Source organism: Halomonas sabkhae, from assembly GCF_030409265.1.
GTDB classification, from domain to species: domain Bacteria; phylum Pseudomonadota; class Gammaproteobacteria; order Pseudomonadales; family Halomonadaceae; genus Halomonas; species Halomonas halmophila.
Window position 1 is genome coordinate 1 of the sequence record NZ_JAUFPM010000001.1, and the last position, 115,343, is coordinate 115,343.

92 protein-coding genes, 1 tRNA gene and 1 other RNA gene (1 of these 94 running past the window's edge) are annotated in these 115,343 nt (G+C 64.5%); 46 read left to right on the top strand and 48 right to left on the bottom strand.

Translation table 11 applies throughout. From position 1 onward, the window contains the following. Both QWY79_RS00005 and QWY79_RS00010 read right to left on the bottom strand, forming a co-directional pair. Positions 1–855, bottom strand: an 855-nt coding sequence (locus tag QWY79_RS00005) for a Y-family DNA polymerase (RefSeq protein ID WP_290268628.1), incomplete at its 3' end; no start/stop codon positions are given. An 8-nt stretch (positions 856–863) separates the two neighbouring features. Beyond that, positions 864–1,304, bottom strand: a complete 441-nt coding sequence (locus QWY79_RS00010) for a LexA family protein (RefSeq protein WP_290268630.1) — start codon at positions 1,302–1,304, stop codon at positions 864–866. Between the two features lie 253 nt (positions 1,305–1,557). Between QWY79_RS00010 and QWY79_RS00015 the strand changes: the two genes are divergently transcribed. The 3 genes from QWY79_RS00015 to QWY79_RS00025 all read left to right on the top strand — a co-directional run bounded on the left by QWY79_RS00015 (position 1,558) and on the right by QWY79_RS00025 (position 17,516). Further along, positions 1,558–1,800 carry a hypothetical protein gene (locus QWY79_RS00015; RefSeq protein ID WP_290268632.1) on the top strand — a complete coding sequence of 81 codons (243 nt, stop codon included), beginning with the start codon at positions 1,558–1,560 and terminating at the stop codon, positions 1,798–1,800. 20 nt (positions 1,801–1,820) lie between these two features. Next, the gene (locus QWY79_RS00020) at positions 1,821–1,967 is read left to right on the top strand and encodes a DUF2256 domain-containing protein (protein WP_290268634.1); all 147 of its coding nucleotides are present in this window, start codon (positions 1,821–1,823) and stop codon (positions 1,965–1,967) included. A gap of 744 nt (positions 1,968–2,711) precedes the next feature. After that, positions 2,712–17,516 (top strand): carbohydrate-binding protein, encoded by a 14,805-nt coding sequence (locus QWY79_RS00025; protein ID WP_290268636.1) that lies wholly within the window; start codon positions 2,712–2,714, stop codon positions 17,514–17,516. 104 nt (positions 17,517–17,620) lie between these two features. Here the strand turns inward: QWY79_RS00025 and QWY79_RS00030 are convergent, their stop codons facing one another. Beyond that, complete coding sequence (locus tag QWY79_RS00030; protein WP_290268637.1) at positions 17,621–19,210, bottom strand: ABC-F family ATPase; 1,590 nt, start codon at positions 19,208–19,210, stop codon at positions 17,621–17,623. Between the two features lie 607 nt (positions 19,211–19,817). Here QWY79_RS00030 and QWY79_RS00035 point away from each other — a divergent pair. Continuing rightward, the gene (locus QWY79_RS00035) at positions 19,818–20,231 is read left to right on the top strand and encodes a VOC family protein (protein ID WP_290268639.1); all 414 of its coding nucleotides are present in this window, start codon (positions 19,818–19,820) and stop codon (positions 20,229–20,231) included. A gap of 10 nt (positions 20,232–20,241) precedes the next feature. On the opposite strand, the gene QWY79_RS00040 is transcribed toward QWY79_RS00035, so the two are convergent. The 5 genes from QWY79_RS00040 to QWY79_RS00060 form a co-directional block, all read right to left on the bottom strand. After that, complete coding sequence (locus QWY79_RS00040) at positions 20,242–21,546, bottom strand: TRAP transporter large permease (RefSeq protein ID WP_290268642.1); 1,305 nt, start codon at positions 21,544–21,546, stop codon at positions 20,242–20,244. Positions 21,547–21,550: 4 nt separating this feature from the next. Next, on the bottom strand, positions 21,551–22,096 hold the full coding sequence (locus tag QWY79_RS00045) for a TRAP transporter small permease (protein WP_290268644.1): 546 nt from the start codon (positions 22,094–22,096) through the stop codon (positions 21,551–21,553). Beyond that, positions 22,096–23,109 carry a TRAP transporter substrate-binding protein gene (locus QWY79_RS00050; protein WP_290268646.1) on the bottom strand — a complete coding sequence of 338 codons (1,014 nt, stop codon included), beginning with the start codon at positions 23,107–23,109 and terminating at the stop codon, positions 22,096–22,098. The genes QWY79_RS00045 and QWY79_RS00050 overlap by 1 nt, the downstream gene beginning before the upstream one ends. A gap of 268 nt (positions 23,110–23,377) precedes the next feature. Beyond that, entirely contained in the window at positions 23,378–26,497 is a 3,120-nt protein-coding gene (locus QWY79_RS00055) for an efflux RND transporter permease subunit (protein ID WP_290268648.1), read from the bottom strand. Further along, entirely contained in the window at positions 26,497–27,612 is a 1,116-nt protein-coding gene (locus tag QWY79_RS00060) for an efflux RND transporter periplasmic adaptor subunit (RefSeq protein WP_290268650.1), read from the bottom strand. The genes QWY79_RS00055 and QWY79_RS00060 overlap by 1 nt, the downstream gene beginning before the upstream one ends. A gap of 283 nt (positions 27,613–27,895) precedes the next feature. Between QWY79_RS00060 and QWY79_RS00065 the strand changes: the two genes are divergently transcribed. Further along, positions 27,896–29,071 carry a BaiN/RdsA family NAD(P)/FAD-dependent oxidoreductase gene (locus tag QWY79_RS00065; protein WP_290268652.1) on the top strand — a complete coding sequence of 392 codons (1,176 nt, stop codon included), beginning with the start codon at positions 27,896–27,898 and terminating at the stop codon, positions 29,069–29,071. A gap of 129 nt (positions 29,072–29,200) precedes the next feature. Here the strand turns inward: QWY79_RS00065 and QWY79_RS00070 are convergent, their stop codons facing one another. Next, on the bottom strand, positions 29,201–30,304 hold the full coding sequence (locus QWY79_RS00070; protein WP_290268654.1) for a DUF4214 domain-containing protein: 1,104 nt from the start codon (positions 30,302–30,304) through the stop codon (positions 29,201–29,203). Positions 30,305–30,557: 253 nt separating this feature from the next. Here QWY79_RS00070 and QWY79_RS00075 point away from each other — a divergent pair, with 253 nt between their 5' ends. Further along, entirely contained in the window at positions 30,558–31,568 is a 1,011-nt protein-coding gene (locus QWY79_RS00075) for a CHAD domain-containing protein (protein WP_290268655.1), read from the top strand. A gap of 44 nt (positions 31,569–31,612) precedes the next feature. On the opposite strand, the gene QWY79_RS00080 is transcribed toward QWY79_RS00075, so the two are convergent. From QWY79_RS00080 to QWY79_RS00100, 5 genes are all read right to left on the bottom strand, one after another. Continuing rightward, positions 31,613–32,347, bottom strand: a complete 735-nt coding sequence (locus QWY79_RS00080; RefSeq protein WP_290268657.1) for a ParA family protein — start codon at positions 32,345–32,347, stop codon at positions 31,613–31,615. Positions 32,348–32,457: 110 nt separating this feature from the next. Then, positions 32,458–32,766, bottom strand: coding sequence for a YqjK-like family protein (locus tag QWY79_RS00085; protein ID WP_290268659.1), 309 nt, complete (start codon positions 32,764–32,766; stop codon positions 32,458–32,460). After that, complete coding sequence (locus QWY79_RS00090) at positions 32,741–33,148, bottom strand: phage holin family protein (RefSeq protein WP_290268661.1); 408 nt, start codon at positions 33,146–33,148, stop codon at positions 32,741–32,743. The genes QWY79_RS00085 and QWY79_RS00090 overlap by 26 nt, the downstream gene beginning before the upstream one ends. Further along, positions 33,148–33,510, bottom strand: a complete 363-nt coding sequence (locus QWY79_RS00095; protein ID WP_290269102.1) for an ElaB/YgaM/YqjD family protein — start codon at positions 33,508–33,510, stop codon at positions 33,148–33,150. The genes QWY79_RS00090 and QWY79_RS00095 overlap by 1 nt, the downstream gene beginning before the upstream one ends. 99 nt (positions 33,511–33,609) lie before the next feature. Further along, on the bottom strand, positions 33,610–34,731 hold the full coding sequence (locus QWY79_RS00100) for a phospholipase A (RefSeq protein ID WP_290268663.1): 1,122 nt from the start codon (positions 34,729–34,731) through the stop codon (positions 33,610–33,612). 154 nt (positions 34,732–34,885) lie between these two features. Between QWY79_RS00100 and mscK the strand changes: the two genes are divergently transcribed. Continuing rightward, positions 34,886–38,302 carry a mechanosensitive channel MscK gene (gene mscK / locus QWY79_RS00105; RefSeq protein ID WP_290268665.1) on the top strand — a complete coding sequence of 1,139 codons (3,417 nt, stop codon included), beginning with the start codon at positions 34,886–34,888 and terminating at the stop codon, positions 38,300–38,302. A gap of 271 nt (positions 38,303–38,573) precedes the next feature. Here the strand turns inward: mscK and QWY79_RS00110 are convergent, their stop codons facing one another. The 5 genes from QWY79_RS00110 to QWY79_RS00130 form a co-directional block, all read right to left on the bottom strand. Next, on the bottom strand, positions 38,574–38,867 hold the full coding sequence (locus QWY79_RS00110) for a DUF4282 domain-containing protein (RefSeq protein WP_290268667.1): 294 nt from the start codon (positions 38,865–38,867) through the stop codon (positions 38,574–38,576). A gap of 40 nt (positions 38,868–38,907) precedes the next feature. After that, complete coding sequence (locus QWY79_RS00115) at positions 38,908–40,290, bottom strand: coiled-coil domain-containing protein (protein WP_290268669.1); 1,383 nt, start codon at positions 40,288–40,290, stop codon at positions 38,908–38,910. 399 nt (positions 40,291–40,689) lie between these two features. Continuing rightward, a complete protein-coding gene (locus tag QWY79_RS00120) occupies positions 40,690–41,445 on the bottom strand; it encodes a TlyA family RNA methyltransferase (RefSeq protein WP_290268671.1) in 756 nt (251 codons plus the stop codon). A gap of 109 nt (positions 41,446–41,554) precedes the next feature. Continuing rightward, positions 41,555–43,603 carry a hypothetical protein gene (locus tag QWY79_RS00125; protein ID WP_290268673.1) on the bottom strand — a complete coding sequence of 683 codons (2,049 nt, stop codon included), beginning with the start codon at positions 43,601–43,603 and terminating at the stop codon, positions 41,555–41,557. Positions 43,604–43,642: 39 nt separating this feature from the next. Beyond that, entirely contained in the window at positions 43,643–44,866 is a 1,224-nt protein-coding gene (locus tag QWY79_RS00130; RefSeq protein WP_290268675.1) for an ATP-grasp domain-containing protein, read from the bottom strand. A 226-nt stretch (positions 44,867–45,092) separates the two neighbouring features. Here QWY79_RS00130 and ffs point away from each other — a divergent pair. The 3 genes from ffs to QWY79_RS00145 all read left to right on the top strand — a co-directional run bounded on the left by ffs (position 45,093) and on the right by QWY79_RS00145 (position 47,287). Next, positions 45,093–45,189: signal recognition particle sRNA small type (gene ffs / locus QWY79_RS00135), an RNA gene on the top strand. Between the two features lie 255 nt (positions 45,190–45,444). Then, the gene (locus QWY79_RS00140) at positions 45,445–46,170 is read left to right on the top strand and encodes a tellurite resistance TerB family protein (protein WP_290268677.1); all 726 of its coding nucleotides are present in this window, start codon (positions 45,445–45,447) and stop codon (positions 46,168–46,170) included. Positions 46,171–46,240: 70 nt separating this feature from the next. Beyond that, on the top strand, positions 46,241–47,287 hold the full coding sequence (locus tag QWY79_RS00145) for a histone deacetylase family protein (protein WP_290268679.1): 1,047 nt from the start codon (positions 46,241–46,243) through the stop codon (positions 47,285–47,287). 10 nt (positions 47,288–47,297) lie between these two features. On the opposite strand, the gene QWY79_RS00150 is transcribed toward QWY79_RS00145, so the two are convergent. Together QWY79_RS00150 and QWY79_RS00155 are read right to left on the bottom strand one after the other, a co-directional pair. Next, on the bottom strand, positions 47,298–48,014 hold the full coding sequence (locus QWY79_RS00150) for an SDR family NAD(P)-dependent oxidoreductase (RefSeq protein WP_290268681.1): 717 nt from the start codon (positions 48,012–48,014) through the stop codon (positions 47,298–47,300). 98 nt (positions 48,015–48,112) lie between these two features. After that, positions 48,113–49,144: a sodium:calcium antiporter gene (locus QWY79_RS00155; RefSeq protein WP_290268683.1), complete on the bottom strand. Its 1,032-nt coding sequence runs from the start codon at positions 49,142–49,144 to the stop codon at positions 48,113–48,115. A 234-nt stretch (positions 49,145–49,378) separates the two neighbouring features. Between QWY79_RS00155 and dnaX the strand changes: the two genes are divergently transcribed. From dnaX to modC, 9 genes are all read left to right on the top strand, one after another. Beyond that, positions 49,379–51,496 carry a DNA polymerase III subunit gamma/tau gene (dnaX, locus tag QWY79_RS00160; protein WP_290268685.1) on the top strand — a complete coding sequence of 706 codons (2,118 nt, stop codon included), beginning with the start codon at positions 49,379–49,381 and terminating at the stop codon, positions 51,494–51,496. A 116-nt stretch (positions 51,497–51,612) separates the two neighbouring features. Next, positions 51,613–51,939, top strand: a complete 327-nt coding sequence (locus QWY79_RS00165; protein WP_141317893.1) for a YbaB/EbfC family nucleoid-associated protein — start codon at positions 51,613–51,615, stop codon at positions 51,937–51,939. A 354-nt stretch (positions 51,940–52,293) separates the two neighbouring features. Next, positions 52,294–52,899: a recombination mediator RecR gene (recR, locus tag QWY79_RS00170; RefSeq protein WP_290268691.1), complete on the top strand. Its 606-nt coding sequence runs from the start codon at positions 52,294–52,296 to the stop codon at positions 52,897–52,899. 25 nt (positions 52,900–52,924) lie between these two features. After that, the gene (gene rnd / locus QWY79_RS00175; protein ID WP_290268693.1) at positions 52,925–54,058 is read left to right on the top strand and encodes a ribonuclease D; all 1,134 of its coding nucleotides are present in this window, start codon (positions 52,925–52,927) and stop codon (positions 54,056–54,058) included. Next, complete coding sequence (locus tag QWY79_RS00180) at positions 54,055–54,357, top strand: YcgL domain-containing protein (RefSeq protein WP_290268695.1); 303 nt, start codon at positions 54,055–54,057, stop codon at positions 54,355–54,357. Before rnd ends, QWY79_RS00180 begins: the two co-directional genes overlap by 4 nt. Positions 54,358–54,583: 226 nt before the next feature. Further along, a complete protein-coding gene (locus QWY79_RS00185) occupies positions 54,584–55,030 on the top strand; it encodes a YcgN family cysteine cluster protein (protein WP_290268697.1) in 447 nt (148 codons plus the stop codon). Between the two features lie 7 nt (positions 55,031–55,037). Further along, positions 55,038–55,805: a molybdate ABC transporter substrate-binding protein gene (modA, locus tag QWY79_RS00190; RefSeq protein WP_290268699.1), complete on the top strand. Its 768-nt coding sequence runs from the start codon at positions 55,038–55,040 to the stop codon at positions 55,803–55,805. A 156-nt stretch (positions 55,806–55,961) separates the two neighbouring features. Beyond that, entirely contained in the window at positions 55,962–56,657 is a 696-nt protein-coding gene (gene modB, locus QWY79_RS00195) for a molybdate ABC transporter permease subunit (protein WP_141317905.1), read from the top strand. Beyond that, positions 56,654–57,739: a molybdenum ABC transporter ATP-binding protein gene (gene modC, locus QWY79_RS00200; RefSeq protein ID WP_353960349.1), complete on the top strand. Its 1,086-nt coding sequence runs from the start codon at positions 56,654–56,656 to the stop codon at positions 57,737–57,739. The genes modB and modC overlap by 4 nt, the downstream gene beginning before the upstream one ends. Positions 57,740–57,955: 216 nt before the next feature. Here the strand turns inward: modC and QWY79_RS00205 are convergent, their stop codons facing one another. Next, the gene (locus QWY79_RS00205) at positions 57,956–60,040 is read right to left on the bottom strand and encodes a S9 family peptidase (RefSeq protein WP_290268702.1); all 2,085 of its coding nucleotides are present in this window, start codon (positions 60,038–60,040) and stop codon (positions 57,956–57,958) included. A 229-nt stretch (positions 60,041–60,269) separates the two neighbouring features. Between QWY79_RS00205 and QWY79_RS00210 the strand changes: the two genes are divergently transcribed. The 9 genes from QWY79_RS00210 to QWY79_RS00250 all read left to right on the top strand — a co-directional run bounded on the left by QWY79_RS00210 (position 60,270) and on the right by QWY79_RS00250 (position 73,024). Further along, on the top strand, positions 60,270–60,728 hold the full coding sequence (locus tag QWY79_RS00210; RefSeq protein ID WP_290268704.1) for a hypothetical protein: 459 nt from the start codon (positions 60,270–60,272) through the stop codon (positions 60,726–60,728). A 10-nt stretch (positions 60,729–60,738) separates the two neighbouring features. Then, positions 60,739–62,571, top strand: a complete 1,833-nt coding sequence (locus QWY79_RS00215) for a VWA domain-containing protein (protein ID WP_290268706.1) — start codon at positions 60,739–60,741, stop codon at positions 62,569–62,571. Then, positions 62,564–63,346, top strand: a complete 783-nt coding sequence (locus QWY79_RS00220; RefSeq protein WP_290268708.1) for a class II glutamine amidotransferase — start codon at positions 62,564–62,566, stop codon at positions 63,344–63,346. Before QWY79_RS00215 ends, QWY79_RS00220 begins: the two co-directional genes overlap by 8 nt. Before the next feature lie 153 nt (positions 63,347–63,499). After that, positions 63,500–65,170 (top strand): AMP-binding protein, encoded by a 1,671-nt coding sequence (locus tag QWY79_RS00225; RefSeq protein ID WP_290268710.1) that lies wholly within the window; start codon positions 63,500–63,502, stop codon positions 65,168–65,170. Positions 65,171–65,315: 145 nt separating this feature from the next. After that, on the top strand, positions 65,316–69,347 hold the full coding sequence (hrpA, locus tag QWY79_RS00230) for an ATP-dependent RNA helicase HrpA (protein WP_290268712.1): 4,032 nt from the start codon (positions 65,316–65,318) through the stop codon (positions 69,345–69,347). A 38-nt stretch (positions 69,348–69,385) separates the two neighbouring features. Next, a complete protein-coding gene (locus QWY79_RS00235; protein WP_290268714.1) occupies positions 69,386–70,507 on the top strand; it encodes a beta-ketoacyl-ACP synthase III in 1,122 nt (373 codons plus the stop codon). A gap of 38 nt (positions 70,508–70,545) precedes the next feature. Further along, positions 70,546–71,325, top strand: a complete 780-nt coding sequence (locus QWY79_RS00240; protein WP_290268717.1) for an MlaA family lipoprotein — start codon at positions 70,546–70,548, stop codon at positions 71,323–71,325. Positions 71,326–71,337: 12 nt separating this feature from the next. Continuing rightward, positions 71,338–72,528: a PP2C family protein-serine/threonine phosphatase gene (locus tag QWY79_RS00245; RefSeq protein ID WP_290268719.1), complete on the top strand. Its 1,191-nt coding sequence runs from the start codon at positions 71,338–71,340 to the stop codon at positions 72,526–72,528. Then, positions 72,515–73,024 (top strand): STAS domain-containing protein, encoded by a 510-nt coding sequence (locus QWY79_RS00250; protein WP_290268722.1) that lies wholly within the window; start codon positions 72,515–72,517, stop codon positions 73,022–73,024. Before QWY79_RS00245 ends, QWY79_RS00250 begins: the two co-directional genes overlap by 14 nt. Positions 73,025–73,051: 27 nt before the next feature. Here QWY79_RS00250 and tal read toward each other — a convergent pair whose 3' ends face one another. Beyond that, positions 73,052–73,990, bottom strand: coding sequence for a transaldolase (gene tal / locus QWY79_RS00255; protein ID WP_290268723.1), 939 nt, complete (start codon positions 73,988–73,990; stop codon positions 73,052–73,054). A gap of 148 nt (positions 73,991–74,138) precedes the next feature. On the opposite strand from tal, the gene QWY79_RS00260 reads away from it, so the two are divergent. The 9 genes from QWY79_RS00260 (at position 74,139) to QWY79_RS00300 (ending at position 83,188) form a co-directional block, all read left to right on the top strand. Continuing rightward, on the top strand, positions 74,139–75,386 hold the full coding sequence (locus tag QWY79_RS00260) for a Bcr/CflA family multidrug efflux MFS transporter (RefSeq protein ID WP_290268725.1): 1,248 nt from the start codon (positions 74,139–74,141) through the stop codon (positions 75,384–75,386). Positions 75,387–75,487: 101 nt separating this feature from the next. Further along, positions 75,488–76,522 carry a PstS family phosphate ABC transporter substrate-binding protein gene (locus QWY79_RS00265; RefSeq protein ID WP_290268727.1) on the top strand — a complete coding sequence of 345 codons (1,035 nt, stop codon included), beginning with the start codon at positions 75,488–75,490 and terminating at the stop codon, positions 76,520–76,522. A 96-nt stretch (positions 76,523–76,618) separates the two neighbouring features. Beyond that, the gene (gene pstC / locus QWY79_RS00270) at positions 76,619–77,875 is read left to right on the top strand and encodes a phosphate ABC transporter permease subunit PstC (protein WP_290268730.1); all 1,257 of its coding nucleotides are present in this window, start codon (positions 76,619–76,621) and stop codon (positions 77,873–77,875) included. Between the two features lie 17 nt (positions 77,876–77,892). Then, entirely contained in the window at positions 77,893–79,059 is a 1,167-nt protein-coding gene (pstA, locus tag QWY79_RS00275; protein WP_290268732.1) for a phosphate ABC transporter permease PstA, read from the top strand. Positions 79,060–79,152: 93 nt separating this feature from the next. Then, entirely contained in the window at positions 79,153–79,935 is a 783-nt protein-coding gene (gene pstB, locus QWY79_RS00280) for a phosphate ABC transporter ATP-binding protein PstB (protein ID WP_290269107.1), read from the top strand. A 159-nt stretch (positions 79,936–80,094) separates the two neighbouring features. Beyond that, positions 80,095–80,520, top strand: a complete 426-nt coding sequence (locus QWY79_RS00285; protein WP_290268734.1) for an arsenate reductase ArsC — start codon at positions 80,095–80,097, stop codon at positions 80,518–80,520. Between the two features lie 40 nt (positions 80,521–80,560). Next, the gene (locus tag QWY79_RS00290; RefSeq protein ID WP_290268736.1) at positions 80,561–81,592 is read left to right on the top strand and encodes an ArsJ-associated glyceraldehyde-3-phosphate dehydrogenase; all 1,032 of its coding nucleotides are present in this window, start codon (positions 80,561–80,563) and stop codon (positions 81,590–81,592) included. After that, a complete protein-coding gene (gene arsJ, locus QWY79_RS00295; RefSeq protein ID WP_435389736.1) occupies positions 81,585–82,817 on the top strand; it encodes an organoarsenical effux MFS transporter ArsJ in 1,233 nt (410 codons plus the stop codon). The genes QWY79_RS00290 and arsJ overlap by 8 nt, the downstream gene beginning before the upstream one ends. 74 nt (positions 82,818–82,891) lie before the next feature. Next, complete coding sequence (locus QWY79_RS00300; protein ID WP_435389743.1) at positions 82,892–83,188, top strand: metalloregulator ArsR/SmtB family transcription factor; 297 nt, start codon at positions 82,892–82,894, stop codon at positions 83,186–83,188. A 64-nt stretch (positions 83,189–83,252) separates the two neighbouring features. Here QWY79_RS00300 and phnE (QWY79_RS00305) read toward each other — a convergent pair whose 3' ends face one another. The 5 genes from phnE (QWY79_RS00305) to QWY79_RS00325 form a co-directional block, all read right to left on the bottom strand. Then, a complete protein-coding gene (gene phnE, locus QWY79_RS00305) occupies positions 83,253–84,086 on the bottom strand; it encodes a phosphonate ABC transporter, permease protein PhnE (RefSeq protein WP_290268739.1) in 834 nt (277 codons plus the stop codon). Next, complete coding sequence (phnE, locus tag QWY79_RS00310) at positions 84,083–84,892, bottom strand: phosphonate ABC transporter, permease protein PhnE (RefSeq protein ID WP_290268741.1); 810 nt, start codon at positions 84,890–84,892, stop codon at positions 84,083–84,085. Before phnE (QWY79_RS00310) ends, phnE (QWY79_RS00305) begins: the two co-directional genes overlap by 4 nt. Then, complete coding sequence (gene phnC, locus QWY79_RS00315) at positions 84,889–85,710, bottom strand: phosphonate ABC transporter ATP-binding protein (protein WP_290268743.1); 822 nt, start codon at positions 85,708–85,710, stop codon at positions 84,889–84,891. The genes phnE (QWY79_RS00310) and phnC overlap by 4 nt, the downstream gene beginning before the upstream one ends. A 79-nt stretch (positions 85,711–85,789) precedes the next feature. Further along, positions 85,790–86,758 (bottom strand): phosphate/phosphite/phosphonate ABC transporter substrate-binding protein, encoded by a 969-nt coding sequence (phnD, locus tag QWY79_RS00320; RefSeq protein WP_290268745.1) that lies wholly within the window; start codon positions 86,756–86,758, stop codon positions 85,790–85,792. Between the two features lie 136 nt (positions 86,759–86,894). Next, complete coding sequence (locus tag QWY79_RS00325) at positions 86,895–88,082, bottom strand: acetyl-CoA C-acyltransferase (RefSeq protein ID WP_290268747.1); 1,188 nt, start codon at positions 88,080–88,082, stop codon at positions 86,895–86,897. Between the two features lie 118 nt (positions 88,083–88,200). Here QWY79_RS00325 and QWY79_RS00330 point away from each other — a divergent pair, with 118 nt between their 5' ends. The 3 genes from QWY79_RS00330 (at position 88,201) to QWY79_RS00340 (ending at position 91,649) form a co-directional block, all read left to right on the top strand. After that, complete coding sequence (locus QWY79_RS00330; RefSeq protein ID WP_290268748.1) at positions 88,201–88,779, top strand: TetR/AcrR family transcriptional regulator; 579 nt, start codon at positions 88,201–88,203, stop codon at positions 88,777–88,779. 13 nt (positions 88,780–88,792) lie between these two features. Beyond that, the gene (locus QWY79_RS00335; protein WP_290268750.1) at positions 88,793–89,572 is read left to right on the top strand and encodes an SDR family NAD(P)-dependent oxidoreductase; all 780 of its coding nucleotides are present in this window, start codon (positions 88,793–88,795) and stop codon (positions 89,570–89,572) included. Positions 89,573–89,837: 265 nt separating this feature from the next. Next, positions 89,838–91,649, top strand: a complete 1,812-nt coding sequence (locus tag QWY79_RS00340) for an acyl-CoA dehydrogenase C-terminal domain-containing protein (RefSeq protein WP_290268752.1) — start codon at positions 89,838–89,840, stop codon at positions 91,647–91,649. Positions 91,650–91,772: 123 nt separating this feature from the next. Here QWY79_RS00340 and QWY79_RS00345 read toward each other — a convergent pair whose 3' ends face one another. From QWY79_RS00345 to bioB, 13 genes are all read right to left on the bottom strand, one after another. After that, positions 91,773–92,765 (bottom strand): hypothetical protein, encoded by a 993-nt coding sequence (locus tag QWY79_RS00345; RefSeq protein WP_290268753.1) that lies wholly within the window; start codon positions 92,763–92,765, stop codon positions 91,773–91,775. Positions 92,766–92,956: 191 nt separating this feature from the next. Continuing rightward, positions 92,957–93,748, bottom strand: a complete 792-nt coding sequence (locus QWY79_RS00350; protein ID WP_290268755.1) for an SDR family NAD(P)-dependent oxidoreductase — start codon at positions 93,746–93,748, stop codon at positions 92,957–92,959. An 88-nt stretch (positions 93,749–93,836) separates the two neighbouring features. Further along, entirely contained in the window at positions 93,837–94,214 is a 378-nt protein-coding gene (locus QWY79_RS00355; protein WP_141317956.1) for a VOC family protein, read from the bottom strand. A gap of 36 nt (positions 94,215–94,250) precedes the next feature. After that, positions 94,251–94,799 carry a thioredoxin family protein gene (locus QWY79_RS00360; protein ID WP_290268760.1) on the bottom strand — a complete coding sequence of 183 codons (549 nt, stop codon included), beginning with the start codon at positions 94,797–94,799 and terminating at the stop codon, positions 94,251–94,253. A gap of 89 nt (positions 94,800–94,888) precedes the next feature. After that, positions 94,889–95,191 carry a winged helix-turn-helix domain-containing protein gene (locus QWY79_RS00365; RefSeq protein WP_290268762.1) on the bottom strand — a complete coding sequence of 101 codons (303 nt, stop codon included), beginning with the start codon at positions 95,189–95,191 and terminating at the stop codon, positions 94,889–94,891. Between the two features lie 33 nt (positions 95,192–95,224). Continuing rightward, on the bottom strand, positions 95,225–96,550 hold the full coding sequence (bioA, locus tag QWY79_RS00370) for an adenosylmethionine--8-amino-7-oxononanoate transaminase (protein WP_290268764.1): 1,326 nt from the start codon (positions 96,548–96,550) through the stop codon (positions 95,225–95,227). A 177-nt stretch (positions 96,551–96,727) separates the two neighbouring features. Beyond that, positions 96,728–97,174 carry a universal stress protein gene (locus QWY79_RS00375; protein WP_290268766.1) on the bottom strand — a complete coding sequence of 149 codons (447 nt, stop codon included), beginning with the start codon at positions 97,172–97,174 and terminating at the stop codon, positions 96,728–96,730. Between the two features lie 229 nt (positions 97,175–97,403). Then, a tRNA-Leu gene (locus QWY79_RS00380) sits at positions 97,404–97,488 on the bottom strand. 45 nt (positions 97,489–97,533) lie between these two features. Then, positions 97,534–98,235, bottom strand: coding sequence for a dethiobiotin synthase (gene bioD / locus QWY79_RS00385; protein ID WP_290268768.1), 702 nt, complete (start codon positions 98,233–98,235; stop codon positions 97,534–97,536). A gap of 1 nt (position 98,236) precedes the next feature. Continuing rightward, positions 98,237–99,046, bottom strand: coding sequence for a malonyl-ACP O-methyltransferase (locus tag QWY79_RS00390; protein ID WP_290268770.1), 810 nt, complete (start codon positions 99,044–99,046; stop codon positions 98,237–98,239). Then, positions 99,043–99,777 (bottom strand): alpha/beta fold hydrolase, encoded by a 735-nt coding sequence (locus QWY79_RS00395; RefSeq protein ID WP_290268772.1) that lies wholly within the window; start codon positions 99,775–99,777, stop codon positions 99,043–99,045. Before QWY79_RS00395 ends, QWY79_RS00390 begins: the two co-directional genes overlap by 4 nt. Beyond that, positions 99,774–100,931 carry an 8-amino-7-oxononanoate synthase gene (gene bioF, locus QWY79_RS00400; protein ID WP_290268774.1) on the bottom strand — a complete coding sequence of 386 codons (1,158 nt, stop codon included), beginning with the start codon at positions 100,929–100,931 and terminating at the stop codon, positions 99,774–99,776. Before bioF ends, QWY79_RS00395 begins: the two co-directional genes overlap by 4 nt. Before the next feature lie 6 nt (positions 100,932–100,937). After that, positions 100,938–102,035, bottom strand: coding sequence for a biotin synthase BioB (gene bioB / locus QWY79_RS00405; protein ID WP_290268776.1), 1,098 nt, complete (start codon positions 102,033–102,035; stop codon positions 100,938–100,940). A 70-nt stretch (positions 102,036–102,105) separates the two neighbouring features. Between bioB and QWY79_RS00410 the strand changes: the two genes are divergently transcribed. The 5 genes from QWY79_RS00410 to QWY79_RS00430 all read left to right on the top strand — a co-directional run bounded on the left by QWY79_RS00410 (position 102,106) and on the right by QWY79_RS00430 (position 106,620). Next, positions 102,106–102,810, top strand: a complete 705-nt coding sequence (locus QWY79_RS00410; protein WP_290268778.1) for a ComFC family protein — start codon at positions 102,106–102,108, stop codon at positions 102,808–102,810. A 76-nt stretch (positions 102,811–102,886) separates the two neighbouring features. Further along, entirely contained in the window at positions 102,887–103,864 is a 978-nt protein-coding gene (locus QWY79_RS00415; RefSeq protein ID WP_290268781.1) for a serine/threonine protein kinase, read from the top strand. Between the two features lie 197 nt (positions 103,865–104,061). Beyond that, on the top strand, positions 104,062–104,619 hold the full coding sequence (gene folE, locus QWY79_RS00420) for a GTP cyclohydrolase I FolE (protein WP_218023781.1): 558 nt from the start codon (positions 104,062–104,064) through the stop codon (positions 104,617–104,619). A 13-nt stretch (positions 104,620–104,632) separates the two neighbouring features. Next, positions 104,633–105,043 (top strand): dihydroneopterin triphosphate 2'-epimerase, encoded by a 411-nt coding sequence (gene folX, locus QWY79_RS00425; protein WP_290268786.1) that lies wholly within the window; start codon positions 104,633–104,635, stop codon positions 105,041–105,043. 104 nt (positions 105,044–105,147) lie between these two features. Next, entirely contained in the window at positions 105,148–106,620 is a 1,473-nt protein-coding gene (locus QWY79_RS00430; protein ID WP_290268787.1) for an NAD-dependent succinate-semialdehyde dehydrogenase, read from the top strand. 123 nt (positions 106,621–106,743) lie between these two features. Here the strand turns inward: QWY79_RS00430 and purH are convergent, their stop codons facing one another. The 7 genes from purH to dsbD all read right to left on the bottom strand — a co-directional run bounded on the left by purH (position 106,744) and on the right by dsbD (position 114,761). After that, complete coding sequence (gene purH, locus QWY79_RS00435; protein ID WP_290268789.1) at positions 106,744–108,324, bottom strand: bifunctional phosphoribosylaminoimidazolecarboxamide formyltransferase/IMP cyclohydrolase; 1,581 nt, start codon at positions 108,322–108,324, stop codon at positions 106,744–106,746. Between the two features lie 67 nt (positions 108,325–108,391). After that, entirely contained in the window at positions 108,392–108,721 is a 330-nt protein-coding gene (gene fis, locus QWY79_RS00440) for a DNA-binding transcriptional regulator Fis (RefSeq protein WP_141317982.1), read from the bottom strand. After that, positions 108,718–109,776, bottom strand: coding sequence for a tRNA dihydrouridine synthase DusB (gene dusB, locus QWY79_RS00445; protein WP_290268794.1), 1,059 nt, complete (start codon positions 109,774–109,776; stop codon positions 108,718–108,720). Before dusB ends, fis begins: the two co-directional genes overlap by 4 nt. Before the next feature lie 53 nt (positions 109,777–109,829). Beyond that, positions 109,830–110,759 (bottom strand): 50S ribosomal protein L11 methyltransferase, encoded by a 930-nt coding sequence (prmA, locus tag QWY79_RS00450; RefSeq protein WP_290268796.1) that lies wholly within the window; start codon positions 110,757–110,759, stop codon positions 109,830–109,832. Positions 110,760–110,842: 83 nt separating this feature from the next. Then, positions 110,843–112,183: an acetyl-CoA carboxylase biotin carboxylase subunit gene (gene accC, locus QWY79_RS00455; protein ID WP_290268797.1), complete on the bottom strand. Its 1,341-nt coding sequence runs from the start codon at positions 112,181–112,183 to the stop codon at positions 110,843–110,845. A gap of 28 nt (positions 112,184–112,211) precedes the next feature. Then, the gene (gene accB / locus QWY79_RS00460) at positions 112,212–112,685 is read right to left on the bottom strand and encodes an acetyl-CoA carboxylase biotin carboxyl carrier protein (protein ID WP_141317990.1); all 474 of its coding nucleotides are present in this window, start codon (positions 112,683–112,685) and stop codon (positions 112,212–112,214) included. 198 nt (positions 112,686–112,883) lie between these two features. After that, positions 112,884–114,761 (bottom strand): protein-disulfide reductase DsbD, encoded by a 1,878-nt coding sequence (gene dsbD, locus QWY79_RS00465; RefSeq protein WP_290268801.1) that lies wholly within the window; start codon positions 114,759–114,761, stop codon positions 112,884–112,886. 355 nt (positions 114,762–115,116) lie between these two features. On the opposite strand from dsbD, the gene QWY79_RS00470 reads away from it, so the two are divergent. After that, on the top strand, positions 115,117–115,343 hold the 5' end (the start) of the coding sequence (locus QWY79_RS00470) for a DUF2333 family protein (RefSeq protein WP_290268803.1). The gene runs 808 nt beyond the window's last position; only the first 227 of its 1,035 coding nucleotides appear in the window; it begins with the start codon at positions 115,117–115,119; its stop codon lies beyond the right edge, outside the window.

Genomic DNA, 115,343 nt, shown 5'->3' on the forward strand with positions numbered 1-115,343 from the left:
GCGGGCCTGGCTTGCCTGCTGGCGGAGCTTCTCGGCACCGCGCTGAGCATGCTGGCGGATGGCTTCCCGAAGCTCGCCCAGCTCGCCGGTCAGGCGGCCGAAGGAGCGTGAGGTCATGATGCGATCCCGCGGGCGGTGCTCGTCGTGGAGCTCGAGGCAGGGCGTGCCCTGCAGCTCGCGCACGGTCCGCTCGAGGGTGACGGAGAAACGCCGGCGCATGGCGTGGGGGTCGCTCTGGCGCAGGTCCCAGGCGGTACGGATGTTCTGCAGGGCGAGCTTCTCCGCCAGCCGGTGACCAACCCCCCAGACATCACTGACCGCGGTGCCGGCGAGGATGTGCCGTGTTGCGGTGCTGTCGGCCTGCATGACACAGACGCCGGCGTACTCGGAGCGCTTCTTGGCGGCACGGTTGGCCAGCTTGCCCAGGGTGTGGGTGGGGGCGACGCCCACGCAGACGGGGATGCCGGTAAACTGTCGTACCCGGCGATGGAGCGTGCGGGCCAGGGCGTCGATACCGGCGCTCTCGAAGCCATCGAAGTGCACGAACATCTCGTCGATGGAGTAGGGCTCGACCCCGGCGGAAAACTCCTCGAGCACGTTGCGGACCCGCGCGGACATGTCGCCATACAACTCGTAGTTGGAAGAGAGCAGCTGGATATGCCCCTGATCGTGCCATTGCTTCAGTTCGAAGGCCGGAGTGCCCATTTCCACCCCCAGTGCCTTGAGCTCGCTGGAGCGCGCGATCACGCAACCATCATTGTTGGACATGACGCCCACGGGTCGTCCTTCCAACTGAGGCTGGAAGACCCGCTCGCAGCTCACATAAAAGTTGTTGCAGTCGATCAGTCCGATCATGGCAAGGCTCACACGGGGAACTCGTGGATGACGGCGCGCACCACCCCCCAGACCTGACAGTCGAGGTCCGCCACCGGAATGGGCGCATAGCGGCTGTTGCCGGAGCACAGGTAGGGACGACGGCCGATCATCTCATAGCGTTTGACGATCACCTCGCCGTCGATCAAGGCGATGACGATGTGCCCGGGATGCGCATCGATGGAACGGTCCACCACCAGGGTATCGCCATCATGGATGCCGAAGCTTTCCATGCTGTCGCCGCTGACGGTCATGAAGAAGGTGGCGGCGGGGCGCTTCACCAGTCGTTCGTTGAGATCCAGGGTGCGTCCGACATAATCCTCCGCGGGCGAGGGGAATCCGGCAAAGCCGGCACGAATGGTCGCCAGCGGATGCGGCAACGGGCGGTAGGGCGGTGTCGGATGCGGGTGATGGATAGATGTTGCGCACATGAGCCTTCCTCTTGCGAGTAGCTGTTTATATATACAGTATTCGACAAGCAGGGGCCATCAGGCAAATGCTGATGCAAGGCAGCCGCCAACGGTGGGACGCATCACGAATGGGGGATCCCGCGACTGCTACAATGCAAAGGTTCCGGCCGGGAGCAGGCCAGCCATGCTGCGTGGCCCCGTGACCCTGGCATGCCCCGCCACAGGGCGAGTTGCGGTACGGCGCGCTGATGGGAAGCAGAATGAGGGAGAGGCGATGAAAGGCATCCTGCTGTTGGGAATACTGCTGGCGGTCGCACCGGTGTCGCAGGCCAGTCTTTACGATGCCATCGACACATCGCGCGCCTATGAGTGCTTTCGTCTGGCCAGTGGCAAGATGCTGGGCAACTGGATACGTGTGGAAGTCGACTCGCTGGCCGCGGCCGAGGCGACCGCACGAGCACGCTTTCAGACATCGGGTGGACCGGTGGATGCGGTTCGCTGTTATCTCGTCTACTGACGCGACGACCGCTCACGATCATGGCGCACTGCAAACCTCATCTCCCCACCAGAATCTGCCCGGTCTGCGAGAAATCCTTTGTCTGGCGCCGGAAGTGGGCGCGTGACTGGGAAAACGTCATCTACTGTTCGCAGCGATGCCGCCGCCAGGCTCGAGCGAGACGTTGAGGGACCGAGCGCTGTCGACAGGTGTTTCTCGCCCGCCTTGAATTCGGGCACCTGCCACGCCCCTGGCCGTGTTTTGAGCATTCGGGTGACTAGGAAAGGGGAACGACATTCGCTCATTTTATCAAGACTTTTCAGTATTTATCACCATGATTCCGTTTATTTAAATAGTTTGATGAAGTGGGTGTAAATGGCTGGGTTGTCACGAGATTTTTGTCTTGATTTTCTCATCTTTTAGTAATTGAAAACTAATCTTTTGACGTAGTGATTTTATGGTTGTTTTGGCATGAATTTTTCTTTGTTTGAAATGTTTTCGCCATTAATTTTTGCATATTTTTGTTTTTTATGGATTTTATTTTGGCTTGCGATTTTTTTAATGTTGGCTGAGTGTGTGTTTGACTAAAAAATCTCCCCCCTCCCTCGTAAATGCTGTTCTAGAATCGATCCTGCTGACCACAAAATGGCAAGCATGCAAGAAGCGACCTTGGGGAGTCTTGTCGAGTATGACGAGTCTTCCTCTGGCGACGATGTAGTGCCATGCAAGCCTTGTCGGGCGCGCTGTTACGTCTGAAAAAATATTTCGGGGGTGGGAAAATGTATTTCATGTCATTCGTTTCGAATCATCTGAAAGGCGTTTCGGGTCGTATCAGTAACGGCGATCAACTGGCAGGGGAGAGATTCCAGAACGACGATTTATGGGTTACGCCGTTTCCATCTGCCTGGGGCAATTCGGTCCAGGCCATGCGAATGACACTGGAAGACGAGCACCACCATCAATCCGTTTTCGAACGCTTTGAAAGGCCCTTCGTATTTGGTGATCTGCCGACTCCCGGACCCGGCAGGCTGAAGATGTGGCTGGAAGCGATGGACGAGGCCGGGCGTACCATGCCCGGTTCCCGTCAGGATTTCGATTTCTCCGTGGCACCGCCCATCGCTGAAGAGACACCGATGGATGACCCGGCACCTGCAGCAGCCTTGCTCGCCGATACCGCGGATGCGCCGCAAATGGCCGCGGCTGCCATTGCGCCGAGCGATTTTACCACCATCCGTATCGAAGCCGAGGACCAGGACGATTCGGACGGCAATTCGGCTAGCATTGGCGGGGGCAGCATCGCGCTGGTGGATGACGGCGACAATGCGGTGAATGCCTCCGGTGGCGCCTATGCCGATTACGGCGGGGCGAGCGGCGAAACCCTGGCGTTCACTTTCTCGGTCGACGAGGCTGGTGAGTACGAGCTCGCCCTTGGCTATGCGCTTAGCCAGGATGATGGTGGAGCCGAGCGCAATCGACCGCTGCGTATCGATGTCAATGGCGAGCTCCAGGACCGCATGTTCGACCTGCCGAGCACGACCCTGACCGCTGATGCCGCCGATTTCAGTGACTTCGGCGAACGCACGATTCGCGTCCAGCTGGAGCAGGGCGAGAATACGGTTTCCTTCACTTCCAACGGCGCCAGCGGCCCCAATGTCGATTATCTGGAAGTGCGCGCACCGGATCCGGATGTCCATGTCGTACAGGGTGAAGACCTGGTGCTGTCGTCAACGGACCCGAATGATGACGGGACCAATCGTGTCGTCTCGATCGACAACATCGCCAGTCTGACCGATGGCGATGAAACCCTGCGCGTCGGTGCCGAGGGTGCCAGTTATCTGGACTGGGCGTTCGGCAATGCCGATGCCCATGGCGAGTTCACGCTGGAGGTGGCCACCCCGGGGACCTACAGCGTCAGCGTGACCTATGCGAGTGGCTCGGCGCGCCCGCTTGACCTCATGCTGGTCGAGGACGGTGCCACCACCAATCTGGCGTCCTTCGCCTTCGCCACTACCACGGAGCCGAACTACTATCCCGATGATCTGGGCCAGGATGGCGTGGCGCCGATCAATCAGGCACCGGCCCCCACGGGCAACAATCCGACGCGTCAGACCGAGTGGGAAGGCTGGTCGACCGAAACCCTGAACATCACCCTCGAAGCGGGTAGCCATACCCTGCGACTGGGGGGCGCGACCAATGGCCCCAATATCGACAAGATCGAGGTGGCGCTGGTCGCCGAGGCGGTCAGCGGCCCTGCCATCGAGCCGATCGTGGTGCAGGCCGAGGATGCCGAGCTGGGCGCCGACAACGATGCCGGCACCCTGGTACGCGACGCGCAGAATCCTGAGAGTGGGTCGAGCTTCGAGGGCCTGCGCCCCGACTACTCGGGGACGGGCTATGTGGATTATGGCAGCCAGCCGGGAGACAGCCTGACGTTCACCGTCAATGTCGCTGAAGCCGGTAGCTATGACCTGAACTTCCGCTATGCCAGCAGTGGCGATCGTCCGATGAGCCTGGCCGTCAACGGCTCGGCGCTGGCCGATCAGGCATTCGCCTCGACCGATCCCAATGCCTCGGGTGTCGACCCCGAGGGCTTCGATGTCTGGGAATACCAGACCCAGACCGTCGAGCTTGCCGCCGGCGACAATACCATTGAGCTGAGCATTCCGGCCGGCACGAGCAGTGGGCCCAATCTCGACCGGCTCGAGGTGACCACCGCCGGCTCCGGCCCGGTGGGCGATGTGCTGGCTGATGCCGACGCCACGCCGCTGGCCTTCAGTGCCGAGTCCGCGATCGTCAACGCGCAAGAGGCGCCTTCAGCAGGCTTCAGCGTCTCAGGGCTCGATGACGACATCGTTTTCGTCGGCGTCAGCCTGGACGGTGGCGTGACGGTCGAGGAGGTTTCTCCCGGTCCGGATGACAGCTTCACCCTGGACCTTTCCGCCTATGCGGACGGTGACCTTTCCGCCACGCTGATCGCCCTGGATGCCTTCGGCAACCGGGAAGAGGCTTCGCTGGACCTGGCACTGGATACTACGGCCGATGAAGGCGCGGACCTGACGCTCGACGGCCCGGATAGCGAGATCGCCGGCGACGCCAGCGACGCCGTGGTGTTCGGCGTGGCGGGCATCGACGCCGATTCGACCCTGGCCGTCAGCTTCGATGGTGGCGCCACGCGTCAACCGGTCACCAGTGACGGTGACACCCTGACGGTCGACCTTTCGGAACAGGGCGTCGGCGACGTCACGGTGACCCTGATCGTCACGGATGCGGCCGGCAACGAGGCGAGTGCCGAAGACACGGTCAGTGTGGCCGCGTCCGGCCCGGCCAGTCTGGATGTGGTCTTCGATGCCGGCACCATCACGGCCTACAACGAGACCCAGGATAATCCGGCCAGTGGCACCGGGGCCGCCGTGGAAAATGATGGCGGCACCCTGACGCTGACCGATAATGTCTGGAAGCGCGCCGAATTGTCCGACAGTTACAGCATCACCGATCAGACCCGGCTGGTGCTGGATGTGGCCATTTCCAGTGCGCCCACACCCGAGATCGTGGCGATCGGCTTCGATGCCGATGACAACCCCTTCAATGGCGGCAGCAGCGTCTATCAGCTCGGCGGTACCCAGTCCCAGGGCGGTTTCGTGGATCTGCGCGGCCAGGGGGTGGACAACGGCGACGGTAGCCTGCGCTTCACCATCGACCTCGCCGCTCATGCGGGTACCACTATCGATTCGCTGGTCTTCGTCAACGACGATGATCTGGGCGACAAGGGCAGCGTGAGTTTCAGTGCCGTCACTCTCAGCGAAGAAGTGATAGAGGACACCAACAGCGCTCCGCGGGTGGTGGGGGGCGGCATTGCCGACCTGAGCCTCGATGAGGGCGCCAACCTCGAGGTGGATCTGCCCTTCGTCGATGATGACGGCGATGCCCTGGATTTCAGCTTCACCATCACTGACAGTGACCAGCAGGCCGTCAATGCGGATGGCCTGAGCATCGACGGTCGTGTGCTGTCCGGTAGCCTCGGCGAGTTGCCCCCGGGAGCCTACACCGTCACGGTGACGGCCGATGATGGCAGCGTCGAGACGTCGACGGATTTTTCCCTGACGATCGAGAACGTCAACGACGCTCCGGTCGCCGAGCCTGTCGCGCTGGAGCCGTACTTTGGCGAGGTGGGCGAGAGCTTTATCCAGCTCCCACTGGCGGACTTCAGCGGACTGTTCTCCGACCCTGACGGCGACAGCCTGACGCTTACCGCGGAATCGCTGCCTGCCGGGCTCGAGGTGGTGGATGGCATCATCCAGGGCGTGCCGGTTCAGGGCGGATCCTTCGATGCCGTGATCCGGGCCACCGATCCGCAGGGGCTCTCCACCACCCAGACACTGAGCTTCATCATCGAGGGCACTCAGGTCGGCGATACCCTGACCATCGAAGCCGAAAGCTTCACCGACCTGAATGCCGACAACCTGATCGTGACCGGCAATGCCTCGGCCTCCAACGACCAGTTGATCCGGCTGACCAGCAATGCGCCCGCCACGGTGGGCACCGAGCTTGAGGCCAACGGTGTCGAGCCGGGCTGGTACACGGCACGCCTGTATGTGTTCGATGAAACCGACGGCCAGGGCGCCCTGACGCTGACCATCGGTGATACCGTGCTGGAAGCCCGCGACACCTCGAGCGATAGCCTGACCGCCGATGTGCTGCTGAACGACGCTTTCGGTACTCTCGTCGGCAGTGGTGAGCGCGGTAATGCCGGGCAGTCCGGCAATCGCAAGGAGATCGTCTTCGAGACGCCCTTCGAGGTCTCGACCGGTGACCTGGCGAGCCTGGAACTGCGCGGGGAAGGAGGCGAGTTGATGCGTATCGACTCCCTGGTGTTCGAGCGCATCGACGAGCCGGTGAACAGCGCGCCGACCCTGGACGGCCTGGACGCGACCGTCAGTGTCGATGAAAACACCGCGGCGGTGGCCAACCTGGTCGTCGCCGACGCAGACGCAGACGCCGACAGCCTCAGCGTGACGCTCTCCGGGGCGGATGCGGCACTGTTCAACTATGACGCGCTGACGGGGGCGCTGACCTTCGTCAATCCACCGGATGCCGAGCTGGCGGCCGACAGCGATGAAGACGGTGTCTATGAACTGAGCGTGACGGTGTCGGATGGGGAGGAAAGCGTCACCCAGGACACCCTGATCACGGTGGCGGATCTCAACGAGAGCATTACCATCGATCAGACCACCTTTACGGTGGATGAAAATCTCACCGCCATCGGCACGCTGCCGGTGGTCGACGAGGATGGCTTGACCACCGGGCTCAATGCCCCGGCCTTCGCCATCACCGGCGGCGTGGATGCGCCACTGTTCAGCATAGATGCCACCACCGGGGCCCTGAGCTTTACCAGCCCGCGTGACTTCGAACTGGCGGTGGATAGTGACGAGGATGGTGTCTACGAGGTCGAGGTCACCGTCAACGATGGTGATCTCAGCGATGTGCAGACACTGGCCGTCAGTGTAGCGGATGTCGACGAGGCACCGTTCTCGCCGCTCAGCCTGCAGGTGCAGGATGGCGCGGTCACCAGCTTCGATGACGACGCCAACGAGACCGACACTACGATCCGCAACGCCGGCAATCCGGAAAACAATGATGACCTGGTCGATGGCCTGCGCCCCGGTTTTACCGGCACCGGCTACCTGGACTTCGGCGACACGGCCGGCGACAACGTCACCTGGCAGGTCGAAGTGACCCAGGCGGGGCAGTACGATATCAACGTGCGCTACGCCACCAACAGCGACCGACCGCTGGACCTGGTGATCAATGACGGAACCCCCGTCGCGCTGGATATGCTGGCCACCGATCCGGATGGTACCGGTCCGCAGGAGGGCTTCGACAACTGGGCGTTCGAGACCGTGAGCGTGAATCTGGAGGCCGGCACCAACAGCATCATGCTGGCCATTCCCGAGGGGGCCAACACCGGCCCGAATATCGATCGCATCGAGGTCACCGAGGGTGGCAGCGGGCCGATTCCGGTGGACAGCAGCGCCGATGAAGACGGCAATCTGACTCTGACCGCCGCCGATGACAGCCTGGAAACCGGCCAGCTGGCCAGTGCGCTGTTCAATGTCGCCGGTGATGATGACGACATCGTCAGCTATGAAGTCAGCCTGGATGGTGGCACGACCCGCAGCAGCGTGACCCCTGATGCCAGTGGTGATATCAGCGTCGACCTCAGCGGCCAGAGCGGTAGTGTCGAGGTGACCCTGATCGTTACCGACGCGGCCGGCAACGAGGCCGAAGCCAGCGATAGCGTCACCATCGACGATGGCAACGTCGTGGTGGAACCCTTCACTCTGCAGGGCGAAGACGCGAGCGTTACCGACGTCGGCGGCACCGCCCAAGGGGCCGTTACACGTACGGTGGACGAGAACAACCCCGATGACTTCGGCAACTACCGAGAAGGGGGAGTCGGCGACGCTTACCTGGATTTCGGCACCGATGCCGGCGACCAGATAACATTCAACGTCGATGCGCCAGCCGCTGGCACTTACACGGCCACCATTCGCTATGCCAACGGTGGCGATGCACCTCGGCCGCTGAATCTCGCCGTCAATGGCGCGGCCCAGCCCCAGGTAGCGTTCCCCAATGCGGCCGATGATGGTGTCAATGATCCCTGGGATCAGTGGCTCGAGCTCGAGGTGCAAGTGACCCTGGAAGAGGGCGACAATACCTTCTCGCTGACCATTCCCACGGCGGCGGACGGTGGTGTGGCCAACGGCCCCAATATCGACCAGGTGACCTTCGCGCTGGACGATGGCGATACCGGCCCGACGCCCTTCGCCTTCGAGATTCAGGGCGAGGCGCTGTTGATCGATGACGACGAGCCTACGCCCGATACGGTAGTGCGCGATGCCAGCAATCCTGAGACCAACGAAGCGGCTGGTCCCGATGGGCTATGGGATGGCTATACCGGCAGTGGTTACCTCGATATGGGGGGTGAAGCTGGTGATGCTGGGTCCTTCGAAGTCGACGTCGAGGACGCCGGCACCTATACCCTGAGCGTGCGCTACACCAACGGTGATGGAGGTGGCGCGAATCGGCCCATGGACATACTGGTGGGCGGCGAGTCCCAGGGGGAGATGGCCTTCCCGATTACCGGCGACGGCAATGACGGCTGGGTGAACTGGCAAGAGGCCACTATCGAGGTCGAACTCGAGGCGGGCAATAACACTATCCGGCTTGAGAACGTGGGTAACGCTGGCCCCAATATCGATCGTCTGAGTGTCACGCGTGAGGGTGTCGAGCCGCCGGATGTGGTCGAGCCGGTCGACCGTTTTGCGGTCAAGGTCAACTTCCAGCCCGAAGGCGTGGCAGTGCCGGACGGCTACATCGCCGACAACGGCAAGGCGTTCGGCACTCAATCGGTGATCATTGATGGTCAGACCTACCAGTATGGCTGGGTGACCGAGGCGTCGATCTACGATGGCGAACCCGGCACGACCCCGCTGGATATTTCGAGCCTGACCAGCGTGGCGGTCAACGACCGTACCGATGATATCGCCGGTCTCGACCCGCGTCAGGGTACCTATGCCCACTTTGACCAGCCGGGAAGTGCCTATGTACGCGCCGGCTGGGAGATGGAGCTGGAGAACGGCTACTACGAGGTGACGGCCTCCATCGGCGACACGTCCGGGCCCTATGACAGCAATAACGTCCTGAATGCCGAGGGTGAGCTGTTCAATGACCCCTTCACCCCCTTCCGTCCAGAGGACTTCCCGGCAGATGGCAATCCCGCCGATGACACCGACGGCTTCCGTTCCGATCTGGTGACGCGCATCGTGCAGGTCACCGATGGGCGCCTGACGCTGGATTCGCTGGGGCTCGACAATGAAAACACCGAGATCCAGTACCTCGAGATCCAGGGGCTGCCGGACCTGACGCCGGATGACGCGCGCGAGGCCCCGCAGGACTATGCCTTCTTCACCGACGCCCGGGCCATTGCCGGCGTCGGCGAGAACGAGTTTGAGGTGGACCTGGATCCCACTGATGGCAGCCTGCCGACGGGCATCGATCCGACTTCGGATATCTTCGTCGGCATCTCGGTGGTGGATGGACGCGGCGGTGCGCTGCTCGAGAGTCTGAACGACGGCTCGATTCGCCTGATCGAGACGCTGACGGGAGAAGAAGTCAGCTTCAATGCCAACACCACCGGTGGTTTCGATTCGCTGACCATCTCACCGAGCCAGATGCTCAAGGAGCACACCAGCTACACGCTGATCATCGATGGCTTCCGGGATCGTGGCCCCAATGATGACGGGGATGCGCCGACCCGCGAATTCCAGAAGTACACCAATACCTTCGTCACCGGTGAAGCGCCGGAGGTGGTGGCGCGGGATGTGGCCTTCAACGATGTGGTGGAGCTCGACGGTGGTGCCGATAATGCGTTCGGCTTTACCTCGCTGGAGATCTCGCCCGATGGCTCCGTGATGTACATCGCCACCATCGCCGGACAGGTGCTGCGGTACGACGTGGACCCCAACGATGGTTCGCTGTCCAACCGTCAGGAACTGAGCCTGCCCGACAACTACTTCGACCAGCCGGGAGACAGCCAGCAGCGCGGCATCATCGGCCTGGTGGTCGATCCGAATGATCCCGACGTACTGTGGGTCACCGATAACTACCCGATCCCGCTCAATGGGCGCGACAATGGTGTGCCGGAGTTCAGTGGCCGGATCACCAAGATCACCCTGGACGGCGGCAGTGACTTCTCGGGGACTGCCGAGCCCTACATCACCGGGCTGCCGCGCTCCAATGGCGACCATGTGACCAACAGCCTCGAGTTCCGCGAGAACCCGGACTACGACGCGGCCACCAATCCCGATGTGCCGACGCATCTGCTGTATCTGATCCAGGGCTCGAACTCGGCCATGGGCGAGCCGGACAGCGCCTGGGGCAACCGCCCGGAACGCCTGCTGAATGCGGCCGTCATGGAGATCGATCCCACCCGGGATGCGCCGGCCGGTGGCTTCGATGTGTCCACCGAACCCGTGCCCGATAACGGCCAGAACACCCGCTACGCTGACCCGGACGGTCACCCCAAGGACGACCCCATTCCCATGGGCAACGGGGAGTTCCTGGTGTTCGACGACCGCGGCGTGGCCACCGTGCAGGACATCAACGGCAACGTGCTCGAGAGCTTCTATGATCCCTTTGCCGAGGATGCGGTACTGCAGCTGTTTGCCACCGGGGCGCGCAATGCCTATGACCTGGTCTGGCACTCCAACGGCTTCCTCTATGTGCCGACCAACGGCTCGGCGGCCGGGGGCAATGTGCCGGATGATCCCTCCACGCCGGAGAACGAACGCTATACCAATGTCGAGAAGCAGGACGACTATCTGTTCAAGATTGTCGAGGGCGGCTATTACGGCCACCCCAACCCGCTGCGCGACGAGTACATCCTCAACGGCGGCAACCCGACCAGTGGCACGGACCCCAACCAGGTCACCACCTATCCGAGTGGCATCGATCCCGAAGGCAACTACGACATTTCAGGTGTCTATTCACTCGGCGAGAACCGTTCGCCCAATGGCGCGGTGGAGTACACCAGCGGCATATTTGGCGGCAACCTCCAGGGCAACGTGCTGTTCACCGAGTACTCCGGTGGTGATGACGTGCGCTCGGTCACCCTGGATGCCAACGGTAATGTGATCGGCGATGACGTCTTGCGTGATCCTGACGGCAATGTCATCAGCTATGTCGATCCGCTGGACATCATCGAAAATCCGGTGACCGGTCAGCTCTATCTGCTGACGCTCAATCGCGGCAACGGGGAGAGCCAGATCATTCGCCTCGATCCCGCACCGGGCGGCGTCGTCGATCCGGGCCCGGGACCCGGCGATGACCTGGTGTCGTTGCTGACCATCCAGGCGGAAGACGAAACGCCCCTGGACGGCACCGCGGTCTCGATCGCGACCGGCGCGGGCGCCGAAATCCAGATCCGCGATGCCGACAATCCGGAAACCACCGAGGGGCTGCCCAATGGACTGCGTCCGGGATCCTTCGGCGTGGATGGCAACACCAATCCCGACGACGGCATTCTGGGCGGTTACGCCGACTATGGCTCGACCAATGTCGACTTCCTGACCTTCAGCTTCGAGCTGACGGCCGACCAGGCCGGCGAGTCGGTGCTGCGGCTGCGCTATGCCAATGGTGGTGATGCCGATCGTCCGCTCGAGGTCTTCGTCAACAATGTCAGTGTCGGCGTCTTCGACTTCAGCCCGCCCATTGGCCTGAGCGATGATGCCGCCTGGGCCGAGTGGCTGACTGAAGACGTGGCGGCCAACCTGGTCAGCGGGGAGAACACGGTGCGGTTGCAGGCCACGAATAACACCGGCCCCAATATCGACCAGCTCGAAGTGCTGCAAGTACCGCCGGATACTACCCCGGGCTTCACCGACTACGAGGCAGAAAGTGCCTCGCTTGACGGGCCAGTGGTGGTACCGGAGAGTGCCGATGACCGCAACGCCTCCGGCGACGGCTTCGTCGACTTTGATGGCACGGGCGATCAGACCATTACCTGGACCATTGATGTCAATGAGACGGGCAATTACGAGATCGGCTTCCGCTATGCGCTGGCAGCGAGCAAGGCCGACCGCCCGATGGAGCTGAGTGTTAACGGCGTCAACCTGGGCCAGGTCAACTTTGTAGGCCAGAGCAACGAGGATGAAAACAATTGGTTCTTCCAGGAACTGCTGGTCAATCTGCAGGCGGGTAGCAATACCGTCAGCGTGACGGCTCCAGAAGCCAACGGACCCAATGTTGACCTGCTCAGAGTGCCGGATGTGCCTTCTGACAACTTCATGCCGGTGTATGCCGATGTCTCCGATGGCGCCCGCATCGAGCTGGAGAGTGGCGATAGCGCGAGGACGATCAACGAGCTGACGGCGGACTTCTACTTCACGGTGGACACGGACGGTCTCTATCGTCTTGACCTGGCCGCCAATGCAGGGGCCGATGACGGGCAGGACCTGACGCTGACGCTCAATGGTCAGCCGGTCGAGGTGCTGAGTTATCCGGGTGAAGGCGATGCCGGCGAGGAAGGCACCTATGTCGAACTCCAGGCAGGGGTCGAGTACAACCTGCGGGCGGTTGCCGGCGCGGATGGGGCCGATGACCTCGACTATCTCGATGTGACGCCGCTGACCGGCAATGACAATGCCGATATCGCGGTCGAGAGCGGCGATGCGGCCTATTACTCGGACCGACTGCACTTCAGCTATCTGGACAACAACAGTGCCTCGGCCGATGACCGCGCGTTCAAGGACAGCGCCACGGTGACCATTGCCAATACCGGCAGTGAGACCCTGGAGGTGCTCGACGCCCAGGTCGAGGGGCCCTTCGTGCTGGCCGATCCGACGATCTTCGAGGGCCTCTCGCTGGCGGCCGGCGAATCCCTGGAGGTCACGGTGCTCTTCGAACGTGATGCCTACACGGCGCCGACCAATGACGCGGGAGATGGTGTCTTCGAGGGTCGCATCCGCCTGACCACCAATGATGCCGACTCGCCGATCGCCGAGGTCCACATGGCGGGCTTCTGGCAGGCGCGCGATGAAGGCGGCTGGGAACCCAACGTCAACGAGGTATGGGAAGTCTTCGGCTTCGGCAACCGTATCGACGGCCTGCCAACCGTCGGTGCCGGCCAGAATTCAGTGCTGAATGACTTCGATCTCTATCGGCCGATCAATGACGACGAGGTGCTGTCGCGCTACTGGTCACTGGCCGATGGCGTCAGCGAGGCCAGGATTACCCAGCTGGCGGCCTATCATGGCAGTGGCGGGGCGACGCTGGGGATCCATAATCCGGGTAACGTGAATCAGGACGTGATCTTCAGCAACCATGCCGGGGATAACAACCAGACGATTCTGCCGGTGAAGTCGAATGGCGAGTTCGCCACCATGACCTTCGGCGGCAACGATATTCCGTCAGGCTGGACCGGCAATGGTGTCTTCGGCATCGAGATGGCCAACCTTTCCACGGACCCTTCCCTGAATCCTGAGGGGGGCGGCACCCCTCCGGCCGATGCCGAGGGAATCGAGCGTGGTTACACGGTGCGCATGTTCCGGGCGCTGGATGCCGAGGGCAATGTGATCCCCGATACCTATCTGGGCATCATGGATTACACCGGCATCAACTATGACTACAACGACAACATGTTCCTCATCGAGGGCGTGTCACCGGTCTCCGGTGGCGAGCTGACGGTGATCAACAATGATGGCGTGCCGTCCAATGAGCGGCTGGTCATGTCACGCATCGAGAATCCGGCCAACTCGGCGCAGGAGGTGCATGACGAAGTCACAATCACGCTGCGTAACGATGGCTTCGAAGACCTCGACATCAACGGCGTCGCGGTCAGTGACGAGACGCTGTTCGAGCTGACCGAGGCGTTCTCCGCCGTCACCCTGGCGCCGGGCGAGTCCGTGGAGGTGGGGGTACGCTTCATTGCCGACGACCCCGACGACGGCAGCCTCTACGAGGCGAGTCTGGTCATCGACTCCAGCGATGCCGACGAGGGCGAGAAGGTCATCCAGCTGGCGGGCCTGGCCCAGAACCAGTCCGAAAGCGGGCAGGAGCCGGCGGTCCAGGAAATCGTCAATGCCTTCGGTTACTCGACCAATGTGGCCGAGGGCCAGATGAACCAGGGCGGCCTCGTGGAAGCCAACGGTGACGAGATCCTGTCTCCCTACTTCCAGCGGGCTGACGGCAGTGCGCCCATCAAGATCACCCAGCTGGCGGCCTATCACACCCAGGGCGATGTGGCGCGACTCTTCGTGCACGACGTCGACAGCCGGGATCTCGACGAGATCCTGGCCCATGACGAGGATGACGGCCAGACGCTGCTGCCACGCACCCTCAACAATGGCGACGCCCTGACCACGACCACGCTGGAGCGTGATGCACCCTTCGGGTTCTTCGCCGAGATCTCGGGCCGTCAGGGCTACATCTCCTGGTCGGATCCGGATGCCAACCTCCATGAAGACACGGTCGATGCCATCGGCAACCCGGGTACCAACCTCAACTGGGATGAAAACGATGGTCACCTGATTCGCGTCTACGTGGCCAAGGACGCCGCCGGCGAGGTTATCCCGGACACCTATATCGTGATCCAGGACTACGCCGGCGTGAACTATGACTACAACGACAATATCTTCCTCGTGGAGAATGTCGCGACCTATGACCCCAGCGGGGCGGAGGATGCCGACAGCAACGGTCGGGTGGATCTGTACGACGATGACGACAATGACGGCGTGCCGAACTTCCTCGACAATCCGGGGCCGGTGAGCCAGACCGCCTTCAATGACGCCGAGACCCCATGGGCGTTGGGCAGCGACGGCCTGACACTCGAAGCCAAGCTGTACGACAACGGCGGGCAGGGCGTGGCCTACAACGACACCACGCCAGGCCACTCCGGCGCCGCCTTCCGCTCCAACGAGTCGGTGGATATCTCGAACGGTACCGAGGCGCTGGGGTACATTGCGGACGGCGAGTGGGTGGAGTACACCCTGAACGTCGAGACGGCGGGGACTTACACGCTGAATTTCTCGACCTCGGCAGTTGCGGGGGGCAAGAGCATCACCGCGGCCTTCGAGCAGGATGGCAGCTTCTACACGCCGGCTCAGGTGCAGGACTTGCCGAATACCGGCAGCTTCACCAGCTTCCAGAGCGTGGGACCGCTGACCTTCGAGCTGGAAGAAGGCCAGCAGGTGATGCGTCTGACCTTCAATGGCGGACAGCTCGATCTTGCCTCCTTCAGCATGGACTTCGTCGAGCCCGAGGATACCCAGACGGCCTTCAACGAGACCCAGACCGCCTGGGAAGTGGGCAGTGACGGGCTGAACCTGGAAGCGCGCTTCTATGACAACGGCGGTCAGGACGTTGCCTACAATGATGCCGACGCGGTGCACCAGGGCGATGGCTTCCGCTCCGACGAGGCCGTCGACATCTCGACGCCATCTCAGTCGCTGGGCTTCATCGAGGACGGCGAGTGGGTGGAATACACCATCAATGTGGCGCAGGACGGTGTCTACGACCTCGACTTCCTGACATCGATGGACTCGTCCAACCCGGCGGCCCGCTCGATTACCGCCAGCTTTGCCAAGGGGGACACGCCCTATGCAACGGCGTCACCGGTCGGGGTATCACCGACAGGTAGCTGGACCAACTTCACCCGGACCGATACCACACAGGTAGCGCTTGAAGCCGGCGAACAGGTGCTGAGGCTTACCTTCAATGGTGGGGCCATGGATCTGGCATCGTTCATGCTGACACCAACCAACCAGGCGCCCGAGGTGGCGTCGGGCATCGAGGATGTCAGCCTGGTCGAAGGCCAACCCATCGAGCTGGCGCTCGCCGATGCCTTCACGGATGCCGATGGGGATGACCTGAGCTACACGGCCAGTGGCCTGCCAGCGGGGCTGAGCCTGTCGAGTGATGGCATCTTCGCCGGTACCACGGACGAGACCGGCGAGTTCGAAGTCAGCGTCACGGCCTCCGATGGCCAGGCCAGTGCCCAGACCAGCTTCATCCTGAACGTGACTGAGGCCCCGTCCGGTGATGGTCAGCAGGCCTTCACCGCGGATGGCTCGGCCTGGCAGGTCGGTGGCAACTTCAGCCTCGATGCCGTGAACTACGACGAAGGGGGCCAGGATGTCGCCTACAACGATGCCGATGCCGAGCAGATCGGCACCGCGGTACGTCCCGGAGATGGGGTGGATATCGTCGGTGACGGTGAGGCGATCGATTGGGTGGATGATGGCGAATGGGTGGAATACACCCTCGACATCCAGCAGGCCGGCGTCTACGACCTGTCCTTCCTGACGGCACTGGGCGATAGCAGTGGTGCGCAGCGCACCATCACCGCGACCTTCGCCAAGGACAATGGAACGCCCTACGCCACGATGGATCCGGTCGCGGTATCACCGACCGGCGGCTGGGGTAACTTCCAGCCGACCGAGGCCTTCCAGGTCGCCCTGGAAGCGGGCGAGCAGGTCATGCGCGTCGTTTTCAACGGCGGCTCCATGGATCTCGCCTCGTTCACCATGAGTCGGGATGGTCAGCAGGCCTTCAATGACGGTGGTGTGCCCTGGCAGGTGGATGCCGACGACGGCCTGAGCCTCGATGCGGTGAACTATGACGAGGGTGGGCAGGATGTGGCCTACAATGATGCCGACGCCTTCCAGATCGGCACGGACGTGCGCCCCGGGGATGGCGTGGATATCGTCGGCGAGGGGGATGCCGTCGGCTGGGTGGACGAGGGCGAATGGCTCGAGTACACCATCGACGTCGAGCAGGCGGGCACCCATACCCTTACGTTCTCGACCTCGAGTCCCAATAATGGGCGCACCATTACGGCGGCCGTCGAACAGGATGGCGGCTTCTACGAGGAGGACAGCGGTGCGGTGCCCAATACCGGAGCCTGGGGGGTCTACGCCGATGGGCCATCCCTGACACTGGATCTGGAAGAGGGCGTGCAGGTGCTGCGCCTCACCTTCAACGGCGGCTCGATGGACCTGGCCTCCTTCCAGCTGACACGTGAACCGGATGGAGTGGCCGATGGCATGGCCAGCATGATGTCGATGCTGAACTTCAGCGAGGAACCCGGCGCTACATCGGAACCGGCCAATGATGACGCCCCGGTGGGCGACGACATCGGCCTCATGGGTATCCAGCCTGATGACCAGGGCGGGCTGCTGTAAGGCCTGACAGGGGCTGTCGGGCGTGCCCGGCAGCCATCCCTCAACCCCGACGCTCACCGCTCATGGTGGGCGTCTTTTGTTATATCTGCCGTTTGTGGGTGCCTTCAGGCATACAGACCCTGACTGCGCAGATAGTCATCGTAACTGCCACTGAAGTCGACGATGCCATCCTCGGTCATCTCGATGATGCGGGTCGCCAGCGAGCCGACGAACTCCCGGTCATGGCTGACGAAGATCAGGGTGCCGGTATAGTGCTCGAGTGCCAGGTTGAGCGACTCGATGGACTCCATGTCCAGGTGGTTGGTGGGCTCGTCCATGACCAGCACATTGGGCTTTTGCAGTATGAGCTTGCCGAACAGCATGCGTCCCTGTTCGCCCCCCGAGATGACCTTCACCGACTTGCCGATCTCATCGTTGGAAAACAGCATGCGTCCCAGGGCACCGCGCACCGTCTGCTCGCCGCCGGTGGTCCATTGCTGCATCCATTCGAACAGCGTCTCGCCACCGTCGAAATCCGCCGCGTGATCCTGGGCGAAATAGCCCACCTCGGCGGCATCGGTCCACCTGGCTTCGCCGGCATCCGGCGTCATGGTGCCGACCAGGCAGTTGAGCAGGGTGGTCTTGCCGATGCCATTGGGCCCGATGATGGCCACTCGCTCGCCGGCCTCGACCCGCAGACCCAGGCGCTCGAACAACAGGTTGTCGCCCCAGGCCTTGGTGAGGTCCTCGACGTTGAGGGCATGGCGATGAATCTTGCGCTGCGGCTCGAAACGGATGAAGGGGCTGACGCGGGATGAAGGCTTGATCTCTTCGAGCTGGATCTTGTCGATCTTGCGCTGGCGCGAGGTCGCCTGCTTGGCCTTGGAGGCATTGGCCGAGAAGCGGCTGACGAACTGCTGGAGCTCGGCGATCTCCGCCTTCTTCTTGGCGTTCTCGGCGTGCAGGCGTTCGCGTGCCTGGGTGGCGGCCGTCATGTACTCGTCATAGTTGCCGGGAAACAGCTGCAGCTCGCCGTAGTCCAGGTCCGCCATGTGCGTGCAGACACTGTTCAGGAAGTGGCGGTCGTGGGAGATGATGATCATGGTCGACGAGCGTGCCTTGAGGATGTCCTCCAGCCAACGGATGGTGTTGATATCCAGATGGTTGGTCGGCTCATCCAGCAGCAGCACGTCCGGGTCGCTGAACAGTGCCTGGGCCAGCAGCACGCGCAGTTTCCAGCCGGGGGCGACCACACTCATCGGCTGGTCGTGCTGTTCCAGCGGAATGCCCAGCCCCAGCAGCAGTTCGCCGGCGCGTGCCTCGGCGGTATAGCCCTCGAGTTCGGCAAAGCGTATCTCGAGGTCGGCGACCGCCATGCCGTCTTCCTCGCTCATCGCGGCCTGGGCATAGATGCGCTCACGCTCCGCCGAGACCTGCCAGAGCTCTTCGTTGCCCATGATCACGGTGTCGATGACGCGCTCATCCTCGAAGGCAAACTGATCCTGGCGCAGCTTGCCGAGCCGCGTGGTGGGGTCCTTCATGACCTGGCCGCTGGTGGGCTCCAGGTCGCCGCCGAGAATCTTCATCAGGGTCGACTTGCCGCAGCCATTGGCGCCGATCAGGCCATAGCGATGACCCTGGCCGAATTTGACGGAAACGTTTTCAAACAGCGGCTTGGGGCCAAACTGCATGGTGATGTTGGCAGTAGAAAGCAAAGGTGAGCATCTCGCGGGAGGGTCATGAATGAGGGCATCGGCCGTTGCTAGTGGCTCCGACCGGTAAGGCCGGCATTGTACGCGCCACAGCGAGGGAGTCGCCAGCGCGTCATGTCGATCGTGCCCTCGGATGCAGCACAGCGCCTGCACAGCCGCTTCGCTCAAGATGTCCTTGATATCTCACATCGAGGCGGGGAGAAATCCCACGGTCAAGATGGCCGGCCTGAACCATGCTCGAAGTGTGACGCGGCAAAACGCCATGCGTGCTGCTCCTCCTTCTCGGCTCGCTTTTTTATCGCGGCGTCACGTCGGCAGCCTCCTGTCCGGATTGGTCGGGAGGCTGCTTTTATCCAGTGTCGGCTGTCGTCAGGTAGAACCCGAGTCGCTATGGCTGGCTCTGCCCGATCCCTTCGCGTCCTGGGAACTGTCCGGCGAGCAGGAGGCCTCATGAACGCGGACCGTCCGGAAGATGTGGCCGCCGGCCGGACCGCCATTCAGGGCCGACTGGTGGTGGCGTGACTAAGTACGCAATGGCGGAGGGCTCGACGCGTCAACCATGTGGGGTTGGGCTATGCTGGAGCGATATACCGCAACGAGGCAAGCCCGCATGCAGCCCAGAATCAGCATGATCACGCTCGGCGTCGAGGATATCGAGCGGGCCGTACGCTTTTACGAGCAGGGGCTCGGCTGGCCACGGCTCGAGTCACCGCCGGAAGTGGCCTTCTTTACCCTCAATGGCACCTGGCTGGGCCTCTATGGCCGCGCGGCTCTGGCCGAGGATGCCGGCATGTCCGTGGGTGACAAGCCGGCGTTTGGCGGTGTGGCACTGGCCCACAATGTTGCGAGCGAGGCCGAGGTAGAGACAGTGCTGGCGCAGGCGGTGGCGGCCGGCGCCAGCCTGATCAAACCGGCACAGAAGGTCTTCTGGGGCGGCTACTCCGGCTACTTCGCCGATCCCGACGGCCACCTATGGGAAGTCGCCCACAACCCCTTCGTGTGGATTGGTCCCGAAGATTCGTGAACCCGGTCGTTCACCCTGACAACATGCGGGGCAGCCACAGGGCCAGCTGCGGCCAGACGCTGATGATCAGGGCCGCCAGGCACATCAGGGCGAAGAAGGGCGCGGCGGCGATGGCTACCCGGCTGATGCTTTCACCGGTCAGCCCCTGCAGCACGAAGAGGTTGAAGCCCACCGGCGGGGTGATCTGGCCGAGCTCCACCATGATCACCAGGAAGACGCCGAACCATAGCGGGTCGTAACCGGCCGTTATGATGATCGGCAGGGTGATCGGCAGGCTCATCACGGTGATCGAGATGCCGTCCAGGAAGAGCCCCAGCAGGATATAGAACAGTGCCATGGCCAGCAGCAGGGCGATCGGCGAGAATCCTTGCTGGGCGATCCAGCTGGCCAGCTCGCTGGGCAGGTGCAGGTAGCCCATGGCCGTCGACAGCATGGCCGCCGCCACCAGCAGGCTGCACACCATCACCGAGGTGATCAGCGCGCCGCGCAGGGCGTCGAGCAGCAGCACCAGGTTCAGCTGGCGCTCCATGGCCAGCAGTACCAGGGTGGCACCACAGCCGATGGCCGCCGCCTCCGAAGGCGTGGCGATGCCGGAATAGATGGCGCCCAGCACCACGAAGACCAGGCCGAGCACCGGGGCCAGCAGGCGCAGGGCCTGCAGCGGCGTGGTGCCGTCGGCACGCTGGGGCGGCGCCAGCGCCGGGTTGATCAGGCAGCGCAGCATGACATAGCCGATGTACAGCACCGCGACCACCAGCCCCGGAATGACGCCGGCCATGAACAGCTTGCTGATCGAGACCTCGGCCTGAACGCCGTAGACGATCATGACGATCGACGGCGGAATCAGCAGCCCCAGGCTGCCGGCGCCGGCCAGCGAGCCGATCGACAGACCCCGGTGATACCCGCGATCAGCGAGCTCCCGGGTGGTGATCTTGCCGATGGTGGCTGTGGTCGCCGCACTGGAGCCGCTGACCGCGGCAAACAGGGTACAGCCCAGCACATTGGTATGCAGGATGCCGCCGGGAAGGCGACGGGTCAGGGGCGTGAGCCCCCTGAACAGGCGCTCGGCGATGTCCGAGCGGAAGATCAGCTCGCCCATGAAGATGAACAACGGAATCGCCGAGAGCTCCCAGCTGTTGGCCGCCCGGAAGAGTATCTTCGACAGAATCAGGCCGATGCGGTCGAAACCGAAATCGCCGAGCCCCCATAGGGAGAGGACGGCGACGATCACCAGGCCGGCGAAGATCCAGCTGCCCAGGGCCAGCACGACGAGCAGGATGGCCAGCACCCCGAGGCCGATAAACAGAATGTCCATGCCGTCAGGCTCCGCTCTTGAAGGTGGTGCGTTGAACCAGGATGCGCAGAATGCGCGCCACCAGTATCAGACACAGCAGGTAGAGGCCGATCAGGACTGCGCCCTGGGGAATCCACAGCGGGGTTTCGGCCAGTGTCTCGCTGACAATGCCGCGGGCGTAGCTGCGTTGCACGGCGATGGTCCAGAAGTGAGCCAGCCAGCCGAAGACCAGCAGCGTCGAGACGCTGGCGAAGAGTTCGAAGGGCCAGCGCAGGCGTTCCGGAAAGCGTTCGAGCACCAGCGACACCCGGATCAGTCCGCCCTGCTCCAGGGCATAGGGCAGGCTGAGGAAGGTCATGGCGGCCACGCTGTAGCCGATGAACTCATCCAGCACGAAGGTGGAGCGGCCGAAGAGCCGCATGCCGATCTCGAGCAGGATGTGGCCCAGCATGTAGATGATCAGCAGCATGCCCAGCCAGGCGCCGACCCGGGCCAGCCCGGAAGCGAGCTGGCCGAGTCGGTGGCTGAACGTCTCGAGCAGGCCGTCGGGCCGTGCGGGAGTCGTGGACATTAGTCGGATGCCTGGGTCTGGTTGAATTCGTCGATGATCTTCTGGCCGCGTTCACCGATATTATCCAGCCAGTTCTCCAGCACAGGCGTGGCGGCTTCCTCCAGGCCGGCGCGGAAATCCTCGGGAATCGGGTCGTGGATGGCGACGTCGTGGGATTCCAGTGTCTCGTAGTTCTGGGCCACGCGCTCCTGGACCACCTCCCAGTTGTGCGCATCGGTCTCTTCGGCGGCCTGCAGGATGGCGTCCTGCTGGGACTCGCTGAGCGACTCGAAGACATTGCGGTTCATGTGCACCATGTTCAGCGGAATGGCGTACTTGATGGCGCTGAAGTCATTCAGATGCTCCCAGAAGCTGCCATTGGCACCGGACTCCGCGGAGGTCAGCACGGCTTCGATGCCGCCGGTGGCCAGTTGCGGTACCACGTCGGCCCAGGAAAGCTTGACCGGGGACGCGCCGGCATTGCGCAGGATTTCGGTGCCGTTGCGGTCGTAGGTACGAATCTTCAGGTCCTGCAGGCCTTCCATGTCGGTGACCGGCTCCTCGGACCAGATGCCGCTGGCCGGCCAGGGAGAGGCGTAGAGCAGGATCTGGTTGTTGTCCTCGAAGACCTCGGCGTATTCTGGTCTGGCGATCTCGTAGAGCCGCTTGGCGGATTCGACGTCGTCGGCGAGAAACGGCAGTGAGGACAGCAGGAAGATCGGATCGATGCCGCCCAGGGTGCCCGAGAGACTGTCGGCGATCTGCACGGCATTGTCGGCCACGGCGTAGAAATGGTCGCCGGAGCGGAAGCCCAGGGAGGCACCCGTGTGCAGGGTGATATCCACTTCGCCGTCGGTCAGCTCCTCGACCCGGTCGATGAACCAGGCATCGCCCTCGGCATGAATCGAGCTGGCATTGTATTCGTTGGAGAAGTCCATGGTGGTCGCGGCCTGGGCATTGACGGCCAGGGCGCCTGCGCCGAGGCCGGCGATGAGAGAGCACAGTACAGCGCGACGCGGCAGAGAATCGATCATGAGAGGTTTCCTTGTTGTTCGGTAAGGTGAGCTGATCATTCCAGCATCATGGATTTCCTCATGACAGGGAAGGTGCTCCTGCGACAGCCAGTGTCGCGATCACGACGCGCGCCCCGCCAGAGTCGTTTCCATACACAGACTAGCGGGTGCGGCCATCACTCGGCCAGGTATTGTCGTGGCCGTGGCGTCGGGTGGTGTCAACGCTGACGGCGGGGCATCACGCCAGGGGCCGCCACGATGACGGCCCCTGGGTCGGCAACGTGCACCCTCAATGGCCGGCTGGGTGCTCGGCCATTTCACGATCCAGGCGCCGTGCCACGGCGCCGGGGGAACCGGTGCGGCGAGCCAGCAGGTCATAGGCCACCGGCACCACGAAGAGGGTGAAGACCGTGGCGGTGGCCAGGCCGCACAGGATGACCGTGCCCAGCACCAGGCGTGTCTCGGCACCGGCGCCGCTGGACAGGATCAAGGGAATCGCCCCGGCCATGGTGGTCACGGCGGTCATGATGACCGGCCGCATGCGCGTCACCGCGGCTTCGACCAGCGCCTCGTGGAAGCGGTGCCCGGCATCGCGCAGCTGGTTGGCGAACTCGACGATCAGGATGCCGTTCTTGGCGGCCAGCCCGACCAGCATCACCAGTCCCACCTGGCTATAGGTGTTGAGTGTCTGACCACTCAACCACAGGCCGAGCAGGGCACCGATCATCGCCAGGGGCACGGTGATCATGATCACCAGCGGATGAATGAAGCTCTCGAACTGGGCGGCCAGCACCAGGAACACCACCAGCACGCCCATGCCCAGCAGGAAGGTGGTGGCACCGCTGGCCTCCTGGTAGTCGCGAGCCTGACCCTTGACGTCGGTCTGCACCTCGGGGGGCAGGACCTCGGCAACGGCCGTCTGCATGTAGTCCAGGGCCTCGCCCATGGGGTAACCATCGGCCAGGTTGGCCTGGATGGTGATGGCACGCACGCGATTGAAGCGGTTCAGCGTGCTGGGGCCGGCGAAGTCGGTCAGGGTCACCATGCTGGAAAGCGGCACCAGCTCGCCGGAGCGTGACGAGCGCACCATCAGGCTGTCCAGCGAACGCGGGCTGGGTCGGGAGCCGCGTTCGGCCTCGAGGATGACATCATATTCCTGGCCATCGTCGACATAGCGCGTCACGGTGCGGCCCCCCAGCAGGGTTTCCAGGGTGCTGCCGATCTCGGTGACGGTCACGCCCAGGTCGGCGGCGCGATCGTAATCGATGTCGACGCGGAGTTGTGGCTGGTTCTCCTCGTAGTCACTGTCCAGGTTGAGCAGCCGCGGATTGTCCTCGCGGATGTGAGAGATCAGGGTGTCGCGCCACTCGCTGAGCTGATCATAGGTGCCGCCGCCCAGCACGAACTGCAGGGCCTGCTCGGAACTGCCGCCCCCGCCAAAGCCCTGGGGCATGACCGGGAAGGCCGAGATGCCCGGCAGGTCGGCGAGGCGCTGGCGGACCTCGTTCATGATCGGCCAGGCCGGGCGGCGTTCGCTCCAGTCGCTGAGGTTGACGATCACCATGCCACTGTTGAAGTTCTCGATGGCGCCCCAGCCCATCGGTGCACGCACCAGGATGCGTTCGATCTCTCCATTGTCGCGCATCGGCAGCAGGCGGGCCTCGATCTCATCCATGTAGTCCTGCATGTAGTCGTAGGTCGCGCCGGGTGGACCATTGACGACGATGAAGAAGGTGCCGCGATCTTCCCGGGGAGTGTATTCGCGCGGCAGCTGACCATTCAGCCAGACCATGGCGCCGAGCAGGGCGACGAACAGCCCCATGACCAGCCAGCGCCAGCGCAGCACGCGTTCCAGCAGGCCGCGGTAGCCGGCCCGACAGGCATCCAGCGCACGATGCACGCCATGCGCGATGCGACCCTCGTGCATGTCGCGCTTGAGCACCTTGGAGGCCATCATCGGCGTCAATGTCAGGGCCAGCAGGGTGGAAAGGGCTACCGCAGCGGCCAGTGTCAGTGCGAACTCCGAGAACAGCCGGCCGATATCGCCCTGCAGGAAGCTCAGCGGCACGAAGACCGCGATCAACACCAGGGTGGTAGCGAGCACCGCAAAGGCGATCTGGCGACTGCCGCGGTAGGCCGCCACCAGGGCACTCTCGCCCAGCTCCTGCATGCGCCGGTGGATGTTTTCGAGCACCACGATGGCATCATCGACGATCAAGCCGATGGCCAGAACCAGCGCCAGCAGCGTCAGCAGGTTGATGGTGAAACCCATGGCCGCCAGAGCGGCGAAGGTGCCGATCAGGGCAATGGGCACGGTAACGGCGGGGATCAGGGTGGTGCGCAGGTTGCCGAGGAAGATGAAGATCGCCACTACCACCAGCCCCATGGCAATGAACAGCGTCTTCACCACATCGCCGATGGCGTTGGATACGAAGGTGGAGGCATCGTGGTGCAGCTTGAGCTGCATGCCCTCGGGCAGATTGGGGGCCACGCGTTCCATCTCGGCCTTCACGGCCTCGGACAGCGCCAGGACGTTGGACGTCGACTGCTTGCGAATGCCCAGGCCGACCATGGGCACGCCATTGCCGCGAAACATCGAGCGCTCTTCCACGGCGCCGATCTCGACCTCTGCCACATCGCTCAAGCGCACCAGGTAGCCGCTGTCGTCCTCGGCGAGCACCAGGTCGCGAAAGTCCTGGGGGGTCGAGAAATCCCGGGGCAGGCGCACCATGAATTGACGGTCCACGGACTCCACCGAACCGCCGGGCAGCTCGACGTTTTCCTCGCGCAGGCTGTCCTGGACATCGCTCACGGTCAGGCCGCGTGCGGCCATGGCATCGGCATCCAGCCAGACACGCATGGCATATTCCTCGCCACCGCCGACGATCACCTGGGAGGCCCCCTCCAGCACCGAGAAGCGGTCGGTCAGGTAGCGCTCGGCGTAGTCGGTCAACTCATCGATGGCATAGTCACTGCCGGACAGCGACAGCCAGATGACGATATCCGAGCCGGAATCCTCCTTGCGCACCTCGGTAGCATCGGCGGCATCGGGCAGGTTGTCCCGGGCGCCGGCAATGCGGTCGCGAATATCATTGGCGGCGGCATCGATGTCCTTGTCCAGACCGAATTCGACCGTGATGCTCGAGCTGCCGTCGGAGCTCGAGGACGAGATCAGCTCGATGCCGCTGACGCCGCTGATGCGGTCCTCCAGCACCTGGGTAATGCGGGTTTCCACTACGTTCGCCGAGGCGCCGGGATAGTCGGTATCGATGCTGACGATCGGCGGGTCGATGGACGGATATTCCTGCAGGGGGAGACGATCGAGGGCGAGCACCCCGAAGGCCACGATCAAGGCCGCCAGTACGGTGGCGAGTACCGGCCGCTGGACGGAAATATCGGACAGACGCATCAGGCATCTCCCGCATCGCGATTGGCGCGCAGCAATTCGCGAACCGAGGTCTCGTCATCGGCAATGCCGAGCAGGCGCACCGCATCGCCATCACGCACCCGTTCGGCACCGTGGTTGACGATCAGGTCGCCGGCCGTCAGGCCGTCGAGCACCTCGGCCTCGCCGGGGCGGCGTTCGCCGATGTGCACGCGGCGGCGCTCGACCGTTTTGCGCTCATCCTCCTCCTTGATCACCAGCACATAATGTCGCTCTCCCTCGGGAACCAGCGCGGCTTCCGGAATCACCAGGGTCTGGCGTTCGCGCCGCGCGACCCGGACCTCCATCAGCATGCCGGGGCGCAGCTGGCGCTCGGGGTTGTCGAGTATCGCGCGCACCGAAGCGCTGCGACTGACCGAGTCGACGCGTGGATCAATGGCGGCGATCTCGCCCTGGAAATCGGTTTGCGGATAGGCGGCACTGCTGGCCGTCAGTGACATGCCGGGCGCCAGGGAACCCAGCTCGGTCTCGGGAACCTGGAAGTCGAGCTTCATGAGGTCGAGTTTGTCCAACGTGGCCAGCTCCGTGCCCGGGGACACCAGGGTGCCGGCGCTGACCTGACGGAAGCCGACCACCCCGGAAAACGGCGCCTGGATCTCGTAGTTCTCGAGCTGGGCCTGCAGCGACTCGACCTCGGCCTGGGCCTGGCGCAGCTGAGCGCGGCTATCCTCGGCTTCGGCGCGGGTGCCCAGGTTTCGCTGCTGCAGCTGGCTCAAGCGGTCCACCTGTGCCTGACGCTGGTCGCGCTGGGCGATGGCGGCTCGCAGGTTGGCACGAGCCTGGTCATCGCTGAGGCGTACCAGGACATCGCCGGCTTCGACATGCTCGCCGCCCTCGAACTCGAGACTCTCGATGGTCTCGGTCACCGTGGCCGAGACGGTGACGCTTTCGTCGGCCTTGAGCGTGCCCAAGGCATCCAGCGGATCGCTCCACTGGTCCTGTGTGGCACGCGAGGCGATGACCGCGGTGGGCTCGCGGTCGGTGGGTGTCTGGGCCAGAACTGGCGATGCCAGGCTCAGGCCGAACAGCAACAGACAAACAGCACGGCGCCAGGGAGAGGTTCGAGGTCTCGAGATCATGTCAGGCTCGCTTGATCCAGCGGATGAGTCACCGGGCATCCCGCCCGGTGGTGCCGGTGCCCACTCGCATGGCACCGGGTCGAGCAACACAGGCATCAGGGTACCCTGTTTGGGGTGCCCAGGGGATGGCAAGAGTGTGGCAACAATGCACAAGTTGCGTTCCGCCTGTCGACAGCCAGCTCTGCTAGAATGCGCGCTCGGCTGGTCGGTGAGCGATACGGTCATCGACCAGGCGGCAGCACACGAGTGAATGACAGCGGTGGCCAGGGGCAAAGGCAAGGCAATGACATACGATGTGGTGGTGATCGGGGCAGGGGCCGCCGGCCTGATGTGTGCCCTGACGGCCGGCTATGCCGGGCGCCGGGTGCTGGTGGTGGAGCACGCCAACAAGCCCGGCAAGAAGATCCTGATGTCGGGTGGCGGACGCTGCAACTTCACCAATATGGCGACCACGCCGGCGAATTTCTTCTCGCGTAACCCGCATTTCTGTATCTCGGCCCTGAAGCGATATCGACCCGAGCATTTCGTCGAGCTGGTCGAGCGGCATGGCCTCGAGCATGTTGAGAAAGCGCCGGGCCAGCTGTTCTGCGCCGGCTCCGCCAAGGAGCTGCTGGACGTGCTGCTCACCGAGTGCGATTGGGCCGGGGTCGATATACGTCTCAAGACGTCGGTGCACTCGCTGGAACGCCAGGGCGAGGGTATGCGGCTGGCGACCAGCCTGGGACCGATCGAGGCGGGGGCGGTGGTGGTGGCCACCGGTGGCCTGTCAATCCCGACCATGGGCGCCACCGGCTTCGGCTATGAGATTGCCCGCCAGTTCGGTCTGTCGGTCACCGAGACACGCGCGGCGCTGGTGCCGTTCACGCTGACCTCGCAGTGGAAGGAGCGTGCCGCCTCGCTGGCCGGTCTCAGCCACGAGGTGGCGGTACGCTGTCGCGATGGCGAATATCACGAGCCCATGTTGTTTACCCATCGAGGGCTGTCCGGGCCGGCCATGCTGCAGATTTCCAGCTATTGGCAGAGCGGCGACCCGCTCTCCATCGACCTGCTGCCGGGTACTCCGGCGTTCGAGGCGCTGACCGCCGCGCGCCGCGACGCGCCCAAGCGGCGCTTGAGCACCTGGCTGGCCGAGCGCCTGCCGCGCCGACTCGCCCAGGCCATGGTGGAATGGCATGGCGGCGATGCGCCCCTGGCGGAGTGTTCCAACGCCACCTTGTCGGATTGGGCCTCTCACCTCAATGACTGGCAACTCAAGCCCGCCGGCACCGAGGGCTGGCGAACCGCCGAGGTCACCCTGGGCGGCATCGATACCCGGAGCCTGTCCTCCAAGACCTTCGAGGTCCAGGGGCTGCCGCAGCTGCGCTTCATCGGCGAGGTGCTTGACGTCACCGGAGAACTGGGCGGCTACAACTTCCAGTGGGCCTGGGCTTCTGGCGTCGCCTGCGGCCAGGCGGTGTGATGAGCCGGGGCAACACGCAAGGCCCCCGCAGCCGGTATGTCGGTGCGGGGGCGCAGGGGCATGGCGGCAACGGTCCTGTCCGCCCGGGAGGCGCCGGATCAGGTCTCGCCGCTGGCAGTGCGTCGCGGATCAGGCCATGACACTACCATCGAGCAGTACGCCTCCTTCCGTCTGGCCGACCAGATTGGCCTGATGCTCCTCGCTTTCCGAAACGCTGGCCAGCACATCCCCACGACCGGCGCCCTGGCCGAGCTGCTCGAGATAGAAGGCTTCCCCGCCGGCATCGGCATCACGCTCGAGCACATTCTGGTAGAGGAACTCGACGTACTCGGCATCACTCATGCCATTGACGCTGCCGAAGTTCTGCGTGAACTCGGCCGAGTTGAGCAGGCTGTTGGCCACCTGGCCAAGGCTGGCACCGTTATCCAGCTGGTTGGTGTAGAAACTCAACCCGCCTTGGTCGCCTTCGCGGTCCAGGGCCGCGTCATACAGGCGATAGGCCTGCCCCGCGCTGCCGCCGGCATCGAAGGCCACCACGGCATTGGAGACGCCAATCCGGCCATCCTCGAGGTCCGCCATGGCCTGGCCGGCATCGACCCGCTCGATTTCGCCCACGGCGACCGGCAATACCGGCTGATAGCCGGCGGTGCCATTCGCTTCACCCTCGGTCCCTTCGCCCTGGGAACCATCGAGGGAACGCCCGTGCAGCACGATCTCGCGCTGGTCCAGGTTGTCCATGGTCAGAACGTTATTCAGGGTACTTTCCAGGCTGTCCTCGCCGGCGGCCATGTCGCTCAGCTTGTAGGAAGCGGTCTGCACGAAAGTATCGTCCGCCGGGGTCGGAAAGTCTTCCAGAGCGCCACCGGCTGGATTGGTCAGGGATAACTGGATGGGGCCATAAACACCGGCGCCTTCGGCCAGCTCGACGATGCCATCGCCGTCCGCATCCTGATCCAGTGTCGGTGAAACGGACGTTTGCAGGCTGCCATCTTCAGCGGCATCGAAGCCATGAATGTGCTGGGGGTGGACCATGCCCGCCTCGACCCCGATCCCCGTGGTCACGACCGTCAGAGTGTCCGTGTCGGAATCGAGCGCCAGGAAGGCGCCGCCGGAAACGCCGCTGCTGTTGAGAGCCGAGTAATCGACCTTGTAGAACGCATCGGCATTCTGCAGAGCCGTGTAGGTGTCACTTGCGGAGCCTAGCTGTTCTTGTGTCAGCGCATTATGAGCCATGATGCATTACTCCTTCTGAGACAAAAGTCACATTCAGCGTCACTGCGGCATCGTCAAGGGATGACCGGACAACGGCGCTAGTTGCACGATCAGATACGAAGGTGCGTCGCCGCGGGTTTCAGAATTATTCAAAGTTCAGCGCCAAGCCCGGCCGGCCAGGCCACAAGCCCCGGCATGCCGGTCGCCGAAAGCGTGAAAGGCTCACCATTGGCAGGTTCTATACTGCACAAACAGTCACTCGTGGGAGCAAGCCATGGGGAAATCGCTGCAGAAACGGCGCCTTGAGCGCGTGGTAGGAGATGTCGGGCTGGATCTGGTCAAGGAGGCGCGGCGTGCGCGGCCGCGGGTCATGGACCCCGAAGATCCCGAGGGTCTGCATGATTTCCGGGTGGCGCTGCGTCGCCTGCGGGCCTGGCTGCAGTCCTATCGGCAGCAACCGGGCATTCGGGTGCCCAAGGCGCTGCGTCATGATCTACGCGACCTGGCCAGGGCCACCAATGCGGCCCGCGATGGCGAGGTGATGCTGGCCTGGCTCGAAACCATTCAGCCGCAGCTGTCGGTGCGCGAGCGGCATGCGGCCGGCTGGTGGCAGCAGCGCCTGGAGGCACAGGTGGCCGAGGCCTACACAGAAGCTCATGAGGCCATCGAGTCGCGGTTCCCCGAACTGGAACAGCGCCTCATCGCGCAGCTCGAGGCGATCCGGGCCGGCGATTCCGAAAGGAAAGCAAGTGGCAAGAAGAAGCGGGCGAAGGGGCGGGGAGGGACCCCGCCGCGTTTCGGCGAGGCCAGTGCCCAGGTGCTGGATGCGCTGCGCGAGCGTCTGGAAGCCGAAGTCGCGGCAGTGGGCTCGGTAGAAGACGCCGAGTCGCTGCATCGCCCGCGTATCACCGGCAAGCGCATTCGCTATCTACTGCGCCCGTGGCGCAAGGTATCGGCGGATTGCCATCAAGCCGAGCGCGCCATGAAGGACTTTCAGGATGCCTTCGGTGTCCTCCACGACGACCTGGTGCGCGAGGCTGCCATGCATTCGGCCGCCCTTGAACAGGGTCGCCAGGAGCTTGATGTCAGATTGACCCAGGCCGCGCAAGGCCAGGCGGGGCGTGCCACGGCCCCCGCTCACCTGCGCGGTTTCATGGATCTGCTGAGTGCGCATCGCAACCGTTTACTGCGACACTATGATGACGCCATGGGTGCCGGTGGCGTGGACGCGATCGATGCCCTCTCGGCGCGCTTGAACAGAGCGGCCGAGGCCATGCGTCAATGAGCCGGCCAGGGCCAGCGTGGTAACACAGACGGCAGGATGCGTCGCTACTGGAGCCGCTGGGAAATCTCGTTCCACAGGGCCTGGTAGTTGCGGGAGGCCGTGGTGCGCGGCGCGAAGGTATGCAGCGGAGCACGCTCCACCCCCATGCGTTCGACGGCGCTGGCCGCGGGAATGACCGTGGACAGCATCAGGGGCCAGCCGTTCTGCATCTCGTCGATCATCTCGACATGCAGCTTGCGTCGCCGGTCCGCCAGGGTGATGAAGGGCCAGAAGGTGCAGGGCAGCTCCTGCTCATCCAGGAAGTCGCGCAATTGTTCCAGGGTGCGCATGGAGAGCGTGGTGGGAACCACCGGCACCAGGAGGGCATCGACGCTGGAGAAGATGTTTTCGGACAGGTGGGACAGGCTCGGGGGGCAATCGAGAATGACCAGGTCATAGTCCTTGCGCACCGGCTTGAGAATCTGGCGCAGGTGGCTGTTGCCGCGCTTGGCCAGCAGGTTGTCCATGTCCCGTGATGCCAGGGCGGCAGGCAGTACATCCAGGTTATCGACCTGGGTATCACGAATGACCTTGTCCAGATCGGCCTTGCCCTTGACCAGTTTTTCCACGCCACCTCGCACCTTGGGCTTGGTACGCAGGTAAAAGCTGGTGGCGGCCTGCGGATCCAGGTCCCAGAGTAATACACGATTGCCGGCACGAGCGGCCTGAGCGGCGAGGTTGACCGATGAGGCGGTCTTGCCGACTCCTCCCTTGATGCTATAAAGCGCCAGCATGCGCATGGTGAGTGGCTCCCTGAGGTGTCATTAATATGTTGGTTAATTGACACCGCATCATAACAAGAATGACATAAACAATTGTTACGACCAGATGATGCATGCCGCCTCCGGCATCAGGAAAGCAGCTTGCCGAGGCGTTTCAGGGTCAGGGCCCCCATGGCGACACGATTGGCGGCCTTGATGGCCGGCCCCGGGCGACGCAGTACCACCGTCAGCAGGATGCCACTGCCGATCAGAAGCGGGGTACGCAGGCGACTCAGCATCTCCCACCTGTCGTCCAGCGGGCTGGTGGCATCGTGCCACTGCTCGCTGGCCATCAGGGTATCGAGGCGCTGGTCTTCGATGGTGGCTTCCAGCGCCGCCTTGCGCTGTCGGCGAGACGGCGGTGCGTCTCGGCTATTGCTGGCGTTGTGGCGCTTCACGTTGCGACTCCACCAGTTCACGGTCCAGGGCCAGGTGCTTGAGGGTGCTGGCCAGCAGTGTGGGGCGACGCGCCAGATGCATGACCCAGGCCGCCAGGCCGGCCCCGCCGAACAACAGCACGCCGGCGCTCACGGCGATGGCCGTGAGGCGATGGCTTTCCCAGAAGGCGACGATGACCAGGGTGGTCAGCGCGCCGAGCCCGAGCAGCAGCAGGATCATGCTCAGCCCGGCGAGCAGCAGTATGCCCACCAGCCGCGCGCGTTCCTCTTCCAGTTCGAGAACGGCGAGTCGCAGGCGCGTCTCGCCGGTGGCCAGCAGGCTGCCGAGTATCCGTTTGCCGGCATCGAACAGCCGCTGAGCCGGTCCCTGGCCCTCCGACATCAGCGCCGTCCGATCAGCAGGCCGATGACCACACCGGCGGCGGCGCCGATGCCGATGCTGGTCCAGGGGTTCTCATGCACATAGCGATCCGCGCTGTCGGCCTGACGCGTCACGTTGTCGCGCGCTTCGTGGTAGGCGTGTTCGCCGCGCGCCTCGAGACGGCTGCGGGTATCCTGCAGGCGCTTTTCGGCCCGCGCACGCATTTCCTTGACGTTCTGTCGAGAGTCATCGGCCGTGGCGTTGACCAGTTCCTCGACTGTCCGCGAGAGGTGATGGAGGTCATCCTTGAGTTGCTGGGAGGCCTCCTGGCGCTGTGTACGAGAGCTGGCGGGTGTTTCGCTGCCGCTTGATGTTTCTTCCATCATGAGGTCTTCCTCCGGGTGTCGGTCGTGTCCAGCATATGAAGTTGTCGTTAGCGGTGCAATCACTTTGCTTGCCCCGCAACCTCGGGCGTTGTGGCGTCAGCGTTCCAGAAGACCCGACGAGAACAGCGGATTCAGGCTAAAGCCGATCCCCAGGCGATGCACGTTGCGATCATAGTCGATCAGGCTGTCGCCGTAGCCGGTGTAATACTGGACGTGACCGCGTACCTTGCCGAACAGTGGCCAGGAATAGTCGAACTGGGCCCCCAGATTGCCATGGCCGGGGTTGCCGCGCACCATCAGGCTCGCTTCATGGTCGTCGAAAAAACGCCGCGCCACGGTAATGTCGCCGTAGCCCATGTATTCCTCGATGTCCGGGTTATCGTCTTCCGCGGCCGATTCCGGTACCCGCCAGTGAGGCTGCAGCGAGACCCCCCAGCCATCCTTGATGAAGGTGCTGGTCAGGATGACACGATTCCAGCTGCGCGACATCTCGCCGGAGCGGCCATTGGATTGATGATTCAGGGCCAGGCGATTGTTGATGTTGGTCCAGCCGGCGAATGTCCAGTCCGCGTCGAAGTCGGCAAAGATCTCGGGCTCATAGTTGGTTTCGCGGAAGGGTGAGGAGGCATCGGTATTGTAGGCCTGCCACCAGCTCTGCTGGGTATAGGCGAAGAACAGGTCGCCGTCCGCCGGCAGCAGCTCTTCCGCCAGCTGGAACTTGGCGCTGAACTGGAACTTCATTTCCAGATGGTTGGCATCGGCCTGGTCATCGATGCTGTCGAACGCCTTATCGTTGGGGCTATTGGTGTAGCTCAGCGGCAGCAGGTAGTTACGTCGATGGGTGGTGATGGCATAAGGGTTCTGCTCGGACTCTTCCTCCAACAGGCGACGCGTGACCACGGACGCTTCCAGCGGCTGTTCCGGCTCGTCCCTCCCGTCTGCTTCCACCTGACGGTCCCCGGGGTCCTGCGCCGGGCGCTGGCTGGATGCTGCATCTGTTTGGCCGGCCTGGGCGGACGTGGAAGATGCCGCCTGGGTCGAGCCGGTGGCATGGTCGCCTTGCAGGCGCCCGCGCAACTTGCCGAGCTCGGCCTGCAGCGACTGAATACGCGACTCGATGGCCTCGCGCTCGGCTTCGGTCAGAGGTTCCGCCGCCTGGGCCTGGCTCGACAGGCCGGCCAGCATCAGGGTAACAACGAGGAGTCGAGATGGCTTCATGCGCCGCCTGCTTGATTGGGATATAGGCCCTCGTTTCTACCATGACGACAGGGCAAGTCAACTGTGGCGTCATGGCGACGAGAAGCGTTGCTTTGCCGACCCGATGCGCCGAGAATCCAATCAACCTGGTGATGTCACCGATGACGAGGTGTCCGTGAACAGAGTCTCCCGCCGTGCCGGCAAGCGAGTCTTGCACATTGTTTGCCTATTGATGCTGTTGATGGCCTCGACGAGCTGGGCGGTCGACTTGCCGACACGCGAGTCGCTGGAACAGCGCCTCGAGGAATTGCGTCCCGCCGACGGCCAGCAGGTGGATGCGGCGACCCAGGAAAAGCTCGATATTCTCCAGGCGACCCTCGAGGAGCTGGCGACGCTGGAGGCTACGCGGACGCGTCTCGCCGAGCTCGAGTCGCGGATCGACCAGGCGCCGGAGGAGATCGAAGCGCTGCAGCAGGCGCTGCAGGATAGCGAGGACGAGACACCCGCGGATTCGCTGTCGTCACTGGAATCCCTGCCTCTGGCCACCCTCGAACAGCGGCTGGAGGCCACCAGCGTGGCGCTGCGCAATGACCAGGAACGCCTGTCGCAGGTCGAGACGCGTCTGTTGGGCACCCAGACACTGCCCGAGCGTGCACAACAGGGCATCGCCGAGGCCACCGAGCTGGCCGAGCAAAGCCGTCGTAGCCTCGAAAACCTGAGCGCGCAGAATGTCGAAGAGCGTGATCCGCGCATGCTGCAGGCCCGCGTGAAGCGCGCCCTGGCCGAGCAGCGGCTGGCGCTGCATCAACGCGAGCTGGCCACCAACACCCGGCTGCGTGAGCTGGAGCGGCAGCGGCGGGCGCTGCTGGAGCGCCAGGTCGCCAGTCAGGAAGCACGTCTGCTGTCACTGCAACGCCTGATCGACGAGCGTCGTCGTGAGCGCTCCGAGCAGGCCATTGCCGATGCCGTGCAGGACGAGCCCGATGAGGTGGCACAGCATCCGCAGATCAGCGAAGCGCAACGCATCAATCGCGAGCTGAGCCTGGAACTGCTGCAGATGACCAGTCGCTCCAATGAATTGGTGCGCCAGGGGCTGGACGTTCGCCGTCAGCTCGAGCAGGTGCGTCAGCTGCAACGTGGCCTGGACGAGCATGTCGATGCCATCCGCGGCAGCACCTTGCTGTCGCGGATTCTGCGCGAGCAGCGCCAGGCCTTGCCCCGGGTCGAAGTGCGCGGTGGCCTCAAGGATGAAATCGCTGATTGGCGGCTGCGCCAGTTCGAGCTGGAACGTCAGAGTGAAGTGCTCAAGGATGCCGAAGCACAGGCTCGCCAGCGTCTTCAGGAGGCGGGTGTCACGGATGTCTCGCCGGCACTGGTGCAGCCTCTGACCCAGCTGTTGCAGGCTCGTCGTGACCTCATGGACCAATTGGAGCCGACCTACAGCGAAATGCTCAGCTCGGCCATCGAACTTCAGCTACACCAGCAGCAGCTGCTGTCTACCAGCCGTTCGCTGCGCGACACCATCGACAAGCAGCTGTTCTGGATCGCCAATGCGCGGCCGCTCGATCTTGCCTGGCTGCTCAAGCTGCCCGAGCATCTGCTTACCGAGTGGCGAGAGGGCGAGTGGCGCCGGATCCTGCCGCATCGCTGGACCCTGCCGGATGCCGGCGCCCTGATCGCCATTGTGCCGTTGCTGATGAGCGGCGTGTTGCTGCTGTTGCGGCGTTCGCTCAAGCGTCGGCTGCAGCGCCTGCATGAAGAGATAGGTCACCTGCGTTCGGACAGTCAGGCACACACGCCCCAGGCGGTGCTGCTCAATGCCCTGCTGGCGGCCCCCATGCCGCTGCTGCTGGCGGGTGTCGCGGCCGTGCTGTCGTGGGGCGGGCAGGGCGCCGCGCCGGTGATCGGCGGCTCTCTGGTTCAGGTCGCCCTGGCCGGGGCCGTGGTCGCCATGGCACGACGCCTGCTGGTGCCGGATGGCGTGGCGGTACGGCATTTCTACTGGCCCGCCGGCTATGTGGCGCGCCTGCGGCGCTGGCTGTGGTGGCTGCTGGTCGCCATGATTCCGGTGCTGCTGATTGCCCCACCGGCACGCGAAGCCGGCATCAACCTCAACCTGCGGCCGGTGGCGATGCTGATATTGCTCGTCGGCTTCGTCGGCATGAGTATGTCGCTCGGCAAGCTGATCCTGGCGCACACGCCCTTTTTCGGCGTCAAGCTGTTCCGCCTGGTGCTGGGGCTTTCCATGGCCGCCGTGCCGCTGGTGCTGACGGGCCTGGTCGTCTCCGGCTATGCCTACACGGCCCTGAGCCTGGTCAGCCGTTTCGTCATGACGCTCTATCTGCTGGGGGGCTGGATTCTGGTCGAGGCGGCGGTGGTGCGCGGCCTGGCCGTGGCCGCCCGTCGCCTGGCCTACCGTCGTGCCTTGGCACGACGCCGCGCCCAGCAGGAACACGAGGGAGAAAGCGGCCTCGATATCGTCGAGGAACCGCCGCTGGACATGCAGCAGGTCAACCAGCAGTCCCTGCGGCTGGCCAAGCTGGGGCTGATGATCGGCTTCCTGGTCGCGCTCTACATGGTCTGGGCGGATCTGTTGACGGTCTTCGGCTATCTGGAACAGGTCATGCTGTTTGCGGATGAAGGGCAGGGCGCCGACATCGTCGGTGGTGCCATGTCGGTCGCGGATATCATCGTGGCCCTGATGATCATCGGCCTGACCCTGGTGCTGGCGCGCAACCTGCCCGGACTGCTGGAAGTCATGGTGCTGTCACGGCTCGAGCTCAAGCAGGGCAGCGCCTATGCCATCACCTCGCTGCTGTCCTACACCATCGTCGGTACCGGCGTGGTCATGTCACTCGGTGCGCTCGGCGTGGCCTGGAGCAACCTGCAGTGGCTGGTCGCCGCCCTGGGCGTCGGCCTCGGCTTCGGCCTGCAGGAAATCTTCGCCAACTTCATCTCCGGGTTGATCATTCTCTTCGAACGCCCGGTACGCATCGGCGACACCATTACCCTGGGTAATCTCACCGGCACCGTCAGCCGCATTCGCATCCGAGCCACCACGGTCACCGATTTCGATCGCAAGGAAATCATCATCCCCAACAAGACCTTCGTCACCGACCAGCTGATCAACTGGTCGCTGTCGGACAGCATCACCCGGGTGATCCTGACCTATGGCGTGCAACTCGGCACGCCACCGCAGCTGATGCAGCGACTCCTTCAGCAGGCCGCCGACGAGAACGAGCGCGTGCTGCGCGACCCGCCGCCGGAAATCTTCTTCATGCGCTATACCGAGAGCGCCATGGAGTATGAGCTGCGTGTCTACGTCAACAGCCTCGGCGATCGGCTGTTCGCCACAGACGAAATCAACTCGCGGGTCGGCCAGCTGCTGGCCGAGCATGACCTGAACATCGCCTTCAATCAGATGGATGTCTGGCTGCACCGCAGCGACGGCACCAGGGCGCGACTGGAGTCCCGGCCATCTGCGAGTTCGTCGAGCACACCGCCACCCAGTCACCCGCCCCCGGGCGCGCCCGGTGATCCCGGTGATGTCAGTGGTGGCGACGGGGGAGGTGGCGATGGTGGTGGGCGGTGAGCGCATGTCGTTTGATTGTGATGATGGACCCAGCACCATTGGGTAGAGTGGTATTGCCCATATTCACTCGATCTTCTGACTCTGCAGGTGTTGTTCTTGTCGCTTGAATGTAGCGTTGTCTATACCCATGGCTCAGCGGCCGTCCCTGATCACTCTGGATATGTCAGGTGTTACTTGAGGCGCCGTTTGGCCCCGATGCGAATCCACTCCTGCTGTTCCCGTTTCTCCTGGCAGCCCGCAAGGGCTACCAGGCGGCATGCGGAAGTCGTTATTAGTTATCGCGCGATGTTAAATGCGAACCCTGAAAACCGTCTCTTACCTCACCCAGTCGATCATAGATACCGAAGAGCAGGATGGCACCTTCGCAGAGCACCCTCCAGAAGATCATCCCTAACAGTATGCCAATCAGGTTGATCACCAGAAAGATGATTTCACCACTGAAAAGGGCGGTAATGACACCTCCAGCTCCTGCGAGGAGGATCACAATGATACCTACCCAATACCCAAAGGTGATAAGTTTTGGTGTGAGAAATTTCTCGAAGGATGTGAAGTCACCCAGTTTCATCTTGTGTCTCCTTGTTGGCTGATCTGATTTTTTCAACGGCTCAGCTATCTGAGGCAGGCATGGCCGAAGCCACCGCTATAATGACCTGCAGGTCAGGGTCGTGCTCAGTTGAATGTGTGCTGTTGTTTTCGTTCGGGGTGATATTGAGGCGATCTGTTTCGACAGGCTGAGTCATATCAACTGTGGTGACTAATTGACCACTCCCATGACGAAATGAAGACGTTGGGATAACCAGGGCTAAAATTTTAGCCTCTTCTTCAAGCTTGAAGTCATTTGACAGCGACACTTCCTGGCGCGTAGTGGAGGAAAAGATCTCCCGGACGCGTCGTGATACATGTTCATCAAGCACAGTTTCAACAACGACTCGTGCATACTCCATGTAATCGTCCAGGAAGCGCTCTTTGCTGGCGGGGCTCTGGATGTTCTCGATGTCTTTCTCAAGGTTTTCCACCTTGCGAGCTGCCCGCTTGTACTGACGTTTCAAATCCCACTCACTGCCATAGCGGTTTTCGGCACGAATTTCGGCATCATCCAGCTTTCCCCTGGCCCGACTCAGCCTGACCTTGAGCGAACCATCCTCGGGATTGTAGCGGTCGCCAATTTCTTCCTGAAGCTTCATGTGCTTCTTGAAGGTTTCAGCATACCCCTCTGTAATCTCGGAGTTTTTCATGGATTTGTCAGGTAACTTTAGATAGTAGCAACGTCCATCCTGGTCAGTTCGGTCGACGGTGATCTTGTCATCATAGCGATTTTTCTGACATTCTTCTTGCTCAATGTATAAATAGGAAAAGACTTTGCTGGAGTCGTCATCCAGCGTCCGAATGGCCATGTCATTGTCGAGTATATATTGATTCCACCTTTCCGCTACCTGCTTGACAAGATGGTCCATTCGTTTTTCTTTTTCATCAATCTTTTTCTGGATCGACTCGATCTCGGTCTGAGCCGGCTGGATGACGTCACGATACCCGTCTCGCTTGTCGGTTACCTTTGTCAATGCTGCCTTGGCTGTCTCCAGTTCGGACTGAATAGGTGCCAGTTTTTCTTCGAGTTTTTCTTTCCAGGCCCCGTCGGACTCTTGCGCATGGGCGTCGTAGGCCGCCAGAGCTTTCTTGAGTTTTTCGATGTCCTGACTGTCTGCGGCTGAAGAGAAGTCGATCTGGTCTTGATACCCCGTGCTCGCGTCGTTGCGTATGTATGCCTTGACGTCTGTGCGCAAGTCAGCCAGACGTTGCGCACCTTGGACACTCTGGTCTGTCAGATAAAAAAGCTCCATCTGTCGGTTATTGTCCACCATGGAGGCTAATTGGCTATTGGCGGGAGTGACTTGAGCTGTATCCGGATAGTTGTTGCCGCAGCCGGATAATAACAGTGCAGTGGATGCCGCAAGCGCAGCCCACGACGTCAGGTAGTGAAGTGATGCCATCTTACAGTCCCTTGCGTAATGAAATGCTATGTCGCGAGCGCAGCGTTACATTCGGGTTATATACCTTTCCAGTTGAGCTGCGTTGCATTTAGCGTTTAGAGCGCCATGAAAAGCTTGCAACCCGCCACTGGTGCCCAAGAGGAATAGGCAAACATGTCTCGCTCATGGCAGCAGATAAGCAAAGTCGGTTGAAAGCCATATAGGGTTCAGTTGATCAACTCATGACCGGAGCTTACAGCCGCTGTCCATGGCAACGTCAGAGCGCATGCCACGCTTGTCTGCTAGAAGGGAGCTTATTGCCCCAAAGGGACCGAGTTGGTTAAGCCATCACGCAATATTATGTAAGCCAGAGCTGACAGTGTGGTGAGGCTTGCGGGCGGCCTCTGCCTGGAATCGCGTTCAACCCCGTTCGGCATACAGCAGAAACTCGCGATTGCCGTCGCCGCCGCGAATCGGGCTTTCCTGCCAGTGATGGACCCTGAAGCCGCTGGCCTCGCAGGCGGCCCGTAGGCGCGCTTCGACATCGGCGTAGCGGTGGGGCTGGGTGACCAGCCCCTGGGCGTTGACGCCGTCGGGGCCGACTTCGAACTGGGGTTTGACCAGCGACAGCAGCTCACTGCCTGCCGGCAGGATGGCCGCCAGCTCGGGCAGGATCAGGGTCTGGGAAATAAAGGCCACGTCCATGACGGCCATATCCACCGAGTGTTGGCCGAGGGCGTGCTGCAGGGCGGTATCGTCGCGCATGGCGCGGGCATTCAGGCCTTCCAGGCAAGTCACTCGCGGGTCGTCGCGCAGGCCGGCCTCCAGCTGATCGCGACCGACCTCGACGCCGATGACGTGCCGGGCGCCGTGGCGCAGGGCGCAATCGGTGAAGCCGCCCGTGGACTGGCCCACGTCCAGCACGTCGCGGCCCTCCAGGGGTAACGCCAGGCTTGCCAGCAGGGCTTCCAGCTTGAGGCCCGCCCGCGAGACATAGCGCTCTTCCGGGTCGTCCTCGACCAGCAGGGTGACCGTCTCGGCCAGTTTCTCGCCGGGGCGGGTCAGCACCTTGCCGTCCTCGGCGCGGCGCACCCGGCCATGGCGAATCAGGCGTTGGGCGCGGGTGCGTGAACGGGCCAGGCCCTGGCCGAGCAGGAGTTGATCGAGGCGAGGCATGGAGTATCGATTCCAGCAGCGGACAAATCGGGATTATGTCACAACGAGAGGTTTTGGCGGCCCGAGGCGCGCCACCTGTAGAGCAACGCGCCCGAGCATCCGTGACTCATCATGGCGGAGGGGTGGTGCCCTTGGAAGCCTGCAATTCGCCAGGGGGCAGGCGGTCGGCGCCCCAGCTGCGCTCGATGTACCCGATGACGCGTGTCAGTTCCTTCTCGGGGACCTGGGCCAGCTCGCCGCGTTCCAGCGGGTCGTGGTGGAAGATGTAGAGCCGTGAGGCGAACTGGTCGAAGGGCAGCGAGGCTTCACCGAAACGTTCGCCGTGTCCGGCGGTGCTGACCATCACGCCGTCTCCCCAGTTCTGGCCGCTGTCGTTGTTGGGGTTGTAGAAGTAGATGCGCGTGACGCCGTCCGGGTCGAGTCCGGCGCGCAGGATGCTGATGGCATGCCAGCCGATGAAGCGGGCCGCGCTGTCGGTCACGGCGATGCCTGCCGGCTGGGGGTGAATCAATGGCTGATTGCCGTTGTAATCCGGGTGATAGCTGGCATAGAAGTGGCGCAGGAAATGCTCCAGCTCGGTGAGCTGGCCGCTGGCCACGTCGACATTGATGCGAAAGCCGCGCCCCGACCACCAGCCATGAAACTCCGGGTTCACCCAGCGGTGGGGGTCCCCCTCGCGGTCGACACAGCGCCTTCCCATCTCGGCATAGATGCGATCCAGGTGCGGTACCACGATCAGCGACACCGGATCGAGGTCCATGGGCAATTCGGTGGCCACACCCGACAGACAGGCCATGGAGGAGATCGACTGACCCTCGAAGTGCATGATGATGTCATCGTCGCGGGCGGCCCAGGCGATCATCTGCAGCAGGTAGTCCGGATCGTTGTAGGCCCACATGGAGAGGGCCCGTGCCGACTGGCAGGTCGGATTGTTGCCCTGGCCCACGCCCAGCGGCAGGCCCAGCATGCACAGCACGCCCTCCAGCAGTCGGGCTTGCGGCGCCACCTCATCGCCGAAGGCGAGGTTGAGGCGCGCCTGTGACCACTCGGAAAGCACCAGGCCGAGCTGGCGCCACATGGCGGGTGCCACCGGCGGCTGATAGAGCACGCCGCGCTCCAGCATCAGCGCCATGCCATAGGCCGCCTGGGCGGTTTGCGGCAGGATGGCATCGTGGATCAGGGCATGCGTCAGCTGCCGATAGCACAGTAGGCAATCGCGCCCCGTGGCCGAGAGCCCCAGGGCCTCGCTGAGCAGGTGGTCGTTGCGCTGGGTGTTCAGGTGTTGCAGCAGCACGGCGTGGTAGGGCGAGACCAGGCCGGTGTCGTGCATGGCCCGGGCAAAGCCGGTGGCCTCGGCCTGCAGGGCCGTGGTGTCCATGCTCGCCAGGCGCTCGCCATAGACGGCTATGCCGGGGTCCTCGCGGCATGCCTGGGTGGGGCCGAACAACGAGCTGACCAGACGGTCCGCGCCCTGGCCGCTGCTGCCCAGGTCGATGGCCGGGTCGGCCTGACAGATGGCGATCTGGGTGATCATGCGCTTGACCGGTTCGACCTGGATGGGCCGCTGGTTGAGGATGCGCCAGATCTCCTCGATCAGCTGGTCGATGATGTGTTCATAGCCGATGCGCCGCGCCAGGTGCTGAAAGAGCTGCCGTGGCAGCATGGCCAGACGCCCCTGGGAGGCCCGCTCGGCCTCGCTGGGGGCGCTGAACAGCAGCGACAGGTTCAGCGCCATCGTCTGCGACAGATAGTGATGGGCCTGTTCGGTGGTGATCTGTGTATGGGTGGTTTCGCCCTTGGCCACCGGCAAAAGGCGCAGTTCGCTCAATGCCTCGATGACCACGGTGTTGGGGTCGGCGCTCTGCAGGGCCTGGACGGTGAGCGAGGGCAGCAGAAACTGAGGGGTTTCCCAGTCCGAGCCCAGGAACACACCGGCGGCCTCCATGGCTGCTGTGCGTTGCTCTACCGCCGCGCAGCCGCCATTCTGCAGCATGGTGCGGCGGGCGGTATCGAGCACCGGCGCCAGCTTGCCGGGTTTGGCGAATGCCGCGGCCTGGTCCAGCTGGTTGATGGCGCTGTCCAGCTTGGCCAACAGGCCGGCGAGCTTGTCCTCATCGACACTGGGCTCGCCGTTTTGGGGATTAGGTGGCGTCGTCACGCAGACTCCCGATCATTGATTTGGCGCATCACGCCTGCTTTATACGTAAAAATCAAGCTCTTCAAGGCTCTTGAGCAGGTCGCGCATGCGGTGCGGGTCATCGCCCTTGAAGTAGGTCAGCCCCCAGTGGGTGCCGAAGGCCGTGCGCTTGGTGACCGTTTCCTGCACGGGCGGGGTCAGCTCGTGGGACTCGAAGTAGGGGTGATCCTCGACCTGCTCGGGGATTTCCAGGCGGCTGACCACGCGCAGGCGCGGATAGACCCCGAAACAACCGGCGTAGCCATCGGCGTCGACGACTTCTTTCGGGAAGAAGGCGGCGACTTCTTCAGGCGTGGACTTGGGATCGAAGACCAGCATGCTGGCCTGGTAGGCATTGAAGCCGTAGACCCGCTCCAGCAGCTCGAAGACCTTGAAGCCCGGCGGACGATAGGCCACCTCGCCGAAGTACATCTCGCCGTCGCTGGTGACGAAATATTCCGGGTGGATCAGGCCGAAGTCGATGTCGAAGGTCTTGATCAGCTTTTCGATCTGCCGGGTGATCTGCTCGCGATAGCGTTCCAGCTCGGGAGAGGCCGGCACATAGACCGAATAGCCCAGAGTGACGTACTCGGAAATGTTCAAGAAGGCGATCTTGCCGTCGTGAATCCAGGCCTCGACGGCGAACTCCCAGCCATCCAGGTGGGACTCCATCAGCACCGGGAATTCCTCGTCGGGAATGGTATCGACCTCGTCCGGCGTGCGAATCACGCGATGGCCCAGGCAGCCGGCCTTGTCGAAGGCCTTGAGGTGAATGGGGTCATTGGGATCGCCGTCGAGCTTGAGCAGGGTCTGGTTGACCCGCTTGAGAAAACGGATGACATCGTCCTTGTCGTGCGCTTCCTCGAAAATGCCCACGCGAATGCCGCCCAGCTGTGCCCGGCGCTTCATCAGGGCCTTGTCGCGCAGCAACAGCGACTGGCCATACAGGCGCGGGTTGTCGAGCAGCACCGAGTTGATGGCGCCCGCCCATTCGACGGTTTCCTCGTAGAGAGGTATCGCCACGTTCACGCCCATGTCGCGCAGGGTTTCGGCGATTTCCATGGAGCGGTCGTTCAAGCGCTCGAAGTTCCAGGACACATAGGGCAGGTCATGTTTCTGGCAGTATTCCTCGGCCCAGTCCGGCGCGACGATGACGTAGCGACGATCGAACTTCTCGGCGGCCTCGATGGCATTCAGGCTCCAGCCCAGCAGGGCGATATACCCCTTGTTGGGATCCTTCTGCATAGACACCTCCACGGTGTTAACAAAGCGATGCCGTCTCTGCGGCGGGTACTTGCCAATATTCAGCATAGTGTGTTCGGAGCGGAAAGACCGCCGAAGCCGTCAACGCAGCGATTTCTGCCGCCGATGGCTTGCCCGCGGGCACCACGCTTGTTATATTGCGCACCGCTCGACGCGCCCTGAAGGAAGCTCGAGTTCGGCATCAACAATCTGTCGTCTGTGGTGGCCCCGTCGGTCCTCCCGCAACGCGAAATCGCAAACCCCGCCAGGCCCGGAAGGGAGCAACGGTAGTGATGGAGGCGTGTGCCGGGATGTGGCTGTCGGGGCTGCCTCCATTTCAGCTCCCTGTTTGCTTCGACCCGCTAGCCGCCATGGCCTGTTGTGGCCCCCTTGGCCCTCTGTGTCCCCCCGCTTTTTTGGCCCACGCTTCTGCTGCCGCTAGTCCAATACTGCCCGTCTGATGCGACTTTCGTGCATGCCGATGGCAGTCGCAGTGTCGATGCGTCATGCTCGCTCCATCAATGAAACGAAACCCGCGGTTCGGCATCCAAGGCGAGAGCCAATCCGTGATGGAGGATGCGATGAACGCCCAGTTTATTCTCAAGCAGTTGATGAAGCAGGCCGGCAGCGGTTCCAGCTCCCGGTCGTCCGGCGGCAATGACCTCAAGGGCATGGTCGACAGCCTGTCGTCTCAATTGAGTGGCAGCGGCAGTGGTAGTGGCAAGAGTGGCGGCCAGTCCGGCGGCTTCGACCCCAAGCAGCTGCTGGGCGGTGGGGCCCTGGGCATGCTGGTGGGTTCCAAGCGCGGCCGCAAGATGGGCGGCAAGGCGCTCAAGTATGGCGCCATCGCCGGGGTCGGCATGCTGGCCTGGAAGGCCTGGCAGAATTCCCGGGGTGGTGCCGGCGGTGACGAAGCCCGCGAGGGCAAGCCGGTGGAGCAGCTCGAGGCCAACCAGCAGGAGGAGCGCAGCCTGGAGCTGCTTCAGGCGATGATCATGGCCGCCCGGGCCGATGGCCACATCGATGAACAGGAACGCGCCATGCTGGCCGAGCAGATCGACGAGCTGGGTGCCGACGACGAGCTGCACCAGTGGGTCGAGCAGCAACTGCAGGCGCCGCTGGATGCCGCTGCCCTGGCGCAGCAGGCCGATTCGCCGCAGGCCGCTCGCGAGATGTATCTGGTCAGCGTCGCCATCATCGACGACCAGAACGCCATGGAGCGGGCCTGGCTCGATCAGCTGGCCACGGCGCTGGAGCTCGACGATGCGCTCAAGCAGGAGCTCGAGCAGCAGGCGGTCGCTTCCTGAATTCCCTCGGTGACGCTATCCTGTGGGGCTTTGTGAGCCGATGAATCAGCCCTGAAGGACGCCTGCCCCGATGTTGACCTTTCACACCGTCGCCACCCAGCTGCGCCGGGCGCGCACCGAGCTGGATGGCGGCGTTCTTGTTGCCCCGTACGAATGCCCCGAGCGGGTCGATCTGGTGCTCAAGCGCATTCAGCAAGCCCGCCTGGGCGAGGTGCGCGAGCCGGAGGCTTTCGGTCTCGAGCCGGTGCTGGCCATTCATGACCCGGACTATGTGCAGTTTCTCGCCGAGTGCTGGGAGCAGTGGTGTGCCTTGGGGCGAAAGGGCGAGGCCATCGCCTGGATCTGGCCGACGCGCACCATGCCGGGGGATGTCATCCCGGATCATCTGGATGGCCGGCTCGGCCACTATGCGCTCTCGGCGGATACTTCGATCTGTGAAGGTACCTTCGAGGCCGCCCAGGCCAGCAAGGACATCGCGCTGTCCGCCGTGCGCCACAGCCTGACCACGGGCGAGCCGGCCTTCGGCCTGTGCCGGCCGCCCGGCCATCATGCCGCCAGCGATCAGTTCGGCGGTTACTGTTTCTTCAATAATGCCGGCGTGGCCGCCCAGTACGCCCTGGACAGCGGCAAGCACCGCGTGGCCATCCTCGATGTCGACTTTCACCACGGCAACGGCACCCAGCAGATCTTCTACGAGCGTGATGATGTCTTCTTCGCCTCGATACACGGCGATCCCCGCCATTGCTTCCCGTACTTTCTGGGGCATGCCAGTGAAGTCGGACACGGCAGGGGAGAGGGTTTCAACGCCAACTATCCGCTGGCACCGGGCAGTGCGTTCGATGTCTGGGTGCAGGCGCTCGATGATGCCCTGGCGCGCCTCCGCGCGGCGGAGTGTGAACTGCTGATCGTCTCGCTGGGCGTGGATGCCTTCGAAGATGACCCGATCAGCGAGTTCAAGCTGACCAGCGACGACTTCAGCGAGATGGGCCGTCGCCTGGCCGGCCTGGGCGTGCCGACCACCTTCCTGATGGAAGGCGGCTATGCCGTGGAGGCGATCGGCACCAATGTCGTCAATGTCCTGCAGGGATTCGAGGAGGCCAGCGCGACGCACCCCTGAGCCGGCGCCACTACCAGTCGATGGCTTGGCCGTCCCAGTCCAGAAAGCTCAGGGTGCGGTCCGCCTCCACGGTATCGAGGATATCCAGCAGCCGCGACGCCACGAAGTCCGGGGTGAACAGCTTGCCCTTCGGCACCTTGGCCTGGAAGGGCTTGCTGAGCGGGGTGTCGGTGGTGCCGGGATGAAAGGCCACCAGCTTCACACCCTTGGCGATGCGGGCGTATTCCACCGCCGCGGTTTTCAGCAGCATGTTCAGTGCCGCCTTGCTGGCGCGATAGCTGTACCAGCCGCCCAGACGGTTGTCGCCGATGCTGCCGATACGCGCACTGAACACCGCGATGCGGGTATCGTGCTTTTTCAGCAGCGGCAGCAGCGAGCGCAGCCAGAGGGCGGGGATCAGGGCGTTGCTGTCCATGAGCTGGTGAAAGCTCTCCACCTGCAGGTCGTCGAGCTTTTTCTCGACGTCGATGCTCTCGCTGTGCAGCCGGCCATTGCAGATCAGTACGCGGTCGATCGGGGCATCGGCAATCCGCTCGGCCAGCTGGTCGACCTGGGCCTCGATGTCGGCCGCCTCATGGCGGCACTGCCACCAGCTGAGTCGTTCATCGGACAGGGAAACGGGCCGCGGGCGCTGGCTGATGGCATGCACCGTCTGGCCGCGTTCCAGCAGTCGCTGGATGGCAGCCCGGGCAATCGCGCTGGAAGCGCCGATGACGATACTGGTCATGAGTGTTCCTCTTACCCACGAGATGGATGGCGGGGCGCGCAGCCGCCGCCGAGCAAGCGAGACGTTACCACCCGGCGTCCCGAAGCCGGTGAGGCCCATCAGGCCGGTGGTAGATGGGGCACCCAGTCCAGGGCGCCGAAGCTCTCGGCCGAGATCCAGATGATGAAGGCGACATAAAGCATCAACAGGACGCCGCACTCCGGTTTCGAGAGCACCATCCTGGTGCGCATCATCAGAAACAGCGCCACGGTGGCGGCGGTCAGCGCCCCCATCATGGGCGCGGCCACCGAGAAGTTGACCATGGCGCCGCCGGCGATCAGTACCCCGGCGGGGATGCAGATCAGCAGGTCAAAGGTATTGCTGCCCAGCACATTCGCAATGCTGGTGATGCCGCGCCCCTGACGCGCCGCGCGAATCGATACGAAAGCATCGGGAATCGAGGTGCCGGCCGCCACCACGGTAATGCCCCACAGGAAGCTCGGTGTGCCGAAGATCTCGCCGAAGTTGATGGCGGCCTGCACCAGGGCCTCGACCCCCACCACGATCACCAACAGCGACAGTCCCAGACGCAGCCACTCGCGCCCGGGCCGAATGTCGTCGGCCACCACATCGGACTCGTGCTCCAGGGTGTCCTGGTACTGCACGAACAGATAGAGGCCATACAGGGCGATGGGAATCAGCGCCAGCAGGGGCGTTATCTCGCCAGTGATGATCCCGCCGTCGGTCTCGCCCGGGTAATAGATCGCCGCGAAGGCGAAGGTCAGGGTCAGCACCGCCACGGCGATCATGTAGAACTGGGCTTCCTTGTAGACCAGGTCACGATTGGCGGTCAGCGCATGTTGGCTGGCCAGGCCGGACAGCGCCGGGATCACCAGGATGTTGAACAGTGCCGAGCCGACGATGGCCGCCACGCCCAGCTCGAACTCGCCGTGAATCAGTGTCGAGATCACCGTGGTGGAGAGCTCTGGAAAGCTCGAGCCGACGGCCACCACGATGGCGCCCTGGACGATGTCGGGCAGTCGGTAATAGGCGGCCAGTCGCTCGCTGGCGCGTTCGAGCAGGCCGCTGCCCCACCAGATGACGGCCGTACCGGCCAGGGCAGCGAGGGTCCAGAGCAGTAGTGGTGGCATGACAGCGATCCTTGCGTGGGCGAGGGGGGGGGCAGATGCTCCAAGCGACAGAGCTGGCCCGACGGTAGCAAACAACCGTTATCTTTTCTTGCCTCGACATAGCATGCTGGCATGATGCTTTGCGCCCCGGTCGCCACCCGGTAGAATGCAGTAACTTTCTCAAGATTCGCCGTGGCCGGCGGGTCAGATCTTATTTGGCTGTGAGCCAGCCTCGCTGCAAGGATTCCGAGCCGCATGAGCTATCAGGTACTGGCCCGCAAGTGGCGGCCGCGCACCTTTCATGAACTGGTCGGGCAGGAGCATGTGCAACGTGCCCTGGTCAACGCGCTGGATCAGGGGCGGCTGCACCATGCCTATCTGTTCACCGGCACGCGCGGCGTGGGCAAGACCACCCTGGCGCGTATCCTGGCCAAGTGCCTGAACTGTACGGCGGGCGGGCCGGGCGACGAGGCGGTGACCTCGCAGCCGTGTGGCGAGTGCTCGAATTGCCAGGCCATCGACGAGGGTCGCTTCGTCGATCTGCTCGAGGTCGATGCGGCCTCGCGCACCAAGGTCGAGGATACCCGCGAGCTGCTCGACAATGTGCAGTACGCGCCGACCCAGGGGCGCTACAAGGTGTACCTCATCGACGAGGTGCACATGCTCTCCACCAGCAGTTTCAATGCGCTGCTCAAGACGCTGGAAGAGCCGCCGCCGCATGTGAAGTTCCTGCTGGCCACCACCGATCCGCAGAAGCTGCCGCCCACGGTGCTGTCGCGCTGCCTGCAGTTCACCCTCAAGCACATGCCCCCCGAGCGCATCGTCGGCCACCTTTCCATGGTGCTCGAGGCCGAAAGCGTTTCCTTCGAGGAGAGCGCTCTGTGGCTGCTGGGCAAGGCGGCGGAAGGCTCGATGCGCGATGCCATGAGCCTGACCGATCAGGCGATTGCCTTCGGCCAGGGCGAGATTCGTCACGCCGATGTGGCGGCCATGCTGGGTACCCTGGACCATCGCCATGTGCTGGCGCTGATCGAGGCGCTGGCCGAGGCGGATGCCGCCCGGCTGTTGGCCGAGGTCGCGGCCCTGGCCGAACAGGGGCCGGATTTTGCCGCCGTGCTGGATGACGTGACCGGTATCCTGCATCGGTTGGCGATTGCCCAGATGGTGCCGGATGCCGTGGATAACGGCCATGGCGATCGCGATGACCTGCTGGCACTGGCGGCGCGCTTTACCGCCGAGGATATTCAGCTGTATTACCAGATCGGCGTGCAGGGACGCGGCGACATGGGCCATGCGCCGGATCTGCGCACTGCTCTGGAGATGACGCTGCTGCGCATGCTGGCCTTCCGCCCGCAGGGCGTGCCCAAGCCGGCGCAGACGCCCTTGCCGATGCGCGGCGAGGGGGGCAGTGGCTCGCATGGTGCGCCGTCCACTGGCGGCGAGACGGCGCCGGCCAGCGGCGCTTCAGGCGGCGAGACGCCTGCCGAGGCGCAGCCGTCGTCGGCACCCGAGCCGCAGATGTCGTCGTCACCTTCATCCACTACGGAGCCTGAGCCCGAGGCCGAGGGCACGCCGGAGCCGGAAGCCTCCAGTGCTCCGGCCGAGGCTGATGCCGAACCCGCTCAGCCTGCGACCACGCCGCCCTGGGAGGATCTGCCGGAGGAGGCGAGCGCGGAGGACGCGGTGGAAAGCGGCATGGCGGCCGCTGATGAAGCGCCGGACGCCGGACCGCCGCTGGAACCGAGCGATGCCCCGGCGGCGCTGGACGATACTCAACCGGCAGTCGAGCCTGACGCCGATCCCGCACCCGTGGCGGATGCGGCGGGGGAAGCGGCGCCCGAGCCGGTGGCCGGCCTCGCTGACGAGCCCCAGTCCCAGCCGGCCAGCGCGGTGGAGCCCGAGGAAGCGGCGCTCGCCGATGCTGCGCCCGCGGACGAAGAGCCCGCCTCCGTGGAGGCTTCCGGCAGCCGGCTGACGCATGAGGACTGGCTGGCACGCTTCGATGCCCTGGGGCTTTCCGGGTTGACGCGCAACCTGGCAGCGCATTGCATGGTCGAAAACGATGACGGCGAGACGCTGCAGTTACGCCTGGACCCGAGCCAGGCAGCGATGCAGGCCGAGGTGCATGTCGAGCGGATTCGCGAGGCACTGGCCGCGGCGGGCTTCGAGCGTCGCCTGGAAATCGCCGATGGCGAACTGGCCGCGGGCAGCGAGACTCCCAAGCAGCAGGCCGATCGCCTGGCGGCCGAGCGTCATGGCGAGGCGGTTGAAGCCTTGCGCGCCGACCCCCATGTCAAGAAATTGGAGCAGGCATTCGGTGCCCAGCTGATCGAGGCATCGGTCAAGCCGGTCACGGAGCCTGCCCGCCGCTGAAACAGGCCCTGTTCAGGCAGAGCAGGTGCTCCGCTGCAGGGAAGGGCGACAGATTACCTGGCGGCGCCGGCCCCACCGGCCGACGACGCCACCATTTGAACGATGAGGATACCGCCATGATGAAGGGTGGAATGGACGGCCTGATGAAGCAGGCCCAGGAAATGCAGGAAAAGATGCAGCAGGCCCAGGAAGAAGTGGCCAAGGCCGAGGTCCAGGGCGAAGCCGGTGCCGGCATGATCAAGGTGACCATGAACGGTCGTCATGATGTCATTTCGGTGGATATCGACCCGAGTGTCATGCAGGAAGACAAGGAGTTGCTCGAGGACCTGCTGGCGGCCGCCGTCAATGACGCGGTGCGCAAGGTCGAGACCAGTTCCAAGGAGATGATGGAAGAGGCGACGTCGGGGATGAATTTGCCGCCAGGTTTCAAGATGCCCTTCTGAGGAAACACTGTCTAAATGCCTGCGCGTGCAAATCGCTGCGTTGTGCGGTGCTCGAAAACTCGCCTAACTATATGTTATGCCTCGTTTTCTGTGCTCCTACGCCTTGCGCTTTACGCTGCTCGGCTATTTATACAGCGCTCCCTTGGGCTTGCAAAGGGTTGAGCCCATCATCCTTGTGATGCGGGTGTGGCATATCCTGTAAAACCTGATGTGGCTGTCAGCACACCATGAACGTGCAGGCCTGACGGTGGCGCGTCATCCGACGAGAGGCGCCGGGTCAGGTGCGTGCCAGCACGAGCCCGCCTCGGATTGTATCGCGGGTCAGGCGCTTTTCTACTGGGAACTGGGCAATACATGAGCTTTTCTCCACTGGTCGAGCGGTTGATGGAGTCATTCCGGGTGTTGCCCGGGGTGGGGCCCAAGACCGCGCAACGCATGACCATGCATCTGCTCGAACGCGACCGCGAGGGTGGCCAGCGTCTGGCCGAGGTGCTGGGCGAGGCCCTGGAGCGGGTCGGTTATTGCCAACGCTGCCGTACCCTGACCGAAGAGACCACCTGCGGGCTGTGTGCCAGCACCCGCCGAGACGACAGCGTGCTGTGCGTGGTGGAGTCGCCGGCCGACCTGCTGGCCATCGAGGAAGCGCGTGGCTATCAGGGACGCTACTTCGTGCTGCATGGCCATCTGTCGCCGCTGGATGGCGTGGGGCCCGAGGATATCGGCCTCGATCTTCTCGACGGACGCGTGGCCGAAGAGGGTGTCGAGGAAGTGATCCTGGCCACCAATCCAACGGTGGAGGGCGAGGCCACCGCGCACTATATTGCCTCGCAGCTGGGACCGCGCGGCGTGAAGCTGTCGCGCCTGGCCTATGGCGTACCCATGGGCGGCGAGCTGGAATACGTCGATGGTGGTACCCTGAGCCGCGCTTTCAATGGTCGCTTGCCGTTCGAGAGCGAGTGATCCCACTTTTCCACCGGACCCTTGCATGCCCCTGACCCCCGAAATTCGCTGGATCGATACGCCCGAGGCCCTGGATGCGGCCTGTGCCGAGGTGGCCCAGGCCGATGTCATCGCGCTGGATACCGAGTTCTTCCGTGAACGGACCTTCTATCCCGTACCGGCCCTGATACAGTTCTGTGCCGGCGATACGGCCTATCTGGTCGATCCGACGGTGCTGTCGTGCACCGAGACGTTTCGCCAGCTGCTGGGCGAAGGGCCGCTCAAGCTGCTGCATGCCTCCAGCGAGGACCTCGAGGTGTTCGCCCTGTGGTCGGGCGTGACCATCGCGCCGCTGGTCGATACGCAGATTGCCCAGGCGCTGATCGGCGAAGTGCCGTCCATGGGCTATCAGAAGCTGGTGGAGTTCTGGATCGGCGAGACCCTGCCCAAGGACGAGACGCGTTCCAACTGGCTGGAACGTCCGCTCAGCGAGACGCAGAAGACCTATGCGGCGCTGGATGTGATCTATCTGGTCGCGGTGTGGCGGGCCCAGCGGGAATCGCTGCTGCGGCATGGGCGCCTGGACTGGCTCGAGGAAGAGTGTCAGCAGCTGGCCGAGCAGGCGAGCCGCGACACCCAGAGTGATGGCCAGTGGTACCTGCGGCAGCGTCAGCTGTGGCGGCTGGCGGCGCGCCAGGTCGAGGCCTATCGGCGCCTGACCATCTGGCGCGAGGGAGAAGTACGGCGTCGCGATCTGCCGCGTGGCTGGCTGGCCAGCGACAAGCTGCTCTACGCCATCGCCGAGCGCATGCCGGACAATCGCTATGAGCTGGCTGAGGTGGAGGGCGTCAAACCGCCGCTGGTCAAGCGCGAGGGGGATACCCTGCTGCGCCTGGTGCGCGAGGCGAAGCACCTCGATGAGGCCGATCTGCCGACGCCGCCCTGGTCGCCGATGGACGCGGCCTTCAAGAAGCGCCTCAAGTCCCTCAAGAAGGTGGTCACCGACGAAGCCGAGAGCCTGGGCGTGGCGCCGGAACTCTTGCTGCGGCGGCGCGACATGGAGGCGCTGGTTGGAGCCGCCTTGCGTGGCGAGCACCTGCCTCTGCCCGGCGGCTGGCGCGGCGAACGCCTCGCCGAACGGCTCGCGAATGTTCTCAACGAATCCCCGGTAACCTCATGAGCTACCTGAACGGCAAGCTGCTGTGTGACGTCTTCAAGAGTCCCTTCAAGGACGGCATGTATCTGTTCGTCGACAAGCGCCAGGGGCTCGACGAGGTTCCCGAGGCCCTGCTGGAGCGCTTCGGTGAACCAGTGTCGGCCATGACCCTGCTGCTGACGCCGGAGAAGTCACTGGCGAGGACCACGGGGGCGGCGATCATGGCGGCCATCGAGGAGAAGGGCTATTACCTGCAGATGCCCCCGGCCAAGGAGGAGTATCTGCTGGACCTGTATCGCACCCCGACGGAGGGGAAGTATTGAGTAAGCTGGAAGCAGAATGAGGGAAGAAGGAAGAGGGAAGAGGGACGTAGCTGTAAGCGGTAAGCGGTAAGTCAAGGGCAACCCCCCCGTTGAACTCAGGGCGACGGGGACCAAACGAAGCGAGGGTCATCTGCCATGGATGGCAGATGTAGCGCCCACGGAAGGGTTTACAGCGCCCTCGCGAAGATTGGTCGCCGGCAGGCCCTCTTTGATTGGCCGGATTTTCATGAGAGAGCGTTTCTGGGAGCGTTTCCCGCTGGATGAGTTGACCGGTGAGGAGTGGGAGGCGCTGTGTGATGGTTGCGGGCAGTGCTGCCTGGTCAAGTTGCAGGATGATGATGGCGATCTGGCGGTGCTCAATGTGGCCTGCGAGTTGCTGGATATCGGTAGCTGCCGTTGCAGTGACTACGAGAACCGCTTCGCGCGGGTGCCGGACTGCCAGCAGCTGACGCCGGAGCGTGTCGAGGAGTTCAAGTGGCTGCCGGGCTCCTGCGCCTATCGTCGTCTGGCGGAGGGGCGCAAGCTGGCCGGTTGGCATCCCTTGATTTCGGGCGATCCGCAGCGCGTGCATCGCAAGGGCATCAGCGTGCGCAGCTTTGCCGTCTCCCAGCAGGGCATTCCGGACGAGGAACTCGAGGACCATATCATTGCCATTATTCCCGTCGAGGATTGAGACCGGCGTGCGGCGGCTGCGCCGGGGGCTCTGCGGGGGCGTGCTGGCACTGCTGACGTGTCTGCCCGCGTTCGCCGTGGCCGGGGAGCGGGTCGAGCTCTTTGCGGCGGCCTCGATGACCGATGCCATCGACGCGGCCGTGGCCCGCTTCGAGGCCTCCCATGAAGTGGACGTGGTGCCGGTGTATGCCGCGTCTTCCACCCTGGCGCGGCAGATCGCTCATGGCGCGCCGGCCGAGGTGTATATCTCGGCGAACGTCAAGTGGATGGACTGGCTGGGCGAGCAGGACGTGAGCCTGACCCGGCGGGCCGATCTGGTACATAACCGCCTGGCGCTGATTGCAGCGCAGGACTCGCCGCTGGATGATGTGGCGCCGGGCGAGGGTGACTCGCTGGCCGAGCGGCTGGCAGACGGCGAGCGCCTGGCCGTCGGCGACCCGGCCCATGTGCCGGCCGGTATCTATGCCCGTCAGGCATTGCAGTCACTGGGCGAATGGCAGGCCCTGGCACCGTGCCTGGCCCGCGCCGACAATGTGCGTGCCGCCCTGGCGCTGGTCGCCCGCGGTGAAGCCCCGCTGGGCGTGGTCTACCGCACCGACGCCCTGGCCAGCGACGCCGTCCGCTCGCTGGGCCTGTTCCCCGAATCGTCCCATCCGCCCATCACCTACCCGATCGCCACCATCGGCGCAGACCCGTCGCCGGCGGCACTGGAACTGCGAAGCTGGTTGGAGAGTGATGAAGCGATGGAGATATTCAAGGCGCAAGGCTTCCGCTGAAGAAGGAAGAAGGAAGAAGGAAGAAGCCAGGCTAGTCTCGGAATTGTGGTTTCAAGGGTTTTCTTCCCTCTTCAAGCGGCGCGAGCCGCGTTCTTGTCTCTTCCAGGCGCGGAAGCACCGTTCTTACCTCCCACCTAGCTCCGTTCGAGGACCCCCATGCTGACCGATGCTGAAATCGAGGCGATTCTGATCAGTCTTCAGGTGGCGGGTGTCGCGCTGGCGTGGATTCTGATTCCCGGGATTGGCGTGGCGTGGTTGATGGCGCGGCGGGAGTTTCCCGGCAAGGCGTTGCTGGATGGCTTGTTGCATCTGCCGCTGGTGTTGCCGCCGGTGGTGGTGGGCTATCTGCTGTTGCTGACGCTGGGCAGTCAGGGCGTGGTGGGGCAGTGGTTGAACGCGGCCTGGGGCGTGAGTCTGCCGTTTACCTGGCAGGGGGCGGCGGTGGCCGGTGGCGTGATGGCCTTTCCGTTGCTGGTGCGGGCCGTGCGGCTTTCCCTGGAGGCGGTGGATCCGCGTCTTGAGGCCGCGGCCAGTACCCTGGGTGCCGGGCGCTGGCGGGTGTTTGTGACCATCACGCTGCCGTTGACCCTGCCGGGCCTGCTGACCGGCGGAGTGCTGGCCTTCGCCCGGGCGCTCTCGGAGTTCGGGGCGACCATCACCTTCGCCTCGAACATCCCCGGGGAAACCCGAACCCTGCCGCTGGCGCTGTACTCGCTGATTCAGACACCCGGCGGCGAGGCGGCAGCGGCACGCCTGTGTGCCATTTCGGTGGTCATTGCCATGATTTCGCTGGTGGCGTCCGAGTGGCTGGCACGCCGGGCGCGGGCTCGACTGCAGGGGCGTGACGCATGAGCATGCTCGAGCTGGAGGTGCGTCAACGGCTGGGGGATTTCTCCCTGGAGGTCGGCCTGGCGGTCGAGGAGCCCGGTGTCACGGCGCTGTTCGGGCCCTCGGGCAGTGGCAAGACCAGCCTGTTGCGTCTGCTGGCCGGCCTGGACCGCCCCGAGCAGGGTCGTATCCGCTTGAACGGTGAGACCCTGGTGGACACGACACGGCGCACCTGGGTGCCGGCGCATCGGCGGCGCCTGGGCGTGGTCTTCCAGGAGGCGCGGCTGTTTCCTCACTATCGCGTGCGCGGCAACCTGACCTACGGCATGCCGCGGCATCTGGCGGGGCGCTTCGAGGCCGTGGTCGAGCTGCTGGGCATCGAGCCTCTGCTGGCGCGCTATCCGGCCACGCTTTCCGGTGGCGAGGCGCGCCGCGTGGCCATCGGTCGGGCGCTTTTGAGTGATCCGCGCATGCTGCTGCTGGACGAGCCGCTGACCGGCCTGGACGGCGCTCGCAAGGCGGAACTGCTGCGCTACATCCAGCGCCTGGCCGGTGAGGTCGAGGTGCCGATCCTCTACGTCAGCCATGAACCGGCGGAGCTGCTGGAGATTGCCGATACCCTGGTGTTGATGGAAGCGGGCAGGGTGCTGGCACAGGGGGAACTGGATGCTCTACTGCAGCGTTGCGACCTGAGCGAGGCGCTGGGCGGCTTCGATGCCGCGATGCGTCTGGAGGTCCGCGTGCAAGCCCACGACACGGCCTACGGGCTCACCCATCTGCGCCTGGACGATGGCCAGTCACTCAGCGTGCCGACCCTGCAGGCCGCGCCGGGGCAGCGGGTTCGGCTGCGTGTGCCGGTGCGCGACGTGGCCCTGGCCCTTTCGCCCAGCGCCGAGCTGAGTTACCGCAACCAGCTGGCCGCGGTCATCGACCAGGCCTGGGCACCCCCCGGCGACCCCACCACCATGGAACTGCGGCTGCGCCTCGGCGACCAGATGCTGCGCGCCCGCCTGACCCGCCACGCCTTCGACCAGCTCGGCCTGGTCGAAGGTCAGCACGTCACCGCACTGATTCGGAGTGTGGCGTTTGCACAGAGGGAGCTTTGAGCGGACGAGCTTCGAGAAACGAGCTGTGGAGTGCAAGCCGCGGGGTCCGAGTTGAAAACTTGACGCTTCAGGGCGCGGTGGCACTATCCAGCTCGCCGCTCGCCGCTCGCCGCTCGCCGCTCGCCGCTCGCCGCTCGCCGCTCGCCGCTCGCCGCTCGCCGCTCGCCGCTCGCCGCTCGCCGCTCGCCGCTCGCCGCTCGCCGCTCGCCGCTCGCCTCACGCCTTCCCCATCGCCCAGAGGATGAAGGCGTCTTCGCGGGCGTGGTCGCGCCAGGCCTTGAAGCGTCCGGAGGCGCCGCCGTGGCCGGCGTCCATGTCGGTGCGCAGCAGCGGGGGCGGGGTGCTCGCCGGGTCGGCGCGTTCGCTGAGGCGGGCGTAGAGCTTTGCCGGTTCCCAGTAGGAGACGCGGGTGTCGTGCCAGCCGCCCTGGATGAAGACCGGCGGCCAGGGGCGTTCGGGCAGGTTGTCGAGCGGTGAGTAGGCGGCGATGCGCTGGTAGACCTCGGGGTCGCGCGGATCGCCCCATTCGCTGTATTCGGCGGTGGTCAGCGGCAGCTCGGGGTTCTGCATGGTGCGCAGCACGTCGACGAAGGGCACGTCGAGCACGGCGGCGCAGAAACTGTCCGGGGCCAGGTTGAGGCTGGCGCCGACCAGCAGACCGCCGGCGCTGCCGCCGTGGGCGACGATGCGCCGGCCATCGCTGATGCCCTGTTCGACCAGGGCGTCGCGGGCGGCGATGAAGTCATGAAAGCTGTTGGTCTTGTGGGCCAGCTTGCCGGCCAGATACCAGGGCTCGCCACGCTCGCCGCCGCCGCGCACATGGGCCACGGCAAAGGCCACGCCACGCGCCAGCAGTTCCAGGCGGGCGGCCGAGAACCAGGCGTCCTGGACTTCGCCGTAGGCGCCATAGCCGTCGAGCAGGGTCGGCAGGGCAGTGCCCGCCAGGTCGGCGCGCATGACCACGGAGACCGGCACCCGCTCGCCATCATGGGAACTGGCCCAGAGGCGCCGGCAGGTGAGCTGCTCGGGCTGCAGGTTGCCATGTACCGGCAGGCGCTTGAGCAGGCGGCGTTCGCCGCTGTCCAGGTCCAGTGCGCTCCAGCTCGGCGGCCGGGTGAAGGATTCCTCGCGCAGGCGCAGTTCCCGGGTGTCGAAGTGCGGCGTGGCGTCCAGGCCCTGGCTGCAGGGCAGCTCGCCGAGGGGCAGCCATTCATCGCGCTGCACACCATGCTGGTCATCCAGCTCGATCACGCGCAGGCGTACCTGGGCCTCGTCATGATCGCGTTCACTGAGCACCAGGCCCCAGGTGAAGGCGTCGACGCCCTCCAGGGTGGTGTCATGACGGTGGTCGATAAGCCGTTCACCGTCGCTATCCGGCTGCGCTTCGTCGAGGCGCGTCAGGCAGAAGTGCGGGGCCTGACGATTGTGCAGCATGTAGAAGTGGCCGGGACGGTGGTCGATGGCGTATTCGACCCCGGCTTCCCGGGCGCGGAAACACCAGGCCGGCGTCTGCGGGGCGCTGGCGGGAACCAGGTGGGTCTCGCTGGTGTCCTTGGAGGCGGATTCGAGTACCAGCCACTGCCGCGAGCGGGTCTTGCCCATGCCCAGCCAGAACTCCGGGTCGTCCTCGCGCAGGATCAGCGAGGCGCTGCCGGCGCTCGGCACGGCGTCGAGTGTCAGCGGCAGTCGCCAGATGCTTTCCGGGCGCTGGGTGGCATCGAAGCGCGTGAACAGCAGTGTCGTGCCATCTTCCGCCCAGCACAGCTCCGGGCCGATATCCTCGAGCAGTCGAGCCGGCTCGCCATCCGGCAGGGCTTTCAGCCACAGGCTGAAGACCTCGTCTCCCGTGGTGTCTTCCGTCCAGGCCAGCCAGGCCTCGTCCGGGGACAGGGCCATGTCGCCGACCTCGAAGAAAACCCGGTCGGCGGCGCGGGCCTGGGTGTCGAAGAAGGCTTCGCTGGCCTCGGGGTCACCATTGGGGTGACGCCACCACACCGGGTGGTCGGCATCGGCGGCTGTTTCGTGCCACAGCGTGAAATGGTCGAGCGGCACCGGCAGGCTGCGTTCGGCCAGTTCGCGGCGTGCCAGGTGACCCTGGTAAAGCGCTTCGGTAAGTGGCTCGAGAGGGGCGAACCAACGGCTGGACTCGTCATTGGCGGCCTCGAGAAAGGCCGTTACCTCAGGTTCGTCACGTGCTTCCAGCCAGTGCCAGGCCGGGTCGTCGGGGCGTCGGAAATGATCGATCGGGCGGCGGGACGGGCGCGAATCGGGGTTTTGGCCATGTGGCGGCTGTGCTTTCATGCTGCGGGATGTACCATAAACGGAGTAAATTCAATAAGGAAAACACTGAATTAATGCCTGTGCATGCGAATCGCTGCGTTATTCGGTGCTCGAAAGCTCGCCTAACCTGTTGTTATGTCTCGCTTTCTGTGCTCCGGGCGCCTTGCGCTTTGCTATGCTCGGCGATTACTTCAGCGCTTCCTAAGATGCGTCACTGGTTAATACCTACCATACGCGAATGAGGTGATCGATGCTGATTTCAGATTCCATGCCGCTACTGTGGCTGATTTATGCGGTGCTGTCGCTGGTGGTACTGGGAACGGGCTATATGGGCCTGGCGTTCCTGCCTCGCCTGCCGCGGCTGGTGATCACCTGGATGGTCGCCGGCATCATGTGGGTGCCGTCGAGCTTCAGCACGCCGATCAATGACCAGGGGGATGTCTATAGCGGCATGGCACCGGCAGTGGTCGTCGCCGGCCTGGCGTTCCTCGAGGGTGACACTGCCGGCATGGGTTCGGCACTCGTGCTGGTCGCGGTGGCGGCGGTGATCGGTGGGCTGCTGGGCGTGCTGCTGTGGCGTCGCAAGGGCGCCGGCGATGCGTCGCAGGACGACGCGAAGGACGGCAAGGCCCAACGAGGGGCCACGGCCAAGGGGCGTCAGGATGATCAACACAATGGCCAGGCACGCCGTGAGCCCGTCGTCGGCTGAGGATTCCTTCATGGCCGGATTCGGGTGTCGGAAGGTGCTGTCCGTGGTGGCGTTGGCCGTGCTGCTGTGCCTCTCGGTACCTGCGGCGGTGGCCCAGGTGCCCGAGCAGGAGCCCGATGTGCGGGTGGTGGTGGATGTGTCCGGCAGCATGAAGCGCAATGATCCCGACCAGCTGGCCGCCAGTGCCATGGAACTGCTGGTGTCGGTGCTGCCGAGCGGGGCCCGGGCCGGGGTCTGGACCTTCGGCGAGACCATCGACAACCCGCTGCCCCTGGGCGAGGTCTCCGCGACATGGCGCGACCGGGCGCTGGCCCTGCCGCCGGCGCTGCGTGACTACCAGCAATATACCGATATCGAGGCGGCCCTGGCGCAGGCCGCGGACGCCGAGGCCAACGGCTGGCGGCATCTGATCCTGATGACCGATGGTGTCGTTGACCTGCCACCGGCCCGGGGCAGCAAGCCGGCCATCGACGAGACCTCGCGGCAGCGGCTGGTCGACGACATGGCCCGGCGTTTCGCCAATCACGGCGTGGTGGTGCATGCCATTGCCTTTTCCGACGAGGCCGACCTGGCCCTGGTCGAGCAGCTGGCCCAGCGTACCGGTGGCCTGGCCGCACTGGCCCAGTCGCCGGAGCAGTTGCTGGGCGCCTTTCTGGATATCGTCGAGCGCATCTTCCCGGCGGATCAGGTGCCGCTGGACGATGACAATCGCTTCGTGGTGGATGACAGCGTGGACAATCTGTCGGCACTGATCTTTCACGGGCCGGACGAGGGGCCGGTGACCCTGGTGGCGCCGGATGGTAGCCGCTATACCGCCGAGACCGCGCCCGAAGGAGTGCGCTGGCAGGTCGAACCGCGCTTCGATCTGATCCGCGTGCCACAGCCGGTGGCCGGTGAGTGGCGCATCGAGGGGCCGGTGGGGGCCAAGAGCCGCATCAGCGTGACCTCGCCCTGGCGGCTGCGCACCTCGGCGTTGCCGACCACCCTGTATCGCGGCTTTCCGGTGCCTCTCGAGGCCTGGTTGAGCCATGCGGAGGGCAGTGCCGAGATGCCCGCCAATCTCCGGTTTTCCGTGACGCTGACGGGTGAGGATGACCGGCCGCTGGCAGAGGTCCAGCTGGACCCGACGCAGCGTGACGGCCATTTCCAGGGAGCCCTGCCGGCCCCCGAGCAGACCGGCAACGCCCGCCTGCTGATCCGCGCCCGGGCGGATGGCTTCGAACGCCAGCGTGGCCAGGCGGTGAACATCCTGCCATCCATCGGGGTGGCGCATGAGGCTGATACAGGGCAGTTGGTCTTCGCCGCCGAGCATCCCCGTCTCAATCGCACCAACACGCGTATCCGGGCGGATTTCCAGGGTCGGCAACTGGATGTCGAGGCGGTGGGCGAGACCCGCTGGCGGCTGACCCTGCCCGAGCTCGAGGAGGACGTGAGTCAGCCCCTGCGCCTCACCGCCAGCGCCGAGCTGGATGGCGAAACGCATGAATGGCGTCTGCCCACCGTGACGCTCAACGCCGATAGCGTGGTCGGCATCGATCGGCTGGACATGGCGGGCCCGACGCTCTCCGCCGAGCGTTTCGCCGACGAGGAGACGGCGCCGACGCCGGAGCCGCCGACGAATCCGGCCGATCGTTTCGTCGACTGGGTCAATGCCCTGCCGGAGCTGCTGCAGCAGGGCTGGCAGGCCGGCTGGCCCGGCGTGGAGCGGGCGGCTGCCCGGCACGCCAAGGAACCGCGGCTATGGATCGCCGTGGCGGCCCTGATGCTGATCGTGCTGGCGGGGGTCGGCTGGCGTCGCCGGCGGCGCGCGTCGGGTACCACAAGGAAGGAACCGCATGTGTGAACTGCTTGGCATGAGTGCCAATGTCCCCACTGATATCTGTTTCAGTTTCTCCGGCTTTCTGCACCGCGGCGGGGGGACCGGGCCGCATCGCGATGGCTGGGGGATCGCCTTCTACGAGGCGGGCGGCTATCGGGATTTTCGCGACCCGCACCCGTCCGTGGATTCGCCCATCGCGCGCTTGATACGCGATTACCCGATCAAGTCGCATGTGGTGATCAGCCACATTCGCCAGGCCAATGTCGGCCAGGTCAAGCTGGCCAATACGCACCCCTTCACCCGCGAGATGTGGGGGCGGCCCTGGTGCTATGCGCACAACGGTCAGCTCAGCCAGGCCTGGCAGGATCTGCCATTGTCGTTCTACCAGCCGGTCGGTACCACCGACAGCGAGCATGCCTTCTGCTGGCTGATGGGCGAGCTGCGTCAGGCTTTCCCCGAGCCGCCGCAGGACTACGCGTCATTGTGGTGCCACCTGCACCGCCTGTGTGAACAGCTGCGCGGGCTGGGCGTCTTCAACCTGCTGCTGGCGGATGGCGAGCATCTGTATACCTATTGTTCCACCAAGCTGGCACATATCACCCGACGCGCCCCCTTTGGCCAGGCCAGTCTCTCCGATGCCGAGCTGAACGTGAACTTTGCTGAACATACCACGCCCAATGATGTGGTATCGGTGATTGCCACCGAGCCCTTGACCGATAATGAAGACTGGGTACGCATGGAGCCCGGCGAGTTGCTGGTGTGGCGTGATGGGGAAATCCAGGGGCGATTTAAAACGTGAGTTTCAATCGACTGTTTTTTATCCGGCCCTGACTGGTATAAGCTGACCCGACAAGGCTGATGATCGACGCTTTACCCAGCGACCCGACAGGCAAGATCGCAAACCAGAACAACAAGGGCCGACCCGGTGTCGGCGCCCATCGTGGAGAACGCCATGAACGAGCACGCCAACTCCGCCATCCTGCATGGCCCGGATCTGGAAGGCACCGGCAAGTATCAATCGGTGCTGGATGTCTTTCACTCGAGCACCGAGCGCTTCGCCGACAAGACCGCCTTCAGTTGCATGGGCCAGTCGATCAGCTATCGCGAGCTGGATCGCCTGTCCGGTGACTTCGCGGCCTGGCTGCAGCACGAGACCGACCTCCAGCCCGGCGACCGGGTGGCCATTCAGCTGCCCAATACCCTGCAGTTTCCCGTGGCGGTGTTCGGTGCCGTGCGGGCCGGCATGGTCGTGGTCAATACCAATCCGCTGTATACCGAGCGGGAAATGGCCCATCAGTTCAAGGACTCGGGGGCGCGTGCCATCCTGATTCTGGCCAACATGGCCGACAAGCTGGAGCGCATCCTCGATCGCACCGATATCGAGCATGTGGTGGTGACCGAGCTGGGCGACCTGCACGGCTTTCCCAAGCGCCATCTGATCAATGCCGTGGTCAAGTACGTCAAGAAGATGGTGCCGAGCTTTCATCTGCCGCAGGCCGTGTCGTTGCGCCAGGCGCTCAAGCGCGGCAGTGGCCTGTCGCATCAGGATGCCACCCCGGGGCCCGAGGATATCGCCGCCCTGCAGTACACCGGCGGCACCACCGGCCCGGCCAAGGGCACCATGCTGACCCACGGCAACCTGGTGGCCAACATGCTGCAGGCCCATCAGGCCATCGGCCCGGGGCTGGGCGAGGGCTGTGAGGTGGTGGTGGCGCCGCTGCCGGTCTACCACATCTACACCTTCACGGTGAATTGCCTGTTCATGCTGGAAACCGGCAACCACAGTGTATTGATCACCAACCCGCGCGACCTGGATGCCTTCGTCAAGGAACTGAAGTCGCTGGACTTCACCGGCTTCATCGGCCTCAACACCCTGTTCAATGCCCTGTGCAATCGCGACGACTTTCGCGCCCTGGATTTCTCGTCGCTGCGCCTGACCATCTCCGGCGGCATGGCGCTGACTCGCGCGGCGGCTCAGCGCTGGGAAGAGGTGACCGGCTGTGCCATCACCGAGGGCTATGGGCTGACCGAGACCTCGCCGATCGTCAGCTTCAATCCGGTCGACGGCATTCGGCTGGGTACCATCGGCAAGCCCGTGGGTGGCACCTCCGTCAAGGTCGTGGACCTCGACGGCCATGACCTGCCGATGGGCGAGGCGGGCGAACTGTGCGTACGCGGCCCCCAGGTCATGAAGGGCTACTGGCAGTGCGAAGCGGAGACCGCCAAGGTGCTGGATGCCGAGGGCTGGTTCCATACCGGCGACATCGCCGAGCTGCAGGATGATGGCTATATCCGCATCGTCGACCGCAAGAAGGACATGATTCTGGTCTCCGGCTTCAACGTCTATCCCAACGAGATCGAGGATGTGGTGGCCGGTCATCCCGGCGTCGTGGAAGTCGCGGCGGTTGGCGTGCCGGACGAGGAAAGCGGCGAGGCGGTCAAGCTGTTCGTCGTTGCCGGGGATGCCGACCTGGATGCCGAGACCCTGCGTCAGTGGTGCAAGAAGGAGCTCGCCGCCTACAAGGTGCCGCGCCAGGTGGAATTCCGCGATGAGCTGCCGAAGACCAATGTCGGCAAGGTATTGCGTCGCGAGTTGCGTGATCAGGATAGCGCCGACGCCTGACGTGCCCGGGAGTGTCACGCACCACCGCCGCGGGCCGCTGACAGCGGTTCCGTGGCGGCTTGATTACCGCCCCGATTAGGAGCCGAAAGCCTGCTCACGTTACAATCCCGGTCGCACCAACGATCACCGGAGTCATCGAGCCATCGTGAGTAGCCATCCCCAGACCGACACCGCCCCCGACGTTTCCGCTTCCGATCACGATGCCCTGCGCGCCTTGCAGCGTGAGCTGTCTGGTGTGCAGTCGCGCGATGAGCCGCGCCTGCGCAAGCGCCTGACGGGGCTGATGCGCCGGCAGCAGCAGGGCAAGCCCGTGGATCGCGGGCTCCATGAGCTGCGCCGCGAGATCGATGGGTCGCGGGGCCGGGTCGAGGCGCGTGCCGCCGGCTCGGTGCATCTGGAGTATCCGCCGGAACTGCCGGTCGCCGAGCGGCGTGAGGATATTCTCGCGGCGCTGCGCGATCATCAGGTGGTGGTGGTGGCCGGCGAGACCGGCTCGGGCAAGACGACCCAGCTGCCCAAGCTGTGCCTGGAGCTCGGGCTCGGCCAGCGCGGCCTGGTCGGCCACACCCAGCCGCGCCGGCTGGCGGCACGCTCGGTGGCCACGCGTCTGGCCGAGGAAATGCAGGTGCCACTGGGCGAGCAGGTCGGTTACCAGGTGCGCTTTACCGATCAGACCGCGGACAGCACGCGGGTCAAGCTGATGACCGACGGCATCCTGCTGGCCGAGACGCGCCATGACCCTGACCTGACGCGCTACGAGGCGATCATCATCGACGAGGCCCACGAGCGCAGCCTCAACATCGACTTCCTGCTGGGTTATCTCAAGCGCCTGATGGCGCGGCGGCCGGACCTGAAGATCATCATTACCTCGGCGACCATCGACGTGGAGCGCTTTTCCCAGCATTTCGCGAGCCCGGGCGCCGAGGGCGAGTCCGTGCCGGCGCCGGTGGTCGAGGTGTCCGGGCGTGCCTATCCCGTGGACGTGCGCTACCGCCCCCTGGTGCGCGCGGATGACGAGGAGGAGGATCGCACCCTGCAGGAAGGTATCCTGCATGCGGTGGAGGAAATCGAGAACATCGAACGCGAGAAGCGCTGGTTCCACGGGCCGCGGGATATCCTGATCTTCCTGCCCGGCGAGCGTGAGATCCGCGAGGCCGCCGACACATTGAGGCGCGCCGATCTGCGCGACACCGAGATCCTGCCGCTTTATGCGCGCCTGTCCAATGCCGAGCAGAACCGTGTCTTCGCGCCCCACAAGGGGCGGCGCATCGTGCTCTCGACCAATGTCGCCGAGACCTCGCTCACCGTGCCCGGCATTCGTTATGTGATCGACCCCGGGCTGGTGCGCATCAGCCGTTACAGTTATCGCGCCAAGATTCAGCGCCTGCCCATCGAGCCGATCAGTCAGGCCAGCGCCAACCAGCGCAAGGGGCGTTGCGGGCGTGTCGCCGAGGGCGTGTGCATCCGCCTCTACGACGAGGACGACTTCCTGGGACGGCCGGAATTCACCGACCCGGAGATCCGGCGCACCAACCTGGCCTCGGTGATCCTCTCCATGCTGTCGCTGAAGCTGGGGGATATCGAGGCCTTTCCGTTCGTCGATCCGCCGGATTCGCGCTTTGTCAGCGATGGTTTCCGGCTGCTCTACGAGCTCGGCGCGGTGGATGATGGCCAGCGCCTGACGCCCACCGGCAAGCACCTGGCCCGCTTGCCGATTGACCCGCGGCTGGCGCGCATGCTGCTGGCGGGGGCCGAGCAGGGTGGCCTGCGCGAGGTCCTGATCGTGGTCTCGGCACTGGCGACCCAGGACCCGCGCGACCGGCCGGCCGAGAAGCGCGAGGCGGCCGACCAGGCGCATCGCCGCTGGCAGGATGTCGACTCCGATTTCGTCACCCTGCTCAATCTGTGGAATGGCTTCGAAGAGGCCCGCGAGGAGCTGTCCGGCAACCGGCTGCGCCGCTGGTGTCGGGAGCATTACCTGAATTATCTGCGCCTGCGCGAGTGGCACGATACCTTTCGTCAGCTGCGTCAGTTGCTGCGCGACATGGACATCGAGGTCCCGGCCCGGCCGACACAGCCGGTGGTGGTCACCGAATCCGACCGGGAGAGTGCGCGGCAGGCGCAACGCGACAACGCCGTGCAGCTGCACAAGGCGCTGTTGCCGGGCCTGCTCTCGCACCTGGGGCAGTTCCACGAGAATCGCGAGTACCTCGGGGCGCGCAATCGCAAGTTCATGATCCATCCGGGTTCCGGACTGTCGAAGAAGACGCCCAAGTGGCTGATGGCCTTCGAGCTGATCGAGACATCGCGGCTGTTCGCGCGCACCGTGGCGCGTATCGACCCGCAGTGGATCGAGCCGGCGGCGGGGCACCTGGTCAAGCGCAGTTACAGCGAGCCGCACTGGGAGATGAAACGCGCCCAGGTGGTGGCCTTCGAGCAGGTGACCCTGTTCGGCCTGCCTATCGTGGCGCGCCGCCGCGTGCATTACGGGCCCATCGCGCCACAGGAGGCCCGCGAGCTGTTCATTCGTCGCGCCCTGGTCGAGGGCGAGTTCCGGACGCGGGGCGAGTTCTTCGCCCATAACCGGGCCCTGGTCGAGGAAGTCGAAGATCTCGAGGATCGGGCGCGCAAGCGCGACATCCTGGTCGACGAAGAAGCGCTGTTCGACTTCTATGACGCGCGGCTTCCGGAAGATGTCTACAACGGCAAGAGCTTCGAGGCCTGGCGCAAGAAGGCCGAGCGTGACGACGCGGATATCCTCAAGTTCGATCGTCAGGCGCTGTTCGCTCGCCAGGCCGAGGAAGTCACCCAGGCGGATTACCCCGATGAGCTGGTGCTGGGCGGGGTGCGTTATCCGCTGGCCTATCACTTCTCGCCGGGGGCGGCGGATGATGGCGTGACGCTGACGGTGCCGGCGGCGATGCTGCCGCAGCTGCCGGCCGGGCGTCTGGAATGGCTGGTGCCGGGGCTGCTGCGCGAAAAGTGCATCAGCCTGGTCAAGTCGCTGCCCAAGTCGATCCGCCGCCAGGTGGTGCCGATCCCCGATTGGGTGGACGCCGCCCTGCAGACCATGACGCCCGACGATACGCCACTGACCGAGGCGCTGGGCGAGTTCCTGCGGCGCAAGACCGGGGCACGCCCCCACCCGGACGACTGGCGCTTCGACCAGCTCGAGCCGCACCTGATCATGAACCTCAAGGTGGTCGACCATGAGGGCAATGAACTCGGCCAGGGCCGGGATGTGCGCGAACTGGAGCGGCGTTTCGAGAAGGCCGCCGGGCAGGGCGCTCAGGCGCTGGCCGAGCAGGCCAGCGAGGGGCAGGCACTGGACACACTGCCGGCCTCGGCTCTGCCGGAATCGCGTGTCACCACCCAGGCGGGCATCCGGGTCGAGGCCTTTCCGGCGGTGGTGCCGCGTGGCGAGGCCCTGGATGTGGAGCTCTTCGATCACCCCGACAAGGCCCGTGAGGCCCACCGGCGAGGCGTCGTCTGGGCGGCCCGGGCGCGGCTGCCCGATCAGGCCCGGGCCATCGAGCGCCTGCCGGGCATGAAGCCCTGTGCCTTGCTGTTCACCAAGGTCGGCAGCAAGCGTCAGCTCACGGATGACGTCATCGATGCGGCTTTCCGTCAGGTGGTGGCGGTGGATCCGCTGCCACGCTCGGCCGACGAGCTCGAGCAGCGTGTCAGCGAGTGTCGTGCTGAGGTGGTGCCGCGGGCGGAAGCGCTGCTGGCCACCCTGGAAAAGGCCCTGGAAGGCCATCTGGCAGTGACCAAGGCGTTGAAGGGCAATCTGAATCTTTCGCTGGCGCTGGTATACAGTGATCTCAAGGCCCAGATGCAGCGGCTGGTGTATCCCGGCTTCGTCAGTGAGGCAGGCGACTGGCTGGAGGAGTATCCTCGTTACATGGAAGCCGCGCGCATTCGTCTGGAGAAGGCGTCACGCGAGCGCATGCGCGACCAGATGCACATGCAGGAGATACAGGACCTGGAGGCTCGCCTGGCCGCGCGTCGCGAGAGCGAGCGCCGCGGTGAGGTCGAGGATCCGACACTGGTCGAGTTCGGCTGGTGGATCGAGGAATTGCGGGTGTCATTGTTTGCGCAGCAGCTGGGCACCCGCATGCCGGTGTCGGCCAAGCGCCTGGAAAAACGCTGGGCGGAAATCACCGGGCGCGGCTGAGGCCCTTCGGTGTCAATGGGCGAGATAGGGAGAGTCAGATGACCCGAGTGGTAATGACCGGCACGGGGCTATTCACGCCGCCGAATGCCATCGACAATGCCGCCCTGGTGGCGAGCTTCAATACCTGGGTGGCGGCCGAGAACGTGCGCCTGGCCGGTGCCATCGAGGCGGGGCAGTGTGAGCCGCTGGCGACCTCCAGCGAGGACTTCATCGTCAAGGCGTCCGGCATTCACAGTCGCTATGTGATGGATGCCGAGGGCATCCTGGACCCCGAGCGGATGCGACCGAACCTGCCGGTGCGCGGCAATGATGAACTGTCGATCCAGGCCGAAATGGGGCTTGCCGCGGCGCACGAGGCCCTGGCGTCGGCGGGGGTGTCGGCCGCCGACATCGACCAGGTGATCGTCGCCTGTTCCAATCTGGAGCGCCCCTATCCGGCAGTGGCGGTCGAGCTGCAGGCGGCGCTCGGCGCCGGCGGGCATGCCTACGACATGAACGTGGCCTGTTCGTCGGCGACCTTCGCCATCGATGCGGCCAGCAATGCCATTCGCGCCGGTGCGGCGCGTCGCGTGCTGGTGGTCAGCCCGGAGATCTGCTCGGCCCATTTGAATTTTCGCGATCGCGACAGTCATTTCATCTTCGGCGATGCCTGCACGGCCATCGTGCTGGAGGATGATGCCGTGGCCACCGCCGACTCGCGTTTCGAGGTGCTGGGCACGCGACTGGTGACGCAGTTTTCCAACGCCATTCGCAACAATGCCGGCTTCCTCAACCGGGTGGCCGACGCGGATCCGCTGGCGGCGGACAAGTTGTTCGTCCAGGAAGGGCGGCGCGTGTTCAAGGAGGTCTGCCCCATGGTGGCCGGCCTGATCGGCGAGCACCTGGCGCAGCTCGAGTTGAGCGGGGATGATCTGTCGCGGCTGTGGCTGCATCAGGCCAATCGCCACATGAACGACCTGATCGCGCGTCGGGTGCTGGGACGCGAGCCTGCGGCCGGCGAAGCGCCGATCATTCTCGACCGCTATGCCAATACCAGTTCGGCCGGCTCGATCATCGCCTTCCATCTGCATCGCGATGACCTGGCCTCGGGGGCGCTGGGGGTGGTGTGTTCCTTCGGTGCGGGCTACAGTGCCGGCAATGTCGTGGTGCGTCGCCGCTGACGATAGAGTGACATAACTGGCAGGAGACCCTTGAAGCAATGAATCGACCATTCACGACGACTTTTTCCCGGGCAGCGCGGCCCTTGCTGGCCGGGCTGGCACTTGTTGTGCTGTCCGGCTGCGCGACGACACAGAGTTCTGCGCCGGCCAATCCCGAGGATCCCTGGGAAGGCTTCAATCGCGGGGTCTTCGCCTTCAACGAGACCCTCGATCGCTATGCCCTGAAGCCGGTGGCCCAGGGCTATCGCTTCGTGACGCCGGATCCGGTGGAAACCGGGGTCGGCAACTTCTTCTCGAACCTGGGCGAGATTCGCACCACGCTCAACAGTCTGCTGCAGGGCAAGGGCTCGAATGCCAGTGCCTCGACCGGCCGCTTTTTGCTCAACTCCACGGTGGGCGTGTTCGGTGTCTTCGATGTGGCCTCGCAGATGGGCCTGAACGCGCGGCAGGAAGATTTCGGTCAGACCCTGGGCAGCTGGGGCCTGGACTCGGGGCCCTACCTGGTGCTGCCGCTGCTGGGGCCGAGTACGCTGCGTGATACCGGTGGCCTGCCGGTGGACATGTACACCTATCCTGTGACCTATGTCGAGGACGATGTGGTGCGTTACTCGTTGCGCGGGCTTCAGATCGTCGACGCCCGGGCGGGGCTGCTGGATCAGGAAAAGCTGATTCAGGGCGACCGCTATTCCTTTATACGTGATAGCTGGCTGCAACGTCGACGCTTCGAGGTCAGCGACGGTGAGCTGGGCGAAGACCCCTTCGCCACTGATGATTTCGACCTGGAAGGCAGTGATTTTGATGATGCCTTCGCCGAGTGAGGCGGTGACAGGATGTCGAGCGACAATGCGTTGATCGGCGTGGTCGACCGGCCGGGTGCCGAACGTGATGCCCTGGCCAGTACCATCGCCAAGGACGGTCTCGCGGTCCTGGCCGCGGCCGATGTCGACCAGCTGCCGGCGGAGACGGTGCTGGTGGTGGTGCACTCCCGCGCCGTCTCGCCCGGCGACTGGCCGGAGCTGTGCCGGCGCCTGCCGACGCTGGTGGTCAGCGATGATCGTCAGGACAGCGAGCTGTTCTCGGCGGTGGACGCGGGCCTGGTGGACTATGTCGTCGATCCGCTGCGCCACGGCCATCTGCTGCGGCGCATGATTCGCCGGGTCATCGAGGTCAATCGGCTAGCCGGAGAACGGGAACGGGACCGTCTGCGGCTGGCCGAGCTCAACGAGCATCTCGAGACGCATCTGGCCATGCTGCGCCTCGACCAGCAGGCGGGCGGGCAGATCCAGCGCAAGCTGCTGCCGCCCAGCCCGCAGTACTCGGGCAGCGTGCGTTGTGATTACTGGCTGGCACCGTCGCTCTATCTCTCCGGGGATTTTCTCGACTTCCAGCATTTCGACGAACGCTACACCATCTTCTATTTCGCCGATGTATCCGGCCATGGCGCGTCATCGGCCTTTGTCACCGTCCTGCTCAAGTATCTTTTCAACCGCTGGCAGGGCGAGTGGGACGGCCGCGACCCAGAAGCGCTGGCCCCGGGCTGGCTGGCGGCGCTCAATCGCGAGTTGCTGGATACCGGCATCGGCAAGCATGCCACTCTGTTCGTCGGGGTGATTGACCGCGAGCAGCGATATCTCCACTATTCGCTCGGCTCGCAATTCCCGATGCCGCTGCTGGTGGCCGACGACACCACACTGACGCTGGCCGGCGAGGGCATGCCGGTGGGCCTGTTTCCGGATGTCGAGTACCCGCGTCTGGGCTGCGCCCTGCCGGACGATTTCAGGCTGTGGCTGTGTTCCGATGGCATTCTCGATTGCCTGCCGGGGGCGTCGCTGGATGAGCGCCTGGAGGTGCTCATGCAACGGGCCCGGTCTCACCGAACACTGGCCGGCTTGCGCGACAGTCTGGCGCTCGGCGAGCAGGTGGAGGGCAATGAGGTGGCCGCGGATGATGCCAATGGCGATGAGCTGCCGGATGACCTGACGATCATGATGTTGAGCGGATTTGGCGATGATAATGCATGAAGGCCGTATTCAGGCGGCGTTCGATTCCGGGGTGTTCGTACTCAAGCTGAGTGGCGATGTGCGCCTGACGCTGTGTGCGACCCTCGATCAGCAGGCTCAGCAACTGGCCGCCACGCCGGGGCTGGAGGCCGTGATGGTCGATCTGCGCGAGGCCACCAATGTGGACTCGACGGCGCTCGGCTTTCTGGCCAAGGTGGCCATGGCGTTGCGTGATCGCCTCGACCAGGCGCCGACCATCGTGGTCGACAACCCGGATGTACGCCGCATGCTCGATGTCATGGGGTTCGCGCGCTATTACACCCTGCTGGAGTCGCCGGTCACCGAGCCTCACCAACTGCATGACCTGGACGCCGTGCCTGCGGGTGAGGCCGACACCCGCGAGCGAGTGCTCGAGGCGCATCGCATCCTGATGCACATGAGCGAGCATAATCGCGAACAGTTCCAGCCGCTGGTGGATATGCTCGAGGCGCAGCGCTCCTCGAGCTCCTCCGACTAGACCTTCCTCCCATACGCCGCGCGCTCATCAGCCCTGGCGCAGTTCGGCCAGCAGGGCTTCCAGCTTGCGCTGATCGGCCATGAACTTGCGAATGCCTTCGGCCAGTTTCTCGGTGGCCATGGCGTCCTCGTTCAGGTCCCAGCGGAATTCGGCCTCGTCCTGCGGGGCAGGGGCCTGGGTCTCGGCGTCCAGTGGCGTCAGCCGGCGCTCCAGCGGTTGCCGGGTCTCGGACAGCTCCTCGAGCAGGGCCGGCGAAATGGTCAGGCGATCGCAGCCCGCCAATGCCTGAATCTCGCCGCTGTTGCGGAAGCTGGCGCCCATCACCACGGTTTCGTAGCCGTGTCCCTTGAAGTGTTCGTAGATGTGGCGAACCGACTGCACACCGGGATCCCGGTCGCCGCTGAAGTCGGCTTGCGGGTCGTGCGCCTTGTGCCAGTCGAGAATACGCCCGACGAACGGCGAGACCAGGGTGACGCCGGCATCGGCACAGGCTCTGGCCTGGGCAAAGCTGAACAGCAGCGTCAGGTTGGTGTGGATGCCCTCGCGTTCGAGCACGCGTGCGGCCTGGATGCCTTCCCAGGTGGCGGCGACCTTGATGAGGATGCGCTCGGCCGGCACGCCCTGACGGTCATAGCGCTCGATCAGCGAACGTGCTCGGGCCAGGGTGGCCTGGGTGTCGAAGGAAAGCTGGGCGCTGACCTCGGTGGAGACATAACCCGGTACCAGCTGGGTGATCTCGCTGCCGATCTCGACCGCCACGGCGTCCAGGGCTGCGTCGATATCGGTGGCACGGCGGGCGATGTCGGCCAGGCGGGCGCGGCGTTCCGGCTGCTGGGCGGCCTGCAGGATCAGCGAGGGGTTGGTGGTGGCATCGGTGGGCTGGAAGCGACGAATGGCGTCCAGGTCGCCGGTATCGGCCACCACGGTGGTCATTTGCTTGAGCTGTGAGAGCTGGTCGTCGGCCATGCGGTTTCCTCGGTCGAAAGCATTGGAAGTGGCCTTCACTCTACCAAGCCAGCGACGCTGACAACACTGGGCCGGCATTGGCATGCCGGCACGCGACGTCGAATGACGTTATCATGGAGGCTTCGACCCGCAAGCTTGTGGAGGCCCCTTGAAACTCGATGCTCGACGAACCGCCCTGCTGGTGGCGGCCAATACCGCGCTGGCGCCCTTTGCCATTGATGCCTATCTGCCTGCCATGCCGGCACTGGCCGAGGCCGTGGACGCCAGCGTGCATCATACCGAGCTGTCGATCAGTTTCTTCCTGCTGGGCTTCGCGCTCGGCCAGTTGACCGGGGGGCCGCTGTCCGATCGCTTCGGTCGGCGCCCGGTGCTGTTGAGCGGGCTGGTGATCTTCCTGATTGCCAGCCTGCTGATCACCCAGGTCAATACCCTGACCGAGCTGCTCGGGCTGCGCTTCGTCCAGGCGCTGGGCGGCGGGGCCTGTGTGGTCAATTCGGCGGCCATCGTGCGGGACTGCTTCAGTGGTCGCGAGGCCGCCAAGGTCATGTCGACCATGGCCATGATCATGATGCTGGCGCCACTGGCTGCGCCGGCGGTGGGCTCCGGCCTGTTGTACCTGGCCGACTGGTGGCTGATCTTCGTCTTCCTGGCGGTGTACGCGGCCTTCCTGCTGTGGCTGATGGGGACGCGCCTGCCGGAGACGCGGCCCGCGGACGCGCCGATGGCCTCGGCGCGCCAGGTGCTGCGCAACTATGCCAGCGTGCTGCGCCACCGCGAGGCCATGGGCTATGTGCTGTCGGTGGCGACCACCTTTGCCGGCATGTTCGCCTTCATCACGGCCTCGCCGTTTCTCTACATCACTCATTACGGCATCTCGCCGGCCATCTATCCGGTCGTGTTCGGGGCCAATGTCGTGGTCATGGCGGCCTCGAATCGCCTCAATATCCGTCTGTTGCGGCGGCGCAGTCCACAGCAGAACATGCGCCTGGGCATGGCCGTGCAACTGGCGGTGGCCGTGGGCCTGATCGGGCTGGTGGCGACTGGCCTCGACTCGCCCTATACGGTGGTGCCGCTGATCATGGTGTTCATGGGCATGGTGGGGCTGATCACGCCCAATGCCATGTCGTCGATGCTCGAGCACTTCAGCCACATGAGTGCCACGGCCACGGCACTGCTGGGCAGCATCCAGTTCACCTGCGGTTCGCTGGCGGGTGTCATCGTCAGTGCCTTCGAGATCGACAGCGCCTGGCCCATGGTGCTGACCATGCTGGTGGTGTCGCTGGCCGGCAATATCGCGCTGCGCCGGCTGGCCGGTCATGCGCTGGGTGCGCCATCCCCGGCGCGCTCGGGGGATTCAGGCAGCCGCAGCGAGGCGGAGCAGACAGGCGCTTCATGATTTTTGGCATGAAATGACGTTGTGTCATGAAGCTGTCATTTTTGTGGGGCATCTTGTGTCGTGCGAAGGATGAACACTTCCACGAACAGGAGCCTTTCTCCATGAACCGCATCCTCAATAGCCGTACATTCAAGACCACTGCCATCGCCGCCGCCATCGGTGTGGCGGGCGTCGCCCAGGCCCAGGAGTCCGAGCAGCTGCGCATCGTCGGCTCCAGCACGGTCTATCCGTTTGCAAGCTACGTGGTCGAAGAGTTCGGTGCCACCACCGACTATGCGACCCCGGTCATCGAGTCCACCGGTTCCGGTGGTGGCTTGCGCCTGTTCTGCAATGGCGTCGGTGATGACACGCCTGACATCACCAATGCCTCGCGCCGCATCAAGGTTTCCGAGTTCGAGCGCTGCCAGGAAAATGGCGTGACCGACATCACCGAAGCCATGGTCGGCTATGATGGCATCGCCTTCGCTCAGTCCAGCGAAAACGACGCCATGCCGGTGACCCGCGAGCAGCTGTTCCTGGCGCTGGCCGCTCAGGTGCCGGTCGATGGCGAGCTGGTCGACAATCCGTACGAGACCTGGAGCGATGTCGACAGCTCGCTGCCGGATCGCGAGATTGCCGTCTATGGTCCGCCCACGACCTCCGGCACGCGTGATGCCTTCGAGGAAATGGTCATGGCGGCGACTGCTGAAGGCATGGATGCCTATGGCGGTGAAGAGTACACCGACATTCGTTCCGACGGTGCCTTCATCGATTCAGGCGAGAACGACAACCTGATCGTCAAGCGCCTGTCCGAGAATACCGATGCCTTCGGTATCTTCGGTTACTCCTTCCTGGAAGAGAATTCCGATGCGCTGCTGGGCTCCAGCATCGATGGCGTCAAGCCGACGCCCGAAGCCATCGGCAGCGGTGAGTATCCGGTGTCGCGTTCGCTGTTCTTCTACGTCAAGAACCAGCACAGCGAAGACGTTCCGGCCATGATGGAATACGCCAACCTGTTCATGAGCGAGCAGATGATCGGCGACATGGGCTATCTGAAGGGCCTGGGGCTGATCCCGGCACCGTCGGATATGCGCGAAGAGCAGCGCAACGCCATCAAGAACCAGGAGCAGCTCGAACTGGCTGACCTCGAGAAGTAAGCCACCCTGGTGATGCCCTGAGCCGGCCGGCAGTCAGGCTGTCGGCCGGCTCGCGTTAGAGCGAATGCTCCGCGTGAATTCCTTCGAGAGAATCCTATGCAGACCAATCAAATCCTCGCCACCTTCTGCGGCACGCTCCTGGTGCTGGGTCTGATAGCCTTCTTCCTGGGGCGCTCCAAGGCGTCCAGGGTGCGTGCGGCGGGAACCTCCATGCACGCTCAGCCCGATCAGTATGGCTGGTTCACCGTGCTTTCCACGGCGGGGCCTGCTGTCCTGGTGGGTGTCGTGGGCGCCTTTGTCATGCTGCTGATAGGCGGCGATATCCCGTCCTTCTATCTGCTGGCCGGCAGCCTGATCGTGGCCTGTGTCGGTCTGATGGCCGGTATCTATCTGGTCAAACCCAATTTTCACGCGCGCAAGGCTATCGAGGCGGTCGTCCGCTTCATGCTGGCCGGCGCGGCGATGGTGTCGATCTTCACGACCTTCGGCATCCTGATATCTATCATCGGGGAGGCGATTCGCTTCTTCCAGATGCAGAGCTTCTGGGACTTCATCACCGGAACCACCTGGAACCCCGGCGCCAGTTTCCTGGAAGCGGCCGGCCGCGGCGATGAAGGGGGCAGTGCCGCCAAGTTCGGGTCGGTACCACTCTTTGCCGGCACCTTCATGATCACCCTGATCGCCATGCTGGTGGCCATTCCGGTGGGATTGCTGTCGGCGATCTACATGGCCGAGTTCGCGCCCGAGAAGGTGCGCACCGTGGCCAAGCCGGTCCTCGAGGTGCTGGCCGGCATTCCGACCGTGGTCTACGGCTTCTTCGCGGCCATCACGGTGGCGCCGATCATCGTGGCGGTCGCCGGCTTCTACGGCATCGAGGCATCATTCAGCAATGCCATGGCCCCGGGTATCGTCATGGGCATCATGATCATTCCGTTCATTTCCTCGCTGTCCGACGACGTCATCAGTTCGGTGCCGGGCAGCATGCGTGAGGGTGCCCTGGCACTCGGCATGACCAAGAGCGAAATGATCCGCGATGTGGTCGTGCCGGCGGCCATGCCGGGCATCATCTCGGCGTCGCTGCTGGCGGTGTCGCGCGCCCTGGGCGAAACCATGATCGTGGTCATGGCGGCCGGCATGCGCCCCAACCTGACCGCCAATCCCTTCGAGGACATGACGACGGTCACGGTGCGGATCGTCTCGGCGCTGACCGGCGACCTGGAGTTCGGCAGTGCCGAAACGCTTTCGGCCTTCGCCCTCGGCCTGGTGCTGTTCGTGGTGACCCTGGCCCTGAACTTCGTGTCGGTGATCATGATTCGCCGGTTCCGCGAAAAGTATCGCATCAACAACCTTTAAGCTGGGAGTTCTGACCGATGAACCATTCCTTCGATGACATCAGCGCCCAGCTCAAGAAGCGCCACCGCAAGTCGGCACGCCTGAAGTGGATGTCCATGGGCGCCCTGGGCCTGGCGGGTCTGTTCCTGGTGCTGTTCTTCGCCGACATGCTGGTCAAGGGGCTGCCGGCCTTTCAGCAGGCTCAGGTCCAGGTCGAGGTCGAATACAGCGAACAGGCCAGCCAGATTCCGCTGGCCGCCCTCGACGAGGAAATGCGCCCGCTGGTCAGCCGCGGCTATCTGCGCCTGATTCCCCAGCGCATGGAAGACAACCCGGAGCTTGAGGGCACCACTCGCACCGAGTGGGTGCTGGCGGACAGTAGCGTTGACCAGTATCTCAAGGGGCATCGCACCAACCTCGGCTCCTCTGAACAGGCGGTGGTCGATCGGCTTGCGTCCCAGGGGCGTGCCGAGCTTCAGTTCAATACCACCTTCTTCACCAAGGGTGATTCCAAGATGGCGGAGTTTGCCGGCATTGCCGCGGCGGCCTTCGGAACCATGATGACGCTCCTGGTGACCCTGGCAGTGGCCTTCCCCATCGGCGTGATGACGGCGGTCTATCTCGAGGAGTTCGCTCCGGATAACCGTTTCACGCAGCTGGTCGAGATCAACATCAACAACCTGGCGGCGATCCCCTCGATCCTGTTCGGCCTGCTCGGCCTGGCGATCTTCATCGGCTTCTTCGGCGTGCCGCGCTCGTCACCGCTGGTAGGCGGGTTGACCCTGGCGCTGATGACCCTGCCGGTGATCATTATCTCGACTCGCTCGGCACTACGCAGTGTGCCAGACTCCATTCGTCACGCGGCGTTCGGCGTGGGCTGCTCGCGCTGGCAGATGGTTCGTGACCATGTGCTGCCGGTGGCCTTTCCGGGAATCCTGACCGGCTCGATCATCGGCCTGGCGCAGGCCATGGGTGAAACCGCCCCCTTGATCATCGTCGGTATGGTGGCCTTCATCCCGGACATCACCGGCTCCTTCAGCGAGGCGGCGACGGTGTTGCCGGCACAGATCTTCACCTGGGCCGGCGAGCCGGAGCATGCCTTCATCGAGAAGACCTCGGGCGGCATCCTGGTGCTGCTGGCGGTCCTGATCACCATGAATGCGACTGCCGTGGTGCTGCGCAGGAAATTCGAACGTCGCTGGTGAGCCCGCGGCCTGAATACAGGAAATGCCATGATGAATATGCAAGTTGCCCAGCGGAGTACGACATCCATGACCGGTCAAACCGCCGGCGAGCCGGTGACACGCAACGAAGACGCCAATCACGAGCTGAGCATCCGTGTTCGTGACCTCAACCTCTGGTATGGCGAAAACCAGGCCCTGAGTAGCGTCGACATGGATGTCTATCAGAAGAACATCACGGCGCTGATCGGCCCCTCGGGGTGCGGCAAGTCGACCTATCTGCGCTGTCTCAATCGCATGAATGACCTGATTCCCAGTGTGCGCATTCAGGGCATGATCGAGATGGACGGCCGCGACATCAACGACAAGAAGATGGACGAAGTGGCGCTGCGTCGGCGCGTCGGGATGGTCTTTCAGAAGCCCAATCCGTTCCCCAAGTCGATCTACGAGAATGTCGCCTATGCGCCGCGCATGCACGACCTGGTGAGCCGCAAGTCGGACTCCGACGAACTGGTGGAGCGTGCCCTGCGCGATGCCGGACTGTGGGAAGAGGTCAAGGACAAGCTGCAGGACCCGGGTACCTCGCTGTCCGGTGGCCAGCAGCAGCGCCTGTGCATTGCCCGTGCCATCGCGGTGAGCCCGGACGTGATTCTGATGGACGAGCCGACCTCGGCGCTGGATCCGATCTCCACGGCGACGGTCGAGGACCTGATGGACAAGCTGAAGCAGCGCTATACCATCATCACGGTGACGCACAACATGCAGCAGGCGGCGCGTGTGGCGGATTACACGGCGTTTTTCCACCTCGGTGAAGTCATCGAATACAACGACACCAAGACCATGTTCGCCAACCCGGCGACCAAGAAGGCCGAGGATTACATTACCGGCCGCTACGGTTGATGGCGGCGAGCTGACTGGCGAGACAGTCGTTGTGAGTGAACGGGGAGGCCGCCAGGTCTCCCCGTTGTCGTTTGGGGCGACTTTACCGGGCAGGCTGTCATCATCTTGACACCTGAGCCGGTTATATATGGAATTCCATATATCAACGCCAGGTGCTGTATGTCCCGACCCAGTGTGCTCTTTCTGTGTAATGCCAACTCGGCCCGCTCGCTGATGGGCGAAGCTCTGCTGCGGCAGCTGGCGGGGGAGCGCTTTGCTGCCTTCAGTGCCGGCTCGCAACCGGATCAGCCACATGAGCTGGCGCTGGCCGCCTTGCACAAGCAGGGTATCGATACCACGACACTGTCCAGCAAGCCGCTGAAAGATTTTGCCGGTGAACATTTCGAGACGGTGATCGTGCTCTGCGACAAGGCGCATCAGGCCTGCCGTGACTGGCCGGGCAGCCACGATGAATATCTCTACTGGGATATCCGCGACCCGCGACAGATCGATCGTCCGGATGCCTACGAGCAGGCGCTGCAGGAAATCCGTCGACGCCTGACGCTGTGGCTCGAACTCAAGGCCCAGGACACTTCCACCCGCTGACCACCGGCCATCATCCGGCGCATCGAGGAGACTCAGACGCATGACACTACGTATCGGCATCAATGGTTTCGGGCGCATCGGGCGCCTGGCGCTGCGCTCACTATGGCCGCATGTCGCGTCCGGTGAGGTGGAAGTGGTGCGCCTCAACGACCCGGGCGGGGAGGCGGCCACCTTTGCGCACCTGCTGGAGTTCGATTCGGTGCACGGCCACTGGTGCCCCGGCCAGGGTATCCAGGCCACGGCCGACAGCCTGATGATCGATGGACGCGACATCGCCTTCGGGGCCGGTTCTGCCGTGGATGACAGCGACTGGTCCGGCTGCCAGGTAGTGGTCGAGTGCTCCGGTGTCATCAAGGAGCGCCAGGCCCTGCAGGCGTATCTGGAGCAGGGCGTCGAGCGGGTCGTGGTCAGCGCCCCGGTCAAGGATGAGGGCGTGCTCAATGTGGTGGTCGGGGTCAACGACGACCAGTACGATCCGCATCAGCATGCCATCGTCACCGCCGCGAGTTGCACCACCAACTGCCTGGCCCCGGTGATCAAGGTGATTCACGAACGCTTCGGCATTCGCCACGGCTCGATGACCACGGTGCATGACATCACCAATACCCAGACCATCCTCGATGCGCCGCACAAGGACCTGCGACGCGCCCGGGCCTGTGGCATGAGCCTGATTCCCACCTCCACGGGTTCGGCCCGGGCGATTACCGAGATATTTCCCGAGCTCACCGGCAAGCTGAACGGCCACGCCGTGCGGGTGCCTCTGGCCAATGCCTCGCTGACCGACATGGTCTTCGAGCTCGAGCGCGAGGTGACGGTGGAAGAGGTCAATGCCGCCCTGAAAACCGCCGCTGCGGGGGAGCTTGCCGGCATCCTGGGCTACGAGCAGCGCCCGCTGGTCTCCATCGACTATCGCACCGACCCGCGCAGCTCGGTCATCGACGCGCCCTCGACCATGGTCATCAACGGCACCCAGCTCAAGCTGTATGCCTGGTACGACAATGAATGGGGCTATGCCAATCGCACCGCGGAACTGGCCCTGAAGGTCGGCCATGGCGGAGGGACGCGTGGCTGAATCATTGGGCGCACGACTCCGGGCACTGCCCTTCGAGATTCGTCAGTACCTGCTGATCACCGGCAATTACTGGGCCTTTACCCTGACCGACGGTGCCCTGCGCATGCTGGTGGTGCTGCACTTCCATCAGCTGGGCTATTCGCCGTTGGAAGTGGCCATGCTGTTTGTCTTCTACGAGGCCTTCGGCGTGGTGACCAATCTGGTCGGCGGCTGGCTGGGCGCACGCCTTGGCCTCAACCGCACCATGAATCTCGGGCTGGGGCTGCAGATCCTGGCGTTGTCGATGCTGATGGTGCCGGCGGCCAGCCTGAGCGTGCCCTGGGTGATGGCGGCCCAGGCGCTGTCGGGCATCGCCAAGGACCTCAACAAGATGAGCGCCAAGAGCGCGGTCAAGGTGCTGGTGCCCAGGGATAGTGCCCAGGCCAACAGCGCCCTGTATCGCTGGGTGGCGATCCTGACGGGTTCGAAGAATGCCCTCAAGGGACTGGGCTTCTTCCTCGGCGGTGTGCTGCTCACCCTGGTGGGCTTCCGCGGCGCGGTGGTCGCCATGGCCGTCATGCTGGCGGGCGTATTGGCGGTCTCGCTGATTCGCCTCAGGGCGGACCTGGGGCGGGGCAAGCACAAGCCCAAGTTTACCGAGGTGTTTTCCCAGTCGCGGGCCATCAATGTGCTTTCGGCGGCGCGCTTCTGTCTGTTCGCCGCCCGGGATGTGTGGTTCGTGGTGGCCTTGCCGGTGTTTCTGTATGACCAGCACGGCTGGAGCCACTGGACGGTGGGCGGTCTGCTGGCGATCTGGGTAATCGGCTATGGTGGTGTCCAGACCCAGGCACCCCGCCTGACCGGGCTGGTCGGCGGAGGTCCGCGCTTCGTCACCGCCTTCTGGGCTGCCTGGCTGGCAGGGCTGCCGGTCTTGCTGGCACTGTTGCCGCTGGCTCAGGTGGGCTGGCTGGTGGCCGGCCTGCTGGCGTTCGGCGTGCTGTTTGCCATCAATTCGAGCTGGCACAGTTATCTGATCGTGCACTTCGCCCGGGCCGACGGGGTGTCCATGGACGTGGGCTTTTACTACATGGCCAATGCCATGGGGCGCCTGGCCGGTACGGTGCTGTCGGGCTGGGTCTATCAGGTGTACGGGCTCTCGGCGTGTCTGTGGGTTTCCGCCGGCCTGGTGGCGGCCAGTGCCTGTCTGGCACTGGCCTTGCCGCGGCATGCACAGGCAGCCGAGTGAAGGCGGGAGATGAACCATTGACGGAGCTGACACCCCTGACGTGCTTCAAGTGCCTGGCCGATGACACTCGCCTGATGCTGGTGCTGCTGATTCGCGGTGAAGGCGAGTTGTGCGTCTGTGAACTGACGCATGCGCTGGCGCTTTCCCAGCCCAAGGTCTCGCGCCACCTGGCCCAGCTTCGCCACTGCGGCCTGCTGCAGGACCGCCGCGAAGGTTCCTGGGTCCATTATGCCCTCGAGCCGAACCTGCCGGACTGGGCGGAGGAAGCCCTGGCCGCCGCCGCTCGAGGGGAGGCCGAGCGGGTCGAGACGCTGCAGCGCCATCTCGAGGCCATGGGGGATCGCCCCGAGCGTCGCGCTACCCTGTGTTGACTGCCGTCCGGGGCTTGCCTGGCTCGGTCCGGGCGTATGTTGACGCTGGCAAGCCCAAGCATGCCTAGATCAGTGCCTGACGCATGCGCGCCGAGACCGTTTCGCTGATCACTACGGTGCCCAGGATCATGATCAGGATGGTGGCGACCTGGGACCAGGCCAGGGTGTTGATGGAGGCTTGCAGCTTCATGCCGATGCCACCGGCCCCCACCAGCCCCAGGATGGTGCTCTCGCGAATGTTGATGTCCCAGCGAAACAGCGCAATACCCCAGAAGGCCGGTAGTATCTGGGGAACGATGCCATAATGGATGATCTGGGCGGAACGGGCGCCGGTGGCGGCCACGGCCTCGATCTGGTGGTGATCGGTTTCCTCGATGGCTTCGTACAGCAGCTTGCCGACGAAGCCTATGGAACGCAGGGCGATGGCAACGATGCCGGCCAGCAGGCCCGGGCCGATGATCGCGACCAGCAGCAGAGCCCAGATCAGGGAGTTGATCGAGCGCGAGGCCACGATGATAAACAGCGCCACGGGGCGAACCAGCAGCACTGACGGGGTGGTATTGCGGGCGGCCAGGAAGGCTATCGGCGCCGCCATGATGACCCCACCCAGGGTGCCGAGGGTGGCGATGTTGAGGGTGTCCCACAGCGGCATCAACAGCTCGGGAAGATAGGCCAGCTGCGGCGGGAACATGCGGCTGCCGATGTCCACTGCCTGATCGGGTGCATCGGCGACGAAGATCCACAGGGTGCCTTCGTTCATCACCTGCCAGCACCAAACGAACAGTGCCACCAGGGCCAGCCAGCCACCCCACAGCGCGAGGCGTGCACGCGGCGTGCGAAAGGTCCAGACCCGCGAGTAATGGCTCGGCTCGCCAGGCCGGTTATCAAGAACACTCATTGCAGGAATTTCCTCAGATAGCTGGAACCATATTCCGTCAGCATCACGATGGCGATGACGATCAGCAGGATGGCGGCGGCGCTGTCGTATTCGTAGCGGTCGATGGCGGTATTGAGGGTTGCCCCAATGCCGCCGGCGCCGACGATGCCGATCACCGAGCTCTCGCGAAAGTTGATGTCCAGGCGATAGAGTGACAGGCCGATCAGCCGCGGCATGACCTGGGGCTGCACGGCGAAGTGAATCAGTTGCCACCAGCTGGCTCCGGTGGCCCGGATCGCTTCGATCTGGCTGGCGCTGGCTTCCTCGATGTCGTCGGCGAGCAGCTTGGCCACGAAGCCGATGGACGCAAAGGCCAGGGTGAGGAAACCGGCAAAGGGACCGAAGCCGAACATGGCCACCAGGAAGATGGCGATGATGATCTCCTGCAACGAACGGCTGACGGCGACGATCGAGCGACACACCATATACACCGGCCGGGGCGACAGATTGCGTGCCGCGCCGATGCCGATGGGGACCGAGAGCAGTACGCCCACCACGGTGGCGGTCAGCGTCATGGTCAGGCTCTCGATCAGCCCCTGGCGGATGTCGCCCCAGCGGCTGTAGAAGTCCGGTTGCAGAAAGCCCTGGACGAAACTCGCGCCGCGTTCCAGGCCCTCGATGACGCGGCCGGCGTCGATCTCCAGCGAGCCGACGGCCAGGACCAGGTAGGCCAGTACCAGCAACGGGAGTGCCAGTCGCCAGCGTTTGGTCGTGACCAGCTGCGGCGGGCGTTTCCAGTATCGCGGGTAGGAGGTGTTCGCCGTCATGTCGCTGTTCCCGCCATCCGCATTGGGCCTGTTGTCCGTGCGTCGGAATCAGGCTCGTCATCCTGTTCAGTGGTGTTCCAGTCCTCGGCGCCATAGATTTCGGTGAGCATGGCCGCGTCGAGGTTCCCTGGTGCATCGTCGACGACCATGTGGCCGGCCCGCAGGCCAACCAGCCGATCGACGAACTGCTGAGCGAGCGGGACATCATGGATGTTGACAATGGCAGGTAGCTGGCGCTCGGCGCAGATCTCGGTGATCAGGCGCATGACCTGGCGGCTGGTCTTGGGATCGAGACTCGCCGTGGGCTCGTCGACCAGCAGTAGCTCCGGCTCCTGGGCCAGGGCCCGGGCAATACCGACGCGCTGCCGTTGGCCGCCCGAGAGGGCGTCGGCGCGCTTGTCGGCGTGTTCGAGCAGCCCCACCCGGTCGAGCAGGCGGTAGGCATTCTCGATATCCCGGCCGGGGAAACGTCGTGTGAAGCTTCGCCAGAAGGGGACATAGCCCAGCCGTCCGGACAGCACGTTTTCCATCACGGTCAGCCGTTCCACCAGCGCATATTCCTGGAAGATCATGCCGATGCGTCGACGTGCCTGGCGCAGTTCACGACTGCCCAGGCTCACCAGGTCGGTGTCGCCCAGACGGATCCTGCCACTGGAGGGTTCCACCAGGCGGTTGATGCAGCGAATCAGGGTCGACTTGCCGGCGCCCGAGGGGCCGATCAGGCCCACGACCTGACCTCGCGGAACCTGCAAGGTTACCTCGGACAAGGCAATGTCGTGGTGGGTATAGGTCTTGGTGAGTTTCTCGAGGGTAAGCACGTTGCCGATTTTCTCCTGCGTCGCAACGACGTGAAGGCGCGGACGACCCGCTGTCGCCCGCGCCTTGCATGGGTAGTCCTCAGTTGCAGTCGTATTCGACGCCGTTGGCTGCATCGATCTGGCGGATCACCGCCCAGTGCTCCTTGAAGGTGATGGGGATGAACTGTTCTTCGCCGTTGCGACCGAATTCTTCTTCAAGCGCGCTGCCTTCCCATTCGAAGGAGTAGAAGGCTTCCTGAATGGCGTCCTGCAGCTCGGGGGCCAGGTTGTGGGCGGTACCATAGCTGGTGGTGGGGAAGGTATCCGATTGATAGATGACCTCGAGCTGGTCGGCGTCGATCACGCCGCGGTCGATCATCCGATCCTTCACGGAGTTGGCCACGGTGGCCACTGCATAGTCCTGGTTGGCCACACCCAGCACGGAGTTGTCGTGCTTGCCGGAGAAGTCCACCTCATAATCCTCGCCGGATACCATGTCGAATTCCGAGGCCAGCAGTGCGGTGGGGGCCTTGTATCCGGAGTTGGAGGTCTCGGAGGTGTGGGTCAGGGTGCGCCCGCGGATGTCCTCGACGGCCTCGATGTCGGAGTCCGGATGGGTAATGATCTCCATCTCGTAGCCGAAGCTGCCGTCCTCGGCGGCCATCATGGTGAAGGGCCGATAACCGGCGCAGGCCACGGCCAGGGGGTTGGAACCCGTATTGAAGCCAGCGACATGCAGGCGCCCGGCGCGCATCGCCTCGATCTGGGCGGAGTTGGACTGCACCGGGAAGAATTGCACCTTCTTGCCGGTCACCTCCTCCAGGTGTTCGAGGAAGCCGTCCCACACCTCGGCATAGACGGCGGGGTCCTCGACCGGCGTATAGGCGAACACCAGGGTGTCCGGGTCGACCCACTGGGATTGGTCGTCGGGAATATCGGCTACCAGGTCACCGTCGTTGTCGGTGAAGCGGTCGCTGAGCTGGAAGTCGGCCTGAGCCTGAGAGACGCCGGCGGAGAGGGCAGTGACAGCGAGGCCGCCGACGATCAGGGAACGAGTCAGGATTTGCACGGAGAATCACCTGTGTCGGGAAATGGGAACACAGGTGCAGTCTGTGCCGGGGAGCATGACATCCTTGTGTCGGGAAAATGTTGATTGGGTGTCACTAGCATGACACCCACCCGTGCAGGTCTCGCCAGGATGTCGGTCAGTCGACAAGCTCCACGGCCACGGCGGTGGCCTCGCCGCCGCCGATGCACAGGCTGGCGATGCCGCGCTTGCCGCCCCGACTGCGCAGGGCATGGATCAGGGTGGCGATGATGCGCGAGCCGGTGGAACCGACGGGGTGGCCCTGGGCACAGGCTCCGCCGTAGATGTTCACCTTGTCGTGGGGCAGCCCCAGGTCGTCCATGGCCATCAGGGTGACCACGGCGAAGGCCTCGTTGATCTCGAACAGGTCGACATCCGCGACGCTCCAGTCGAGCTGCTTCATCAGCTTGTCGATGGCGCCCACCGGGGCAATGGTGAATTCGCTCGGGTGACGCGAGTGGGTGCCGTGGCCCAGCATTCGGGCGATGGGCCGGGCGCCGGCGCGCTGAGCGGCGGCACCGCTGGCCAGGATCAGCGCCGAGGCGCCGTCGGAAATCGAGCTCGAGTTGGCGGCGGTGATGGTGCCGTCCCGGTTGAACGCCGGGCGCAGCTCGCGAATCTTGTCGAGCCGGGCCTGGAAGGGCTGTTCATCGTGTTCGACCCGGGTTTCGCCCTTGCGGTCCTTGATCGTGACCGGGGCCATCTCGGCGTCGAGATGACCGGCATGGGTCGCTTCCATGGCGCGTTCCAGCGAGGCAATGGCGAAATCATCCAGGCGCTCGCGGGTATAGCCGCGCTGCGTGGCGATATCCTGCGCGAAGACGCCCATCAGCTGACCGCTTTCGGCATCCTCCAGCCCATCGAAGAACATATGGTCCTTCAATTCACCATGGCCCAGGCGGTAGCCGGTGCGCGCACGCGGCAGCAGGTGCGGCGCGTTGGACATCGACTCCATGCCGCCGGCCAGCATGATCTCGCCGCTGCCGGCGCGAATCAGGTCATGGGCCAGCATGGCACTCTTCATGCCCGAGCCGCAGAGCTTGTTGATGGTGGTGGCGCCGATGGTGTCCGGAATGCCGGACTGGCGCATGGCCTGACGAGCCGGGCCCTGCTTGACGCCGGCCGGCAGGACGCAGCCCATGAAGCCTTCATCAATGGCGTCGGGCGCGATGCCGGCCCGCTCGATGGCGGCGCGAATGGCGGTAGCCGCCAGTTCGGGGGCCTCCACCGAGGACAGGTTGCCCAGCATTCCGCCCATGGGGGTGCGGGTTGCCGCCAGGAAGACGATATCGTTGGCGTGACTCATGAGCCTTCTCCCGTGAATGGGTGATGTTCCGGGGGGCCGGCTGCGTTGACCCGGTGTGGGGGCTGTGGTCTGCTCAGGGTCAACCAAGCAAGCGCTAGTGTTAATCCTGATGAATGTAATGAATGAGTCACCGCGCCGCAAGGAACTCACCCGCCAGGCCGCTCGGCTTTTCGTTCAGGAAGGCTTCGATCGCACCACGGTGCGCATGCTGGCCGACGAGATGGGGATCAAGTCCGGCAGTCTCTTTCATCACTTCCGCGACAAGCAGGCAATCCTGGCGGCCGTGATCGAAGAGGGCACCCAGAATGCCCTGAACATGGCACACCAGGCCCTGAACGACAGCGGCGACACAGCCTCGGCGCGACTGCATGCCATGGCCAGGGCGCATCTGCAGACACTGCATACCGATCGCAATGCGCATGTCGTGGCACTCTATGAGTGGCGTCGGCTGGACCCGGCGGCGCGTTCGCATCTGAGTCATCTGCGCGATGCCTATGAAGCGCTCTGGGAGAGCGTCATCGATGACGCCCTGGCGGCCGGCCTGATCCATGGTGACCGCTTTCTGGTCTCGCGCTTCGTCATGGGCGCGCTCAACTGGACGGTACGCTGGTATGACCCGGAGGGTGAACGCACACCGGATGAACTGGCCAATGAACTGGTCGCCATGCTGACGCGACTGGATGGCGACAAGCACTGAAGGAGAGGGGACGATGCAACTGCAGGATAATGCCTTTTTGATCACCGGGGCGGCTTCCGGACTGGGGGCCGCCACGGCGGAGCGCATCGTGGCCGGTGGCGGCCGGGTGGTGCTCTGTGACCTGAGTGATGCCGTGGAGGCGCATGCCGCGCAGCTGGGCGAAGCTGCCCGAGCCGTACGTGGTGATGTGACGTCGGCAGCGGATATGCAGGCGGCCGTGGACGCCGCCGTGGCACTGGGACAACAGAATGGCGGTCAGGCCGGACTGGCTGGCGTGATTCACTGCGCCGGGGTGGTCAGTGTGGCCAAGCTGCTGGATCGCGACGGCAATCCGGCGGATCTGGATGCCTATGCGCGTACCATTCAGATCAACCTGGTCGGCACCTTCAACGTCATGCGGCTCGCTGCGGCGGCGATGTCGCACAATCCGCCGGGCGAGGACGGCGAGAGAGGGGTGATCATCAACACGGCCTCGGTGGCTGCCTTCGATGGCCAGGTCGGGCAGTGCGCCTACAGCGCTTCCAAGGCTGGTGTGGCGGGCATGGGTCTGCCGGCGGCGCGTGAGCTCTCGCGGCATGGCGTCCGCGTCATGACGATCGCCCCCGGGGTGTTCGAGACCCCGATGATGAGCGATATCCCCGAGGACGCCGTCGCCGCGTTGTCGGCCTCTATTCCCTTCCCCAAGCGCCTCGGCAAGCCGGATGAATACGCCCGCCTCGCCGAGCAGATCGTCACCAACCCGATGCTCAACGGCGAGGTGATTCGGCTCGACGGCGGGATTCGGATGCAGTGACCCGGCTGAGCCGAGAGCTGTAAGCCGTAAGCCATAAGCTGGAAGAAGGATGATCGGCGCTTCGCGCCTTGAAGAGGGAAGAAACCCCATGACGCCACACACCCTGTCACTAGCCTTGCTTCTTCCTTCTTCCTTCTTCCTTCTTCCTTTTTCCTGTCGAATAAAACAAACCCTTGACTGCCCTGGTTTGCGGGCGTAATTTCAAACAATTGTTTGAAAGCTGTCGGCCAACGTTTTGGCGGCGTTCGCGTTCCAGGAGAGAGAAATGCCCGATTATCAGGCCCCTTTGCGTGATCTGCGTTTCGTCATGGACGAACTGCTTGGCTATCCGGCGCATTATGCGCGGTTGCCGGGTGGTGAAGAGGCGACGCCGGATGTGGTGGCGGCGATCCTCGAGGAAGGCGCGCGTTTTGCGCGGGAGGAGCTGTTGCCGTTGAACCAGAGTGGCGACCGCGAGGGATGTCTGCTGGAAGGCGGTGAGGTCAAGACGCCGAAAGGCTTCAAGCAGGCCTATCAGCGCTACGTCGAGGGTGGCTGGCCGGGGCTGGCCGCGGATCCGGAGCAGGGTGGGCAGGGGTTGCCGCCGTCACTGGCCATGGTGCTCTCGGAGATGATCTGTGCCACCAACCTGGCCTGGGGCATGTATCCCGGCTTGTCCCACGGGGCCGCGGATGCGTTGCGTCACCACGGCAGCGCGGCGCAGAAACAGACCTACCTGAACAAGCTCGTCGAGGGCGTCTGGACCGGCACCATGTGCCTGACCGAGTCGCATTGCGGCACCGATCTGGGCCTGATCAAGACGCGCGCGGTGCCCGACGCTGACGAAGGCTACACCATCAGCGGCACCAAGATCTTCATTTCCGCCGGCGAGCATGATCTGGCCGAGAACATCGTGCACCTGGTGCTGGCCAGGTTGCCGGACGCACCGGCCGGTTCCAGGGGCATCTCGCTGTTCGTGGTGCCCAAGTACCTGCCCGATGCCGATGGCCATCCCGGCGAGCGTAACGCCGTGAGTTGTGGCTCGCTCGAGCACAAGATGGGCATTCACGGCAATGCCACCTGCGTGATGAACTTCGATGGCGCGCGCGGCTATCTGGTCGGCAAGCCCCACAAGGGCCTGGCCTGCATGTTCACCATGATGAATGCCGCACGCATCGGAGTGGGGATTCAGGGGCTCGGGCTCGCCGAAGCCAGCTTCCAGAATGCGTTGGGCTATGCCCGGGACCGCCTGCAGATGCGCGGCTTATCCGGCACCCAGGCCGAGGACAAGCCGGCCGATCCGATCATCGTGCACCCGGATGTGCGTCGCATGCTGCTGACCCAGAAGGCCTTCGCCGAAGGCGGTCGCATGCTGGTGCTGTATACGGCGCAGCTGGTCGATGTGGTGGAGCGCAGCCAGGATGCCGATCAGTGCGAGCATGCCGAGACCCTGCTCGGCCTGCTGACCCCCATCGTCAAGGCGTTTCTCACCGAGGTGGGCTTCGAGGCGACCAATGAAGGCGTGCAGATATTTGGCGGCCACGGCTTCATCCAGGAATGGGGCATGGAGCAACTTGTGCGGGATGCGCGCATCACGCGCCTCTACGAGGGCACCACCGGGATCCAGGCGCTCGACCTGTTGGGCCGCAAGGTGCTGATGAGTCAGGGTGAGAGTCTGAAGGTCTTCACCCGGGAGATTCACAAGTTCTGCCAGGCCGAAGAAGCCAACCCTGACATGGCCGAGTTCGTGCGGCCATTGGCCAGGCTCAATGCCGAGTGGGGCGAGCTGACCACGGCTGTGGGCATGAGGGCCATGAGTGATCGTGAGGAGGTCGGGGCGGCGAGTGTCGATTACCTGATGTATGCCGGCTATGTGACCCTGGCCTATCTGTTCGCCAGGGCAGTCAAACAGGCTCGCCTGGCACTGGACGATAGCCTGGAGGATGCCACCTTCTACCGCGCCAAGATCAATACCGCACGCTTCTTCTATGAGCGACTGCTGCCGCGCACCCGTACCCATGCGCAGATGATCCAGGCCGGCGGCGAGTCGCTGATGGCCATGTCGGCCGAGGATTTCGGCCGTGGCTTCGAGATCTGACGGCGGCGTCTCAAGACTCTCTCTGGTCAGGCGTTCTGATCGGTGTTGCGGCGGGCTCTGCCCGCCGCTTTTTTGTGCGGTCCGCCCGGTAGCGGGCCTGTCAGCGAATAGCTGACGGCAGCCCTAGAAGACGGCGCGGTCGAAGTGCCGCCGGAAATACATCTCCAGGCTCAGGTTCATTTGCCAGCGCGGGTCGTGGTCGTATTCGTGGGGAAAGTGCACGGAGGGGGCCACGTCGAGAAAGAGGATGCCCTTATGCACGTCGCGTCGATAGCGTGTCTGCAGGTAGGCATTCTCCATGCGGGGGTGAGAGCCGCTGGCACCGATGACCGCCAGGGTATGGCGAAGGGCACTGCGCTTGTTCAGGCGTTGGTTGAGTTCGACGGTCTCGCTGTATTCCAGGTTGTCGACCTCTTCGCGCCACTGCACATTGGTGATGAAGCGCAGGTGACGGTTGTCGTCCAGCGGCCTGCCCAGGTCCCAGCGGGTGCGGGCGGAGTAGCCCTCCTGGTTGAACCACGAAAGCCGGTTGTCGCTTTCCAGTCGCCAGGGGCCGTCGTTCAGCGTCCACAGACGCTGGGTGGCTACCCGCGCATAAGGGTCCAGCGGCAGGCGTACCCGGATACCGGCACCGGCCTCGGTCTTCCAGCGCTTGGTCTTGTCGCGGTCGCCCAGGCGGTTGAGTCCGATCCTCAGACTTTCCAGGCCATCGGGCCGGTCACTCGGCAGCTCGGTGTCCTGCTCACCCAGGGTGCCGCGGGTTTCCTCCGGCTCGCTCTCGATGATCAGGCGCAGGCGCTTCTCGCTGGTGGGTAGGTCCAGCCGGAAGCGGGCGCCCCAGTCGTCATCGAACTCCTGTCCCTGACGCCATTCGCCTCCGGTGCTGATGCGCAGGTAGGAATCGGTATCCACGGTGAAGGCATCGGTGGTGCCGAAGAAGCTGTCGATGCGTCGCGAGGTGGTTTCGACCCAGTTCGACACGTCTTCATGAAAGGGGGTGAGCTGCTCATCGGCCCAGGTCGGCAAGTCGCTGTCCGGCTGATCAGCGGTGTCGTCCTCACCATGGGCCGTGTAGCAGGCGCTGATCAGCAGAATCGTCATGAGGGTCTTGCGCATCGAGAGGAAATCCTTGTCCGTCATCCTGGTTGGGGCCCCAGTTTACCCGGACAGGCGCACGAGTACCTCTCTGATGTTCAACTCTGCGTCGACATGATGCACAGACCCACGGCCGAGTCCTGAGCATGACACACTGCTGGTCTGGGGAGCCGGGCCGGACGAAACAACCGCTGCTGCGTCCGCCCGGCCGATCAGGCGATGCTGTCGACCACGCCGCCGTCGACGCGCAGCGCGGCGCCGCTGGTCGCGGAGGCCTGCTGCGAGGCGGTGTAGACGACCATGTTGGCGACTTCCTCGACGCTGGCAGCGCGCTGAATGATCGAGCTTGGACGTTCGGCCATGACGAACTCCCGGGCGACGTCCTCGATGGACTGGCCTTCCTGCTGCTGGTCGGACAGCATGTCCTGGACGCCCTCGGACAGAGTGGGCCCCGGCAGGACGGCATTGACCGTGACGCCGGTGCCGGCCAGCCGCTTGGCCAGCCCGCGCGAGAGCGATAGATAGGCTGTCTTGGTCAAACCATAGTGAATCATGTCGGCGGGGATGTTCAGTGCGGACTCCGAGGAGATAAAGATGATGCGCCCCCATCCCTGTTCGACCATGCCACCGGAGTAGGCACGGGACAGACGGACGCCGGACATGACGTTGACGTCGAAGAAGCGCTGCCATTCCTCATCCGGCGTCTCGTAGAAGTCCTGCGGGCCGAAGACCCCCACGTTATTGACCAGGATATCGGCACGCGGCTCGGCGGCCAGCATGTTATCGCAGCCTTCGGCGGTGCCCAGGTCGGCGGCCACGCCGCGCACATCGGCATCGGCGACCTGCTCCCTGAGCTGGCTGATGGAATGATCCACGGCCTCCTGCTGGCGGCCGTTGATCACGACGCTGGCTCCGCTGTCTGCCAGGCCCTTGGCGATGGCAAAGCCGATGCCCCCGGTGGAGCCGGTAACGATGGCGGTCTTGCCGGTCAGATCGATGTGCATGACAACCTCCTGATGCAGTCAGATATGATATATAGCTGCCTAATAATGTGCCTGCCATCAGGGGCGCGTCAACACAGGATGGAACCTGTCAGCCCGCCTGATCGTCGACCTGAAAGAGTCCGAAGGTGTTGCCCTCGGTATCCAGGAAGTAGCCTTGCCAGCAGATGCCGGGGACGGCGAAGACGGGCAGGGCGACCCGGCCGCCGAGGGCGGCCACCCGGTCGGCGCTGGCCTGGATATCGGTGACCTCGAAGGAACAGGTGAAGGCGTTGGTGCCACATGCCTCGGGCGGTGTGGCGGCCGGACGCTGCATCAAGCCGCCCAGCATGCCACCGGTATCGATGCGCCAGTAGTCGATCGGCAAGCCCGGGACGTGATGGAAGGACCAGCCGAAGAGGTCGCCATAGAAGTGTCGGGCGCGTTCCGGCGAGTCGGCCTGGATCTCGAAGTAGAGGTGAGTGTTCATGCGGCCTCCGTTATGTCTGGATACGGGCAGGGTGGCTCATTTCCATTTGATGTTGCAGCCCATCGAGGGTTTCTGTGTGCTGTCGGGCGTCCGGCCGGCCAGCACCGCGTCGGCGGCCTGGCGCAGATCCTGTCCGCTGACCGGTCGCGCCTGGCTGGGGCGGCTGTCGTCGAACTGGCCGCGGTAAGCGAGCCGGTGCCGGCGATCGAACAGGAAGAAATCCGGCGTGCAGGCCGCATCGAAGGCCCGTGCCACGTCCTGGTTCTCGTCGACCAGATAGGGGAAGGTATAGCCGCGTTGCCGGCTTTCTTCCTGCATGCGCTCGGGGTGGTCGTCCGGGTGGGCCTGAAAGTCATTGCTGTTGATGCCGACCACGGCCAGGCCCCGTGCCTGATACTCGCGGGCGAAGTCGGCGAGCGCATCGGCCAGATGTTTGACGAAGGGGCAGTGATTGCACATGAAGATGACCAGCAGCGGCTGGTCGGGGTAGTCCTCGCTGCTCACCATGTGGCCTTCGGGGTCGGGCAGCTGGAAGGCGGGCAGCGGGCTTTCCAGTTCGATCATTCGGGAAGGCGTCAGGGACATGAAAGGCTCCTTGGTGTTGCGGCTCTACCTTGAGCATATCAGCCCGAGCGGAGCCTGACAGTTACCGCCCCGGCGTGCTGGGCAACGCGCTAGGTTGAGGGATACCCCAGGGCAAGGCGCAGCCGCTCGGCATGACGCTCGAGCCAGTCGGGGTCGATGGGCCCCCAGTCGCGAATCACGTAGCGGCCGATGTTATGGCGCTCACCGGGTGTCGGCTCGAATTGGCAGTGGATATCCAGCTCGGCCAGGGCCGAGAGCGTATCCTGGGCGGTGCGCCGCGGCATGCCCGTGGCGGTGACGATGGCCGGTACGCTGTCGGTACCGGCGGCGACCAGATGGGCGACGTAGAGGCGGCGATAGAAGCTCGACTGGGTCTTGCTGAGTGACGTCATGGCTTGGGCACGTTCGGGAAATGTTCTGCCATGTTAGCGAAACCAGCCCTTCATCGCCTCGGTGATCTGACGCATGTCCTCGGGGGAGGTGATATAGGCGGGCATGGTGTACAGCCAGCGGCCGAAGGAACGCAGCCAGACGCCCTGGGTGCGGGCGAAATCCGCCGCGCCCTCGAGCGAGTCGGCGTCGTGGACCTCGATGGCGGCGGTGGCACCCAGCACGCGGACATCGGCCACGGCCGGGTGGGCATGAAGGTTGTCGTCTTCGACCAGCTCCTCGCACAGCACGCGGTTCAGGTTGGCAATCCGCCCCAGATAGTCGTCTTCCTCGAACACTGCCAGGCTTTCCAGCGCCACGCGACAGGCCAGCGGGTTGCCCATGAAGGTCGGGCCGTGCATGAAGGCATGCAACTCGCTGTCGCCGATGAAGGTGTCGTGCACGCGGTCGCTGGCCAGGGTGGCGGCATGACCCAGGTAGCCGCCGGTCAGGCCCTTGGAGAGCACCATGATGTCCGGCGTGATCTCGGCATGCTCGGCGGCGAACATGCGCCCCGTGCGACCGAAGCCGGTGGCCACCTCGTCGAGGATCAACAGCACATCGAATTCCTCGCACAGCTCGCGGGCCCCGCGCAGGTAGGCGGGAGAGGTCATGTTGAGACCGCCGGCAGCCTGCAGCAAGGGTTCCATCAGCAGGGCGGCGATCTCGTGATGATGGGCTTCCAGCACGTCGCGCAGGGCGTCCAGGTCGGCCTGCACGCTGGTCGCATCGGCATCGAAGGACGCTGTCGGCGCCGGGGCGAAGTAGTGCTGTGGCAGGAAGCCGGCGAACAGCGAGTGCATGCCTTCTTCCGGATCACAGACCGCCATGCAGCCCGCGGTATCGCCGTGATAGGCCTTCATCAGCGACAGCATGCGATGCTTTTCGGGTTGGCCGCGCAGGTACTGGTACTGCACGGCCATCTTCATGGCGACTTCCATGCCCACCGAGCCGCTGTCCGAATAGAACACATGGTTGAGGCCGTCCGGAGTGATACGCACCAGCTCGCGGGCCAGCCGATCGGCGGGCTCATGGGTCAGGCCGCCGAGCATCACGTGGCAGAGTTCCTCGGCCTGCTGCTGGATGGCACGCACCAGTCGGGGATGGCGATAGCCATGAATCATGCACCACCAGGAGCAGGTGGCATCCAGCAACGACTCGCCGCTGTCCAGGGTGAAGCGCGGGCCTTCGCCGCCGACCACCCTGGGGGCAGGAGCCTGGGTCTTGAGATGGGCATAGGGATGCCAGACGGGCGAGGCCTGATGTTGCTCGGCGGAGCAAGACGACAGCGGTGTATCGGCGTTTTGCGGGACAGGAGGCATGGCGGCTCCGGGCAGGGGAGTTGATGGCCCGGTACTGTACAGGTTAACCAGTAATGTTTTAAAGGTTTACAGCGGCAGTATGCGGCTATCGGCCTGGCTTGGCTTTGTGCCCTGTCTCCCCCCATGCATTGCATGAGGGGCTGTAGCTGGTAAGCGAGAGGTTCATGCCCCAAGGGCTCAGTGGACCGTGATGACTCGACATTCGGCATCATGACTGACGCTATGCGATGTACTGCCGATCATCATGCCCTTGAAGTCGCTGAGGCCACGGCTACCCAGCACGATGGCATCCACGTTCATGTTCTTGGCTGCTGCAACAATGGCCTGCCGCGGCTCGCCATGTTCGAGCTTGCTGTCGATCGTGTCGTCCTGCAGGCCCATGGCCTTGGCCTCTACCACGGCTTTTTCGAGTAACTCCTTGCCTGCCTTTTCCCGTTCCTCGAGTGACGCCTCGGATGGCACTGCTCCCAGCCCCCAGACCAGCAGGGGTTCATGGTCGCGAGGCTCTGGAACATGCAGCAGTGTGATGGTTCCGCCCTGCGAGGCGACGAGCTGGCTGGCGACCTGCAGGGCGACCTTGGAGTGTTCCGAACCATCGACCGGGACCAGGATGTGCTTGAACATGGTGGCTCTCCTTTCATGTTTGTACACATTCAGTCTAGGAGAAAAACCGACGCCAAGTAGCGTGGTGTATTGCCGCGCGGTGACTTGTCGCAGTCGTCATGACGGGGAAGGTTCTTCGGGGAGGACGCCGAGGGAGACTGGCCAGGGTGCATTGCGCCGGGCAGTGCCAGTGACCACCAGGAGGCCGGCGTTGCCGGAAGTGAGCGACGAGGAAACGGGAAAGCATGGATGGTGCGGATGGGGAGACTTGAACTCCCACGCCCGAAGGCACCAGAACCTAAATCTGGCGTGTCTACCAATTCCACCACATCCGCACGAATCTGGCAGGCGTCAGTATTCTACTGATTGGTGGTGCCAAGTCAATCGGCGCCCGCAAGGGAAAGGTGTTGCGCGGCGGCGGTGGCGCGCTGTCCGGGGCTCCCTGCGTCGAGTCGCGGTACCAGCCCGAGGCAGGGGGCCTGGAGCGTCTGGCCCAGGGTGTCCAGGTTGGCCTGATAGTTGTTTTCATCTGCGGCGAAGTCGGGGTCGATGAGATTGCCGGTCCAGCCGACCAGTTGCAGGCCGTCGGCACGAATCGCCTCGGCGCTGAGGCGGGCATGATTGAGACAGCCGAGCTTGAGGCCGACCACCAGGATCACCGGCAGGCGCAGGCGTACGGCCAGCCCGGCGAGGTCTTCATGCTCGTTGAGGGGCACGCGCCAGCCGCCGGCGCCTTCGATCAGCGTCAGGTCGCGTTGCCGGGCCAGCGGCTCGGTGGTGGCCGCGACCAGGTCATTCAGTGTCGGTACCCGGCCGGCACGCCGGGCGGCGAGATGCGGGGCGATGGCCGGTTCATAGGCGTAGGGGTTGATGGTTTCGTACGGGACCTCGGGCGTGCTCTGCTCGCCCAGGGTCAGAGCGTCGATATTGCGCAGCCCTGCCGGGGTCCTGTCGCAACCCGAGGCGACCGGCTTGAGCCCCAGGGTGCTCATGCCGCGCTGGCGAGCCAGGGCCAGCAGGCCGCTGGCCACCAGGGTCTTGCCGGCGTCGGTGTCGGTACCGGTGACGAAGTAGGCTCCCATGTCAGCGCTCCAGGATCAGGGTCAGCAGGTGATAGGTGACAGGCAGGCCGGCTGGCTCGCGCAGCGTCTCGTAGCGACGTCGTGCGCGGGCGAGGTCGGTCCGTGTCAGTCGTTTCCCCGGCCGCGCCACCTGGGCACCGACACCCTTGATGGAGGCCATCACGGCGTTCAGGTCCGGGTAGTGGAAACGCTCCTCGCGTTGTTCCAGGTCGACATGGAGGAAGCCGGCGCATCGGGCGGCAATCTGGTGGCGGGCGGCATCGCGGAAATTCAGCAGGGCGGCGGGACGCCCGGGTTGTGACCAGGCCTGGTTCACTTCGCGCAGGGTGCCGGGTGCCAGGGTATTGAGCAGGGCGCGTCCGCCGGGCTTCAGCACTCGGTGGATCTCGGCCAGGACGCGGTCGAGGTCCGGGCACCACTGGATTGCCAGGTTGGAGATGACCAGGTCCAGGCTGGCGTCGGCCTGGGGCAGCATGCCGGCGTCGCCGCAGATCCAGCGGATCGGCTGCGGATGGCGTCGGCGCGCTTCGTCGAGCATGCCCGGTGCCAGGTCGAGGCCCTCGACACGGCAGTGGTCGTCGTAATGACGGGCCAGTCGGGCGGTCAGCTCGCCGGGGCCACAGCCCAGGTCCAGCAGGCACTCGGCCGTGTCGGGGAGGTGTGCCAGCAGGCGCTCGCTCATCATCTGTTGGGCGCTGGCGCGGCTGGCGTAGTGGGGGGCGGCACGCGAAAAGGCCTGGGCGACGCGGGCGCGCCAGTCGGCGGCATCGGCCTGAGTGGTGGGCTCGGTGGCCAGCGCGGCAATGGTCATGATGTCGGCTCCGGGTGTTCGCGGTCAGACCGGTGCGTGTCGGCGATGGCTGCCAGCGATGTCGCCAGATGCTGTGGGCCACTGAGCATCGGGCAGTGTCCGGCGTCGGCGATCTGCTGGTCGGCGCTGGCCCGGACCTCGCCGGCGAGCAAGGGGTCCCGGGCGCCCGCGATGCGGTGCACCGGACAGGAGGCGGTGTCCAGCCGGTGCCGGTTGTCGAGCCGGGCGAGCTGGTCGAGACCGGCGTCGAGGGTTTCGGTGGAGGCCGGGGCAGCGGTGCCGAGCAGCTGACGCAGATCGCGGCGCGCGCGGCGGGGATCGGGTTCGCCGCCCAGCTGCCAACGCAGGAAGTGTTCCCGGGCGGCATCCGGGGAGCGCTCGAAGGCATGTCGGAAATCGGCCAGGGCTTGTGCGCTGACCCCTTCCGGTTGAACGAAGCGCTCGCCGATGCCGAGCAGTACCAGGGCGCGCGGGTTTGGTAGGTAGTCGAGCAGGGCGCCGGCCAGCAGGCCGCCGAGCGACCAGCCCACCCAGACGGCGTCGGCGGGCAGGTCGGCTGCCATGGCAGTGGCCAGCTCGCCCAGCGAGGCAGGGTCGGCGAGTGGCGGGCGACCGGCATAGCCGGGCCAGTCCGGCGTTGTGACCTCGAGTTCGGCGGGCCAGCAGGGGGCGAGCGGCTGCCAGATGCGGGCGTCGCAGCCCCAGCCGCTGAGCAGTACCAGGCTTGTCATGCGGCCTCCTCGCGGCGACAGCCGTCCAGTGCCTCGAGCAGGGCATCGAGCGCCGAGGCATCATGGGCGGCGCTCAGGGTGATGCGCAGGCGAGCCTGGTCGCGTGCCACGGTGGGCGCGCGGATGGCGCCGACACGCAGCCCGGCCTGCGCCAGGCGCTCGGCCCAGCGCAGCACGCGGCTGCTGTCACCCAGTACCACGGGCTGGATGGGCGTGCTCGAGTCGCTCAGCGGCAGGCCGAGGCGTGCGGCCTCGTGGCGAAAGCGGGCGATATTGGCATGCAGCCGTCGGCGTCGTTCGGGCTCGGCCTCGAGGATGTCCAGGGCCGCCAGGGTGGCCGCCGCCACGCCGGGCGGCTGGGCCGTGGTGTAGATGTAGGGGCGGGCGAACTGGATCAGGTGGTCGATCACGGCGGCATCGCCCGCCACGAAGGCGCCGGCGCTGCCCAGGGCCTTGCCCAGGGTGCCCACCAGGATCGGCACCTGGTGGTGGTCATGGGCGCGGCCCACGCAGCCGTCGCCAGCGTCGCCGAGCACGCCGAGACCATGGGCGTCGTCGACCATCAGCCAGGCGCCCTGGCGCTGGCAGGTACTCGCCAGGCCGGCGATATCGGCCGTATCGCCATCCATGCTGAAAACGCCATCGCTGACCACCAGCGCCGGCGCCTCCCGGGGAGCACGTTCGAGCAGGCGCTCCAGATCCGCGACATCACGATGGTGAAAGCGTCGCGAGGGCGCCTCGGCCAGCCGCGCGCCATCGAGCAGCGAGGCATGGTTCAAGCGGTCCTGAAAGACGCGAGTGTGACGGTCGCACAATGCCTGCAGCACACCCAGATTGGCCATGTAGCCGGTGGAGAACAGCAGGGCGCGAGGTCGGCCGGTCAGCTCGGCCAGACGCTCTTCGAGTCGCTGGTGAACGTCCAGGTGCCCGGAGACCAGATGCGAGGCCCTGGCGCCCGCGCCGAGGCGTTTCGCGCCGGCGGCCTGGGCCTCGGCGAGGTGCGGGTCGGCGGCCAGGCCGAGATAGTCGTTGCCGGCGAAATCGGTCAGCGTGGCCGACGGGCCGAGGCTGGCCCGCTGGCGCCAGCCGTCTGCGGCTCGCCGTTGTGCGGCGGCTTGCGACAGCCGCTCGTCCCAGAGGTGTGCTCGCGACATCCGGGGTCAGGCCTGGGCGGCGTCGTAGAAGAGGGCGTCATCCCGCTGGCGCTGAATGGCATGTGTCAGGGCGGTCTCGGTATCGGCCTCGTCGGCATGGGTGTCGCGTTGCTCGGGGTGCAGGCCGAGCTTGTCGAACAAGGCGCGGTCACGCTCGATCTGCGGATTGCCGGTGGTCAGCAGGGTGTCGCCGTAGAAGATCGAATTGGCGCCGGCGAGAAAGGCCATGGCCTGGGTCGACTCGTCCATCTGCTCGCGGCCGGCCGACAGGCGCACATGGCTCTGCGGCATCAGGATACGGGCCACGGCGATGGCGCGGATGAACTCCAGCGGGTCCAGGTCCTCGACGTTTTCCATGGGGGTGCCGGGCACCTTGACCAGCATGTTGATGGGTACCGATTCCGGATGCGGCTCCAGGCGCACCAGCTGCTGGAGCAGGGCGGCGCGGTCGCGGGGCGCTTCGCCCATACCCAGGATGCCGCCCGAGCAGACCTTCATGCCGGCCTCGCGGACATTGGCGAGGGTATCCAGGCGATCGGCATAGGAGCGGGTGGTGATGACCTCGCCATAGTATTCCGGCGAGGTGTCGAGATTGTGGTTGTAGTAGTCCAGTCCGGCCTCGGCCAGTCGGCTGGCCTGGTCGCTGTCGACCATGCCGAGGGTCATGCAGGTCTCGAGCCCCAGAGCCTTGACCCGGCCGACCATCTCCATGACCACCCGCAGGTCGCGCTCCCGCGGGCTGCGCCACGCCGCGCCCATGCAGAAACGGCTCGCGCCGGCCTCCTTGGCCGCCCGGGCCTGCTCCACCACCTTGTCGATTTCCAGCAGCTTTTCCTTGCCCAGGCCGGTGTTGTAGTGGCCCGACTGAGGGCAGTACTTGCAGTCTTCCGGGCAGGCACCGGTCTTGATCGACAACAGGGTCGAGACCTGGACGGCATTGGGGTCGAAATGCGCGCGGTGTACCTGCTGAGCGCGGAACATCAGGTCGTTGAAGGGCAGCTCGAACAGCGCCTCGATCTCCTCCAGGCGCCAGTCATGGCGTACTTCGGGTCGGGCGTCTAGCTTCAGATCAAGCGCCGCGCTGGCGTGGCTATTGGCAGGCATGGAGGGCTCGCTTTTGGTCAACTTTGCTGGGTTGTCACGGTTGACGAACAGGGTAAGCGGTCGGCCGTTCATGTCAACCGTTCATGATTCCAGGGTTGACGAATGGCTGCGTCAGGCACTGCCGGGGCGCTGTGCCTTCTGCCTGGCGGCCACTCACGGCACGCTGCCCTGGTGTCAGGCCTGCCACCTGGAGCTGCCCTGGAACCTGCCGGCCTGTCCGCTGTGTGCCGAGCCCCAGGCCGGGCAGGGCCGCGGCCGTCCCTGCGGGCACTGCCTGCGTCGCCAGCCGGCCTTTGCGGCGGCCCGGGTGCCGTTGCGGTACCTGGACGAGCTGGCGGATCTGGTCCGGCGTTTCAAGTTCCAGGCCTCGCCACGCGCCGGTAGCGTCCTGCTCGGGTTGCTCGTCGAGGCCCTGGAGACGGCGCCCAGGCCCGACGGGCTGGTGGCCGTGCCTCTGCATCGCCGGCGGACGCGGCAGCGTGGCTTCGATCAGGCGCAATGGCTGGCCCGCCGCCTGGCGGTGCGGCTGGAGATCCCGCTCTACACGGCCCGGCGGCTGCGCGATACGCCCAGCCAGCGCGGGCTGGACCGCCAGCATCGGCGTCGCAACCTGCGTGCCGCCTTCGGCGTCGAGGCAGACTTGCCGGAGCGCGTGGCGCTGCTGGATGACGTCATGACCACCGGCGCCACCTTCGATGCCCTGGCACGCGCCTGTCAGCAGGCCGGGGCGCAGCGGGTCGAGGCCTGGGCGGTGGCCCGCACGCCACTACCCTGAGCGAGCCTCGCGACTTCAGCGCGGCTTGCGGGGCTCTGTTAGCATGCAGGTTCGTCGAATGAACCTGGAGCGCCGCATGCAAGACTCGCTGCATCCCTTTGCCCGTCTCGAACCCTCGCGCGTGGTGGCGGCAGTCGAGTCGCTGGGCTTCTGGCTGCCCGGTGAGCCGTTCGCCCTGAACAGCTACGAGAATCGTGTCTACATGCTTCACGATGACGAGCGTCGTCGCTGGATCGCCAAGTTCTATCGCCCCGGCCGCTGGAGCAACGAACAGATTCAGGAAGAACACGATTTTCTCGCTGAGCTGGCGGCGGCCGAGGTATCGGTGGCGGCGCCCTGGCGGAATGCGCAGGGCGTCAGCCTGCATCAGGCCGAGGGCTTTCGCTTTGCGCTCTATCCGCAGCTGTCGGGGCAGGCGCCGGAACTCGACAATCCGGCCCATCTCTTTGCCCTGGGCGAGGTTATCGGCGCCATGCATGCAGTGGGCGAGCAGGGGCGCTTCGTCGAACGGCGGCGGCTGGACCTCGACGAGATGCTGGCCGAGGCCTGCGAGGCCGTGCTGGCCAGTCCCTGGCTCGAGCGTCGCCAGCGCCAGGCCTATACGCGTGTGACCGATGATCTGCGGCGGGCACTGGCCGATCGCGGCTGGTCGCCCGAGGCCAGCATCCGCGTGCATGGCGACTGCCATCTGGGCAATATCCTGGGGCGCGACGAGGCGTTCGGCCTGGTGGACTTCGATGATTGCCTGACGGCGCCGGCGGTGCAGGACATCTGGATGCTGCTCAGCGGCCAGGAAGAGGATGAATGGCAGATGCAGCTGTCCGAGGTCATCGAGGGCTATGAACAGCATCGCGAATTCGACCGCGGTGAGCTGGCGCTGATCGAGCCGTTGCGGGCCTTGCGGCTGATTCGGCACAGCGCCTGGCTGGTGGCCCGCTGGGCGGACCCGGCCTTTCCGATGGCCTTTCCCTGGCTGGCCGAGTCACGTTACTGGGATGAGCATATTCGTCAGCTCGAGCAGCAGCGCCGCTGGCTGGAAACGGCCAGCGGGTGACACACGACCGGCGTCACAGGCCCCGGAGCGGCATCTTCTTGCGTGATATCGCGCCCCGGGACTGCGTTGGCGCACGGCATGCGCTAGAATCATGCGCCTTGCCCCGGGAAACATGACGCCGGGGTGACGATTCGATGGCAAGGCGTGGTGGCACAATGACGACACACCACGATAATGACGCTGCACGGGGCCTGAGCATGAGCGAACAACTCGCCGACCATTACCGCCAGATCATACAGGAGATCGGGGAGGATCCTGACCGGGAAGGCCTGCGCGACACGCCCAAGCGCGCCGCCAAGGCCATGCAATTCTTGAATCGCGGCTATTTCCAATCCCTGGAAGAAATCGTCAATGGTGCTGTCTTCGAATCGGATACCGATGAAATGGTACTGGTCAAGGACATCGAGCTGTACTCGATGTGCGAGCACCACCTGCTGCCGTTCACCGGCAAGTGTCACATCGCCTACCTGCCGCAGGGCAAGGTGCTGGGGCTTTCCAAGTTCGCGCGCATCGTCGACATGTATGCGCGGCGCATGCAGATTCAGGAGAACCTCACGCGCCAGATCGCCGAGGCGGTCCAGCAGGTGACCGATGCCCGCGGCGTGGCCGTGGTGATCGAAGCTCATCACCTGTGCATGATGATGCGTGGCGTGGAGAAGCAGAATTCCAGCATGACGTCCTCGGTGATGCTCGGCGCCTTCCGCGAATCCCAGAGCACGCGCCAGGAGTTCCTGACACTGGTGCAGTCCCGATAGGAGGCAACGCGACATGGCAATGCTCGGCCTGGATGACCAGCATCTGGATCACGATCTGGCGACCATCCGTATCAAGAACCTGCGCCTGCGCACCTTCATCGGCATCAAGGAAGATGAAATCCGCAACCGCCAGGATGTGGTGGTCAATGCGGTGATCCGCTACCGAGCCGACAATGCCGTGGCCTTCAACCACATCGAACAGGCACTCAATTACCGCACCATCACCAAGCAGGTCATCGCGCATGTGGAAGACAACCGCTTCGAACTGCTGGAACGCATGACACGCGAGGTGCTCGACCTGATCATGAGCTTCGAGCAGGTGTTGACCACCCAGGTGGAGATCGACAAGCCCCACGCCCTGCGATTTGCCGACTCGGTGTCGATCACCCTGTCGGATTCGCGGGACGCGCGTCGCAAGGTGTGAGGCGCGTACGCCCATGGTCGAGGCCTCAAGGTTGGCGTCTGCGCCTCCATGCGCTTAGCATAGAGGCCATTCCATTCGCAGTGCATTGACGTCAGGAGTCGACCATGGAAGCCCTGAAGGACAGTCTGAAGGAAACCCAGCTGTATTGCCCCTTCGCCTATATCGATGGTAGCTGGGTCGCGGCTGACAGCGGCGAGCAGATCGAGGTGGTCAATCCTGCCACCGGTGAAGCGGTGGGAGATATGCCCCGGCTGGGCCGTGCCGAGACGGAACGCGCCATCGATGCCGCCAGTGCGGCGCTGCCGGCCTGGAAGTCCCTGACGGCCCTGGAACGTGCCGATGCCCTGATGAAGTGGCATGACCTGATGATGGAGCATCAGCAGGACCTGGCCACCATCATGACCCACGAGCAGGGCAAGCCGCTCAAGGAAGCCGCCGGCGAGATCGCCTATGCGGCGAGCTTTCTGCGCTGGTTTGCCGGCGAGGCCCGGCGGATCTACGGCGAGACGGTGCCCGCCGCCGCGTCCCACCAGCGCATCGTGGTGACCAAGCAGCCGGTCGGGGTGGTCGGCGCCATCACGCCCTGGAACTTCCCGGCGGCGATGATCACCCGCAAGGCCGGTGCCGCGCTTGCCGCGGGCTGTACCTTCGTCGTCAAGCCGGCCAGTCAGACACCCTTCTCGGCTACCGCGCTGGCCCTGCTGGCCGAGCGCGCCGGGATTCCGCGCGGGGTTTTCAATGTGGTGCCGGGCAGTGCCTCGGACATCGCCGCGGCGCTGACCGAGTCGCCGATCGTGCGCAAGATCACCTTCACCGGCTCCACCGAGGTGGGCAGTGGCCTGATGGCCCAGGCGGCCCGGCACGTCCAGAAGATCTCTCTCGAGCTGGGCGGCAACGCGCCCTTCATCGTCTTCGAGGATGCCGATCTGGATGCCGCCGTGGAGGGTGCCATGGCCGCCAAGTTCCGCAATGCCGGCCAGACCTGCGTGTGCACCAATCGCTTCCTGGTGCAGTCGAGCGTGGTCAATGCCTTCTGCGAGAAGCTGGCGGTGGCCATGAACAGCGAGCTCAAGGTCGGTGATGGCACCCATGATGGCGTCAACATCGGCCCGCTGATCGATGCCAGGGCCGTCGAAAAGGTCTCCGAGCACGTTCAGGATGCCGTCGAGCACGGTGCCGAGCTGCTGCTGGGTGGCCACCCGCATCCCCTCGGCGGCAACTTCTTCACCCCGACCCTGATCACCGAGGCCAATGACAGCATGAAGGTCGCCGGAGAAGAGACCTTCGGCCCGCTGGCCGCGGTCTTCCCCTTCGATGACGAGGAAGACGCCGTGCGCATGGCCAACGATACCGAATATGGCCTGGCGTCCTACTTCTACTCCCGCGATCTGGGCCGTGTGTGGCGCGTCGCCGATGCCCTGGAATACGGCATGGTCGGCATCAACACCGGCCTGCTGTCCAACGCGGCCGCGCCCTTCGGCGGCGTGAAGTCCTCCGGCCTGGGCCGGGAAGGCGGCCACCAGGGCATCGAGGAGTTCCTCGAGACCAAGTACCTGTGTATTGATCTAGGGGACTAAGCTCGCAGAGTTAAGAGCGAAGAAGGAAGAGGTCAGAGAAGAACCCCCTCCGGTTGGCCCGGCGGGGGTTCCGCTTATATGGCGTTAGCCTAACTTCTTTCTTCCTTCTTCCTTCTTCCGTCTTTAGTGCCTGAAGTGCCGCATCCCGGTGAACACCATGGCGATGCCGGCTTCATTGGCGGCGTCGATGACTTCCTGGTCGCGCATCGAGCCGCCGGGCTGGATGACGGCGGTGATGCCGGCGGCGGCGGCGGCGTCGATGCCGTCGCGGAAGGGGAAGAAGGCGTCGCTGGCCATGACCGAGCCGGGCACCGAGAGGCCTTCATCGGCGGCCTTGATGCCGGCGATCCGGGCGGAGTAGACGCGGCTCATCTGGCCGGCGCCGACGCCGATGGTCTGGCCGCCCTTGGCGTAGACGATAGCGTTGGACTTGACGAACTTGCCGACCTTCCAGGCGAAGCTCAGGTCGCGCATCTCCTGCTCCGAGGGCTGGCGGCTGGAGACGATCTGCAGCTGGTCACGCTCGACCTGGCCCAGATCGCGGTCCTGAACCAGCAGGCCGCCGGTGACGCGCTTGAGGTCATGGGTCTGTTCACGCTGACCGGGCCAGTGATCGGCGACATCGAGCAGACGCACATTCTTCTTCCCGGCGACGACCTCCATGGCCTCCTGGCTGACCCCGGGGGCGATGATCACCTCGACGAACTGGCGCTCGATGATGGCGCGCGCGGTCTCGGCATCGAGCGGCACGTTGAAGGCGATGATGCCGCCGAAGGCACTGGTCGGGTCGGTGGCGAAGGCCTTGTCGTAGGCGGCCAGGGCACTTTCGCCGACGGCCACGCCACAGGGGTTGGCGTGCTTGACGATCACGCAGGCGGTCTCGTTGAAACCCCTGACGCACTCGAAGGCGGCATCGGTGTCGGCCACGTTGTTGAACGACAGCGGCTTGCCCTGGAGCGTGCGTGCGGTGCCGACACCGGGCTCCTTGCTGGCCGGGTCCACATAGAAGGCCGCGGACTGATGGGGGTTTTCCCCGTAACGCATGGACTGCTTCTTGTGGAACTGGGTGTTGTAGGTGCGCGGGAAGCCTGCCTCGCCGCCTTCGGTACGCGCGCCGAGATAGTTGGCGATGGCGGCATCATAGCCGGCGGTATGCTCGAAGGCCTTCACGGCCAGGTCGAAACGGGTGGCCTGCTGAATGCCACCCTGGTCCAGCTCGTCGAGCACGCGCGAGTAGTCGCTGGCATCGACGACGATGGAGGTGTGCGCATGGTTCTTGGCGCAGGCGCGCACCATGGTCGGGCCGCCGATGTCGATGTTCTCGATGGCATCTTCCAGGCTGCAGTCAGGACGTGCCACCGTGGCGGCGAAGGGGTAGAGGTTGACCACGACCATGTCGATGGCATCGATATCGTGCTCGGCCATGACGGCGTCGTCCTGGCCGCGACGGCCGAGGATGCCGCCGTGAATGCGGGGATGCAGGGTCTTGACGCGGCCGTCCATGATTTCCGGGAAGCCGGTATGCTCGGACACCTCGGTCACCGCAATGTCGTGGTCGCACAGCAGGCGGTAGGTACCGCCAGTGGAAAGCAGCTCGACGCGGCGCTCGCGCAGGCTGCGGGCGAAGTCGACGATGCCGGTCTTGTCGGAAACACTGATCAGGGCACGACGGATCGGTGTGGCGGAGGCGGAGGATTGGGCCATGAAAATCACTCGTTTGCGGGCAATGTGACGGGAAAACGCGAACGCGGGCGCCGGAGCGCCCGCGTTATCAGATCAGTCCGTAGTGCTTGAGCTTCTTGCGCAGGGTGCCGCGATTGAGGCCGAGCATCTCGGCGGCGCGGGTCTGGTTGCCCTGGGCGTGATCGAGCACGGAGGCCAGCAAGGGCGCTTCGACCTCGGCGATCACCATGGCGTGCAGGTCGGTCACGTCACAGCCGTCGAGGTGGGCAAAGTAGCGGCGCATTGCAGCGTCCACGGCGTCACGCAGGAGCATGTCGTCCCCCGGTGCGCTGATGCCGTCGTCACCGGAGGCAGGTGCTGCCCGGGTATCGCTCTCGGGTAGCGTGGAAGACGGGGTAAAGGCTTGGCTGCTGGTCATGCGGCACAGGTTCCATCCGATGTCATGCCTCGGCCGCTGCCGGGTGCTGGCGCGGCGGGCGCATGACAAAACAGTTCGTCGATGTAGCGGCGCTGGGCATCGGCATTGTCCAGGCCGTTGAAAGTGGCACGCAGGCGCTTGCGCGTGGCGTCATCGAAGCGCTCATCGGCGGCCAGGTACCAGCCGATGTGCTTGCGAGCGATGCGCACGCCCATGTACTCACCGTAAAAATCGTGCAGGGCCGATACATGGCCGCCCAGTACCTGGATGCGTTCGGCATCGTCAGGGGGCGCCATGCGCTGGCCATGGCGCAGGTAATGATCGATCTCACGGAAGATCCAGGGGTTGCCCTGGGCCCCACGACCGATCATCACCGCATCCGCCCCAGTATAGTCGAGAACCCGCCGGGCTTTCTCGGGAGAATCGATATCACCATTGGCGAATACCGGGATTCCCACACTGGCCTTGATCTCGGCGATGGTGTCGTACTCCGCCTGGCCGCCGTAGCGTTGCTCCCGATGCCGTCCGTGGACGGCAAGCGCCTGGATACCGGCGGATTCGGCAATGCCGGCGACGCGCACGCCATTGTTGCTGTGCGCGCACCAGCCGGTACGAATCTTCAGCGTGACCGGTATGTCGACGGCCCCGACCACGGCCTCGAGGATCTCGGCCACCAGGGCCTCATCGCGCAGCAGGGCGGACCCTGCTGCCTTGTTGCAGACCTTCTTGGCCGGGCAGCCCATGTTGATGTCGATGATCTCGGCACCCATTTCGGCGTTCAGGCGTGCCGCCTCGGCCAGCATGTCGGCATCACCGCCGGCGATCTGCACGGAGCGTGGCCCGGGTTCGCCGCTGTGGTCCATACGCAGGCGTGACTTGCGGGTGTTCCACAGGCTGGGATCCGAGGTCACCATCTCGCCCACCACCAGTCCGGCCCCCAGGCGGCGACTGAGCGCCCGGAAGGGACGGTCGGTAACACCGGCCATGGGCGCCAGGACCACGCGGTTGGGCAGGGTGTGGCGGCCTATGCGGAGCGGCTGGCTGGATTCGGGCATCACTCTCGAGCAGCGACTGGAAAAAGGGGTGACTATCATACGCCCCTGACCATTCAGGGTGAAGGCGATCCGGCAGGACGTTGACCGGTCAGGCGTACCCAGCCCTCGCGCACCTCGGGCTCTTCCATCATCAGGCCGCGAGCGCTGTAGGCGGCCAGTACCTCCTCCGCCTGGGTCTCGAGGATCCCGGAGAGTGCCAGCCGGCCTCCCGGTGCGACACGCCGGGCGATGTCGTCGGCCAGCTCGATCAGCGGGCCGGCCAGGATATTGGCGACCACGATGGGATAGCTCGCCGAGGACTCGAGGGCTTCGGGGTACTCGAGTCGCAATGCGTGCGCCTCGATGCCGTTGCGCTCGCCGTTGTCGCGACTGGCGGTGAGGGCTTGGGGGTCGATATCCGTACCGGTGGCCTGCCGGGCGCCGAGTTTCAGCCCCGCCACGGCCAGAATGCCGGAGCCGCAACCGACGTCGAGGAGATCGCGTTCGGCAAGCTCGCCATCCACGGCCAGGGCATCCAGCCAGGCCAGGCACAGGGCTGTCGTCGGATGAGTGCCGGTGCCGAAGGCCAGCCCCGGGTCGAGCTGCAGGTTGACCGCCTGGGGGTCCGGCGCCTGATGCCAGCTCGGCACGATCCACAGTCGCTCGCCCATGCGCAGCGGCTCGAAGTCGGCCATCCACTCGCGTTCCCAGTCGCGATCGGCGAGGAGTTCATGCTCGATCTCGGGGCAGGGCTCGTCGGGCATGGCTTCGGCCCAGGCGGCGGCCAGGCGTTCGAGCATCGAGGCGAGCCCTTCGAGGTCATCGTACAGGCCGGTCAGCACGGTCTCGTTCCACAGCGGGGTGGTGCCACGCTCGGGCTCGAACAGTGGCTCGTCCTGGGCATCCTGCAGGGTGATGGCCGTGGCGCCCTCGTTCAGCAGGAGCTCTTCCAGCAGCTCGGCGTGTTCCGGTGCGACGTGGGCCTTGAGTTGCAGCCAGGGCATGGGGACTCCGGAGCGGTGTCGGGTGACGAAGAGAACGGGGCGGCCCAAGCCGCCCCGTCACAGGTTGCACGCATCGGCCTCGATCAGAGGCCGAGCTTCTTTTCCAGGTAGTGGATGTTGACGCCACCCTGCTGGAAGTAGCCGTCGCGCACCAGGTCCTTGTGCAGGTCGATATTGGTCTTGATGCCTTCGACCAGCAGTTCGTCCAGGGCAATGCGCATGCGGTTCAGCGCCGTCTCGCGGTCGTCCCCCCAGGTGATCAGCTTGCCGATCAGGGAGTCGTAGTAGGGCGGGACGGAATAGCCGGTATAGACATGCGAGTCCATGCGCACGCCCAGTCCGCCCGGCGGGTGGTAGAGGGTGACGCGGCCGGGGGAGGGCACGAAGGTCCGGGCATCCTCGGCATTGATGCGGCACTCGAAGGCGTGGCCGGTAAGCTCGATGTCGTCCTGGCTGACCGACAGCGGCAGGCCGGAGGCGATGCGCAGCTGTTCGCGGACGATGTCGACGCCGGTGACCATCTCGGTGACCGGGTGCTCGACCTGAACGCGGGTGTTCATCTCGATGAAGAAGAATTCGCCGTTCTCGTACAGGAACTCGAAGGTCCCGGCACCGCGGTAGCCGATCTCGATGCAGGCATCCCGGCACGCCTTGAACACCTGTTCGCGGGCCTCCTGGTCCAGGCCGGGGGCCGGCGCTTCCTCGAGGACCTTCTGGTGACGACGCTGCAGGGAGCAGTCGCGGTCATACAGGTGAATGGCGTTGCCCTGACCATCGGCCAGTACCTGAACCTCGACGTGGCGCGGGTTCTCGAGGTACTTCTCCATGTAGACGGTGCCGTCGCCGAACGACGAGTGGGCCTCGGTGCGCGTCACGTTCACCGCCGAGAGCAGATGGCCCTCGGTATGCACGACACGCATGCCGCGTCCGCCACCGCCGGCGGCCGCCTTGATCATCACCGGATAACCGATGCGCCGCGCGGTGGCCAGCGTGGCTTCCTCGTCATCGCCCAGCGGGCCGTTGGAGCCCGGCACCGTCGGCACGCCGGCCTCCTTCATGGCGCTGATGGCGCTCACCTTGTCGCCCATCAGACGAATGGTCTCGGCGGAGGGGCCGATGAAGGTGAAGCCGGAGCGCTCGACCTGCTCGGCGAAATCGGCATTTTCCGAGAGGAAGCCGTAGCCGGGGTGGATGGCGCTGGTGTCGGTGACTTCGGCCGCGCTGATCAGAGCGGGAATGTTGAGATAGGACTGGCTCGATGCCGCCGGCCCGATGCAGACGGCTTCGTCGGCCAGGCGAACGTGCATCAGTTCGCGGTCTGCCTTGGAATGAACGGCAACCGTTCGAATGCCCAGTTCCTTGCAGGCGCGCAGGATGCGCAGGGCGATCTCGCCGCGATTGGCGATGAGAACCTTGTCCAGCATGATGGAATCCGCCAGTGTTGTGGGAAGATCAGGAAATGACGACCATCGGTTGCTCGAACTCGACCGGCTCGCCGTCCTCGACCAGAATCGCTTCAACGACGCCGTCGCGATCGGCCTCGATCTGGTTCATCATCTTCATGGCCTCGACAATGCACACCGTCTCGCCTTTCTTGACGCTCTGGCCGACTTCGACGAAGACCTGTGCGCCGGGGGCCGGTGCGCGATAGAAGGTACCAACCATCGGCGACACGACCGCCTGACCCTGATAGGCGGGCCCCTCGGCCGCGCTTTCGGCGGCGGGCGCCGGTTGCGGCTCGGCGGCGGGTTGCGCAGCCGGCGCCGGAGCCTGTGCCGGCCAGGCAGGCGCGGCGGGCTGGGGCTGTTCCGTGCCATTCGGGTGACGGCTGATGCGAACCGACTCTTCGCCTTCCTGGATCTCGATCTCGCTGATGTTCGACTCTTCCAATAGTTCGATCAGCTTCTTGACCTTTCGGATATCCATGACGTTGTCTCGATCAGTGGGTTCTGGGGCTGCCCGGCGCTGTCAACCCGGGCCAGTTCTGATTAGATCGCGGCATGTTGGCGTGCTTTGCCGCTCATGAAAGCCATCGAGGCTATTGTGGGCGGAGTTTGCCGAAAATCCAACTTGATGTCCAGCCAGCGACGAACAGCGTTCACTTTTCGCCACTTCGCGCCGGGCTCAGCTCGGATGACGTTCCAGCCAGCTGCGGATTTCCGCGAGATGGCTCGCCAGCCCGGCGGCATCGGCCTCGCCCTGGATGCGTGCCGCGCGAATCTCTTCGCCCCCGTCGAAGAACAGCAGGCTGGGCGGCCCGAAGAGGTCGAAATGTTCCAGAATGCGGCGACTGGCGGCATCGCTTTGCGTGACGTCGACGTCGATGCGTCGGAAGTGACCGAGGGCATCGACCACTTCCGGGGCCGGAAAGACCTGACGCTTCATGACCTGACAGGAGATGCACCACTCGGCGGTGATGTTGACCATGGCGGGCTCGTCGCTGGCCTCGAGGGCGGCCTGCAGCTCGTCGAGCGTATGCACCACGCTGACGTCCTCCGTCGCCGCGGCCCGGTCGTCGCTTGCCGTCGCCTGATGGGCCGCGGCCAGGGGTTGCAGAGGGTCGCCGGCACCGCGTGCGGCACCGATGACCAGGGCGATGGCCCATACCAGCAGCAATGCCCCGGCGGCCTGTCGCACTCTGGGCCAGCCCTGTGGCTGGCCGGGGTTCATCACTCCCAGTGCCATGGCGGTGCCGCTTGCCAGGCCGGCCCACAACAGCAAGCCGACCGGGCCCGGCACCAGGCGCTCGATCAGCCAGATCGCCACTCCCAGCAGGAGTATGCCGAAGCCGGTCTTGACGCCGTTCATCCAGGCGCCGGTGCGCGGCAGCAGGGTCACGCCGAAGGTACCCACCAGTAGCAGCGGCAGTCCCATGCCGAGGGCCAGGGCCAACAGGGCGGCGCCGCCGAGGAGGGCGTCCCCGGTGGACGATATGAACACCAGGGCCCCGGCCAGGGGCGCCGAGACGCAGGGCGAGACGACCAGCACCGACAGGGCGCCGGCCAGGGCGAGGCCCGGGGGACCACTGTGCCTTGCCCTGTCCTGCCAGGCGTCGAGGCGTTGGGTGAGGGCGGAAGACAGGCGCAGTTCGAAGGCGCCGAACATGGCCAGCGCAAAGAGCACGAAGAGGATGGCGAAGCCGATCAGCACCGGGGCCGACTGCAGCCTGGCCTGCAGGTTCAGCCCGGCCCCGAAGAGCCCCATGAGCACGCCGACCAGGGCATAGGTCGCGGCCATGCCGGCCACATAGCTGGCCGACAGCAGGAAGGCCCGGGGGCGGCTGGGGTTCTGGCCGACGATGATCGATGACAGGATCGGCACCATGGGCAGCACGCAGGGGGTGAAGGTCAGCCCCAGGCCGGCGACCAGGAAGAGCCCCAGCACCAGGGGCAGGCTGGCCGTGCGCATCAGCTCGCTGAAGCGGCTGTCTGCGCTGCGCAGATCGTTGCCCGTGAGAGGCGTGTCGGTGTCGACATCGCCCGCGGGGGTGTCGGCGTTGCCAACGGAGGGATCATCCGGGCCTGCGCCATTGACGCTGGCCGCGAAGGCCTCGGGCGCCTGTCCCTGGGGGGCCTGAAGCTCGAGGGTCTGCGGCGGATAGCAAAGCCCGGCGTCGGCACAGCCCTGAAAGGTCAGGGCGACGTCCATTGGCCCTTGCCGGGCTGCCTCGATCGGGGCCTTCAGCACCACGCGGTCATAAAAGACCTGCACATCGCCCATGAACTCGTCGGTCTTCGCCTGCCCCGGGGGCCGGTCGAGCGGGCCGAGCCTGACTGCCTCGTGCGGTGCGCTGATGTCGAACCGGTGACGGTAGAGGTAATAGCCCTGGGCGATTTCGAAGCCGATCTTCAGGGTCTCGCCGTCATGCCAGGCAGTGGGCTGAAAGGCTTGTTCGACAGGCAGAAAGTCCGATTGTGTATCGGCAGAAAACCAGTCAGCGTAAGCCGGCAAGGCCAGCAGTAGCAGCAGGCAGCAGAGGCTGAAACGACGAAGCTGGGACACCAAGGTTGTGATCCTTATCCACCGGGTTGCAGGTCATTTTCCGCGCAGGAGCGCCGGGGTGGCGCGCTTGAGACACGCCTGATGACTTGGGGTTCCGCGCCAGGGCCGCTATGCTCAGTGGCGATGGCGTCGTTGAGGCATCAGGATAACGCAGTCGAGTGTCGGCGTGACACGACGTTCGGCACCACCATCTTTGGAAGCGCTGAATAAATCGCCGAGCATAGTGAAGCGCAAGGCGCACGGAGCACAGAAAGCGAGACATAACAAATAGTTAGGCGAGTTTTCGAGCACCGCGTAACGCCGTGATTTGCATGCGCAGGCATTTAAGCAGTGTTTCCCTTTCGGGAACAGGCAAATGGGATTGACGAGCAAGGAAACGGCGCATCGGCGTCGCAAGGTCGAGGTGCTGGAACGCCCTCAGTATGGCTGGATCTGGAAGCCATTGCTGGTGTTGCTGGTGCTGTATCTGGTCGTGACCCTGGCGCTGGGCATCTGGTGGAGTCGCACACCGAGTCACCCGGCAGCAGGCGGCGAGGCGGCGCTGGAGCAGGCCGACGGCGAGATGGCGACGCTGGCGCAGGT

Bases quoted from the DNA above. Each gene is read 5' to 3' on its own strand.
- QWY79_RS00205 (WP_290268702.1), bottom strand. From the start codon at position 60,040: ATGAAAGCACAGCCGCCACATGGCCAAAACCCCGATTCGCGCCCGTCC.
- accB (WP_141317990.1), bottom strand. From the start codon at position 112,685: ATGGATATCCGAAAGGTCAAGAAGCTGATCGAACTATTGGAAGAGTCG.
- QWY79_RS00365 (WP_290268762.1), bottom strand. From the start codon at position 95,191: ATGACGTCACTCAGCAAGACCCAGTCGAGCTTCTATCGCCGCCTCTAC.
- QWY79_RS00070 (WP_290268654.1), bottom strand. From the start codon at position 30,304: ATGGCTCATAATGCGCTGACACAAGAACAGCTAGGCTCCGCAAGTGAC.
- QWY79_RS00120 (WP_290268671.1), bottom strand. From the start codon at position 41,445: ATGCCTCGCCTCGATCAACTCCTGCTCGGCCAGGGCCTGGCCCGTTCA.
- QWY79_RS00145 (WP_290268679.1), top strand. From the start codon at position 46,241: ATGTTGACCTTTCACACCGTCGCCACCCAGCTGCGCCGGGCGCGCACC.
- QWY79_RS00100 (WP_290268663.1), bottom strand. From the start codon at position 34,731: ATGAAGCCATCTCGACTCCTCGTTGTTACCCTGATGCTGGCCGGCCTG.
- QWY79_RS00140 (WP_290268677.1), top strand. From the start codon at position 45,445: ATGAACGCCCAGTTTATTCTCAAGCAGTTGATGAAGCAGGCCGGCAGC.
- QWY79_RS00095 (WP_290269102.1), bottom strand. From the start codon at position 33,510: ATGGAAGAAACATCAAGCGGCAGCGAAACACCCGCCAGCTCTCGTACA.
- QWY79_RS00225 (WP_290268710.1), top strand. From the start codon at position 63,500: ATGAACGAGCACGCCAACTCCGCCATCCTGCATGGCCCGGATCTGGAA.
- QWY79_RS00375 (WP_290268766.1), bottom strand. From the start codon at position 97,174: ATGTTCAAGCACATCCTGGTCCCGGTCGATGGTTCGGAACACTCCAAG.
- QWY79_RS00055 (WP_290268648.1), bottom strand. From the start codon at position 26,497: ATGCGTCTGTCCGATATTTCCGTCCAGCGGCCGGTACTCGCCACCGTA.
- phnE (WP_290268741.1), bottom strand. From the start codon at position 84,892: ATGACGGCGAACACCTCCTACCCGCGATACTGGAAACGCCCGCCGCAG.
- rnd (WP_290268693.1), top strand. From the start codon at position 52,925: ATGCCCCTGACCCCCGAAATTCGCTGGATCGATACGCCCGAGGCCCTG.
- recR (WP_290268691.1), top strand. From the start codon at position 52,294: ATGAGCTTTTCTCCACTGGTCGAGCGGTTGATGGAGTCATTCCGGGTG.
- QWY79_RS00015 (WP_290268632.1), top strand. From the start codon at position 1,558: ATGAAAGGCATCCTGCTGTTGGGAATACTGCTGGCGGTCGCACCGGTG.
- QWY79_RS00035 (WP_290268639.1), top strand. From the start codon at position 19,818: ATGCAGCCCAGAATCAGCATGATCACGCTCGGCGTCGAGGATATCGAG.
- dusB (WP_290268794.1), bottom strand. From the start codon at position 109,776: ATGCCCGAATCCAGCCAGCCGCTCCGCATAGGCCGCCACACCCTGCCC.
- prmA (WP_290268796.1), bottom strand. From the start codon at position 110,759: ATGCCCTGGCTGCAACTCAAGGCCCACGTCGCACCGGAACACGCCGAG.
- pstC (WP_290268730.1), top strand. From the start codon at position 76,619: ATGCAGACCAATCAAATCCTCGCCACCTTCTGCGGCACGCTCCTGGTG.
- QWY79_RS00210 (WP_290268704.1), top strand. From the start codon at position 60,270: ATGCTGATTTCAGATTCCATGCCGCTACTGTGGCTGATTTATGCGGTG.
- QWY79_RS00090 (WP_290268661.1), bottom strand. From the start codon at position 33,148: ATGTCGGAGGGCCAGGGACCGGCTCAGCGGCTGTTCGATGCCGGCAAA.
- QWY79_RS00180 (WP_290268695.1), top strand. From the start codon at position 54,055: ATGAGCTACCTGAACGGCAAGCTGCTGTGTGACGTCTTCAAGAGTCCC.
- QWY79_RS00060 (WP_290268650.1), bottom strand. From the start codon at position 27,612: ATGATCTCGAGACCTCGAACCTCTCCCTGGCGCCGTGCTGTTTGTCTG.
- bioB (WP_290268776.1), bottom strand. From the start codon at position 102,035: ATGCCTGCCAATAGCCACGCCAGCGCGGCGCTTGATCTGAAGCTAGAC.
- QWY79_RS00350 (WP_290268755.1), bottom strand. From the start codon at position 93,748: ATGCACATCGATCTGACCGGCAAGACCGCCATCGTTACCGGCTCCACC.
- QWY79_RS00300 (WP_435389743.1), top strand. From the start codon at position 82,892: ATGCTGGTGCTGCTGATTCGCGGTGAAGGCGAGTTGTGCGTCTGTGAA.
- QWY79_RS00165 (WP_141317893.1), top strand. From the start codon at position 51,613: ATGATGAAGGGTGGAATGGACGGCCTGATGAAGCAGGCCCAGGAAATG.
- QWY79_RS00025 (WP_290268636.1), top strand. From the start codon at position 2,712: ATGACACTGGAAGACGAGCACCACCATCAATCCGTTTTCGAACGCTTT.
- QWY79_RS00010 (WP_290268630.1), bottom strand. From the start codon at position 1,304: ATGTGCGCAACATCTATCCATCACCCGCATCCGACACCGCCCTACCGC.
- QWY79_RS00265 (WP_290268727.1), top strand. From the start codon at position 75,488: ATGAACCGCATCCTCAATAGCCGTACATTCAAGACCACTGCCATCGCC.
- QWY79_RS00345 (WP_290268753.1), bottom strand. From the start codon at position 92,765: ATGCGCAAGACCCTCATGACGATTCTGCTGATCAGCGCCTGCTACACG.
- pstA (WP_290268732.1), top strand. From the start codon at position 77,893: ATGAACCATTCCTTCGATGACATCAGCGCCCAGCTCAAGAAGCGCCAC.
- QWY79_RS00390 (WP_290268770.1), bottom strand. From the start codon at position 99,046: ATGACCATTGCCGCGCTGGCCACCGAGCCCACCACTCAGGCCGATGCC.
- QWY79_RS00325 (WP_290268747.1), bottom strand. From the start codon at position 88,082: ATGAGTCACGCCAACGATATCGTCTTCCTGGCGGCAACCCGCACCCCC.
- phnE (WP_290268739.1), bottom strand. From the start codon at position 84,086: ATGAGTGTTCTTGATAACCGGCCTGGCGAGCCGAGCCATTACTCGCGG.
- QWY79_RS00335 (WP_290268750.1), top strand. From the start codon at position 88,793: ATGCAACTGCAGGATAATGCCTTTTTGATCACCGGGGCGGCTTCCGGA.
- QWY79_RS00410 (WP_290268778.1), top strand. From the start codon at position 102,106: ATGTCAACCGTTCATGATTCCAGGGTTGACGAATGGCTGCGTCAGGCA.
- QWY79_RS00110 (WP_290268667.1), bottom strand. From the start codon at position 38,867: ATGAAACTGGGTGACTTCACATCCTTCGAGAAATTTCTCACACCAAAA.
- QWY79_RS00285 (WP_290268734.1), top strand. From the start codon at position 80,095: ATGTCCCGACCCAGTGTGCTCTTTCTGTGTAATGCCAACTCGGCCCGC.
- folE (WP_218023781.1), top strand. From the start codon at position 104,062: ATGAGCGAACAACTCGCCGACCATTACCGCCAGATCATACAGGAGATC.
- QWY79_RS00235 (WP_290268714.1), top strand. From the start codon at position 69,386: ATGACCCGAGTGGTAATGACCGGCACGGGGCTATTCACGCCGCCGAAT.
- bioD (WP_290268768.1), bottom strand. From the start codon at position 98,235: ATGGGAGCCTACTTCGTCACCGGTACCGACACCGACGCCGGCAAGACC.
- accC (WP_290268797.1), bottom strand. From the start codon at position 112,183: ATGCTGGACAAGGTTCTCATCGCCAATCGCGGCGAGATCGCCCTGCGC.
- modB (WP_141317905.1), top strand. From the start codon at position 55,962: ATGCTGACCGATGCTGAAATCGAGGCGATTCTGATCAGTCTTCAGGTG.
- QWY79_RS00020 (WP_290268634.1), top strand. From the start codon at position 1,821: ATGGCGCACTGCAAACCTCATCTCCCCACCAGAATCTGCCCGGTCTGC.
- QWY79_RS00150 (WP_290268681.1), bottom strand. From the start codon at position 48,014: ATGACCAGTATCGTCATCGGCGCTTCCAGCGCGATTGCCCGGGCTGCC.
- QWY79_RS00415 (WP_290268781.1), top strand. From the start codon at position 102,887: ATGCAAGACTCGCTGCATCCCTTTGCCCGTCTCGAACCCTCGCGCGTG.
- bioA (WP_290268764.1), bottom strand. From the start codon at position 96,550: ATGCCTCCTGTCCCGCAAAACGCCGATACACCGCTGTCGTCTTGCTCC.
- dnaX (WP_290268685.1), top strand. From the start codon at position 49,379: ATGAGCTATCAGGTACTGGCCCGCAAGTGGCGGCCGCGCACCTTTCAT.
- bioF (WP_290268774.1), bottom strand. From the start codon at position 100,931: ATGTCGCGAGCACACCTCTGGGACGAGCGGCTGTCGCAAGCCGCCGCA.
- QWY79_RS00040 (WP_290268642.1), bottom strand. From the start codon at position 21,546: ATGGACATTCTGTTTATCGGCCTCGGGGTGCTGGCCATCCTGCTCGTC.
- QWY79_RS00395 (WP_290268772.1), bottom strand. From the start codon at position 99,777: ATGACAAGCCTGGTACTGCTCAGCGGCTGGGGCTGCGACGCCCGCATC.
- QWY79_RS00215 (WP_290268706.1), top strand. From the start codon at position 60,739: ATGGCCGGATTCGGGTGTCGGAAGGTGCTGTCCGTGGTGGCGTTGGCC.
- QWY79_RS00360 (WP_290268760.1), bottom strand. From the start codon at position 94,799: ATGTCCCTGACGCCTTCCCGAATGATCGAACTGGAAAGCCCGCTGCCC.
- QWY79_RS00080 (WP_290268657.1), bottom strand. From the start codon at position 32,347: ATGCGCATGCTGGCGCTTTATAGCATCAAGGGAGGAGTCGGCAAGACC.
- purH (WP_290268789.1), bottom strand. From the start codon at position 108,324: ATGGCCCAATCCTCCGCCTCCGCCACACCGATCCGTCGTGCCCTGATC.
- QWY79_RS00290 (WP_290268736.1), top strand. From the start codon at position 80,561: ATGACACTACGTATCGGCATCAATGGTTTCGGGCGCATCGGGCGCCTG.
- QWY79_RS00050 (WP_290268646.1), bottom strand. From the start codon at position 23,109: ATGATCGATTCTCTGCCGCGTCGCGCTGTACTGTGCTCTCTCATCGCC.
- QWY79_RS00240 (WP_290268717.1), top strand. From the start codon at position 70,546: ATGAATCGACCATTCACGACGACTTTTTCCCGGGCAGCGCGGCCCTTG.
- QWY79_RS00045 (WP_290268644.1), bottom strand. From the start codon at position 22,096: ATGTCCACGACTCCCGCACGGCCCGACGGCCTGCTCGAGACGTTCAGC.
- QWY79_RS00220 (WP_290268708.1), top strand. From the start codon at position 62,564: ATGTGTGAACTGCTTGGCATGAGTGCCAATGTCCCCACTGATATCTGT.
- QWY79_RS00245 (WP_290268719.1), top strand. From the start codon at position 71,338: ATGTCGAGCGACAATGCGTTGATCGGCGTGGTCGACCGGCCGGGTGCC.
- QWY79_RS00065 (WP_290268652.1), top strand. From the start codon at position 27,896: ATGACATACGATGTGGTGGTGATCGGGGCAGGGGCCGCCGGCCTGATG.
- folX (WP_290268786.1), top strand. From the start codon at position 104,633: ATGGCAATGCTCGGCCTGGATGACCAGCATCTGGATCACGATCTGGCG.
- QWY79_RS00130 (WP_290268675.1), bottom strand. From the start codon at position 44,866: ATGCAGAAGGATCCCAACAAGGGGTATATCGCCCTGCTGGGCTGGAGC.
- QWY79_RS00075 (WP_290268655.1), top strand. From the start codon at position 30,558: ATGGGGAAATCGCTGCAGAAACGGCGCCTTGAGCGCGTGGTAGGAGAT.
- QWY79_RS00340 (WP_290268752.1), top strand. From the start codon at position 89,838: ATGCCCGATTATCAGGCCCCTTTGCGTGATCTGCGTTTCGTCATGGAC.
- tal (WP_290268723.1), bottom strand. From the start codon at position 73,990: ATGGCCGACGACCAGCTCTCACAGCTCAAGCAAATGACCACCGTGGTG.
- modC (WP_353960349.1), top strand. From the start codon at position 56,654: ATGAGCATGCTCGAGCTGGAGGTGCGTCAACGGCTGGGGGATTTCTCC.
- fis (WP_141317982.1), bottom strand. From the start codon at position 108,721: ATGACCAGCAGCCAAGCCTTTACCCCGTCTTCCACGCTACCCGAGAGC.
- QWY79_RS00430 (WP_290268787.1), top strand. From the start codon at position 105,148: ATGGAAGCCCTGAAGGACAGTCTGAAGGAAACCCAGCTGTATTGCCCC.
- QWY79_RS00250 (WP_290268722.1), top strand. From the start codon at position 72,515: ATGATAATGCATGAAGGCCGTATTCAGGCGGCGTTCGATTCCGGGGTG.
- QWY79_RS00115 (WP_290268669.1), bottom strand. From the start codon at position 40,290: ATGGCATCACTTCACTACCTGACGTCGTGGGCTGCGCTTGCGGCATCC.
- QWY79_RS00155 (WP_290268683.1), bottom strand. From the start codon at position 49,144: ATGCCACCACTACTGCTCTGGACCCTCGCTGCCCTGGCCGGTACGGCC.
- QWY79_RS00355 (WP_141317956.1), bottom strand. From the start codon at position 94,214: ATGAACACTCACCTCTACTTCGAGATCCAGGCCGACTCGCCGGAACGC.
- QWY79_RS00330 (WP_290268748.1), top strand. From the start codon at position 88,201: ATGAATGAGTCACCGCGCCGCAAGGAACTCACCCGCCAGGCCGCTCGG.
- QWY79_RS00185 (WP_290268697.1), top strand. From the start codon at position 54,584: ATGAGAGAGCGTTTCTGGGAGCGTTTCCCGCTGGATGAGTTGACCGGT.